Consider the following 99,566-nt stretch of genomic DNA (forward strand, 5'->3'; position numbering starts at 1 on the left):
GTGAGGGTTCTCACCCAGTTCGACCGCTGCCAGGGGGTTTGAAAACTCTCGCGATCAAGCGTGAGGGGTAAGTTCCGATTAAGGAGCGTCAAGGTAGCTTGCAACTATCCATGCGGGATACCAAAGATGCGACGGGACGACCGAAGCCAGCCAGTACCGTGCTGCGCCGCCACCACAGCGTAGGTAAGTGACCCGCAAGAGCGCTCAGGTTGAAGGTAACGCGCTTGTACTCTATCCATTCGCCGTCCACAAAGTGTCCGGTAATTTCCCCAAAGCGTTGGCCCGCATCGTCTACGTCTGGATTAGTAGCAATGGTACTTTTCCAAATACGCTTTTGAACGCTGAAGCCGAAGTGACCGCCAGAAGATGCCAACCATAGTTTGTCTAAAGCGTGGAGGTCGGAACAGGGAATTTGCTCGCTTTCTCCTGGCTCGAAGGAATCAGCAAATTCTCCTGGTCCAACGTTTTTGAGCATGAGTTTGGCTGTTTCTTCATCCGCTTGTTGCCACTGCCTAGCGCCTAAGAAATCTCGCAGTTGGGCATAATTTTTGTAGAGCGCTTCTACAGTAAGGGAACCAACTTGACCATCAGCTACAAGATTTTGGTCTTTTTGAAAAGCTTTTACGGCGGTTTCAGTTTTAGGGCCGAATTGACCATCTGGGTTGCCGGGATGCCAATCGGGGCGCTTCGATTGTTTAGATAAATCAATCAACCGCACTTGCAATTCCCGCACATCTTGTCGCGCTGCTGCCAACCCATCGCCTGATTTAAGAATGCTTTTCCATCCCAACATACTCTGAACCTCGTGATTTCCTTTGTACCTGAACCCATTCTGAGCAATCCTATGGGCGCATGACCAGTCGCATCTTTGAGTGTCACTCATTTGAGGGACAAGAAATGTGGGGTCGATTCTTCTCAAGACGATAAAGGGTCTTTTAGGACAGCAAAACTTTTCTGTTAGTTAGCTGTCTCCTACTTCCAAATATACTACTAGGCGACAAAAATTGTCTGACCGTTGGTAAAACTTGTAAAGTCATAGGTTGTGCTACCCGCTATTAGTTTTTCAAACTCGGAAGTTTTCATAGTGCCATTACTACTTCTAAAACCCACCGTTGTCCCCAATATTTCAACGGTATAGCTGCCTGATGTTAATTCCAGCGAGTCTCGATCCTTCCCGCCATAGAAAGTAGCAGAACCAGAACCCCTGATATAATCTGTACCTTTTCCTAAAAATATGTTGCCCAAGCTAGAAAAGCCGCTATCAGTAATGATGGAGTCCGCGCCATTACCAGTATTAATGGTACCGCTGTTGGCGATGGTCGCGCCAAAGCGAAAATCAGTCCTAATGCCAAGAATTATATCATCACCGTCGCCAGTATTGATGGTGCCGGTATTGAAGATGGCGCTGCTGTAAGTGCTAGTGCCAGTGATTATATCGTTGCCATCCCCGGTATTGATGGTGGAGGAATTGGCAATGGCGTCGCCCTGAGTTGAAATGCCAGTGATTGTGTCGTTACCCTCGCCGGTGTTGAGAAAAGAGGAATATAAAACTGTGCCAGAATACCCACCAGTGCCAGTGATTGCGTCATCCCCTTCCCCAGTATCAATGATGGAACCATTGATGGAACCAAAACGTAAGCCCATGTATTCGCCAGTACCCGCGATCGTGTCATTACCGTAGCCAGTCTTTATGATGATCGGGCTTTGCAAGTTGGGGTTGTTTGAGTTATGCTCGATTCCTACGCTCAAAAAACCCTGGGCAATGCCCGTGATTATGTCATCACCACCACCCGTATCAATGGTGCCTCCTTCGTTGAAAATGCCATTACTCTCACGATCGCTCGACCTGTATTTTCCTTGTCTGTAACGGAGGCCAAGGATTAAGTCGTTTCCCTCACCCGTATTGAGCGTGCCCGTGTTGTGGATGCCACTGACCCTGTACTCGTAAGTATCAGGAATTAAGTTGCCGTAGTCTGCCGCAGCAACGATTAAGTCGTTACTATCAGCAGTATTTACGGTGGCACTGTTGTAGAAACCGCTGATCCTTGTCGGAGTGCTGTTGATACTGTTCTCCCTGCTACCGAGGGTTAAGTTCTCGCCCGCAAGAGTATTAGCGAAGCCGTTATTAAGTATTCCTTCCTCGCCAGACACGCCGATCGAATTACCCTGCTCGGTAAAGGTTATACCTGAAAGTTCGATTGGCATAAGAAGACCTCGGAATTAGAATTAAAGCGAAACAGTATTATATGTAACCCTTATAGGGGTATCACGCTTTATAATATTTCATTCTGTATAATTTTATTTCTCAAGATAGCCCAAGCTATTTGATGAAAAAGCTTACTCGTAAAACTTTTTATATCGCCAATAATTAATTACTGACGACTATGATTATAACAGTGAATGGTTTTAACAGAGAAATAAAAATTGGTTGTATATTCAACTTCAAACAATAGTTTTAAAGCTGAAGTTAGGGTTATTTGGACAAGATAGATTGACAGGGTTGTTGCAGATTACAGAAACGGTTTCTCGATCGAAAACAACCATTGGGAGGATTTTCATATAAATTTAACCTTGCTCCGTTTGCTGTTTATTTCTTGTAAATTAGCGGTAAAAAAAAACGTTATAAAAATGCAACGACTGTGCCTATTACTGTCAAGTAGTATTCGCCAATTTAAATCTTGTCCCCTGAGAAAAACTGATTTCACAAATGATCACTTTACTACCTCTAAAGCGAGCTGAAATCTTCAGAACCGATGAGATTGGGAGCAACACGTATCAAAGAAGCTAAAACTTCACCGCTGCTGGCTACTGTAATTAAGGTGCCGTCAGTTCCTGGCGAAATTGATAGCTGTCGGAAGGTCAAGCCATTGATTAATTGCACGGTATCTTGAGACTTGGCGAAATCAGCGATCGTATCAACTCCCAATCCGGCACCTAAAACAAATACATCATTGCCCGCGCCGCCGACTTGAATATCCTTTGCCAAACCGCCGTTTAGGGTATCAAAACCTTTGGCGACATTGAGGATATCGCTGCCGTCGCCCCCGACAAGGATATCGTGGCCCTAACCGCCTTGGCGGTTGCTGTACTATCGCCTTGGCATTGTAAATCTTAGCCCGTTAGCAATCTGGCGAATGTGTTCCTTATCGGCAGACAACATGAGGTGATTGTAGTTTGTCCCATTCAGGCGAATCGGTGTGGGATAGCGGACAATCAGCGTTGCCATTCTTTCCAGTGTCCGATCTTGGTCAGAGGAAGGCAAAATTAAACAGGCTGGGCGACCCTGGATTTGTAACCTCTGCACCTGGGGACGAGTACCATAGGGATTTAGTCTATGATTCAGTGCATCCTTACAAACATTCTGAATCGTTGACGGTGACGACAACCCGGTTATCTGGAAGAATCCATCAGCACCGCTGAAGCGTTCTTGATAGCCCTTGGTAGGTTGCCAATTGCTGGGGTAGTTCAAGCTAACGCCATACGTCGAATTCTTGTATTGCTTTGTACTGGAAGCAGGTCTACGTGAAACTTGATTGTGACCAACTGATGGGGAAAGCTGACTACTACTGCTATCTGGGGAGAGTATTCCCGTTAGTGGCACGAAGGTTAAAACTCCTAGACTACACAAGAGTGAATATCGATAAACAATGTTTTTCATGGATTTTCTTGAAATACTCTACAAGGCTTACGCAAGCAGCCAGAAATCGCCCTTTTTTTAAGGACTGTTTAGTTATTCAACAATCTCTGTGAGGAACAATCCCAAACTGTTTTACTGATACCTTCCATTCGCATTTACCTAAATCCGGTTTTTATAGCATTTCTCAGATAAATGAGGTATGTAATAAGGCTTAAAAATCTCGATATTCAGGTAATCTCGTGTACCTCATCTTTTTAAGAAAGGCTATTGGAACGGTAGCCTTAGAAATTCGGTTTGCTAAACACCTACCCGATTCGAGCTGCGGTACTGCCAAATATAAACTGAAAAACTGCCTCCTGTAACCCAAGAGGCAGTAAAAACGAGTGCGGGCAAATGCTTGAAGTTAGGCAGCGAAAGCAGTCAGCACCAAGAACGTCACCAACAAGACAGCACCGGCACCTTGAAGGGCGTAGCGACGCTGCTGGTCGGGTGAAGGGTACTCGGCGTAAGAAATTTTGGGTACGACGGCGTAGTTGTTGAGGGTTCCGTTTTCGTCGGTGGTGTACATCGCTTGTTCTTCCTTTGCTTTCTTATGTAAATCAATGTAACAAAGTGTTAAGTGATGTAACAGTGACTTGACACAAGCTCATGAGTGATGTTTGTCACCGACGATCGACAAGTGTGAAGATTGCAGGAGTCACTTGCCAAATGGCTGTCCCCACCACTGCCAGCATTCTTTGTTAAATGGCGACTTCCATTTATAGATAAGCTCTGACTCCAGTTGTAGTCGCTGTTTTCGATTAACTGGCGCTCCGTACCAAAACGCAATAGCCACAGCCACATCCAGGGAATAACGGCGGTGCAGTTCGATGTAGTTGGCAACGTAGCTATGGCAATCATGGCTCATCCACCGTTGTTTGGGAGTGCGGTGTGTTTCTCCCACATACAGCAGCAAGGGAAGCAGGGTGGATTAATTGTCGAAAAAATAAACTAAGCCGATCGGGCAATTTGATGATGCTACGTGAAAGATTTAACTGGTTTGTCTGGACACTGAAAACCGAAAAGCAACTCACAAAGCTTTTCGACCTGGGTGGCCATCAATCTTAAAGCTTGTGGAAGAGTATTTGTACCATTCATCCGAGCGAGCGATACTAAAAATTGTCTAACCGTTGCCCAATTAGCAGGTGAGTTGCCACCGCGATGAATACAGTTATCCTCATTTAAGGTCACCTCTTTAACCCAATGCAGTCGATTCTCAATTAGCCAGTGTCCCCGAATTGCATCGGCAAATTGATGAGCCGACCAATCCAAACTACTTAAATAATAATGTGTTTCATGGAAATCAATCAATCGACGACGACTTTTTTTCCCTTACCATCTGCTGCCAGTTCTCTCGATCGCAATTATGTGTTTGGCGCCTGCCCACAGGGGTAATAATTGAGGAGCGATGGCATAAATTGTGGTGATTCGAGTTGTTGTGCGTCCATGTAGGTGTTCGTGGGTTTGATTTTTGTCGCTCTCACTCTGAGATTTGACTACTTTTTGAGCGACTTTAAACCGATTTGATTGATTCTTTTTGGGTAGTGAAGCATAGTAATGGTAAGCTGGTAAGCGAGGATATTCAACCATTGCATTGGTGCAATTTGGTAGTTTGTGCATCATTACAATGCCTCTCTTCGCTCTTGACCATTACTATTCACCACTACCAAAAAAATTAGATGTATCCTCCCGAACTTTCATATCTGCCATGTAAGGTATGCAGCCACTTCCCCGAAGATGATTTTTCAAAAGTAGAGATATGTTCCCCATAATAATGACATGAGGTTTGCTTTTTCCTGCTTTTGTATAGATTTTCCCGTGCCTGTACTCGTGTTTGATCGGACTGACTTTCTCGGCTGCTAAATAATCTTCAGGAGAGACGTAGGTGTCGCTTTTACTTGCAACCATATAATTTTGAGGTTGGTGAGGCACAATTATAGCCGTAGCTTGCGGGGCGGGACGCCATCGCCCTTTTTCACCTTTCCCCCAAACTTTTAACGACGGCGCGGGGCCGGAAGCCTCGCGCTATTGCCATTTTGCGGTTGCTGTTTTTCTTGCAGCTTCATCGTCAAACTAACCCGCTTTAACTTCTCATTCACCTCCAAAACCCGCACTTTCACAACTTGTCCGACCTTAACAATCTGTTTGGGGTCATCTACAAAGCGATCGGCTAATTGAGAAACGTGAACCAAACCATCTTGGTGCACCCCCACATCAACAAAAGCTCCAAAGTTAGCTACATTCGTGATTATTCCTTCTAATTCCATGCCAACTTGCAAATCGGATATTTCTTTGATTCCTGCTTGGAAAGTGGCATATTTAAACTCGGCTCGCGGGTCTCTTCCCGGTTTTTCTAGTTCGGAAATAATGTCTCGGAGTGTTGGTTCTCCTACTTTTTCTGTGACATATTTCTTGATGTTTACAGTCTTGATTTTTTCCGAAATTTGTGTTATTTCAGTCAGCGGCAAGTCTAAATCCTTGGCGATCGCCTGCACTACAGGATAACTTTCGGGATGAACTGCTGTATTGTCCAGGGGGTTTTCGCCGCCGCGAATGCGGAGAAACCCGGCTGCTTGTTCAAAAGCTTTTGGCCCGAGTTTGGGAACTTTCAGGAGTTGGCGGCGATTTTTAAATGCGCCGTTTTCGTTGCGGTAATTGACGATATTTTTGGCAACTGTTGCCGTCATTCCCGATACAAATGTCAGCAGTTCTTTGGAGGCTGTGTTTAAGTCAACTCCGACATAATTAACGCAGCTTTCGACTGTTTCGTCGAGTTTCTTTTTGAGCAATTTTTGGTCAACATCGTGCTGGTATTGACCGACTCCTATTGATTTCGGGTCGATTTTCACGAGTTCGGCGAGGGGGTCTTGCAAGCGCCGTCCGATGCTGACTGCGCCGCGGACGGTGATGTCGAGGTCTGGAAATTCGGCGATCGCCACTTCGCTTGCTGAATAAATCGATGCACCGGATTCATTCACCATGACTTTAATTGGTTTCCTTTCCATTTCTGCCAAAACTTCCGAAACAAATTCGTCTGTTTCCCGGGAAGCTGTACCGTTGCCGATCGCGATTAATTCAATTTTATATTTTTCAATTAAATGCTTGACAATTTTACCAGCTTGCTGGCGCTGACCTGCCGCTTGGTGGGGGAAAATTGCTTGATATTCTAAAAATTGCCCGGTTTCGTCAAGGGCGGAAACTTTGCACCCCGTGCGAAATCCCGGATCGATCGCCAATGTGGGTTTCATTCCCGCCGGCGCCGACAGCAGCAACTCGCGGAGGTTGGTTTCAAAAGTAGCGATCGACTCGATATCAGCGATGGCTTTGTTGTGCGATCGCACTTCTGTAATTAACGAAGTCTTCATCAGTCTGTTGAAGGCATCCTTCAAAGTCGATCGATAAAACTCTTTAACTTCCGGTATCCTAGTTCTAATTTCCTGAGCTTCCAAATAAGCCATCACTGCGGATTCATCAAACGCCAGTTCCAAATCTAAGACTCCTTCCGTTTCCCCGCGAAACAGCGCTAACATATTGTGCGACTGAACGCTTCTCGCTGCAACTTGATAATTGCGGTACATTTCAAATTTAGTGCTTCCTTCCGGAAAATCATCTTTAATTTTCGAGACAAAAACTCCTGTTTTCATCAAAAATTCTCGCAAATAAGCGCGCAATTCTGCTTTTTCCGAAACCGCCTCCGCCAAAATATCCGCAGCACCTTTGAGAGCTTCTTCTGCTGTTTTCACTCCCTTTTCTTCCGAAATGTATTTAGCGGATTCCGCCTCAAAATCTGCTGGTTTAGCCGTCGGTAAGTTCAGACATTTGATAAAATTCGCCAGCGGTTCCAAACCTTTTTCCCTAGCAATTGTCGCTCGCGTCCGCCGCTTGGGTTTGTAAGGCAGATAAAGGTCTTCTAGTTCGTTTTTTTGCAAACACGATTCGATTTTTGCTTGCAGTTCTTCAGTGAGTTTCCCCTGAGAGCTAATCGTATCTAAAATCGACTTTTTGCGCTCTTCAATTTCCGTCAGATAGGTGAAGCGATCGGAGATGTCGCGCAACTGAATTTCATTCAACAAATCCGTGCGTTCTTTGCGGTAGCGGGCAATAAACGGAATAGTTGCTCCCTCGGCGAAAAGTTCCAGAGCATTATTGACTTGAGACAGATTAATGGAAAGTTCTTGAGCAATCAGTTGAGGAATGTCGATCATAGTGCAGAATTTCGGATCAGTCGATTTGAGATTTAAGAGGTGAGATTGACTTCACAAAAGAGAGGAAGAAAAGTTGGCAATCAACGTTTTACAGGGTGTTGGCGCTCGTCCTGCAAGTATTAAAAAAATGATGTTAGCATAAATGCAGTCATTTCTCAATATTATATGTTGCTTTTTAAATATCCTGTGCCGCAAACAGAGCCGCTGCGATCGCCCAGATAAACGCTGCCGACGATGTACGATTTACCCAGCGAAGACCCGGAGGAACCTGGTTTGCGGGACGAATTTCACGATTTGCAGCCGCAGTTGTTGAGCCTGACGTTTCGGCCTCGGAATTATCCAGCTTCTGAGATATTTAGCGGCACCGACATGAACCTTTATTAGGACGTGCATCACACTCTGTGGCACCAGCGGCCGGATTGGTTTGGAGTTGTGGGAGTTCCCCGACTTGACGATCGCTCCGAACAGCGGATGAGTTACGTTACTTGGCAGGAAGGGGTGAATCCTTTGGTAATTGTAGAACTGCTTTCGCGGGGAACGGAAAAAGAAGATTTAGGCGACAATACCGATGAAGAAAAGTTGCCACCTCAGTCGGGAAACGCTGCGGGTAACGAGCCAGTTTTGGAGGCGGAGACGAAGGAGGAACCGCCGATAAAATGGGATGTTTACCAGCCAAATTTGTGGGTTTCTGTTTATGCTGTTTTCAGCCGCTATACTAACAAATTGCGAGTGTTTGAATTGAACGGCGGACATTATCAAGAATTAGAATTGCCCTAGTCGCGAGTGTGGATGGGTGACCTAATTTTGGGCTTGGGTTTGTGGCAGAGTTTCAGGAAATCGATCGACTGTGGCTGCGCTGGTATGATGTTGATGGCAATTGGATTCTGACTGAAGCGAAACAGCAACGGCAGCGGGCCGAGTCAGCGGAAGCTCAATTGCAGCCTTTAATTCGGCGGCTGCGGGAATCTGGCATCGACCCCGATCGATTTTTAAACGGTTAGAGAAAACTGAAGTCCTGACTAAAAACGGGTTCGCAGTCAGGACTTTAGTTTTTTTTTACTTCAACATAAGACTCAAGGCCTCACTATACACAGGCTTTAACCTTTGATCGAAACTTGATTGGTTGCGGCTTGTTTGTTTGTTGCGGGTACTCTTTGCGGTCAATTCATCCGTCTCGACAGAGTGATGCAAATAAGCTTTACCGACAGAACCGAAAAGTTGCAGTTTGTCAGAAATGACCCATCGCATGGCATCGATAGCTTTTTCCATTATTTCCAACAAATCCGGATGTGCCTCAGAAATGCTACTTTTTAACACGTCCATATAAGCTTCGCGAACTTCTGTATTCACATTAAATTTCGATACTCCGAATTGAATACATTGATGAATCATTGATTCCGACAAGCCGCTAGCACCGTGCATCACTAACGGCACTGAAACAGCAGCCCGGATTTTTTCCAAACGAGGAAAATCTAGTTTTGGTTGGCTTAAATATTTGCCGTGAACGTTACCAATTGTTACAGCTAAAAAATCCACCTTAGTTTCTTTGATAAACTCTACTGCTGCCACTGGATCGGTCATCCTTGCGGCTTTCTCATCGATTGTCAAACCCTCTTCCCTGCCACTAATTCTGCCGATTTCTGCTTCAACTGCCGCACCGTTAGCGTGGGCTAATTTAGTCATTTCCCGGCTAAATATTAAGTTTTGTTCGTATGGCAAAGGAGAACCGTCTGCCATAATGGATTTAATGCCGGCGGCTAGACCGATTTGAATGTCTTTTTCTGAGGTGCCGTGATCTAAGTGTACTGCGATCGGCACAAAAGATGCGCGGGCCGCTTTGAGGCACAGCGCGACTAAAGGCGATTTTCCGTATAGGAGGGCGCTGGGGTGAAGTTGCAGTATAGCAGGACTGTGCAGCGCTTCGGCCGCTTTGATGACGGCTTTTACTCCTTCTAGGTTGTAGACGTTAAAAGCACCGATCGCATAACCACTTCTCAAGGCTGTGTTCAGCAATTCTCTAGTTGAGGCGAGCATATAGTACCTACTTTAAAAACTTTTCTGAATGTTGATCATTCTATCAAAGTTCTAGGCCAAACTCAGCTTGATTTGTGTTTATTTTAATTGCGAATTCTTCCGCTAGTATTAATTCTGAATGTCGATCATTATATCAAAGTTCTAGGGCAAGGTCAGCTTAATTTGTGTTTATTTTAATTGCGAATTCTTCGGCTACGATTTAGGTGAAGTGCATTTATTTTTGGGTTGGGTAAGGTGCGCTAGGCGCACCCTACTATTTTTTTGGTGCGCTAGGCGCACCTTACTCCTTAAGTGATTTACTATTTTTGCGCGTTACCAGCGTGCAAACCGCACTCTTTTACGGTCGCTTCTTCCCACCACCAGCGACCTTCGCGTTCGTGTTGGTTCGGCAATATCGGCTTCGTACAAGGTTCGCAACCAATACTTATAAAACCGCGTTCGTGCAACTTGTTGTAAGGCACATCCAAAGCCCGAATGTATTCCCAAACCTCTGCGGAAGACCAGTTTGCTAAGGGGTTGAATTTAATTAATTCATGGTCGGGAGTGGAGAATGCAGTGTCAACTTCAATAACTGGAATACCGTTGCGGGTACTCGGACTTTGGTCTTTCCGCTGACCAGTAATCCAAGCATCGAGAGTATTCAGTTTGCGGCGCAGCGGCTTGACTTTCCGCACGCCGCAGCATTCTTTGTGACCGTCTTGATAAAAACTAAACAATCCCTTTTCTTCTACTAGGGCTTGTACTTCTGCTGCATCGGGAAACATTACTTCTAATTTAATGCCGTAATGTTTTCTGACTTGATCCAAAAACTGATAAGTTTCTGAGTGCAGCCGTCCGGTATCTAGGGTAAAAACGCGGAAATTTTTGGTAATTTTTGAGGCAAGATCGATCAGAACTACATCTTCAGCCCCGCTGAAAGAAATCGAGATATTGTCAAAATTTTCTAGGGCAAATTTGAGAATGTCTCGCGGTGTTTTTTGACTGTATTCTGCTTCTAGCGCGGCAATGTTGAGATTTCTTTGGATGGCAACCATATTTTCGGGTTTTCGGTGTTCTTTTCCTCTAGCCCTTTATTATAGCCGATCGCCGTCTCTCCCTCACCGACTAATTTGACAATCAAGCAATGTCATCCGGGGCCCCCGGATTCATCCGTGAAACGAGAAAAAAGCTCCGAATGCTCATCACCAGCCCCCGGATTTATCAGTGGGAGCGCTTTCTTCAATTGTAAAATCTAAAATCTAAAATCTAAAATCGATTGACCGCATCTTGCAGCAGTCTTTGCTGCTGGGCCCACGATCGAGATCAAGGATGGCGATCGCCTGCGGGTAGTAGTTTTGGTGAACCCAACACTCCTCTACTGGGTAAAATGGGATTGCCGCGCGCTCCATTGAATTTGCCCCCCAATTATAAATCGCACACAATAAAATTCTTTCAATGTCCTTGTTATCCTCCTCTATTTTGACTTGTCTCATTAATAAAATAATAGCGCTCACTAAGCGATATTGTGCTGTATTTTAACTAAGAAAAATATTTTAACACCAGTAACAACGCCGCTATAACTACTTTTAAGTTGCTGTTAGTGGCGCTAATTAAAAAATTACTCTACCTTTTTTAGGCCATGCTCTAAACTAGGTGAGTGGGAATAAAGCTAAAACAATATCATAGCAAATCCGGCTTTGGTCTTCCCATCGATCCTTCTACTAAGACCTGTGGGTTTACCAACCGCAAATTACCAACGATCCATTACTAATTGCCGATTTATTTATTCAGAGTGATTCCGTTAGCAAAGTAAATTTTTATCGCTTTTTAGGGCTGACCGCCAAGCTTCAGCCATACGATCGGCTATATTGTATTTAGAAGTACATGAATTTGTCCGCAAAGCGGTATAGTCTCATCGCCGCCGATCGCGCCAGCTTCTGAATAAACGTAGTCCGCTGTCAATAACAGCAAGGAAGTGTGGAATATGTCAAAAATTTTAGTCGTGGACGACGTTAAGAGCGAACTTGAAATCATCTGCCGCATTCTTCAAGATGCCGGAATGGATGTGATCCGGGCAGGCGACGGCGAAGAAGCGATCGCCATGATCCGCAAAACCCCTCCGGCTCTGGTCGTTTTAGATGTAGTGATGCCACGAATGAACGGGTTTGAAGTGATCAGAGAATTGCGGGGCGATCGCGCAACTGCAAAATTGCCCGTAGTATTTTGTACTCATAAAAACACCGAGATCGATAAAGCTTGGGGAACTGATTTAGGCGCCGACGCTTACGTTAGCAAACCCTTTGAACCTCAGCAACTCCTCCACATAGTGCAGCGTCTGCTTTCCGCGTAATCCGAATATAAAGCGATCGGCAGCTTTCCAAAAAATATTATACCGACAAACCCCGTTTTTTTTAAGAAACTGGGTTTTTGAAACCCATAAAAGTTTTATATTTAATGATAGCAACCTGCTTGTTTGCCAACCGGCGGTTTATTTAACATAAACATTTGACGCACCAAAACTGATGCAGAAAAACTAGATCGGCGATCGACTTTAGGGTCAAAGCAAAATTCTAATTGGTAAGCTACACTATAAACAAAAAATAAGCCATGAAAATAACGGCTCCCACGGCTGGGGGGAATCAGACAAGTATAACGAAGCAATTTCTCCTGTTCGGTCAGGGAGGCAGTCTGTTCGGCATAGAATTAGAGGCAGTGCGGGAAGTCCTTTCCCTCAAGGAACAACCGATTTCCCTGGTTCCCAACACCCTGCCATTTTTGCTGGGATTAACCAACTTGCGGGGCGAAATCTTAGCAGCAGCAGACTTCGGACTGTTCGTCGGTATTGAGTCGGTTGACATCTACCACCCAAACAGCCGCATCTTAGTTGTAGAAGCGCCCGATCCGCGAGACGTGAGATTGTTGTCGAGAATCCGCCTGGGATTAGCCGTTTCCCGCGTCGAAGGAGTTTTACCTCTCCATCCCGATCGCATTGTCTCAGCACTAGATGTGAGTCCCGACCTAGCTCCATTCTTAAAAGGTCTGTACAATTCCGAAGGACGCTTGCTAATGATTGTCGATGTAGAAGCGATCGCCCATTCCGAACGCTGGTAAAAATCCACCATAAACGTAAGTCTGCAACTGCTTTGCATCAATACATTTAACTAACGATCGCCCGCATCCGATTTGCCCATCCTTAATTTTATGATCGAAATTCTCTATACCTGGATCGCAACGACTTTAACCCTGACGTTGCCTGACTTCTCCCCATCGCTGCTAGCTGGGGCTGCTAATGTCATCATTTCTGGATGTTACTTTGCCATCGCTTGGCTAATCAGCTTAGCTATGTGGCGAAACCGGCAATTCGGGTTCGACATCTTCGCCACAGTCTCAGCAGGCATATTTTGGAGCTGCGCTTTCGGCCACAGCGGCCACGCTGCCGAATACCTAGGACTGCCGCACTCTGCGCTAGTGCAAACTGTGTTCGATTGGATCACTGTAATTGCGGCGATCGCTTTTTTGAGTTTGTCCAACCGCTACGGCTTCTTAGTAGGTTCCACCCGCATCCTTAACGCTAAAAAACAAACAGAACAAGCGCTGAGCGAAACAACCCAGCGATTTCACGCAATCTTCGACCAAGCTTTTCAAGCGATCGCATTATTGGAGGCAGACGGTACTCTGATCGAAGCCAATCAGACAGCGCTAAAATTGGGCGATTTCCCAGCATCAGAAGTGCAGGGGCTGAAATTTTGGCTGACACCAGGGTGGGCATCATCCCCAACCAACCAGCAGCGCCTAAAAACGAACATTCAACAAGTTTCTGCCGGAAATTTTGTCCGGGAAGAATACGAAATCACCGGAGCTAACAACCAGGTAACAGTAATTGACTTGTCGTTTAAGCCGCTGTTAAATGCAACAGGAGAAGTATTTCAAATCCTCGCAGAAGGCCGGGAGATTACCAAGCGCAAACAGGCAGAAGCCGCCTTGCAGCAGCTAAGCGCAGAACTAGAGCAGCGAGTGAATGAAAGAACCGAGCAGATCCTGCAAACTAACGCACAATTGGAACAGGAAATTCTCGATCGCACCGCAGCCCAAGAGCAATTAAAAACCTCAGAACTATTCTTAAACAACATCCTCAACAGCATCCCCGACCCGATTTATGTCAAAGACCAACAGCACCGCTGGATTATATTAAATGATGCCTTTTGTCAATACATAGGTCACAGCAGAGAAGAACTAATTGGCAAATCCTACGACCAGTTTTTGCCCAAAGAGGAAGCCCAGAGATATCGAGAAAAAGACGAATTAGTTTTATTGACAAATACCAGCAGCGAAATCCAAAAAACCCTCATAGACCCAGCAGGAAACACCCGCTTTCTATCCGCCAAAAAATCTACATTTGTAGATACCGACGGCAGGAAATTTCTCGTTTCCGCGATGAGAGATATCACCAAGCGCGTGCAAATGGAAGAACAACTGCGACAGACACTCGCTGAAGTAGAAAGCTCCCAAAACTTGCTGCGGACAGTCATTGACGCTACGCCAGACTGCATATTTGTCAAAGATCGAAACTCGCGCTATACCCTAGTCAATGCAAGTTTCGCCACTGCCTTCGGCAAAACTCAAGCAGAAATTATCGGCAAAGACGACGCAGAAATAGGCATATCGGTCGATCGAATCTTTGGCAACTTCCAGGCCCAAACCGATTCCCAGAACCAAATCCAAAACTTTCGGGCAGACAACCATCTCGCCCCGAACTCCAACGACTCAGCAACCTTAGCCGACGGCAAAGTACACACCTTCGACACGCTGAAATTGCCTCTCAAAGACGCAGAAGGCAACACTTTAGGAATGCTCGGCTTGGCACGCGACATCACACAGCGCCGCAAATCTGAACAAGAACTATTGCGGTTCAAAGCAATTTTAGAAACCACAACAGATTGGGTAGGCATCGCCGACTCCCAACAGCGCACCATTTATCTCAACCGCGCAGCCAGAGAAATGTTGAGAGTTGGCGAAAACGCAGATTTAGCCGGATTCAGCATTTCCGACCTGACATCGCCCAAAAGTATCGACACTCTTATCAACGTCGGCATCCCCGCAGCTTGCCGGGAGGGAACCTGGAGCGGCGAGGCAACGTGGCGAACTTTAGACGGCCAAGAAATACCAGTTTCTCAAGTAATTATTGCTAACAAATCCGAGAAGGGAGAAATTGAATTTCTGTCAACGATCGCCCGCAACATTACAGAAAGCAAGCGCACAGAAGAAGCCTTGCAGCAGAACTTGCAAATGCTCGATCTGGCAAGCGACGCCTTGATCGTTCGGGATATGGACGGCACGATTAATTATTGGAATCAGGGAGCCGAACGGATGTACGGCTGGACAAAAAAAGAAGCCTTGGGGAAACTCACCCATATTCTATTGCACAGCATTTTTCCCCAGCCTTTAGCAGCTATAGTGGCACAGTTAGAAGAGCAGGATTATTGGGAAGGAGAAATAATTCACACCACCAATTATGACACCAAAATTACCGTATTCAGTCGCTGGAATTTGCAGCGAAACGAACAGGGAAAACCGAAAGCAATTTTAGAAACTAACAACGATATTACGGAGCGCAAGCAAGCCGAAATCGAAAAGCAAAGATTGATTTCGATCGTAGAAAACAGCTCGGATTTTATCGGCACGGCAACCATGGAGGGACAGGGAACATACCTGAATGCCGCTGGACTTAAACAAGTAGGATTGCAAAATATTGAACAAGTCAAAAGCAAAAGTATGTATGACTTCTTCTCAGTAGAAGATGCTAAGATTTTCAAAGAAGAAATCGTGCCGGCTACTGTACGAGACGGTTTTTGGCAGGGTGAATTCCGCTTGAGGAACTTTCAAACCGGCCAAGACTTTCCGGTTGACTTTACCCTATTTACAGTCAAAAACCCAGAAACCGACGAGCCTATGGGGTTCGCAACAGTTACTCGCGACATCAGCGATCGCAAACGCGCAGAAGAGATGCTGCGCGATCGCGAAAGACTGTTCCGAGCCATTTTCGACCAATCGTTCCAATTCATAGGTCTGCTCAAACCGGACGGCACCGTTTTGGAAGCCAACCAAACAGCCCTCGCCGCCGCAGGCCTGCGGAGCGAAGAAATAATAGGCACTCCGTTTTCTGAAACCCCGTGGTGGCAGATTTCCCCGGAAACCAAGCAACAGATACGAGAAGCGATCGCCCTCGCCGCAGCCGGCGAGGTAGTCCGTTACGAAGTGGATGTGCTAGTTGCCAACGGTGCAGTGGCGACCGTTGACTTCTCCATCAAACCCATTACAGACGAGAGCGGCAAAGTCTTGATGCTAATTCCAGAAGGCCGCGACATCAGCGATCGCAAAGCCCTAGAACGAGAATTAGTTGTGCGTCAAACCCGCTTTGACGCATTTTTCAAAGCCGCCCCGGCCTCAATGTTTATTTTTGACGAGCAGTTGCGCTTCGTGCAAGTCAACGATAAATTAGCGGAAACCACCGGCCCCTCAGTGGCCGAACACCTCGGTAAGACGGTGAGGGAAGTTGTACCCGAAATGGTCGATACCCTACAGCCGATGTTGCAGCAAGTTCTCGTCACCAACCAACCGTTGTTAAACGTTGAAATGTCTGGCTCAACCTTAAACCAACCGGGCGTCGTGCGAGATTGGCTAGCATCATACTTTCCTTTGCCGGGAGCTGACGGCAAACCCATCGGTGTCGGGGGTGTGGTGATCGAAATTACCGAGCGCAAAAAAGCAGAAGAAGAGCGCGATCGATTTTTTACCCTTTCCCTAGACTTGGTTTGTATTATAGGTTTTGAAGGCAAATTCAAGCGCATCAATCCCTCTTGGGAAAAAACACTCGGCTACAAGACGCATGAACTTGAAGACAACTATTATATCGATTTAGTCCATCCAGACGATCGCGAATCAACCATAGAACAAGCGGAAAAAGTAGCCAGCGGCGCCGAATTAAAGTCTTATGAAAATCGCTACCGCTGCAAAGACGGTTCCTACAGGTGGCTGTCGTGGAAAGTGCGACCTGTAACCGAACTAAAGCTCATGTATGCAGTGGCTCGCGACGTTACCGAAAGTAAACAGGCGATGGTGCAACTGGAAAAAACAACAGCCCAATTAGCCAGTTCCGAAGCGCAATTTCGCCAGCAAAGCAATCTCTTGCAACTGCTAATAAACAGCATTGGCGACGGCATAATTGCTGCCGACGAAAAAGGCAATTTTGTTTTGTTCAACCCCGCCGCCGAAGATATGTTTGGCAGGGGTGCGACAGATGCTCTTCCCAATGAATGGTCAGCAAGATACGGTTTATTTTTGCCCGATACCGTAACTCCCTATCCCCCAGCCGACATACCTTTAGCGCGCACGGTTCGAGGAGAAGCCGTGGACGACCTAGACCTTTTTACCCGCCACGCAGGCAACCCAGAGGGTCTGTGGGTGAAAGTTAACGGCCGGCCACTCAAAGACGAAACGGGGGCGCTTAAAGGCGGCGTAGTCGTTTGCCGCAACGTCACCGAACAAAGAGCATCCCAGGAGCGAATGCAGCAGTTGGCCGAGACACAGGAACGCTTGCTGCAAGAACTAAAAACTCGGCAAAATGCCCTAGACGAAGCTGCGATCGTCAGCGAAACTGATGTCCAAGGCGTCATTACCTACGTCAACGACAGATTTATTGAAATCTCCGGTTACAACATAGGAGAACTCCTGCACCGCAACCACCGCCTCGTCAATTCCGGCTACCATCCCAAATCATTTTTTGAAGAAATGTGGGTGACAATTTCTCGCGGTTTGGTGTGGAAAGGGGAAGTCAAAAACCGGCGCAAAGATGGCTCGTTTTATTGGGTAGATTCGACGATCTCTCCCATTTTTGATACCACCGGCACAATAGTTAAATATATCGCCATTCGCTTTGACATCACCGAGCGCAAAGAAGCAGAAGAACGACTAGGAAAATTGGCAGCAGAACGTAAAGCTGAAGCTGATTCTCTGACGCAGCAAGTCCTTAAATTGTTGGGAGAAATTAAAGGCGCGGCTCAAGGTGACTTGACAGTCAGGGCGGAAGTTACTAACGACGTTTTAGGTGCTGTCGCCGACTCTTTCAACTTCTTAATCGGTTCTCTGCGGAAAGTGGTAACGGGAATTCAAACTTTAGCCGAACAGGTAACATCTGCCACCGACGAGTCAATTAACAATACCAGTCAACTCACCCAACAGGCAGAAATTCAAGCAGCAAAAATATCTGCCATCATGCGCGAAATCGAGCGGATTGTGAATTCGATCCGCGACGTGCGAGATGTTTCGGTGCGGGCGGAAACAGTGGCTCAGCAGTCTTCTCAAACGGCTGAAGTCGGCGGTATGGCCGTCGATCGAGCTGTCGAAGGCATTAACGGGCTCCGGTTGACGATCGCCTCTACCTCGAAAATGATGAAGCGTTTGGGGGAATCTTCGCAGCAAATTGGCAAAATTGTGACTTCGATTTCTCAACTTGCTTCGCAAACTAATTTATTAGCTCTGAATGCTACTATTGAGGCGGCGCGAGCCGGCGAACAAGGTTTAGGCTTTGCAGTTGTTGCTGAAGAAGTGCGGAAATTAGCAGAAAGATCCGCCGGCGCTACTGAGGAAATCTCGGAAATTGTCGGTACAATTCAAGAAGAAATCAGCCGAGTGATGAAGGCAATGGAATCCGGGACGCTGGAGGTAGTGGAAGGCACTAAGCTGGCAAGCGAAGCTAAAACTCACCTCAATGCCATCATCGAAGTTAGTCGAGAAATGAATGCTTTGGTGCAGAATATTACTATCGCATCTGCCAAGCAAACTGTTTCGGCTGAGGGGATTGCTAACAGTATGCAGCAAGTCAACGAGATTGCTAATACGACTGCACAAAAAGGTGCGGATGTCAAAGCATCTTTGGACGAGCTGTCTGGTTCTCTGGGCCAATTGCAAAAGTCGGTGGCGAATTTTCGCAGTTAGTTCAGTTGACTGTTAACAGTTGACTGTTAACAGTTGACTGTTATACGAATCACTAATAACTATCGTTGTTGTCGGGGCGGGTTGACAAATATCCTGAATGCGAATTTATAGATAATCGTGAACCAACCCTGACAACAATTACAGTTAAATAACGGCACATATTATATATATAAACTGCCAACAGACAACAAACAACAGTTAACTGTCAACAGACAACAGTTAACTGTCAACAGACAATAGACAACAAACTAATATGAATGATGACGATTTAAACGAATTAATAGATGCTTTTACCGCAGAATGCGAAGAGTTTCTCCAGTCGATGGAGACGAACCTACTGGCGATGGAATCTGCGGGTTTGAAAGAGCGACAAGCAGCAGTTAAAGAAATGTTTCGGGCGGCTCACTCGATTAAAGGTGCAGGTTCGATGTTGGGCTTTCAAAACGTGTCGGTCGCAGCTCACACGCTGGAGGACTGTTTTGTCATTTTGCGCGATCGCACAGACTTGTCGGCTCTGGAACCGACTACTGTGAGTGTTTTGCTGCAGGGGGTGGATGCTCTCAAAAAGATTACGATCGAATCAGTTCAACACTCCGATGTCACAACTCCGGATCAAACGCAAAACTTGGAGGCGATCGCCCAAATTTTCGCTGAGTTCCAGGCCAAGTACGGCAAGTCAGAACAGTCGCCAGTCTCCGCAGTCAGCCAATCTGCCGCCCCGGAAACCCTGAAACAGATTTTTGAACACCAAGTGCCGGCACTCTTCAATCGCCTAGAAACCGAGCTTTCCCAAGCTTCCGAGGCAGATTTGGCAAAAAGCGTCACCGCCCTCAACCAGGTTTACTACCAACTTTCCGGTTTGGCTGGAATGCTGCTATTGCCGGAATTTGGGGAAATCGCCGCAGCCCTCAGGGCTTTGATCGACTCTCCCGACTTGACTCTACAACGGTTGCAATCCGAGGGTTGGGCGATCGCCCAAAACTTGCAAATCGCACGCCAACAAATATTGGAAGGAAGGGCGATCTATCTCCCCAAAATCTCCCCCTCCCCGACTCCCCCCGACTCCCCCCGACTCCCCGACTCCCCAACTCCCCCGGAAATCTCCCCCTCCCCCTCCCCGACAGTCCCCTCCTCCTCCACTCTCCCAGTCCCCAACCCGCAAAGGCCGACAATCCGGGTAGACTTAGAACGCTTAACTGAATTGGTGAATCTAGTCGGGGAATTAGTCATCAACCGTACAAATTTAGAACTTCAAGAATCCGAACTGCGCGGCGAAGTCAAGCGCATCCGCCGCAATATCGTAGATTTGAGCCAATTCGGCGGTCAGTTGCGAGAAGAATACGACAGACTGAGCTTTGCAGAGTGGAGGGGGGGAAACGGGAACTCTGGATTGGGAAAACTTGCAGCAGCAGAAACAGAATTCCCAACGATCGCTAACGGCAAATCCTCTCCGGCCCATGCTCACTTCGATATCTTAGAGATGGATCGTTATACAGAGTTCCACTCGACAGCCGCAGAAGTCATCGAAACTGCCCAAGCAATTTCTCACTCCGCCACCAAATTAGACACCTTAGCGATGAAATTCGAGCGCAGTACCGACCAACTGCGCCGCATTACCGAACAACTACGCAGCCGCGTCATGCAGTTGCGAGTCGTGAGTTTCAGTCGCGCCGTCGATCACTTGCCCAGAGCCCTGCGGGAGATGTGCCTCACATACGATAAGGAAGTCAACCTGCTGCTAGTGGGAAGAGATACCAAAATTGACGAAAGTTTGCTCGATGCTTTGCGCGACCCCTTAATACACTTAGTGAGAAACGCTTTCGACCACGGCATCGAAATGCCCGAAGTTCGGAAAGCAAGCGGCAAGCCCGCCAGCGGTCAAATAGAAATAGAAGCCCGCCACCAAGGCGGCCAAACGATTATTACTGTCGCCGATGACGGCAGAGGCATTGACCCGGAAATGATTCGCCGTAAAGTTGTCACAAAGGGTTTGGCTACGGAGGAACAAGCTCAAGAATTTTCTATTACCGAACTCTACGATTTTCTGTTTTGGCCGGGTTTCAGCACTACAGAAGGGGTCAGCGACCTTTCGGGGCGGGGAGTGGGGCTCGACGTGGTGCGAACAAATTTGCGGACTGTGCGGGGGAGTGTGAAGGTAGACTCTCGCCTCGGAAAAGGTACGAGTTTTATTATCAAACTGCCGCTGCTGCTGTCGATTACTGATGCACTGATGGTGAAGACAGATCACAATAAAATAGCAGTGCCGCTGGATGCAGTCGAGGAAATTCTCCACATTAAAGCCTCGGAAGTTCACATCGCCGGCAATCAGGCGATGCTGTGGTGGCGGGAGGAATTTATTCGTTTGGTGAGGATGCAAGATTTGCTCGAATACAGCGTCGTCGGGCCGGATGCCCCCTCTCCTGACCCTTTGACCCAAGACGAAATTCCTGTCCTGGTTTTGGCTTCTACCGAAGGAATGCTGGCGGTGGCCGTGGAACGGCTGATCGGTCAGCAGGAAATAGTGGTTAAACCTTTGCCGCCGCCTCTATCCAAGCCTCGCGGCGTTTTGGGGACTACGATTTTGGGGGACGGGCGCGTGGTGAATATTCTGGATGTGGACGATTTGGTGGGCCAACCTGGGGTAAATAGTTCGATCGCCGCTGTCTCCGGTAAAGTGCAGGAGATACCGCCGAGTTCGAGTCAGTCACCGCAGATTTTGGTAGTGGATGATTCCTATACAATTCGCCAGTTGCTGTCTATGACGCTGACTCGTGCTCGCTACCGGGTGGTACAGGCTAAAGACGGTGTGGATGCCCTGGAAAAGTTGCAAAATGGTCTTGATTGCAGTTTGGCGATCGTCGATATTGAAATGCCCCGGATGGATGGATTTGAATTGTTGCGAGCGATCAGATCGACCGAGCGCTTTGCTAAGATTCCCGTAGCCATGCTGACATCCCGTAGCGGGGAAAAACATCGGCAAATGGCAATGGAATTAGGCGCAAATCAATACTTCACCAAACCTTACAGCGAAGCCCAACTTTTACAAGCTATTCCCAAATTAATCCACCAATCAATAATTTAATTCACAATCTAAAATTTCCAATCAAATAATCCCTAATCTCAAACACAACTTAAGCAAAAAGTAATTGAAGACGCGAATTATAGAGGAAAGATACGCAGCCGACTCACCTACTAAAATCCAATAATTTTCACTTTCCAATCAAATAATCTTCAATCTTCAATTATCAATCAAATAATCTTCAATCTTCAATAAAATACTTCTAAAATCTAAAATCCAATGACTCACGCCAATTACAATCGCCGATTTCGGAGCAAGAAACAAGCCACTGTTAGAATTGCCCCTAAAAAATTTGTTTCGTTTGAACTAGGAAATATTTACTATGCTGTTCCTATTGAACGAGTGGAGCGCATTGTTAAAAACTTTAATGCCTACGGTATTTTACCTAACGGTAATAGTTTATTGCGGCATCAAGAAGAACTGATTACGATAATTAATTTATCCACAATATTTCCCAGCAGTCCGAGCTTTGCTGAGTGCAAATACCTGATTATTTGTACCTTAAATAAAAGCGATCGGTTGGGGATTCCCATTCCTGATATGCCAAAAATTTTGGAAATTACCGAAGAAAGCTTCTGCGAGATTCCCGAATTGTACCGTCAACAGCAACTGCCTTCGGTAATAGAAAAGTTAATTCGCGCACCTGATGGTTCCGAAGTTTTTTATCTGAATTTCGATCTACTTAGCGAAATGTAGGGTGTTCACTTTTCGAGGTATTATACCAGATGAATGGTATTTATGCAAACAAAAACTTATTGATTTATGAAAAAACTCACAATCATGTCGATCGCCCTACTAATTTTTGCAGGAACTCTCGAACTGCCGAAGGTGGGGCTACAACTAAGTGCGATCGGGCAAATAGAAACACCCCAACCAATCCCAACACCACAACCAATCCAAACACCCCAACCCCTCCAAACACCCCAACCAATCCCAACCCCCCAACCCATCCCAACACCCCAACCACAAACGCCCCAACCACAAACACCCCAACCAATCCAAGCACCCCAACCAATCCAAACACCCCAACCAATCCAAACACCCCAACCAAAAGCAGACGACCCCAAAAACCTCGGCTACGTATCCCCAGAATTTGCCGAAAATTTCTCCCAACAACAAATCGACCTAATCAACGCCAACGTCGAAATGCTGCTGCTAACTCAAAGCTGCTCCCGCTGCGACCTCCGAGCCGTAAAATTAGTTAACATTAACTTAAAAAATCCCATCCTTACAGGAGCAGATTTATCAGATGCCAACCTCAGCGGTAGTCGCTTCGAGATCTCAGATTTTGTCAACACCAATCTAGCTCGCACAAACTTAAGCGGAGCCGAATTAGTGGGAGCGAGAATCAGCAACGCTAACCTCAGAAAAGCTAACTTGACAAAGACAAATTTAGACGGTGCAGACCTGCGATTTTCCGACTTGAGAGATGCCAACCTTTCCGATGCCAACCTCCGCAATGCTAATATAGATGGCGCTAGTATCGATCGAGCAAGTATGGCCGGCACCACAATGCCCGACGGCCGAAAAAATCAATAATATAGCAGAAGGAAGAAGGAAGAAGGAAGAAGGAAGAAGGAAGAAGGAAGAAAGAAGAAGGAAGAAGGAAGAAGGAAGAAGGAAAATGCCTCGTTTCCTGGGCGATTGAAATCGCTTATTGTCAAACTTGTGTCCGCCTACGGAGACTGAATACAAGTTTTTTGATTCCTTGTTCCCAGACTCTGCTTGGGAATAAATATCTAGAGGCTCTGCCTCGTTGCCTCGTTTCCTGCTTCCCTCTTCCCTCTTCCCTCTTCCTTCTTCCCTCTTCCTTCTTCCTTCCATCCGTTACATCCGTCGAGCGAATCCGTTGCCGAACTTCCTTCTGAATCAAACAGCCAAAAACCTCTGAATCACCTCATCACTTAATTCGCTAGTGCTTCCAGAAGCCACAATGCCGCCTTTTTGCATAGCATAATACCAGTCAGCTTGCCGCACAAAATGCAAATGTTGCTCCACCAACAAAACAGAAATTCCCCTAGTAGCAACTACGCGGCGCACGGCAGCTTCAATATCTAAAATAATGGATGGTTGAATCCCTTCCGTAGGTTCATCCAAAACCAGCAACTGCGGCTCACCCATCAAAGCCCTAGCAATAGCTAACTGCTGCTGCTGTCCCCCGCTCAAATCACCTCCCAGGCGATCGAGCATAGTTTTCAAAACCGGAAATAACTCAAAAATTTCATCAGGAATTTCAGGATTTTTGATTTTGGTTGGTTTCGCTTCCAAACCCAACAATAGATTTTCTTTCACCGTCAAACGTGGAATAATTTCGCGCCCTTGAGGCACATAACCAATGCCTAATCTAGCCCGCTGGTGAGTCAACTTAGAAGCAATAGATTCTCCGCCAAAAGCAATAGTGCCACTGCGCGGTTGCAGCAACCCCATAATCGTTTTTAGCATAGTAGTTTTGCCCACACCATTGCGGCCGATCAAGCAAACCATTTGCCCCGCCCTGACGCTTAAATCGACATCGCGTAAAATGTGACTTTCGCCGTAGTAAACATTCAAATTAGAGACTTGTAGCATAGTTTTTAATTGGTAATTGGGCCTGGGAATTAGTAGCAACTAACAAATAACTTCTTCCTTCTTCCTTCTTCCTTCTTCCTTCCATCCGTTACATCCGTTACACAATCCGTTGCCGAACTTCCTTCTTCTTACTCTTCCGGTTTGCCCAAATATACCTCAATTACCCGATCGTCATTTTGCACCTCATCCATAGTCCCCTCACACAAAACCGCACCCTGATGCAACACCGTCACCTGCCGCGCAATTTGCCGCACAAACTCCATATCGTGTTCAATTACCAACACCGAATGACTTTCCGCCAGCGAAATTAGCAACTCTCCAGTTAACATCGTTTCCTCATCCGTCAAACCCGCCACAGGTTCATCTACCAACAACAAATCAGGAGATTGAGCCACCAACATTCCAATTTCCAACCACTGCTTTTCCCCGTGAGAAAGCAAACCAGCCGAAATATCAGCTTTAGCAACTAAACCAATTGTTTCTAACAAACCGGAAACCGTGCGTTTTTCAGCAGCCGAAGCAGGCTTAAACAAAGTCGAAAAAACATTTTTATGGCGGCTGCAAGACAATTCCAAATTTTCGCGTGGCGTTAAATTTAAGTAAACTCGCGGTGTCTGAAACTTGCGACCAATTCCCAAGCGCGAAATCCTATCTTCCGACAACTTGCGTAAATTTTGTCCTTTAAATAATACCCTGCCCTCTGTCGGCTGCACCTTCCCGGTAATTGAATCGAGAAAAGTTGTTTTGCCCGCACCATTGGGACCAATAATAACTCGCAGTTCGCCCGCGTCCATACTAAAATTTAAACCGTTTATGGCTTTAAAACCATCAAAACTAACAGTCAAGTTTTCTATTTCTAAGACTTTTCCATTCATAATTAACAATTAACTCACTAATGAAGAACAACCCATACCTCTTGTAGGTGTGGCAGGCAAATATCCTCCCTTCTTAAGGAGATTTTTTGCCCTTCTCTGACACCATACTTACTACTTTTTGCTGGCAGTTTACTCTCAAGTAAAACTGCTAGAACTGCTCGACAGTGGAGATGGAGCGGCAGCCATAATTCGCTCAGCTAATTTCGAGAGCGGCAGACTTTGCAAATACACTTTTCCAGGCCCGGTTAGCTTGACTAAAAACAAGCCTTCGCCGCCAAATAGAGCATTTTTAAACCCGCCCACAAACTGAATATCGTAATCTACAGTCGGCGCAAAAGCTACCAAACAACCAGTGTCCGCCCGCAACACTTCGCCAACTCCCAAATTTTTCTCAACTATTGTTCCTCCCGCATGAACAAAAGCTAGCCCGTCACCCTGCAATTTTTGCAGGATAAAACCTTCTCCGCCAAAGAAACCGGCACCCAGCCGCTTGGTGAATGCTACCTCAATTTCAATGCCGTTGGCCGCACAGAGAAATGAGTCTTTTTGACACAAAAATTTACCGCCAAGTTGCCCTAAATCTAGGGGAATTACTTTACCCGGATAGGGCGCGGCAAAAGCGACGCGGGCCTTACGATTGCCGGCGTTGACAAAGGTGGTAATGAAAAAACCCGCTCCTGTCAGCATCCGTTTGAAACCTTGAAATAAGCCGCCGCCTGTGGATGTTTGCATTTGGATGTCGCCTTCCATGTATGTCATGGTTCCAGCTTCAGCCCTGACGCCTTCTTTGGGGTCGAGTTCAATCTCGATGAGTTGCAAATCGTCGCCGTAGATTTTGTAGTCAATAATATCTGCCATATGTTGACCCTCAAGTTAAAGAACGAAGCTGTTTGCTAGGGATATCTAAGTAGGTGGACATATATATTGCGTCTCCTCCGAGAGAAACGCAGCTTTTCCCAAGTCTATTGTGATTGCTTTGTTTGTCTCTTGCAAGTGAAATTGATTTATTTCCACCTACTTATAAATTACACGATATTTTTGCACTCAATGTTCAAGTTCTTCTTTTTCGAGCTGCACTTGGGGGTCTTGTTCCAGGCTGGGGTAAGTAGATACGTACTTCGGTTTTCTGAACAGGGCGCGGATTTGGTCGAAACTTTGATCTTGCAGCCATCCGACTATGCCGTCGGGCAGGACTGTTACTACTATTAAGAATAGCGCGCCTTGGAAAAATAGCCACACTTCGGGAAATTGTTCGCTCAAGAAACTCTTGCCAAAGTTGACTAGCAACGCTCCCAGTATTGCTCCCGATAATGTGGCGCGACCTCCCACTGCGACCCAGATTACCATTTCAATTGAAAAGGCAATATCCATTGCTTTTGGCGAAATGATTCCGGTTTGTACGGTAAATAATGCGCCTGCAATCCCGGCTAAGCCGGCGGAAATTGCAAAGACTAAAACTTTGTAGCCTGTGGGATTGTAACCTGAGAAACGCAGCCGCACTTCGTCGTCGCGAATTGCTACTAGCAGCCGACCGAAACGCCCGCTGGTCAACCACCGGCAGAGGGCATAAGTTGCTGCTAGAAATAGTAGGGTGAGAATGTAGAAAATATATTGAGTATCTCGGTCATTGACTGTGGCTCCGAACAGGGTTTTAAAGTCGGTGAGTCCGTTAGTGCCGTTAATCAGTTTTTGCTGACCGTTAAAGAAGTTGAAAAATACAATGGTTGCTGCTTGGGTAAGAATTGAAAAGTAAACGCCTCGAATTCGATTGCGGAATACTAAATAACCTAAAAGTGCGCCCAAGATGGCGGGGATGAGAACTACTGCTAATGCTGAGAAGGGAAATGAATAAAATGGTTGCCAAAACCAGGGGAGTTCGGTAACGCCGTAGAGGTTCATAAATTCTGGCAATTGACTGCTGGCGGTTGGGGGAATTTGCAATTTTAGGTGCATGGCTAAGGCGTAGCCGCCGATCGCAAAAAATACACCGTGTCCGAGACTCAGCAAACCCGTGTATCCCCAAATCAAGTCTATGCCGAGGGCGGCAATTGCTAGTGCTAAAAATCGCCCCAATTGATTGAGCCGAACGTCGGGGAGTATTCCTGGGATGAGTAAGATGAATGTGAGGGCGATCGCGCTGACAATTGCCGCTTCTTTTAGCCAGGGTTTTTGATGTGTTTTCTGCATTTTTCGCTACACTCGCAGTTATAATTTTTAATTTTCTACTGTCCGCCCTTTTTGCGGGAAAATCCCTCCCGGCTTCACTTGCAGAAAAGCCATAATTAAGGCGAATACCATTACTTTTGCCATGCTGGTTGTGGCGAAAAATGTGAAGAAGTCGGCTAAAGGCTTGACAGGAGCGAACATTATTGCTAAGGTTCCCGAACCGATCAGGTAATTTGCAGTGCCGATCGCGATCGCAGCAACTACACTCCCCACAATCTTGCCGACACCGCCCACAACCACCACCATAAAGGTATCGACTATATAATTTTGTCCGGTATTTGACCCTACCGAACCGATCAAACTAATCGCGCACCCAGCGACACCTGCCAACCCCGAACCCAAAGCAAAAGTCAGCGCGTCTACTTGTTCGGTAGGAATTCCCAAACACGCGCTCATGCTGCGATTTTGCGTCACGGATCTAATCCGCAATCCCCACACAGATTTTTGCAAAAATAGGTAAATTCCCGCCAAACAAATTCCGGTCAGGACAATAATAAAAATTCGGGCGTAGGGCAACTGAAAATTGCCCAGCGGTATGCCGCCCCGCAACCATTTCGGTGCAGTTACATCCACATTTTGAGCGCCAAACCAAGGTTGAGTTACTGCCAGTTTGTAAGTTTGCCCTAAAAAGGCGCTCACCGCCCAGGAAATACCCAAAGATAAAGGCAAAATTATCGCGATAATTTTGCTGCGAATGCGATCGAAATCCAGGCGAGATTTCAGCACCCGCAAACCGCCAAAAAACAGCAAACAAAACACCGCAATTCCAATTACCAGCACCCAACTGACGCTGCGGACAAACTGCTGCAAAATTAAACTTACACCCCAAGTTGCCAGCAGAGTTTCTAGCGGCCGCCCGTAAAGATAGCGAATCACTCCGCGTTCCAGAATTAATCCTACCAATGCAGCCACTAAAAAAGCTAGGGGAATCGCAAATAAAATATAGGTTTCAAAAGCGAATCCTCCCATACCTTTGAAGACATTTTGCACCACGAAAGTTGTATAAGCCCCCAGCATCATCAACTCGCCATGAGCCATATTAATGACGCCCATCAGCCCGAAAATAATCGCTAATCCCAAGGCGGCAATTAGTAAAACTGCGCCGATGCTAAGGCCGTTAAATAAACCATCTAATATCGCCAATTTTGTTACTCCTGCATCAAGTCGGTTAACTTTGTTCGCGGATAATTAGGGGCGGATTTTACCCCCTTGGTGTCAACTTAAGCGTCAATTTTTCTATAAATTATGCTTAGAGTGAGTATCTCGATTCCCCTAAACCCCCCTTAATAAGGGAGACTTTGAAGACTCAAGTTCCCCTTTATGAAGGGGGACTTTGAAGACTCCTGTTGCCCTTTATTAAGGGGAGTAGGGGGTGACGCAAGAACGCTCTTGTCCGCCCTTAATAAAAGGAGCGTAGGGAGATAAAAGATACCTTGCCAACCTTAAAAAAATTGGTATTACCTACTTATCAAGCTTGGAATTTGCCACCTTTGGCGGGGTCTGACCAATCGCAAGAAAAGCCTTTTGTTTCAGCGACAAATTGATTCCAAGGCACCGGCTTCACTGCTGCTGGTGTAGCAAAAGCGATGTCAAACAAACCGTCTTCTCTCACTTCGCCCAAGCGCACAAATTTAGAAAGGTGATGGTTAACATCCATCGTTACTGTGCCCCCTGGCGCGTCAAAGGTTTGACCCAAAGCTGCTGCCCGCACTTTTTCCAAATCGTCGGCTGTCCCGGCTTTTTCGACGGCTTGCTTCCACAGGTAAACCATGATGTAGGCTGCTTCCATCGGGTCGTTAGTCACTCTATCGTTGCCGTATTTTGCTTTGAAAGCTTGCACAAATTTTGTATTAGCCGGAGATTCCACAGTCATGAAGTAATTCCAGGCGGCGTAATGGCCTTTAAGATATTCTACGCCGATCGCCTTTACTTCTTCTTCAGCAATACTGACAGACATTGACGGATATTTGTCCGGCCCCAAACCTGCACCCTGCAACTGTTTGAAAAATGCTACGTTGCTGTCGCCGTTGAGGGAATTGAAAATGACACCCCCGTCTGGCAAAGCGGCCTTAATTTTAGTAATAATTGGCGTGACTTCTGTCCCGCCCAAAGGAATGTAATCTTCCCCAACTAATTCGCCGCCTTTGGCTGCTAGCTGTGCCTTGATAATGGTATTTGCCGTGCGGGGGAAAACGTAGTCAGACCCGACTAAGAAGAATTTTTTGCCTTTATTTTCTAGCAGCCAGTCAACTGCTGGTTCGATTTGCTGGTTCGGCGCAGCCCCGGTGTAGAAAATGTTCTTGGAACACTCTTGACCCTCGTATTGTACGGGATACCAGAGCATATGATTTTTTTCTTCAAATACTGGCAATACTGCTTTGCGGCTGGCGGATGTCCAGCAGCCGAAGACGGCGACAACTTTATCTTGGTCGATCAATTTTTTGGCTTTTTCGGCAAAAGTCGGCCAGTCTGAGTTGCCATCTTCTATTACTGCTTCGATTTGTTTTCCGAGGACACCCCCAGCTTTATTAATTTCTTCTATCGCTAATTGTTCGGCATCGACAACGCTTTTTTCGCTGATTGACATCGTGCCGCTCAAGGAATGCAAAATTCCTACTTTGATCGTGTTTCCGCCCCCGGCTGCTGCTGGTGTATTTCCTGTTGATGTGGGAGAAGCGGCGGGAGTTGTTGTTGGAGTTGGAGTTCTACAAGCTTTGAGAAATAAACTTGATGTTAGGGTAGCAGAACTGTATAAAATAAATTTCCGCCGATCGAATCGCTTTGTCATTTTTTCTTGTTACTCTTGAATAGATGAGTCAGATGATTGAGAATAATAACACATAGCGACTTGATATTAAGACTCCCTTAATAAGAGAGTTGTATTTTTGGATACAAAATTTATTATTAAGTAAATTAAAGTTTAAAGACAATTTTCGACAATTTACAGTACAGTATCTCAAAACGGGTGGCGATCGCACTGCGCTTTGAGTACGATCACACTTGTGTAAATCACCCTGATTGTCGAATAACAAATTATTTGTCGCTTTAAAAAATTAATGCCGTATCGCTCCTAGGAGCTGAAGTCCTTGCTAGATAGGGATTGTAGCAGCTTTTTTCAGCAAAAAAGTACAGCAGTGATTTTAACACGCTCGTTGTCGCTATTTAAACTTTTCAGAAATTCTGTGTTGCTTCTTAAAAAACGGAGCTGGCAAAAATTAGGGCAGCGTCTAACAAATTAAGCATAGTTTTTTGAAAAAACAGCTTAGAGTGTTGATTATAAAATCAAATTGCTCTGGAGGCGTGCTCGTGATAGGGGATTGTACCCGATCGATCCATCTCCGTTGAGGCGATCGCTCCCTTGAAAACGGTTACAGGACACCCAGACGCTTTTTTGGCGCGATCGCACCCTCGATCAAATGTCCGAAAACATCCCCATCACCTACGTTCCCACTCGCCATACAATTTTCGTATACAATTTCCCTAAGTTTTGCCCTCGCCTAGGCCGAAAGTCTCAACGCCGATCGCATTTGCATTTGCGTCAACGCTTTAGACTATTCCGGCTATCGAGACTGTCGCCCCGATTATATTCAAGCCATACAACAAGTATTGCGGTTAGGGACAAGACAAGGAAGAGAAGGCGAAGCAATTTCTATCTCAACACCGCTGATTGAGCTAAACAAGACAGAAATCATTAAATTAGGCAATAATTGGAGAGTGCCTTCGGAAAAAACTTAGTCTTATGACACCGACGGTGAGGTTGCTTGTGGCGTTTGCGATTCCTGTCACTTACCACGGGCAGCGTTTAAGCAGTTAGGTTTACAATATCCGCTGCCTTACGCTGCTAACCCAAACACCGATCAAAAATTTTCTTAAAGATTTTTCCGCACTGGAGTTTAACCAATGGATAATCTCTTTTAATCAAAGCTTATTCCAAATAGCTTATAATAGTTATGAAATTTTCAACTGCCACTAAAATTCCTAAAAATTATGAAGAGGCGGCCTTTTGTTGGGTTCTCCCTATTGTTTGTAGCAAGCTGTTCTACAACAGTAAGTCAATCTAATCGCAGTTTTTCCAATTTGGCCGTCAGTGAACCAGAAACCCTTGAATTTGCCGTAACTGATATTCAGGGAGCAGAAGATTTACAACAAAATTATCAAGCATTTCGGACTGTTATTGGGGAAGTTTTGGAGAAAAAAATTGAATTTTTCCCGGTAGATAACTATATAGAAGCAGCCGTAGCTCTCCAGTCGGGTCAGCTAAAATTAGCTCTAACAGGGCCATCTGAATATGTGATTATGCGGGCCCGGACAAATGCTGTTCCCATCATTGCCATCACCCGCCCCAACTATCACTCGCTTATTCTTGTTCCTGCCAATAGCGAGATTAAGTCCCTAGCACAGTTGAAAGGTAAAACAATAGGTATGTGGGAAGTAGGTGCCACTGGCGGTCATCTAGGGCCGATTAAAATTCTCATGGATGCTGGCTTAAATCCCCAATCCGACTTCCAAATCTCAATGTTGGGAAAAAAGGGTTTGCAAGCTATTAAAAAACAACAAGTTGAAGCATTAGGAATTGGTTTGAATAGATACAAAGATCTGCTAAAAATAGACGGTTTATCAACCAATGATTTTCGGATTATTGCCACAGGGCTACCCTTACCTAGTGACTTGTTTGTTGCTAGTAGCAACCTGCCTAATACACTTGTGGAAAAAATCCGCACTCGCTTGGTAGAAAATCAAGACAAAATAATTGAAGCCATTTTAGTTGGGAAAGCTAATGATAAGTATCAAGGAGCTAAACTGGTGCCAGCAAACGACAGTGATTATAACATGATTCGTGAAGCTTATAAAGCCATTGGTCAGGGTAATGTCTTGTAATATTAAATTTTATTTAATACCGAATTTGTAGTACAGCTTTAGTCCTTAATCCCTAAACTATAGGGAATATAGCCCCTACTACGAATAAGAGACTTTATTTATGTGCATTTACTAATAAAATTCTTAAAATTTAGCTCAGGTTGCTAGTATGCAAAAATTTGAACAGGGAGAAAATAAGGCGGTAAAATTCCCCAATCTTACCCTAAATAGACGGAAAAATAAAGCCGCTGTCACAGAAGGCGATACGGAAGGCGATCGCCACATCAAAAATTCTATCAAAAAAACTCCCTTGACTGCCATTAACCGCTTCATTTCTGGCTTAAGCATTGCAAAAAAAATTACTTATGGCTACTCGCTAGCAATTGGAATAGCCGTACTAGGAACCACAGGAGGAATGCTCTGTGGAGACTATTACCAAAAGCAAGCTTTCCAAGCTCTAACCTTCGCTGATGAGCAACAACATTTGCTCAGCGATTTAGAATATTCCGTGCAAGCAGTGCAGTCACATCCCAAACGCTTAATCTCAGTTTTGGGAGATTCAATCTGGTTTGAATATGAAACTGCTAAGTTCTTGAAAGATGTGGATGTAGTCAAAAAACATATTGCAGAACTAGCTTTTTTTACGGAAGAACATTCCACAGAATTAGCAGTTAATTCTTCTGAATTAAAGGAACTGTTAAACGGTTACACAACGGCGACAGATTCGTATTCTCAATTGCTCAAATCTTTTTGGCAAGAAATAGCTCCCTCCTCACTAAAACCAGAGGAAGTGGAAGATGCACAGCAGCAGGTATTGGATTTAATCAGAGGGGATAAAGCAGTTAAGCTCGATGTGAAGTTTGAGCGGCTGTCAGAGAGTTTGAGCTTGATGACACAAGTAGCTAAGGCACAGCAGGGACAAGCTTACATTAATTTTAATAGAGCTGAGGAATTGCGAGTGCAAATCATCGTAGTGAGTATGTTAGTGTCAGTCGCGATCGCTATTTTTCTAGCCATCTGTACCAGCCGCGCGATCGCCCTTCCTCTCCAAGCGGTAACGAGGGTTGCTAAAACTATTACTCAACAAGCAAATTTTGATTTGCAAGTACCTGTCACCACAGAAGATGAAGTGGGTACCTTAGCCAAATCCATCAATCAATTAGTTGAATGGGTAGCAGAATACACCCATGAATTAGAACAGGCTCGCCAAACTTTGGAAGAGCGAGTAGAACAAAGAACAGAAGAACTTACAGCAGCGCTTCACGAACTCAAACACACCCAAATCCAGTTAATTCAAACCGAAAAAATGTCCAGTTTAGGTCAGATGGTGGCAGGGGTAGCCCATGAAATAAACAACCCTGTTAACTTTATTCACGGCAATCTAGAATATGCTAGCGAGTATATTATAAATTTGCTAAATTTACTTAGTCTCTATCAGCAGGAATACCCGCAACCAACAGAGGCGATCGCAGAAGAAATCGCAGAGATAGAACTAGACTTTCTCAGAGAAGATTTACTAAAACTGCTTGAATCTATGAAAATCGGTTCAGAACGCATCAGGCAAATAGTTTTGTCTTTGCGAAACTTCTCTCGTTTAGATGAAGCTCAAATGAAATTAGTTGATATCCATGAAGGCATTGACAATACACTATTGATTTTGAGCAGCCGCCTCAAGCAGGGAATTGAAGTTGTAAAAAACTATGGAGAATTGCCCGAAATAGAGTGTTATCCAGCGCAGCTAAATCAAGTATTTATGAATATTATAGTAAATGCGATAGATGCACTAGAAGAGTCATCGCATAACTCTAAAAAAGGTAAAACTCCTCAGATTTTCATTCAGACGCAAAAGTTGGATAGTAGCCAAATTCTGGTGCGAATTAGCGATAACGGGCCTGGCATTTCACTCGCAATCCAAAGCAAGCTATTTGACCCATTTTTTACAACTAAAGCACCAGGAAAAGGCACTGGTATTGGCCTCGCGATTTGCTACCAGATTGTGGAAAAACATGGGGGTAAAATAGAGGTAATTTCATCTTTGGGAGGGGGAGCAGAGTTTGCGATCGCACTCCCCGCCTCCTCTCAAACTTGAAGCTACGTATTGTCTATTATCAGGACATTAATGTGTTAACAACGACAAATAATTTCTAATTCGACCTATGGAGAATAGCGGACTCGAACCGCTGGCCTCTGCGGTGCGATCGCAGCGCTCTACCAACTGAGCTAATTCCCCTGATTGAGTTTTAATTTAGCATTTTAGATGCGGGATTGCCGAATCTAAAAGGCTTACAGGTCTTGCTTGCTTTCGCTTTGGCAGACCGTCACCTACGTTAGCACGTAACTGCTAAAAAGGTCAAGTTTTTTCCGCAGCCGACTCAGTGGGCGCGATCGAGCAAACTTGCGCCACTCTGTCCAACTCTAAATCAGCAAAATAGTCCACCGTCCAATTGGCTTGGCGCTGGATCATGTGAAACGGGTAAGTGTGAGTCACACCCGCAACCTGAATCCCCGCTTTTTTCGCCGCTTCAATCCCCGCAAAAGTATCTTCTAGCGCCAAACACTCGATCGGTTGCAGGTTAAAGTCGGGATATTTCTGGTTGAAAAGTTCAACAGCCAATAGATAGCCGTCGGGTGCTGGTTTGCTCGCCGTCAAGTCGTCGCCTGCGACAATGAACTCAAAGTTTGCTGCCAAACCAGCCCGATGTAACACCAATTCTATCTCCGATCGCATTGCCCCGCTAACTACGGCCATTTTTAGTCCGGCGACCCGAATTTTGTCAATAAATTCTGCCAAACCCGGATAAATCGGCACTTTCTCCAAAGTATCTATTTGAGCTTTGTAAGCTTGGGCCTTGCGCTGCTGCAGTCGCTCAAGATATGTTTCTGTCAGAAATCGTCCCCGGCGCTCCAGCAGTGCGGTAATGCAAGCGCAATCGCTTTTTCCCAAACAAACTTCTCGAAACTCCCCACGTTTGAGCTGGAGATTTTCATCGAGCATCAATCGATCGATTATTTTCTCGTGAATCGGCTCGTCATTAACAATCACGCCATTAAAATCAAATAAAACTGCTTTTAGAGTCATTAGTCATGAGTCATTAGTCATTAGTTTGCTAACAGTTAACCATTAACAGACAACAGTTAATAGATCAAGCAGGAGCTGGAATGCCCGGTAAATCCCCATCAAAATCAGGAGTTCGATCGCGCAAATTCCACCCCCTCGCCACCCTCACCTGTTCCAAATCTTCCCCCGGCAAAGGTTTCACGCCCTGCGTCACCTGATTCACCCACCAGTGTTCGTGAGTTTGCACCGCCGCGAATCCAGCCGCCCCCGCCCAAGCATCGAGGCTGCCAGCCGCGTAAGACTTAATATAAGGCTCCTCAAAGATATCAGTCAGCCACTCTGTCTGCCGCAAAGTTTTTTGGTTTCCGTCCAAAATTGCCACTTGTCCCCCAACCTTCAGCAGGCGGAAGCTTTCTCGCAAAATTGCCCGCGAGACAGCAGGCGGCGTCTCGTGAAACAGCAAGGAAGCTGCGACTAAATCGAAGCTGGCATCGCCAAAAGCAACGCTTTCGGCATTTCCGTGCAACCACTCGATATTTAAGCCGGCTTTTTGCGCTTTCATGTCGGCAACTACCAGCATATAAGGCGACAAATCCAGCCCGACAACTTCCGCTTCGGGAAAGGCTTGCTTGAGCATGAGCGTTGTCGAACCGGTGCCGCATCCCAAATCTATAATTCGGCGCGGTTTCACCCGCACAGCGTCAATTAAGCCTTGCCTGACGACTGTTTCGTGGGGAGGCAAAACATATTGCGTGATTGGATCGTAGGAAACGGCGGCACTGGGGTTGAGGTAGCCGCGTTTAATGCCGTGAAAGTTTTGGCTGGTGTAATATTCGGGATAAACTAAGTCGGGTTGTCGGTAGCGATCGCCCGCTGTTTCCCAGTCGATACCTTCGTAGAGTCGTTTCAGTGCTTGTTCGTCGATCGCCAGTCGAATCAGGGGCGACAAAAAGCGCTCGAAAATTGTATCCTTGCCAACAGCCATAAAACTCCTTTAACCAAAACTAAAACTTTTCTAATTTTAGCCAACGGTCGTAAGTTTAGCATTAATTAAAACTGTTGAGTCCCTCTTCTCTCTTCCCTGTATCCGTTACCTCCGTTACAAAATCCGTAGGCTTCCTTTCCCACTTCCTTCTTATACCTGTTTCAAAAATAAATGCAACTAGAGGCAAGCTCCCAACATTATTTCATCAGTCATTACCCATTCTAGAATCTAAAATCTAAAATGGTATTACTTCCCGTTACTAATAGGAATTTTTACCAAAAACTCCGTGCCGCCGCCCGGGGGTTGAGAAATTTTGATGCTGCCGCCGTGTCCATCCACTACAATCTTGTAGCTAATTGCTAACCCCAAACCAGTGCCTTGGCCCACTGGTTTAGTAGTAAAAAATGGGTTATAAATTTTGTCTTTAACGCTGTCGGGAATGCCGGGGCCGTTGTCGGCGATCGCCACTTTCAGAAATTTACCGCCATTTTCGCGAACTACTCCCGTGGAAATTGTAATGATTTTATCTAGGCGATCGATCTCGTTCAAGGCATCGATCGCATTGCTCAGCAAGTTCATAAAAACCTGATTGAGCTGAGACGGATAGCACTCGACTGAAGGCACTTTTCCGTATTTCTTGACTATATAAATTCTATTTTTGATGCGGTTGGAGAGCAACAGCAAGGTATTTTCTATACCTTCGTGAATATCCGCCTGCTTTTTGTCAGATTCATCAAGGCGAGAAAAGTTACGCAAAGAAAGAACGATGTTGCGAATGCGCTCGGTTCCTATTTTCATAGAATCCAATATATGCGGCAAATCTTCCTCGATAAAGTCTAACTCGATTTCTTCGGTAAAGTCTGCGATTTCCGGGGGGACTTCCGGGAACGTTTGTTTGTATAAACTCACCAATTCTAATAAATTTTTAGTATATTTGCTGGTGTGAGGTAAATTAGCCGAAATGAAGTTAACCGGGTTGTTTATTTCGTGCGCTATCCCAGCTACCATTTGACCTAGTGATGACATTTTTTCGCTCTGCACTAAATGAGTTTGAGTCTTTTTCAGTTCATTTAAGGCACTATTAAGGAGTTTTACTTGGTCTTGGGTTTGACTGTAAAGGTGAGCTTGAGTAATTGCGATCGCCAGTTGGTCGGCTACAGCTTTTAAGAGTTGGATTTCCTCCTTGCTCCAAAGCCAATGAGTAACGTGGCTGCAAATTAAATAACCCTGCGGCTGGTTCTGAGTATGGACAGGTACGGCTAAATAGCTATTAGCTTTAAATTCGGGCGGTTGAGTTACACCCTCCGCCCAAGTGTCGCTCGAAAGAATAATTGGTTCGCCTTGAGCGCTCCGTACTAACACATTTTCGAGAAAGTAAGGCTCAAACTTTATGGCTTGTGTCCTAGAATCAGATGGGCAACATTCCCAGAGGATTTGTAACATTTTTTCTTGCGGTTTGTACCAACCAAAAGCAGCCCGTTCTAGGTGCAGCAAACTTGCTATTTCTTCGACTGTACTTTGCACAATTTGGTCTAATTCCAGGGAAGCGCGAATGCGTCCAGCAATCCGGTTGAGCATGGCTTCTCGCTCCGCTTGAGCGCGATTGTTTTCGGAGGAGTAAATTAGCCAAATGGCTGCTAGCATTGCCGGGACGAGCAGTCCGGCGACTACGGATGTCAGCAAATTTAATGCTTGCAGTTGGGATTCAATATTTTCGCGGGGAATTACTAAAGCCATCGACCAGTTAACTTCCTTGAGGGGAGCATAGGCCACATACACCCATTTATGATCTATTTTTACCAGTTCGATGTTCGTCTGGCGGTAGATCATCTGCCGCGCAATTGTGGAGAGTGCGGGGTCTTGTGACTGTAAGAAGCTTGGGGTCTCCCGGTCGATATTTCCGATTAAGTTACTGTTGGGATGAACAATTGGCACTCCTTGTGAATTGAGCGCAAAAGCATAACTGTCAGAACCGTACAGTAAGCTGTTAGCGACCGATGTTACTCGGTCTAATTTAATGCTGCCCGATAGGGTTCCAATTACTTGATTGGGAGCGGGGGGTAAGGCCCAAATAGGAGCTGAAATGATGATCGTCGGAACTTTTGTACTGCGGCCGATCAGCGGGTCGGAAACGTTGAGCTGCCCTGCCATTGCTTTTTTAAAGTGTTGGCGGTCTTTGTTGTTCGCGCGGTTGCCTAGAGTGTTGATAAACGATCCGTCCGGTTGAGTTAATGACAGGATGAAATACTCTTTTAACCTGTATATTTCTCCTTGCAACCTGGGTTCGACTAATTTCCAATTGAGAGTGTTAACCGTAGGATCGTAAGCAAGGGTTTCTATTTCTGCTTTGCGAGTGCTGAGCCAGCGGTCGATTTCGTCAGTGCCTTTTTCTAGTTTTAATAGTGCTATTTGCTTTAAATTGTCGAGGATTAGCCCGCGCACAAAAAAATAGCTGATGCAAGCAGTTGTGCTAATGGTTAAAGCCGTGGTGGCCAGAATTAGCAGGGTCAGCAAATGGCGGCGCTGCCGTCTGTGCTGCCAAAGACTGTGCGCTTGCTGCCACCTTGATTGAGCAGAATTGGTGATGTTTTCCCAAAAGTGGCGCAGGTTTTTTGTTTGGTGTGGGGGCGCCGCAGACACAGATCCGGCTTGATTTGCTGGGTTTTGCATCATCAAATGTTCTCTCCGAATCAAATTCATCAAACGGTATTGGTCATTCGGCAGAATTAATATCAGGCAAGTCGTGAGACCACTTTCAGAAAATAATGCAACTGTAGGCCGGTGCTCCCGACCCTGGTAGTCATCAGTCATTCCGAATCTAAAATCTCAAATCTAAAATTTAAAATGGTATGACTTGCATTCCTGACTCCAAACAATTCTTATTCCGAGCGCACGATCGCCTTCTATTTTGGCATCAATTTTATATTTCGACCTTCGGTTTACCTACTTGAGGTTAGTGCTTTACGATATCTTTAATATCTATCTTGTTTGTATAACAAAATAATTGTAAATAACACAGAGAAAATACGGAGTTTTTTAAATTAGCAATGTATTATAATGTATGGGAAAAACACTATTGACAATTTTACCAATTTGCGCTGTGGTTTCAAGGGGAAATTTTTTCGTCTAAAGCTTTCTTAGCCAAGCGGGTTGCATAAACGGTGAGGGCGATCGTTGCTAGCAAACCAATGCCGTAGAGAGCCCACTCAGGAGCAGTGCGCGATCGCCCTTGCGCTCCAAGTGCAGTCAAACTCCCGGCCAAGGAACCGATATAAACATACATGACAGTTCCCGGAATCATGCCGATCCAAGATGCCAAAAAATAGTCTTTTAAAGATACCTGCGTGACTCCGAAAGCATAGTTAAGTAAATTAAACGGAAAAATGGGAGAAAGCCGCGTCAGCAGCACAATTTTCCATCCTTCCGAAGCAACTGCGGAGTCGATCGCCTTAAATTTTTGATTGCCCTCTATCTGTTTGGAAACCCAGTCGCGAGTTAAATACCTTCCTGTTAAAAAAGCGCAAGTTGCGCCTAAAACCGAGCCGATGGAAACACAAACCGAACCGCCAACGACTCCGAACAAAACGCCAGAACCGAGAGTCAGCAAAGAACCAGGGATAAATAGAACCGTTGCTACAATGTAAATTAGAATAAAAGCTGCCGGGCCCCAAGGGCCGAGACTCGCGATCGACTCCAGCGCATTTTTCAGAATTCCTTGGAAGTTGAAAAACTTGGTCGCAGCAATTAAAGCCACAGCTAAACCAATCCCTAAAATCAGCTTCCACCTGTTTGATGTTGGGGGATTTTCACCGGGCGATCGCGAATCATTCATTACCTCAACTCTCCACTCTCAATAATATGGGCATGGGGCATTGGGCCCAAAAGCATGGGGAATCGGGAATCGGGAATCGGGAATCGGGAATCGGGCCCAAGAGCATAGTTTCTTCCTTCTTCCTTATTCCTTATTCCTTATTCCTTATTCCTTCTTCCTTCTTCCTTCTTCCTTCTCAAATCAAAGTACCGCCGCAGCTAGAACCGCAACCCGCCGTACAGCCATAACAATAAGCTGCAGTTTGCACCTCTTGAATCACATCTAAACTGCCAGATTCGAGCAATTTAGCAACAGTTATCTTTTCCCCGCTGCCAGTTTTCGCGGGCAAATTTTCCATTTGGTTAAAATCGCAGTCGTAGACATTGCCCAAATAGTCGATCGACAATTCGTTGCGGCACATTAAATGTTCCAGAGTACCGGGGTTAAAATTCTCCTCCAAAAACCCCAGATAAGGCTTGTGCAGTTTCTTATGTTCCAAATGAAACTTAGTCCGTCCCACCGGCAAATTAGTAATCGCGAACAATTGATTAAAACAAATCCCAAAATGTTCGGCTAAATAAATCTTGTAATCTTGCTCTAACTTGCCTTGTTCCGGTGTTAGCGAAAACTTGTCTGTAGCCGGCACTTGTGGATTGTACACCAAATCTACAATTAAATTTGGGTTTTTCCCGTATCCCAACTGATTTAGCTTTTGCAGCGCCCGAATCGAACTGTCAAAAACACCGTTGCCGCGCATTTTGTCCACATTGTCAGCTTGGTAGCAGGGAAGCGACGCCACAATTCTGAGTTGGTGCTGCGCGCAATATTCGGGAATATCTTCAAAACCTTTTTCAAAGTAAATCGTCAAATTAGAACGAACAATTACCTCTTTACCTGCCGCCCTAGCAGCTTCCGCTAGCGGTTTAAAACCGTAAAGCATTTCGGGAGCACCGCCGGTGAGGTCAACAGTTTGAATTTGAGGAAAGCGGCGAATGATTTCAATTAATTGGTCGCAAATTTCCGGGGAAAGTTCTTCTGTTCGTTTCGGGCTAGCTTCTACGTGGCAGTGAGTGCAAGCGAGATTGCAGCGTTTGCCGAGATTAATTTGTAAAACTGTAATCTGCTTTTTAGTTAAAGCTGAGTTAATTTTGTTTTTGAAAGGCGTGACTGCTGTCTGAATCATGTGCTCACCTTTTGGTTTGTGCTCGCAACGAATGTAGAGGCGTTCCGGCGGAACGCCTCTCATAATTTAGCACTAATTCTTTGGATGCGACAGCGACTAATTTGAATGATTGGCCACAAAGTTAATTGAAACTCACATCTTGCACCATTCTTAAGAACAGGCTTTCCGGCCTGTTCCACAAAAGTTAATTTTCTTGTGGGGTGGGCATCCTGTCCGCCCGTCTACTTAATCTTACTTGAGAGAGTCAACTAATGTTTCAACTCGTGCTTTAATTTCATCTCGAACGCGGTGAAAAGTTTCTATGGGTTGTCCGTCGGGGTCGTCGAGTTGCCAATCTTCAAACACTTCTCGCAATACCCACGCTTCGGGTAAATTCACGCCGCAGCCGCACAAAGAAATTACTGCATTGTAGTCTTCTGCATTGAATTCGCTTAAGGGGTTTGATGTTTGATCGGTGATATCAATGCCGATTTCTGACATGACTTGAATTGCTGTCGGATGAACTCTGCTTGATTCTAACCCGGAACTGGTGACTCCAATCTTTCCGGCTCCGATGGTTTTAGCGAATCCTTCTGCCATTTGCGATCGGCAGGAGTTTCTTTTGCAAACAAACATGACTTTTTTCATGGTTTTGGTTGGTTGTGAGTTGTTAGTTGTTGGTTATGGGTTGTTGTCGGGGTTCCAGCGGTTTCTAAGCGCCCGGTAATTCAAGGGCGCGATTTGCTAGTGCGATCGCCTCTTTAGCTGCTTGTTCCTTGCGTTCGCTGTAGCGATCGGTCAAATAGTCGGTTTGCTCCCGCAACAACAAGGTAAACTTGTACAGTTCCTCCATTACGTCGATCGCGCGATCGCGATAAGGCGAATCCTTCATCGTCCCATCGTCATTAAACTCCTGATAAGCTTTCGCAACCGAAGACTGATTCGGAATCGTAAACATCCGCATCCACCGGCCCAAAATTCTCAAAGTATTGACAGCATTAAAAGATTGCGAACCACCGCTAACTTGCATCACCGCCAAAGTTCGACCTTGAGTCGGTCTGACAGCCCCAATGCTTAAAGGAATCCAGTCAATTTGATTTTTCATAATGCCGGTAATATTGCCGTGCATTTCTGGACTAGACCACACTTGACCCTCCGACCACAGGCTCAATTCCCGCAACTCTTGAACCTTCGGATGAGTATCGGGAACGCTGCCGTAAATCGGCAATTCAAGAGGATTGAAAAATCGAACTTCTGCACCCAAATCCTCAATAATTCTCGCCGATTCTTCCGCCAACAAGCGGCTGTAAGAACGCTCTCGTAACGAGCCGTATAAAAACAGAATTCTCGGTTTGTGCGTAAAACTTGTCATGATACTTTCAATTAAAATCCCGAAATCCGTTAGATATTTCCCGATAAACTGCGACTGCTAATTGTGCTCCCCAAATAGGAGCAACCCAGTAAACCCAGTGGTGTTCCCAAATGCCGCCCACTAAAGCCGGGCCGAGAGAGCGTGCTGGATTCATACTCGCTCCGGTAATCGGCCCCATAAATGCAGCTTCTAACCCTACAGTTAACCCAATTGCTATCCCGGCAAAGCCGATGTGAGCGCGTCTATCTAGTCCCGAGCCGAGGATAACAAACATTAAGATAAAGGTCAAAACAGTTTCTAAAATTAGAGACTGCAACCAGTGACCATTAAGAGGGATAGTTGCACCGAGATTTGCTACTTCACCTAAAGTAATTAGCAGCAGTTGAGAAGCTGCGATTGCACCCGCACACTGCGCTAAAACGTAAGGCAAAACTTTATATTTTGGGAAAAAACCGCTCGCCCAAAACCCTAAAGTTACGGCAGGATTAAAGTGTGCACCGCTGATGTGTCCGATCGCGTAAATCATGGCACATACTACTGCACCAAATACAAAACTGACGCCTAAATGAGTTACGGAACCCGCGCTAGTTTTGTTAACCATCACCGCACCGGTGCCGGCAAAAACCAAAATAAATGTACCTAGAAATTCGGCGATCGCCTCTCGCCTGCAATCGGGCCGAGCACAAGCTAACCGATGAGCTGTTGCATCCATCGCTCTCAACTAATTGGTTCCATCACATCATATCAATAAAAATTGATATGTCAATCCTCAAACAAGCCGTATCAGTATTTGAGTGATTAAGAAATGTTGATAGGTTAAACCGCGTCGGAACAGGGGCGCGCCGGCAGGATCTGGCTGAAGCGGCGGTATTCGGCGAGGTACTGTTCGAGGGCGACAAACTGCGTCAAATTGAGGCTGTAGTAAATCCAGCGGCCTTCTTGGCGGCTGCGGACTAAACCGGCTTCTTTTAGGGTTTTGAGGTGGAAAGAGAGTTTAGGCTGAGAGACAGAAAGTCGATCGCACAATTCGCACACGCACAACTCCTGTTCCCGCAGCAACTCCAAAATTTGAATCCGCAGGGGGTCGGAAAGAGCGTGAAAGCCAGCACCAATCAATTTATCTGCAACAGGCGGCGCGATCGTAGAATTTTTAACCATAAATTACCCTTAAATTTTTATTCAAGAACTCCAGGCGCGATTTCTTGTTTTTACCGTTAGATTTGGTAAGGTTATCCTTTGATGGCAATCCCAAATCAACTGCGAACTCTTTATCTTCTAGGACTAACGATTAATTCTCTTAGCGATGCAACACCCAGTAAGCGCAGCCACTGATTGTAGCAGCAATTGGCAAGGTCAAAATCCATGATAGTAGAATCTGATAGAAAACGCGCACATTAGCTTTTTTTGAAATCAATCCAACACCAAAAATTGAACCTACCGAAACATGGGTAGTAGAAACTGGAAGCCCATAACGACTGGCCACAATAACTAAAAATCCAGTCACTAAGTTTGCTACCAGCCCTTGACCGGTATTCATTGCTGTCAGCTTTTTGCTCATGGTTTCTGCCACTTTTTTAGCATTCAATAAACCGCCGATCGCCATTCCCAAAGCTACTGCCAAACTTCCCCACTGAACTGATATTGATTGACCCACTAACATGAGCGAAACAATTTTCGGCGTATCGTTCAATCCTCTGGCAAAACTGACGATTCCCGCACTCATAAAATGGCAAACATCCACTAACTTTTGGCTGGGGATTTGTAAGAAATTTCCCCGGTACCTTTGCGTGCATTTATCTAGAGAATCGACGGCGACATCAGCGGTTGTGATGCACTTAAGTATGTTAGTTGCATCGGGCTGGGGAATCGGAATAATCTGTTGAATTTGACCAGCGCAAATACACCATTCTTTCTGGATTCCTAAATAAACTCGCAGGTAGCGAGACAGCGCATAAATTAAAGCTCCTAATAGAATCGCAATCATGGGACTCAGCAACAAAGGCATTAGAAAATTTTTCTGCAAGGCAGTAAAATTAACTTGAGTACCAATTGCTACTAAACCTGCACCGCTAAGGGCACCTGTAAGACCGTGAGTTGTGGAAATAGGGAATCCAGTTAAGGTAGCAAGAATAACGGTTAAACCCGCAGCGATCGCGACTGCCAAATGAAAATCTTGACCATTGGCGATCTCGTCGGGAACTAGCCCTTTTCCCGAAAAGCTTTTTACCAGCGTTTCTGCTAAAAAAATAGAAAATATTGAACCTGCAAATGTTGTGATAGTTGCCCAACCAATTGCTGTTTTATAGTTCGTGGTCTGACTGCCAAACAGTGTCGCCACGCCTTTAAAATTATCATTAGCACCCTTGCAGTATGCTAAAAAAAACGTGGCGATAAATAGGGCAATAAGTAACATTCTCTTACTCAGAATAAGTGTGGTTTATTTAAAACTCTTTTTGACCAGGGCCGCTACAGCACCGAATTTGATTGTATAGACACAGGTGCATCAAAAAAAATAATGAAAATATTAAGATTTCTTTGGAAGGCGAGCGATCGCATCTTAATTTCGCGCCAGCAACATGGCCACGATATTGAACAATATTATAATTAAGGCTCGGCGATCGCTTCCCGTACGCTCAATTCACCGATTCACTTAGGATTTTGTACCCTTGCAGGCACATCAGTGAGTCCGGCTTTCTGCATCAGCGAAATCACCCCTATAGACAGAATTCCCCCAATAATTGCCCCGACAACAACCAGGATAATAAAGACTTTTTGCAGAGTTTTTTTAGTTGCCGGGTGGTACTGTCTCGGCAATGCTTCACCTTGATCGTCAACTTCTTGCTCCAAGGGGTCTAGGGGATTGGAGGGATTTGAGTTAAAGGGATTGGGCGCTTGATTCATGGTTAGTTTGAGTTAAAGGAGATTGACAACTATTTTAACTTGCGATTTAGCCTTGCAGCTTAAATAATACATTCGGGTTTTAGTGAATACTCTATAAATTTTATTAAGATTGCTAAAATACGGATTAACCCGGTTTATTCAATAAACCGGGTTTTTCAACATACTAAAAGTTTTATGTCACGCTTCTGCTTTGGACAGGCGATCGAGAGAAATTGTTGCTGCCTTAGATACTTGAGAATTCCTATCTTTTTCTAAGTATTTCAAAGCCGAAACGCTCTTAACACTCGGCAAATTGCCCAAAGCTTCAGCCAGCCTCTGGCGAATCAGCCAATCTTCCGACTGAGCAAAATTGAGGATGCGATCGATCGCCCCAATTTCCTTAATTTCCCCCAAAGCCGAAATTGCCGCCTGCTGGATCACCACTTGCTCGCTGTCGAGAGCTTTCAGCAGCACGTCGCGAGCTCGGGGATCTTTGAGATTTCCCAGAGAAACAGCAGCACTGAAGCGCACCAGCCATTGAGTATCTTCGTAAAAAGCCCGCACCAAAGCGTCAAAAGCTCTGATATCTTCCAGATAGCCCAAAGCACCCGCAGCGTCAGCGCGAATGCCGTAATCCGGGTCTGTTTCTAGCAATTTGACTAAAATAGGATAGCACTCTGCTGTCGGTTTGACCCCGAGAGCAAACACAGCCATCGATCGCACTTGCAAACTTTCGTCGTTCAACACCTTTTTAATCAAAGGCACCGCCTCTGCAGCAGGCACGTTCCGCAAGTTGGCCAAAGCCACCATTCGATCGGCTGAATTTTCGCTTTCTAACTTGGCTGCAATTTGCTCTAAGCTTAAAGTTGTCATTATGGATAAATCTTGTAGTAAAACTTTACATTCGGGTTATTTTGATTATAGGAGAGTCTCAGGAGAAAAGCAGGCAGTAAAAACCGCCCAAGGATTTGAGATCCGTGAGATTGCGAATTAGTGGCACCATTAATCTAAAGCTCAGATTGCGTGGAAATAATCAATGAGAAAGTTTATTATTTAAATCCCAAGCACAGGCGAGGTGTTTCTGCCGTTCCCTAAGGCTTTGCCCGATAGTTAGCCGCCCTCTGACAACCTGCAATCAACTATGCCGTTTTACCACCCGCCCTTTTACTCCTCAGCCTTAGAACAAGCGATCGACCGCTACCCCCTAACTGCCGGGCCAGAAACTTCCTTAGCAGCGGCGATCGCCCTGATGAGTCAGTTGCAAAACAGTTGTCCCCTAGTCAAAACACCTGTACCCTCAGACCGGGGGGGGATGACCGAAACCTCTCTGCCGGACAAGGTGCGGGCCCGGTGCGTGCTCGTCGTGCAGAACCAGCAGACTATTACCACAGGGAACTTATCCGATAGCCCCAGCCGCGGACTGTTAATCGGCATATTAACTCCCGCCGACTTAGTGAGGCTGATAGCTTCTGGCAAAATAGACACCCAGCACAAAGTAGCCCTGCACAAAATACCAATTTCTGAAGTGATGTCGCCGGTTTCGGTCTCCCTCACAGAATCCGACGACCAAGACGTGTTTACCGCTTTATCCTTATTTCGCCAGCACAAGATTCGCTATTTGCCGATCGTCAATCAATTGGGCCACTTGGTAGGAGTGCTGACGCGGGAAAGAATTCGCCAAGTATTGCAGCCTTCAAACATTCTCAAATTGCGGCGGGTAGCAGAATTGATGACTACGCCAATTACAGCACCCCACACCGCCTCGCTGCAGAGTATAACCGAACTGATGTCAGAGCATCAAGTCAGTTGCGTAGTCATCACAAAAAACAAAGAATTAACAATGGAGAAGCCCAAAGATGACTATACCTCCATTTTTCACTATTCCTTTCACCAACCCCTGGGAATTGTTACCGAATACGATATCGTGCAGGCACAGTTTCTCGAACTAAATTTCGAGCAAACCCCAGCTCAAAAAGTCATGAGAACTCCCCTGCAATTTCTTCAACCTTCCGATTCCCTGTGGACGGCCCACAAAGAAATGCAGCAGCAACAAGTGCAGCGGTTGGTCGTGTGCGGCGGGCGCGGAGAACTGTTGGGAATTATTACTCAGACCAGCTTGCTCAGAGTCCTCGACCCCACCGAAATGTACCGAGTTGTCAAACAGTTGCAGCAGTCGGTTTATCAACTGCAAGCCGAAAAAGTGGAACTGCTGCAAAGCCGCAACGCCAAACTGGAACAGCAGGTGCGGGAACGGACGGCAAAACTCCACGAACAATTGCAGCGCGATCGGCTGTTAACTCACATTTCCTTGCGGATTCACCAATCCTTAAACCTCGAAGAAATTCTCAACGCCAGCGTCGATGAAGTCCGCCAAGTTTTGCAAGCTGACCGAGTAGCAATCCTGCATTTAGAGTCCAGCAATTACGGCATTGTAGTGGCAGAATCCGTTGCCGAAAATTGGCCTTCAATCTTGGGAGAAATCATGCCGGATAATATTTGGCAAGAATCTGCTTCTGTGATCGAACAGGAAATTTATGCGGTTCCGGATCTCGACCAAGCCTGTTTGAGCGCCGAAAAATATGCCCGGTTCCAGCAAGCGCAAATCAAAGCTTATTTGATTGTACCAATTTTGCAAGACGGCAATTTGTGGGGGATGATGTGTGTCCATCAGTGTTCCCAATCCCGTCAGTGGCAACCTTCGGAAGTGGATTTGCTGCTGCAACTGGCAACTCAAATCGCGATCGCCATTCAGCAAGCCCAACTCTATCAGCAAGTCCAAAATCTCAACACCGACCTGGAACGCCAAGTCCAAGAACGCACCGCCGAATTGCAGCAAAAAGTTCACGAACTCCAGCATTTAAACGTCCTCAAAGATGAATTTCTCAGCACCGTTTCTCACGAACTGCGGACGCCTTTAGCTAATATAAAAATGGCTATTCATATGTTGAGAATTTCTCCCACGCTAGATCGGCGCCAGATTTATCTAGAAATTTTAGAAACAGAATGTACTAGAGAAACAGATTTGATTAATGCTTTGCTAGATTTGCAGCGGCTCGAAGCCGCAACTTGTCCGATCGACCTCGAACCAGTAAACTTAGAAGTCTGGCTGCCTACTATTATCGACCCGTTTTACACCCGGGCCCACGACCGCCACCAGGATTTGCGAGTAGAGTGCGATCGCCACCTCCCCACGATCAGTTCCAACCGCGCTAGTTTGGGACGAATTTTAGCCGAGCTCCTCAACAATGCGTGCAAATATACTGCCAATGACGGCGAAATTTTTCTGAAAGTTGAGTGCAAAAACGGAGACGGGGAACAGGGAGGACAAAGGACAAATTCGCGACAAGCAAGTGCCGTGGCTTCAGAAATCCAATTTACACTCAGCAATCAATCGTCCATTTCCATAGAGGAATTGCCTCGAATTTTTGAGAAATTTTATCGAGTTCCCAACGCCGATCCTTGGAAACAAGGAGGTACAGGTTTGGGTTTAGCTTTGGTTCAAAAACTTGTCGAACAGTTGCAGGGAAAAATTGAGGTTGAAAGCCGGAATGGCTGGACTAATTTTACCGTCACATTTCCTACCAACCCGGATGGAAATTAGTCCGCCATCAGTCAATTTTAGATTTTAGATCTTAGACTTCGGTCTAAGAGGTTCGGCGAGCGCTTAGTCAAGTCGCGCTCACTCGAACGATTTTAGATTTTCGATTTACTCCACAGACGAATCTGGGAGCTTGAACAAGAGTCTAAAATTTTGGCAGTTCCATGACTCCTGTCGGGGGCTGGTATTCATTTTTTGGGGGTCAGCTTTTTTGGGTGTCACTCTTTTTTAGGAGCTAGTTTGTGGATACGAGACGGTGTTGGTGCCAAATTCAAATATTCATTTTTATCTTCAACAACTGATGATCTAGCTGCTGGATACTTCTTGCGTTTAGTGGCATGATTCGCAACTGTGCCCAAGCATGGTATGCCAAAATTTTCTAATTGACTGAAAACTTTTTGGACTAAAGAAAAGGGAACCTGGCGAAGTGCTACAACCATCAGTATGCCATCGGTGCGCGCCGCTAAAAAATTCGCATCTTTACTGTCCGCCAGCGGCGGCGTATCGTAGATAACTAAGTCAAATTTTGCCTGAAGTTCTTCCATTAAATACTGCATCTGAGATGATGCCAGCCGTCTGGCAGTACCAGGCTCCGGGAGACCGGCAGTTAATACAAAAAGATTATCTGCTAGATGCGATCGTTGGATAATTTCATGGGGTTCGTTTTTATTATCGAGCAAGTTGCTCAATCCCTTGACATTAGGCAGTTCCAACAGCAAGTGCAGGCTGGGGGAATGCAAATTCGCGTCTACTAACAGCACTCGCTGACCCGCCAGCGCTGCCACGTGAGCTAAGTTTAAAGCAACGGTAGACTTGCCTTCGCCAACTGTAGCCGAACCAATTGCCAAAGAGCTAATCGTTCGATTTGAAGAAAGAAAGCGGATATTAGTATAAAGAGAGTCAAAAGCTTCTATAAATCCCGCAGCATTTTTCTTATTACCCTCTTTTCCTTCAAGATAAGCATAGGCATTAGCAATAGAAGGCGGCAATTTTCTAGCATTTTTGTCAAGAGGAATTGCTCCCAATAAAGGTGCTTCAACCGCATCTTTAACGTCATCAGCACAGTAGAAAATATTGCGTAACTTTTCAATTAGGATAGCCGTTCCCAGACCCAAAACTAGCGCCCCAACAACTGCCATCACCAATTTGTTTTTAGCTTTCGATGGAACAGGAATCAACTCGCCCTTCTCATCTCGCGGTATGCCTGGTTCAGAAACTATTTCCCAAGGTACTTGGCTTTGAGCTGCTTGGACGCGCAGAGTTTCCCGCTGACTTAAAAGTTGATCGCGGGTGCGGGCAGCTACTTCTAATTGCTGTTGTAGTTCGTTGTAGCGGCGGGCTATGGTGGGGAATTCTGTTGCTTGTCGGTTTAGATTGTTTTTAGTTTGGGTGATTGCTTGAAGGCGAGCTTCTAAGACTTCAACTTGGTTAGCAGTATCAACCAATTGTTTAATCAAGCCTATGCGAATAGAATTTTGAAAATTCTGAACTTTAGAATTAGCTTGGGTGCCTACTAAATTTTGCCCCAAAATTCGAGCAGTTTGCTGGTTGAGCAAAGCTACTAAATTTGCCCGCTTGCGCTCTAAAGCTTCCACTATAGGGTTAGCAGATTTAAAACGAGCTGTTTCTACAGCAATCTGACCTTCTACTTCCTTAACCTTGGTCAGCAACTCTTTATATTGAGGTTCTTCGCTTAAAGCTGAAGCGGCAATAGCTTCATTTGGTGTAAAATCTAATTGTTTTTGCAAGTTAGCGTACAGCGTTTTCTGTTCTTGCAGTAGCCTTTGAGTTTCTAACTCTAAAGTTTCTACTGCCCGAACTTGCGCCATCAATTGCGCGCCTTGTTCTTTAGGATCGGTAATCTGTTGCTGCTGCTGTATCACCTGTAACTCCGATTTCAGCTTGTTTACGCGCTTATTGAGTCCCGGAAGCTGGTCTTCAATAAATTTAACACCTTCACCAATCCGAGTCTTGCGTTCATCAAGACTGTACTTTAAATATTTCTTTTTAGTTTCTTGTAAAACGAACTCAACTAATTTAGGGTCATCCCCCATGAAGCGAACTTGCAAAATTTTAGTGAGCGTCATCTCATTTTCTCCCATCCGCAAAACGACTAATTCTTTTTCAAGAATTTTTTCGGTAACTTTTGGATATCGTTTTTGGACTTGTTTGGCAATAGCAGAAAGCATCTGAGGACTCTTGAGAATTTCAAGTTGAGTTGCGTAGTCCAAACTAAAAAAATCTCGATTAGGTACTCCTCCCCCCTCGGTGCGATTGGCGAGGGCAGCGGGGTCAGCAATTCTGGCCTCCGTTGTCACTGGTTCCACTAGCATCCGAAAATCGCCTTGATATGTTTTCTTGCCTCCCTTGATCTGATAAACAGCTCCAGCGCCTACTAGACCTATAATCCCAATAATTATGAGGGCTTGTCGCTGAAAAGTCCTCAACAACGGTTTTACATTCAATCCTTTCTGAGGCTGCGCGCTTAACTCTTCTCCCTCGTCAACGGAAAATTGCTGCACCTGTCGGCTCTGGTTGCTAATGGGTACGATATGAGCGTCCTGTTCTCTTTCCATGTTGACCTCTTTCATATTTTGGGGGTAAAATCAGCTTTGTTCTGCGAGCCTTCTAGTTGATACTTTGAGCATTGGCTTAAGGATATCACACGAGATTCTTGGTTGGTCGAACCCAATTCCTTCTAATAGTTCTCACTCTTTTCACCTAGTATACAAAAATAACTAAATCCCTATGCTGTGCCGGCTGCAAAAGTTATTTTACAACTTCTGGAGAGTTGTATCGGACTGCATTTGGGTCTGCTGCGTTGTGCTTGTATGTAGGGTTTCCGGGCGACGAAGCAAACTTTTTCCGGTGTCGCTCAGCTTCGCGGTAGGGGCGCAATAACTTTACCAAACTTTTACAATTGACTGTAACACCTCAGCCGTCGCTTGCGCTGGTATTGCTTTGTAATCTATGACCTTTTTCGCTTCGCAGTCAACGGCAGAAGCATATGTTAACTTACTCATTAACTGACAGGCTAAAACGTTTGGCATTTTCCATGTAGATATAATTAGTAACATTCAGCAAATTTTTGGAACGGCAACTAATCGAATTAATTTCCGATAAAAATCTGTCTTTTCTTTTAATTATAAACTTTTTGAGTAGCTGGATGACTGTTGAAGTTTAGACAGTTACTCACCTCTCCAGTATATCACACACTACTCTCAATAGTGCGCGACAGACATAAAATTTAATAATTTGTTTTTTCAAGCTCGATCGACATCTCGAACAACTCAAGCCTTCTGGGTCTTTCCACCGGGGCGGATGGCGCTACGCACTTTATATTTTTCCGTAAAAAAAGTAGGTTTCTGGGTGCCGGGACTCTTACTAAAACTATCGCTTTTATTCGCCTTCCAAGCAAGCTATAGCAATCCTTTCGGTAAACGCGCAACGGGCTTTTTTTTGAATTAACGGATGCAATAAGAAGATGACACATTGTTAAACAAAAAAAAGAGTTCGCACAGGATGGGAGGATTGCTATTGCTCTGGCTCGGATTAGCTATTGGTAGTTGTTATTTTTAGATTTTACTAATTACCAACTACTCCTTATTAGCGCTTACTGATTTTGTGCTTTCCTTTCTCGAAGTTTCAGCAAGATTTCTGCATGAACTTCGCGGGTTATGGGATAAAAATATGTAAGAATCATGCCAGCAATTAAAGCAATTGTGGGCAGCGGCCCGATCGCAACTCGAATCGCAAACAGCGCCGAATCTGGCTGTACGGGTGCCGGCTGTCCGGGAACTGTAGATAGAAATCCAGCTCTTTCTAATGCTTGACCTACCAACCACAAACCCCCTGCCAATCCGATTTTTTGCAGCAGTACCATAAACGAATAGAAAACGCCTTCGCGTCTTTCTCCTGTTTGCAGTTCGTCGAGTTCGATCACATCCGGTATCATCGACCAAGGTATTAGATAAGCCGTGGAAACTCCGACACCTGCCATGACTGCTAATAGGTACATCTGCAATACTTGTCCTGGTTGGAGGAAAAACAGTCCAGCTTGGGCAATAATCCACAAACTCATGCCCATAAAATATACGGCTTTTTTGCCGTATCTCTCGCTGACTTTACTCCAAACAAATAGCATGATTAATGCAGTGCCTTGAACTGCGATCGCCACCAAGCTAAAAACGTACTGTGGCTGTTGCATCCAGTTAACAACAAAGTAGGGAATAATAGTAGCAGTCAACTGCACTCCCAGCCAAGAAAAAAGATAAATTCCAATGACGTACAAAAAAGGGCGATTGCTAAATGCAATCTGCAACTGTTCTTTTAGTGGCAAGGATGTAGAATTATCTAGTTCGGCGTTTTCTAATAGTTGGGCTGCGACGTGCTTGCGAGTTCCCAAAACGCACCAGTACAAAGGCAAGACAGAGATAACTGCACAGATTGCACCTAATACTAAATATTGTTGATTCGGGTTGTTTTGAAATACAGCAAAGATAATTAGAGCTAAGATTAATGAAAAGATGCTGCCGCCAATGGAGAAAGCAAATCGAAAACTATTAAGGCTAGTGCGTTCGTTGTAGTCTTGAGTAAGTTCTGGAGTCAGGGCAGTGTAGGGAAGATTGACAGCCGTGTACGCGGTGTTGAACAAAATGCTGATCGCAACATAGTACCAAAATAACACTGTGTGATCCGTGCTAGGTACAATCCACTGCAATAAGAAGAATATGCCGAAGGGAATGCCACCATATATTATCCAAGGATATCGGCGGCCCCAAGGGTGAGAAGTACGATCGCTCAAAACCCCCACAATCGGGTCATTTATGGCATCCCAAACCTTGCCAACTACCAAAATATTGCTGGCTAAGCCGGCAGGTAAACCAGCGACATTGGTAAAGAAAACTAGCAGGTAAAATGCTAAAACATTAGCGGTAATTGCCGGGCCGAGGTCGCCGGCACCGTAAGCTAATTTTGTCGAGAGGCTGAGTTTTTGTGTTGCGGGATTGTTGGCTGCTGGTTGAGGCGGGGAAGTGTTGCTCATAAACTTGGATTTCGGGGTTATTTTGGAGATGGGGGCTTTGTAGTAGGAGTATAACTCGCGCTAGACCCGAATACTCAATTTTTTGTAGCGATCGGGACGACCCTGAAGATTTGGTAATTTATAATTGGGTAATTGGTAATTGATAGGTTGGTGGGGGCAGGTTTACGAGATTATTGGTCTTAGGCAATTATTCTTGGTAAAACCTGCTCCTACTTAAGGAAAAAGTTGCGAAATCTGAACTTCTATTTCTGGAAGTGCCAGCATTGACAAAACATCATCTTCATTAAATACAGTTTCTTGTCGGTAGTTTGCCTCGCCCGGTTCGCGAAAAACATAAACTTGCCGCGTGTTAACATCAAGTATCCAATAATCAGTAATTCCCGCCTTAGCATAAGCCGGTGCTTTCCGCTTGCGGTCTGTTTCTAAAGTCGTGTCAGCTATTTCTATTAATAAGAAAATATTGTCGGGTGCGGGATGAAAATCTTGGTACAGCCGAGGGTCGATTTGCACTACAGCAATATCCGGTTCTGGTTCTGAATTATAACTTAGAGCGATCGGGTCTTGGATGCGAATTAAAGCAAGTCCTGCCAGCAGATTTCTGAGATAGTCGGCTGCACAGAGATTAGTTGCTGCGTGGGGAGGATTTTTTGCACTCATTGAAATAATTTGCCCGTCAATTAATTCGACTCGTTCATCGGGATTGAGAATGCCTGTTTCGGTCATGCGGCGATATTCCTCTACAGTCCACAAGCGTAAATCTGTTACAGTCATGGCACAATTTCCTTGGGCGATATTATCTATTATCGATTCACATTCTAGTTTTTCTTAAATTACTCGGTCAACAATCTCGATTTAGCTGTAATTGCTCCCACACACCACAAAATGGCATTGACAATTTCCGAGCGCTGAATATCTTCTGCGTCTAAAAAACTTGCAAACTCTTCCTCAATATTCAAATGGTCTGCAAAATCATAAAGTATGCGCTTGTATTCCGTTGGCATCGGTATTAAAGTAGCTTTCACTAAATCGAAAAGCGCGTTCAAACAGTTGAGGATAGTAGCTGACTCGTCACAATCTTCGGCATCGAGCAAGTACAGCGTTTCTGCAATGTCGCAAATAGCGTCTATTTGTGTGGGTGGCTTTCCCACTTCGCTGACATCGATATTGCACAATTGGAGAGCGTTAATCGCTAGTTCTGGACGGGTAAAAAATACAAGTTGACCGCCGGCTACTAAGGGCGGCTCTTGTTCTCCATAGACAATTAGAGTATATAGATTTGGTATTTCGGTGCCGGGGTCGATCCGGAAACCGAACAGCCACAACAATTTTTCTGTATTTGGGTTCGCTGTTTGCAGTGTTGTTGGGAAACTTTTTGGTTCTGACATGAATTTTTAATCCCTATAATACGCTCTTAAACTCGGTTTATATACATTTTTTTGGGAGTTGTGATAAATCTACAGAGAAACCGGGTTTATAAGGCAAGAGTGCGTAACCTTTTTCCTATAAATTTTGCTGAATTATGTCGCAGCATTCGGCAACAGTTGCTCTTTCTTCCATTGCGGTCACTAGGGCTTCGTAAGCTGATTTGTGGCTTTCTATCAGGTTTTTTGCTCGCAGCAAACCCCAGTTTTGTTTGAGTTGAATCTCGGAACTTGGACGGCGCAGTTGTGTTAATATTGCACTAATTTTGGTGCGGTCTTCTGCTCCTCCTTCTGCACTGCCGTAAACAAATTTTTCGGCGACTATTCCGGCCATCCACACGGTGCAGTATTGGTCTAAAAGTTGGGCGGAGAGAGTGCCACTTTGGAGTTGAGATGCTAATTGTTCGTCTTCAAATCGGACGCCGCCTTGGGCTGTTTGACCTTGTTTAAATGCTTCCCAAGCGCTGAGGGCGTAGCTGGTTACGGGAATTCCCAAGAGGTGGGCAACTAGGAAGTGTCCGGCTTCGTGGTGAAGGATACGATCGCGCTTTTGTTTGGAAGTTCCTCCCAGCCAATCTAATAAAATAGTACCGCCTTGACCTTGCCACTGGAAACTGTCAAGGGTGGCTAGCCCCAACAGGCAAAAAGTGGCGATCGCAGGTACGGCTTCTGGCAAGTTGAATAGGGGCCCCAACAATATTGAAACGGTGATGGCAAAGATAGAAATAGCGATAATATTCAAAGAAGTGTCTTTCATAATGGGGAATGGGTAACTGGGAATTGGTAATGGGGAATTTGTAATAGGGAATTGGTAATGGGAATTGGTTTTAGAGGTAAACTCAGGTACGATCGCGCGATCGGTTTGGCAGCGTCGGGTCGATCGCAGCACCCGGGACTTCCGACAAAAACACCACCTTCCAGTTTGACTGAAAATTGTCCCTCCGAAGCCACTGATATTAAAAAGATATTAAAATAAATCAAAGTCCAGTAAAAGTGTTAGTGGAATCCTTCATGTCAGTTTTGGCAGCGATCGCAGTTTTAGGTATCTTGATTGTCGTTCACGAACTCGGCCACTTCTTGGCGGCGAGACTTCAACACATCCACGTCAACCGCTTCTCCATCGGTTTCGGGCCCATCCTCTGGAAGTACCAAGGCCCGGAAACTGAGTATGCCCTCCGCGCCTTTCCCCTGGGAGGTTTCGTGGGTTTCCCGGACGACGATCCCGAGAGTACAATTCCCCCAAATGACCCGAATTTGCTCAAAAATCGCCCCGTGCTCGATCGGGCGATCGTCATTAGTGCAGGGGTAATTGCCAACTTAATTTTTGCTTATTTCCTGCTGGTGGTGCAATTGACCACTGTCGGCGCTGCACAAATGAACTACCTACCGGGAGTTAAAGTCCCGGAAGTCGCCGCAGAAGTCAGCTCGGCCGCGAAACAAGCGGGAATTCGATCGGGCGACGTTGTTCTGTCTGTTGATGGCAAGGAATTGGGGGCTTCCGCTGAAGCAAGCAAATTATTGGTCGCAGCAATCGAACATAATCCCAACCAACCCCTAGCGTTGGAAATTCAGCGCCAAGAACAAAAATTTGTGGTGACAGTCACTCCTGAACTGTCGCCCGAGGGTAAAGGTCGCATTGGCGTGAAGCTAATTAATAACGGCACTGTCGTGCGGCAGAGGGTCGGAATTGTAGAGGCGTTTAGCAAGGCCGCCACAGAATTTGAGCGGATTGTGGTGCTGACGGTTCAAGGTTTTGGGCAGTTATTTAGCAATTTCAGCCAGACTGCCGACAAGTTGTCCGGGCCTGTGGCGATTGTGGCGATTGGTGCAGGGATTGCCGAATCGGATGCTGCGAGTTTGTTTCAGTATGCTGTGCTAATTAGCATCAATTTGGCTGTGATTAATATCTTGCCTTTACCTGCTTTAGATGGCGGCCAGCTAGCTTTTCTGTTAATAGAAGGACTGCGGGGTACGCCTCTGCCGAACCGCATTCAGGAAAATGTTATGCAGACGGGTTTGGTGTTGTTGCTGGGTTTGGGAGTTTTCTTGATTATTCGCGATACAGCTAATTTGGCTGGGATAGATTTTCGATTTTTAATGCAATAGTAAATGAAGAAAGAGGGAAGAAGGAAGAAGGAAGAAGGAAGAATTATGTCTACTTTTCCGTTTTCCTATTTTTTCCTCTACTTTTTTTGCTACGCAAGCGAGGCAGAGCCTCTGGTTATGGGTTCCCCGGTCGTGCCTGGGAACCAGTTAAAAACAAATAACAAATGACTACTGATTAGTGACTAATGACTAATGACTACTGACTAATGCCTAAAAAGTTAAGTTTAAAACAACGATCGCTCGAAATTCTGATTCGCCTCAAACGCCTGTATCCAGAAGCTCCTTGTACTCTCAACTACGAAACTCCCGTGCAGTTGCTGGTGGCGACGATTCTCTCGGCTCAGTGTACGGACGATCGAGTAAATTTGGTAACGCCGGCTTTGTTTGGGCGTTTTCCCGATGCGGTTGCTTTGGCAAATGCTGATATAGAAGAATTGGAAAGTCTCGTGCGATCGACTGGTTTCTACCGGAATAAGTCTAAAAACATTAAAGGTGCTTGTCAGGCGATCGTCAATAAATTTAACAATCAAGTGCCGCAGCGGATGGAACTGCTGCTAGAATTGCCCGGAGTTGCCCGCAAAACGGCTAATGTCGTTCTCGCTCACGCTTTTGGTATTAATATGGGCGTGACAGTAGACACTCACGTCAAACGTTTGACTCAGCGGTTGGGATTGACCGAACATACCGATCCTACAAGGATCGAGCGGGATTTGATGATATTGTTGCCGCAGCCGGATTGGGAAAATTGGTCGATTCGGTTGGTTTATCACGGCAGGGCAGTTTGTAATGCGAGAAATCCGGTTTGCAATAGTTGCGAACTTGCCGATTTGTGCCCTTCTGCTAATATTACCCACGGGTGCGTCAGTGCCGAGGCTAGCAACTAGCATTAAAATATAGAATCTGACGCACCTTACAATTGCTGAAATGAAGAGTTTATAAATGAACTCGATCGGTAGATAGTTTTTTGAGTTTGCTATAATTATTGTCAACAGCTTAATGCTAAGGAAGTAAGTATATGAGTATTGCGATTTCCCTCAGTCCCGAAATAGAGGCACTACTTCGTGAAAAAGCCAGTCGGGAAGGACAAGATATTAGCCTTGTTGCTGCCCAATTGCTAACTCGGATATTAGAATGGGAAGCCCGAGACTCTGAAGAAGCTATTGAGGGTATTCAGGAGGGGTTAAATGATTTTGAGTTAGGACGGTTCCGTTCTTTTGATGAATTTGCTAAATCACAGCGCACCAAGTACAGTTTTCCAACAAACTGATGACATATCTCATTGAAATTTCTAGCGTTTCAGAAGCACAAGCGGATAGTGCATTCCTGCTATTATCTCAGATGACATCACCAGAGAAAGCAAGGGAGTGGTATGAGGGATTGTTGAAGGCGATCGAGTCTTTATCAGCGATGCCAAAATGCTGTCCTATCGCCAGGGAAAATCAATACTTCAGTAAAGAAATTAGGCAGTTACTTTAGGGTAAAGGGCGCAACTCATACCGCATTCTTTTCACTATTGCCGAAAGTGAAGATGTGTCCGCAGTTCGCATCCTCCACATTCGACACGCTGCACAACAAACTCTTGGCGAGAACCAGGAGTAGTTCCTAGGGTGCGTCAGCTCGAATTAGAGCAACTGTCGATCGCACAATATTAGCTGAGGCAGCCTGCAAATGAGATAACTTGTTGTGTGTAAATAAAAATGTTTAAAACTAAAGTTATCCAAAAAGACAAAAATATAGTAAAATAGTAGATTGTGATTTATCTAAGGATATCAACAGATTATGGCTAAGAAGAGCATGGTCGAGCGCGAGAAAAAGCGCCAGAGACTCGTAGACAAGTACGCCGACAAGCGGGAAGACCTGAAAGACCAGTTTGACCAAGCTAACAATCAGATGGACAAAATGGCGATTCACCGCCAACTCCAACAGCTACCCCGCAGCAGTTCGCGGACTCGCTTGCGGAACCGCTGCTGGGCAACTGGACGGCCCAGAGGTTACTATCGTGACTTCGGACTGTCTCGCAACATGATGCGAGAAATGGCTCACGAAGGTCTTTTGCCCGGTGTTGTGAAGTCTAGCTGGTAGCACGAAGGAAGAAGGGAGAAGGAAGAAGGAAGAAGGAAGAAAGAAGGAAAAAACTCACAATTAATCGGCAGGATTAGGTTTGGGGTTGATTTTTGTTTCAGACTTATGAGTTAAATTTTCCTCCTTCTTGCTTCACTGACCACAGCATTTATCGATGCCGAGACTTTCGAGTAACAAGTCGCTGACGGCGTTGGCGATCGCAAATTCGCCGTAGAAGCTTTTAGAAAAATCATAGGCCTGCATTTCGGTGACGATCGCAATTACGAGGCTGCCCAAGTCGTTTTCGCCTTCCATACGCTGGCGGACATAGATTTGGGCAGCCCTTTTAGCTATTTGCTGGTTGGCTGCTTCTGGGATAAACTCGGAGTCTAGCCATGCCAGCAGCGTTTGTTGGAGCCATTGGCCTTCTTGTTCGGGGTTTTTGGCGGGCGGTAAGGTAATAGGTTCGATGGTTTCAGACATGATTATTCCTAATTGCTAATGTTGACTTTGAAAAGTTAACTGAGAAATGACAACTGATAAATATATGCAATATGATATACCGACAATTATACAAGGATATGCCCAAGGCTACTTCTTGATGGCAAATGACGGCGAGGAAAGTTTGGGGTGGTATTCGAGCCGTCAGCGGGCGCTGATTCCCCTGGATGAAAGATTTACCTATCCGAAATCCCTGCGTCGCCAAATCAATCAAAATCGATTTTCGGTGGCTGTAAACCGCGATTTTGGGGCGGTGGTTGAGGGTTGTGCCGATCGCGAAACGACTTGGATTTCTAAGGAGCTCAAGAAGATTTACTGGGGTTTGTATGAGGCCGGTTGGGCTTACAGCTTCGAGACTTGGTGCGGCGACGAATTGGCGGGCGGTATACTCGGATTGTCGATCGGCGGTGCGTTTATTGGGGAGTCGATGTTTTACCGAATTCCCGAGGGTTCTAAGGTGGCGATGGTGAAGTTGGTGGAGAGATTGCGCGATCGATCTTATCTGCTATTCGATGCTCAAATGAACAATCCGCACTTGGAAAGATTCGGCGCTTATACTGTTAAAGAAAAACTGTACAACACTCTTTTGCAAGCAGCTTTGAAGCGCCGCTGTTCCCTATTTTGAAAGCTTTGAGCTAATACCGAAAGGTCGCCAGGGAATGAATTCCACGGGGCTTTTAGCTAAAGTCCTCGCTATGAGGACTAAATGAGTTCTTCAGTCCTATGCAAGAGGACTTTAGCTTTGAGGCAGGGAATTCATTCCCTGCCGGACTGCCGGACTCAACGAAAGACTGTTAAATTGACACTAATGGACATTGCCATGTCCTTGCCCGTAGCTAAAATTTTCAGCCTCGGTATAATGTTGAATATTCAAGTCGATAGACAAAAAAGCAATGATAGAAACATTCAGCGCGATTTTGGAGTGGGTGGTGCAACCTATTTTGACGGGATTGGGAATAGCAACTTTAGAGGACTACGTTAAAGATTTTTTTAAAGACAGGATTAAAGATGTTGAAGGACTTGCAAAAAAGCCCTTCGCTAAAGATGCTGTTCGCGATGCCCTGAAAGACTTTCGCATATTTTTCGAGCAGGAATTAGAGCGATCGGGTTTAGATAAAAAACAGATTCAGCAATATCTGCAACCTTTAAAACAACAATTTATCGAACAACCTCCAGTGCGGCAAGTTTTGGGAAGTGCCTTTCAAGGGAATTGTCGGGTTTTAGATACTGCTATCTTCTTAGATCAGTCTTGGCAAACTTTGACATTACAACATCCGGTGCGACGGAATTTGCCCACGTTCACTCGGATCGTACCTTCTAATCTTTTTAAGGATCAACCAACTCCCTCGCTGCCCCATGCGTTTAGTTGGGAACGAGTGACCGAAAAATATCTGGAAAGTGTTAAATTAATTAGACAGCAAAATGCGGAACTACGAGAATTTCTCGACAGCCAGAAGCTTGATAGCATAAATCAGTCTCTCGAAGCAATTGCTCGGGTTCCGGTTGGGTTTGAGGTAGAAAAGTATCAAGAAGGACTGCGACAACAATATGAATATTTGGATTTAGCTAATTTACATATTACGGGTGAACAGTACGAACGACTGACAGTTAAAGAAATATTTATTCCCCAAAATGCGCGATCGTGTCAGGAATATTTGCCGAAAGATTATGAATTACCCAAGGAGATTCAAAAGCGATTGCGGGAACGGGGAGACATAGCAGCCGAAATTAGTCCCGAAGATTTGGAACGCTACCAGCAAGCTTACACTCAACAGCAAGCTGACTCGGTTTTGAAAGTAATTGATGATGTCAATTACCCTTATCTAGTCATTCTAGGCGATCCGGGTTCAGGCAAATCAACGCTCTTAAAATACCTGGCGCTTCAGTGGGCAAAACTGTCTCCCAGTCAGTTGCAGTTGCGATCTCAACCGATTCACTTACTGATTGAATTGCGAAAGTACAACCGCAGTAAAGATGAAAACGAGTGCAATAATTTTCTAGAATTTATGGAGCGCGGTTCTAGTTGGATCGGGCATTTAAACAAATCTAGTTTGCACAAAAGGCTGCAAGCTGGCTGCGCTGTCGTCATGTTTGACGGGCTAGATGAAGTGTTTGAGGTGGAAAAACGCAATCGTATTGTTGACCAAATTCATAACTTCACTCAAACCTATCCAACGGTGAAAGTGATTGTCACTTCTCGCGTGATTGGCTACCAGCAGCAACGGCTGAAAAATGCCCAATTTCATCACTTCATGCTGCAAGATTTTGAACCGGAACAAATTCAAGAGTTTATCCAGAAGTGGCACGAGTTGACCTTTACAGACCGCTTGAAAAAAGCTGCAAGTTTAGAACGATTGGATAAAGCGATTGGGGAATCGAGGGCGATTCGAGAGTTGGCTGGAAATCCTCTATTGCTGACGATGATGGCAATTCTGAATCGCAATCAAGAGTTACCGCGCTTTCGAGCTAAACTCTATGAAGAAGCATCAAAAGTGCTGCTGCATAAATGGGACTTTGAAGTGAAAGAAAAACTAAATAATGACAGACTTGACCCTTATGTAATTGATGAAGAAGTAAAACAAAGTATCTGCGGGCGAATCGCCTACACAATGCAGTCTAGTAGCAAACAATTAGGAAATATTATTAGTCGCGAGGATTTGCGGCAAACTATTACTGATTCATTGAGCGGCTTGATGGGAACTGGGGCAACTGCTTGTGCTAAGTTGATGGTAGACCAACTGCGGGAGCGCAATTTTATTTTGTGCTTCTTGGGTGGATACAATGAGGATTATTTTGCTTTTGTCCATCGCACGTTTTTGGAATATTTTTGTGCTTGGGAGTTGGTGCGGCAATTTGAGAAACAAAGAACACTGCAATTAGATGGTTTGATTCAAATTTTTCGGGAACACTGGCGAGATGAGTCTTGGCATGAAGTGTTGCGTTTAATGGCGGGAATGCTGGATGCTAATTTTACAGGTGAACTCCTGGAATACTTGATTGGTGAAAATGGAGAAGGAGAAAATTTTAGCAATCTCTTTTTGGCGGCGCAGTGTTTGGATGAAGTGAGGAATACAAATACTATTGATGGAATTGCTAGTCAGTTGCGCGATCGAGTTAAAGAGTTAACTAAATACGGAAATATCACTGGTTCTAAAACTCTAGGATATTACAGGCGAGTTTATCAAATTATCAGACCAGCAGTAGCAGCAGTTGCAGCCACTTGGAAAGATGACCCAGAAACCTTACCTTGGCTCAAACAACTGGCTCACTCAGACGATGATGGGGATGTGCGAATTGCAGCAGTACAAGAATTAGCACGGGGGTGGAAAGATGACCCAAAATTATTTGAGTTATTGTGCGAGGTTGCTATCAATGACCCCTTCGATCACCGGGGCAAGAGCCGTTGGAGTAACCCGCGGCAAACAGCTCTTGCAGCTATGATTGAGTTATATCCCGATCGCCCTCAAACTTTAGAAATTGTGCGCGATCGCGCTCAGAATGATTCTGACGAAATGCTCCACAACTTTGCCCAGAAAAAATTGGCAGAATTAGAACGCCAATGAACGATATATTCGAGCGCCGATCGCCATTTTTTCTAATTTTAGGAGTCGTTGGGTGGGGGCGGGTTTATGAGATTATTGGTTTTAAACATAGATAGTTGGTAAAACCCGCCCCTATAAAATTATCAATTACCAATGATAAATTGCGGGTTAAAAAATATTTATGTAGGGGCGGGTTTCACCAACAATAATTGCCTGAAACCCATAATCTCGTAAACCCGCCCCGACCCGATGACAAATTAAAAGGCACATTGCTATGCGATCCAGATAGCATTTAAGCCGGAATAAATGCTAAGAAACCCGGTTTCTCATAGAAATCTGGTTTCTGGGAATTGGGGTTATTTATTCTTTTAGGACTTACGCATCAAGACCAAAGAAACCGGGTTTTTTGCGGTTTAGCTGACAGTAACGAAGTATGCTGGTAAAAACCCGGTTTCTGACCACGCGTGCGTAAGTCTTATTCTTTTCAGGGCGAACCGGGATATTTGGTCGATCGCCCCCCAGCTAAAATTACATATACTACAATATATAATACAGAGATTTGAGCCAAAATCCTTGGAGCTCAGAAAAATCAGAATCGAAGCCCCTTGAATGTGTAAAAATACTGAAGCAAACATTACTAAACCCTGCACGGAGCAATTGTTGTGGATTCCAGATATAACCCCCAATCCATAGAAGAAAAATGGCAGCAGACATGGGCTGAGCAAAACTTAGACCAGATGCCAGAAGATACGCAAAAGCCTAAATTTTATGCCTTATCCATGTTCCCCTACCCGTCGGGAAACCTGCACATGGGACACGTCCGCAACTACACAATCATCGATGTAATTGCCAGACTCAAGCGAATGCAAGGCTATCGGGTATTGAATCCGATGGGATGGGACGCTTTTGGTTTGCCCGCAGAAAATGCCGCCATTGAGCGCGGAATTCCCCCGGCAAAATGGACGTATGAAAATATTGCCCAAATGAAAGGCTTATTTCGCCGTCTCGGTATTTCCTTTGATTGGACAAAAGAAGTTACAACTTGTTCTCCCGATTATTATCGGTGGACTCAATGGATTTTCTTACAATTTTTAGAAGCAGGATTAGCATATCAAAAAGAAGCCGCAGTTAATTGGGACCCGATCGACCAAACAGTCTTAGCAAACGAACAAGTAGATAACGAAGGTCGTTCCTGGCGTTCCGGTGCCAAAGTCGAGCGCAAATTATTGCGGCAGTGGTTCCTCAAAATTACCGATTACGCCGAACAGTTATTAAACGACTTAGACAAATTGCCAGATTGGCCAGAAAGAGTCAAATTAATGCAAGCCAACTGGATCGGCAAATCAGTCGGCGCTTACTTAGAATTTCCGATTGTCGGAATGGATGAAAAAATCGCCGTTTTCACCACACGTCCCGATACAGTTTACGGCGTCAGTTACCTTGTTTTAGCGCCGGAACATCCACTAACTCAGCGCGTGACAACCGAAGACAGAAAAGCCGCCGTAGAAACCTTCATCAAAGAAGTTGCACTGCAAAGCGAGATCGATCGCACAGCCGAAGACAAACCAAAGCGCGGCATCCCCACAGGCGGCAAAGCAATCAATCCTTTCAACGGCGAAGAAATCCCCATTTGGATCGCAGATTATGTGCTGTACGAATACGGCACCGGCGCAGTCATGGGAGTACCCGCCCACGACACGCGAGATTTCAAATTTGCCAATCAATATCAACTGCCCATTAAAGTAGTAATTGTGGATGATGATGAGATTCCGCTGGCGGAAGCTTACACAGAACCCGGAATTATGATTAATTCCGAAAACTTCAACGGCATGGATTCAATTAAAGGCAAAGCAGCAGTGATTCAATATGCCGAAAATGAAGGTTATGGCAAAGCGCGAGTGCAATATCGCTTGAGAGATTGGTTAATTTCTAGACAGCGTTATTGGGGCGCTCCCATTCCCGTAATTCACTGTCCCACCTGCGGAACAGTCCCCGTACCCGCATCGGATTTGCCCGTATTGTTGCCGGAAAATGTAGAATTTACGGGCAAAGGTTCGCCATTGGCCAAGATGGAAGAATGGGTAAACGTTCCTTGTCCGAGTTGCGGCACTGCGGCGAAGCGCGAAACAGATACGATGGATACTTTTATCGATTCCTCGTGGTATTTCTTGCGCTATCCCGATGCTCAAAATCAAGAGCAAGTCTTCGATACGGCGAAGACCAACGATTGGATGCCCGTAGACCAATATGTCGGCGGCATCGAACACGCAATCTTGCACTTACTGTATTCGCGGTTCTTTACCAAGGTTTTGCGCGATCGGGGTTTAATCAATTGTGACGAACCATTTAAACGCCTGTTAACTCAAGGCATGGTGCAAGCAATGGCATACAAAAACCCCGTTACTGGCAAATACGTTCCCCCAGCAGATATAGACCCCGCAAATCCAAAAGATCCTCAAACTGGCGAAGCTTTGGAAGTCTTCTACGAGAAGATGTCCAAATCAAAATACAATGGTGTTGATCCCTTGGAAGTTATGGGCAAATATGGGGTAGATACGGCGCGGATGTTTATTTTATTCAAAGCACCGCCAGAGAAGGATTTGGAGTGGGACGACGCTGATGTGGAAGGGCAATTTCGCTTTTTAAATCGCGTTTGGCGCGTGGTGACAGAGTTTGCTGCACGCCCCCCCGCCACCCCCGGTCAAGGGGTAGAAAATGCTGAAATAAGTAAAATTGAGAAGGATTTGCGGCGGGCCATTCACACTGCAATTAAGGAAGTTAGCGAAGATTTGGAGGGGGATTATCAATTCAATACTGCTGTTTCTGAAATGATGAAACTCAGCAATGCTTTGAATGATGCTAAATGTAAAGATTCGCCAATTTATGCAGAAGGAATTAACACTTTGATTCGCTTGCTAGCGCCTTTTGCACCACATATTGCTGATGAATTGTGGCACAATACTGGTAACAGTGAATCAGTGCATACGCAAACTTGGCCGACTGTCGATCCATCTGCATTAGTTACCGATGAAATTACGCTGGTAATTCAAGTTATGGGCAAAACTCGCGGCACAATTCAAGTGCCTTCTGGTGCTGATAAAGCTGCTTTGGAAAAGTTTGCTCGCGAGTCGGAATTAGCCAAGCGTCACCTGGAAGGTAAGGAGATTAAAAAGGTAATTGTGGTGCCTGGAAAGTTGGTTAATTTCGTGGTAGCTTGAGGGTAAAAGTCGCTACCTGTAGGCAACGTATCGTTTCTACACAAACACAACCTAATCCCCTCTAAACACTATCGGGCAACTATTATTTACTGTAAGAGTAGACAAGTTGCCCTTTTTTTACTAGCTTTAAGGGAATTTTAGGATTGTTTAGTGGCTCGTTTTTTAGCCTTACCTTTTCTTCCCATTCTTTAAATTTCGGTTCCAGCATTTCAGGTGTAAGTTTATAAATCTCTTTGAGAGTTATGCCTTCATACAGTCCAATATACCAAGCTTCTACTCTGCGATATTTGTCAAGTATAATTTCATTCAAATGATGGTGAGTAGTGACGCCACCGCTTCTATTGAGAGCAATATTTATTGTTTTAAGTTCGTATTCTTTTCCTTCAGCATCAATAGCATCGTTTCCTTCACGTCCAGGCGATATCCGCAGCCCTAAAAGGATTAATAACTGTAAAGTCTTTCCCCCGTTATCTTGAAAAATATCCGCAATACCATATTCACTAGCCAGATTTTGCAATTCTTGGATGCTTTTCATAGCATTTTCTAGCCGTTTAGCATCTGAAATGCGTTCTGCTTCCGTGGTAACAGCCTCTTCAACAGGCTCTACAACTGACGGAGAAACTGGTTCAGCTATTAGGGTGCTAATGAGAGCTGTACTCTCGCCGCTTTGGCTAAAACTGATTAAATAAGTAGCGGGTACATCGAGCGCTTCAGCTAGATCAAAAATAACTTCAAAGGATGGCGATCTTTCACCGCGTTCCAATAAGCTGATATAGTCAGTAGTCTTGTCTATGAGTTCTGCTAACTCGTCCTGTGTCATCCTTTTTTCTCTGCGTAACTGACTTACCTTGGCCGCAAATTGTTGTCTGGCTTCTTTGTAATTCATACCCCTCACCATTCATAAAAACGAACTGAAAGTTCGCTTTTTGAATGGTACGAAGAATTTCTCAACAAAACAACGTACTGAAAGTACGGATTTAGTATGACTGAGAGTACGGATTTTGATATAATGAGAGTAGGCTGTGTCTGTTGTACCTTAAACTAATCTAAATTAAACATGAGTAACCTTTTGCCCGCCCCAATTTATACCACCAAATACGGTCAATCTTATTTGGGAGATTCTCTTAATCTCCTGAATAATCTTGCTAGCAATTCTGTAGATTTGGTGATTACATCCCCTCCTTTTGCATTGCAACGCCAAAAGAGTTATGGAAATGAAGATCAAGATTTATATGTTGATTGGCTGCTGGGCTTTGCTCCTGAAATTAAAAGAGTTCTCAAGGATACTGGAAGTTTTGTTATAGACCTTGGAGGTGCTTATCAAAAAGGAATACCTGTACGCTCGCTGTATAATTACCGCGTACTTATTAGATTATGTGACGAATATGAATTTAAACTTGCTCAAGAATTTTTCTGGTTTAATCCTTCAAAACTTCCATCTCCTATAGAGTGGGTGAATAAAAAGAAAATCCGGGCTAAAGATTCTGTGAATACTGTTTGGTGGCTTTCCAAAACGAATCAACCTCAAGCGAATATTACTAAAGTCAAAGTAGAGTATTCTGAGAGAATGAAAAAACTTTTGAAAAATGCTGATGAATTTTACACGCCCAAAGAACGTCCTTCCGGTCACAATATTAGCGCTCGATTTGCCAAAGATAATGGAGGTGCTATTCCATCTAATTTGCTAGAAATTTCTAATTCTGAAAGTAATTCTCAATACTTGCGTTGGTGCAAGGATTTTAATGTTAAGGCGCATCCGGCACGTTTCCCCCAAAAATTACCGACATTTTTTATCAATTTTCTTACGGAACCGGGAGACTTGGTAGTAGATATTTTTTCTGGATCTAATACTACGGGTTATGCAGCAGAACAATTATCAAGAAACTGGATAAGCTTTGAAAAGGAAAAACAATATGTTGCTGCATCAATATTTAGATTTTTGCCTCAAGAATCTTTTTGGCAAGCGGATACAATATACAACCAATTATTAACTGAGGAAGCATCCGGATTGATTTTACCTCAAAATAGGCTCCTTTTTGAAGTTAATAATTATTGTGTTTAATTTGGCTAAATAGTGGAATTTTTATTCAGATATGAAACAGTCTATTGAAATCGCTTCTACACGAACAATTTTCCAGCAGAAAGGGACTGAAAGAGATGGTTTTAATTGTTAGTTTCAAAAAGCAATTGCACGATCGCTCCGCATTCCACTTTTAATACTGATTGAGCACTGCCGCCATTAACGGCAATTTCTACCCAACCGTCAGAACCAGTTATGGCAATTAAATCGCCCGGTTCCCTGTCGCTGTAGGTTTTACCGCTGGGGATGCGAATTGCATCAGAACTATTGCTAATTGTCAATGACCAATTGTTACCTATAATGCAACTATTGGGGATATTAGTAATTAGATTGCCGAAGCGATCGACATATTGAACACAGCCTTCTATACCTGTGGCTGTAACGGCACAATTTGGTATCTCTAACTGCACTAAACTCGCAGGGTCGAGATCCTCCCCCAAGTCTTCCAACGCCACCCCGTTGGCCAAGTGAGCGCCCGCTGCTGCAAAAATATCGCGACCGTGAAAAGTGCTGCTGGGTTGAGGATCTCGCCAGTATTGAGAATTCGTGAGTTCGACACAGGCGATCGCACTTTCCCGACTCAACACCCCGCTAAACAACCCGTTATCCGGCCCGACAAGAAAGCAATTAGCACATTTAATCGCAACCCCGCGTCTCTTGCTTCCCACCCCCGGATCGACGACAGCAACGTGTACGGTTTCCGGCGGAAAATAAGCAAAAGCAGTCATCAAACAAAACCTCGCCGCCGCAATATTTTGAGACGGTATTTGGTGCGTAATGTCAATGACTTTTAACTGCGGGTTAATTTGGGCGATCGCACCTTTCATCACTCCCACATAAACATCGCTTAATCCAAAATCCGTCAGCAGAGTTATAATTCTATTTTTAGACATATATCCAAAGGTAAAAATATGGTAGCGCAGTGGGAAAATTTTCTGCAAAACTTGGGAGAATGGCACGGTTCCTTCACTCAGCTATCAACGCGAGGAGAGGTACTTCAAGATACTCCTAGCATTATTTCTCTCCAAGGTTTCAATGACAACAAAAATGTGCGATTGAAACTCCGTCGCTTTTCCCCAAATCCTAGCGGTGGCGGCGAACCGGAAGTCAGCGAACTTGTTCGAGAATATCAAGCTTTGGGACGAGATATCCTATTTTTTGAGAATGGAGCTTTTTCTCAGGGTACTATTCAACTAGCGCCTTATTCTGAGTGCGGTGCCGAGTTTGGTTTTATCTACAATTATCGCCGATTGCGCTTCCCTCTGACATACAATACCGACGGCCATTTATCCAAACTTATCTTAATTAGGGAAAAGCAGCTTGATAAAAATGTCCCTGAACGTCCGCCTTTAACTGTTGAGGATTTGCTGGGAGAGTGGGAAGGCGAGGCCGTGACAATGTATCCAGATTGGCGTTCTACTGATTCCTATTCTACCAAGATGCAATTGCATTTAGAAAGTAGCGATCGCCTAGTGCATAAAATGACTTTTGGCAGTAATGCTACTGTTATCAGTTCTAGCGCCAGCATTGACGGTTCAGTTCTGCACTTTAACGAAGGTGCTTCGCCCGTGCAAGTTGTGCTCCTTCCTGACGGCGGTTCTTGCACTTTACCTGTCAAGATTGAATTGAGAAAACCTCTATTTTTCGAGGCTGGTTGGTTGGTAGAACCAGACTTGCGGTTTCGGATGATTCGCAGTTACAATGAGCGGGGTGAATGGGTAAGTTTGACTTTAGTTACTGAACGCAAAGTTAGTCATTGATTAGTATGAGCGGGTTCACAAACACTCTTTAATTTCCACCCATAATTTACATAAACCCGCCCCATTTAGGGCGGAAAAAAGTTTATGTATCTGCGAGTTTTATTCGCCGGACTTTGTTTCCTGGGTTTGCGATTGAATCACCGCACTCCAGTCATCATTATTAACAGCCGCTTCCAAATCCTTAGCGCGTTCGCCGTCAGTTTGGGCGGCATTTTCTAATTCTTTGGTAAGACTGGAATCTGCCATTGCTTTACGTAATTTCAGCTTCTTTTCCTCATAAGCTTTTTGTTCCTCCGCAGACATAGCAGCGCGCGCCGCTTGGCCTACTGTACTCGCCCACATTTCGCTTTCAGCACCGTTTCCAGGCGGAATGCTGCCAATTTCTGCTATCCAAGCATCCCGCAAACTTTCCATTTCTTCCCGCTTCGGGAATTTGAAAGTTTGCACGCGCAGGAAAGCACAATTTTCGGCGCCATTTTGGGCGATGTGACCGTTAATTGAAAGCAGAATATTTCGCGAATAACCGATAAACTGAGTGTTGCGGGAAGTGTCCATTACAGCGTAAACGCCGGCGACTTTCGCGTTAGTTGCCAAATCGCGCCATGTATCGATCGCCATTATTTGCGTCCCGTCATTTTCTAATGCCGGAGTTGCAGCAACGGCGCTGTGTTCTGAGTCGGAACTGTATAAAAAGTTGTGCAGTCCTTCATGGGCGACTGGTACGTTTTGATGTTCAATTGCTACGTCTCGATCGGCATTCACTTGATTAGCTTCCATAAAACCCAATTCCTCAAAAAATGTCAAATTTACTCATTCAATCCCACTTTCAGGGGCGGGCTTTCCGGCCCACCCCACAATAAAGTTCTGTTTGTGGAACAGGCCGGAAAGCCTGTTCTATTGTTTTTGTTGCCCTTATATACTTAACTTGCGGCAATTTGTTGCAATTCCTCGTCAGTCAATTTAACTTCGAGCGCCCCCACAGAGTCCTCAATACTCGATACTTTGGTCGCACCGGGAATCGGAACGACGCAGGGCGATTGAGCCATCAACCAAGCTAATACTATACAGTAAACTGAAACGTTTTTTTCTGCGGCTAATTGGGCGATCGCGGGTATATCTTGCAAGCTGGTGACGCGGCGGCTTCCTCCCAAAGGACTCCAGGGAAAAAATGTCAGTTTTTCGGTTTCGCAATATTCCAGAACGCCGTCTGATTCCGGCTGTCTGTGCCACGGATTGTACTGATTCTGCACGGAGACAACTTCTACTGTATCGCGGGCACGTTTGATCTGCTCTACAGAAAAGTTGGAAACTCCAATAAATCGAATCATTCCTGCTTCTACTGCTTCTTTTGCGGGTGCTAGGGCTGCTTCGATGGTATAAGCGGGATCGGGCGAGTGATATTGCCAAAGGTCGATCGGTTTCTCGCCGCCCAACGCTTCAAAACTTTCGCGAATTGTCTGGCGCAAATGATGGGGATTGCCGTTGCGCGTCCATGCACCTTGAGGCCGCATTAAGCCGCCTTTAGTGGCGACAGTAACCGCCCGAGTATCTCCGGTGTACTGTTCCAAAGCTTTGGCAATCAGTTGCTCGTTGTGGTGTTTGTCGGATTCATCTTGGCAGTAGGAATCTGCGGTGTCAATTAGGGTGACACCCAAATCGAGGGCGCGGTGAATTACCGCAATTGATTGCGATTCTGGTGGCCGGCTGCTTAAGGACATTGGCATACCTCCAAGACCGATCGCGCTGATAGTAAAATTACTGTTACCCAGTTTTTTTCTTTTCATTGGTTTGCCTGCGTTTGCGTGGTTTATTCCCAGTTTACCTTTCAAGGATAAATTGAAGTCTTAAATTTATTTAACTATCTAAGTAAGTAGAAAAAAAAAATTAGATAAGCTGTTGGGCCTTTAAAATGTATATTTCAATTCCCTATTCCCCACCTGTCAAATCTTCTCCCTCTCAAACATAAGAGACAATCTAGATGTGCAGCAGCTTACCTACCTACTTAACTAGCTGGAAGCGCTGGTGTAAAACCGGAGTGCAAATTGCCAAAAGTAGCGGGAGAAAAATAACAGCCCGATCGCCAATATCCCCGCCCCTGCCATCCAAACGCTTTCACCTCTCCCCAGCATGGCTTCTGCTGGCACAGTCGTCAAGAAGGCAACGGGAACTACGAAAGTGAAGAAAAATCGATAAGCAGCGGGATAAGCTGCCATTGGAAATCTACCCGCTTCTAACAATCCTTTGAGGACTTCGGTAACATTGTAAATTTTGACAAACCAAATGCTGGTGGCCCCTAACATAAACCATATACTGTAAAGAGTAATAGTTCCGAATAACAGCGGTATTGCTGTTAAAAAATAGTTGCCGATTTCTACTCCCAACTTGTTAGCAGCATACAGCAGCAATACGGTGCCGAAGATTAAATCTGGGATTCCCCAAGGCGAAACTGTGTTTGCAGATAGCCAGAATTGGGAACTGATGGGTTTGAGGAGTACGAAATCGAGAGTACCTTGCTGCACTCGATCGACAATACGGCTGAGATTAGGTGCTAGAAAGGTTGACGAAAACCCCTGCAAAATCGTGAAAATACCGAGTACAACTAAAGCCTCTTCCCATGAATAGCCGGCAAACGTGTAGTCGGTACGGTAGAACAAAAACAGCCCAAACAAGCTGCCCGCAAGATTTCCGAGGCTGCTGAGGGTCGCGAGGACAAAGTTGATTCGGTATTCTAGTTCCGCTGCGATCGCCGCACCCCAGAACAATTTCAGTACGTGCAAATATCGTCCCATGTTTATAGCCATTTTTCCCCGTTGAAATACTTACATTTCATCTTATTGTAAAGGTTGTGTGAAGTTAGCTGCTGTAGAGGCTGCTCATTTCACTATAACTTTAAATTATTGAGATCGCTTACTTAAATACTTTTATTTACACGTAGTATTTAGTTATTTAACAAAATTTAAACAAAAATTACAATTATTAATTTCAGTCCATCTTAAGCCAATATATTTTGACAATTATTAAGCAGGATTCATGTTTTAACACAAAGCATCGCTCAATTGATATGAAATACTAATATGTTACAACTCTTAAGATTATAAATATTTCAAAAACATCTAGCCATACCCAAAGGGAACACTTAGGATGGGGCATACGTACTCAAAAGGAATACGTCATCAGCAATGCGTAATTATACGTACAAAAGAGGGTGCGAGAAATTGACTTAACTAACAACACGTAAGGAAAAAAAGACATGGATGCTTTAACTTTATCGAGACTGGGCGTCAAGCACACCAAGAGTGCAGTAGCCGAATCGCTGCGGATCAATACAGGATACGACATGACGAGCCCAGTAACTTTTTACGGAATCGTCAATGAGCGCTGCAATGTTAAATGTCGCCAGTGCGAGTATTGGCGGCTTAAAGAATATAAAGACGAAATTTGACGATCGAAGAATGGCAAAATGCCCTCTTGAGCGTCAAAGAATTTGTGGGCGAATTTTCAATCAACTTTAGTGGCGGCGAACCTTATATTAAAAAAGGTTTTCTAGACTTGCTGGCCTTTGCGAATAAAAATGGCATTCACGCCGGCGTCACCACAAACGGCTATTGCATGACCAGGGAAAACGCAGCCAAAACTGTCGCTGCTCGTCCTTTTAATGTGAATATGTCAGTTGACGGGCCGAATGCAGAATTGCACGATTATTTGCGAGGTCAACCGGGATTGTTTGACAGACTTTCTAAAGGAATCGGTTATCTGCGCGAAGAACAAGAAAAACAGAACGTATTGTTTCCGATCAACGTCAAACCGACAATGAACCGACTCAATTTCCGCCACCTCCCGGAAATAGTCACTTGGGCTCAGGGAATTGGGGCGACGACGGTGAACTTCCAACCGGTCAACCGCTGGACGCCAGAAACATACGAGGAATTGTGGATTGAAAAAGAAGACATGGAGGAATTTTCACAGGTAATCGAGCGGCTAATTGAAATGAAGAATAACGGTGCTCCGATTATGAACAGCGATGAAGTGTTGCGATTGATGATTCCTCACTTTGCCGAAGAAAAAGCTCCTGATTCAACTCGTCCTTGTCGCGTTGGACTGCGGAATTACTGGATTGATACGCGCGGTGATGTGAAATTGTGCGATGAGTTTCCCGTGATTGGTAATGTGAAAAATGCCAGCGCCCGGGAGATTTGGTACGGTGAAAAAGCTCAGAAAGTCCGCCGCGATACTTTGAATTGCGGCAAGCTTTGTCTGATTACTTGTGTTTCGCAAAAGACGATTTTGGACAAGGTAAAGATGGGGGTAAAATTATTAAAAAATTGAGGTTGGATCCGTGTTAATATTGCTTGTATTCATGGTGACCGGGTTTGAGCAGAAACCCGGTTTTTTGTTTGATAAATTGTATTCCCGTTAGGTTTTGCTAAAGGACAGGGCAATGCCGTTTCCTTACGAATACAATGTTTTGTATCAGTCGTAGGGTGGGTGACGGTGAAAAATGATTGCACCGCAGTCATTTACTATTGACTGTCACGCACCGCTTTACCTAGGCAATATTTTTCTTACCAGTGGCAAGATTCTGGGGGATATTTTTCTCGCCAGCGGCAGGATACCCAGTATCAGCAAGCCGAATATTAAACCGCAAAGCAAACTCCAGATAATCGTCGCCGTGAAGGGATGAAGGGGGAGGGAAAAATCGGGTTGCCATTTAATCGGTGTATCTTTGATTAGGGGATAGCTGTCCCAAAAGATTTGTCCGCCTCCGATCGCAGATCCGACAAAAAAAGATGATATTCTCAACTTGGCGAGCTCGCTTTTTCTGTTTGTCTTCGTTCTTCCGGCCGATTTCCATTTGTTCTTGAGCGCCATCTTTCTGCTCGTGTTCCTTTTGCTTGTATAATTCTAGTTGTTCGCGATCGCACTGACGTTCCCTCTCTTCTTCCGGTTCAATTCCACCTGTTCGATTTCCACCATCCCGCGAATTGTGGATATTGTCTGCTAGAACAAATCTTGATGGGCAATCAGGTAGTTTAAGTATTCTTCAACTTGGTTTTGATATTTGCGCGATCGCAAATTCAGGAACTTCGGCAAAAACACAAGTTGCCGCCTTCAATGGAAAAACTTTCGATTTTAGGATAACTTTCGAGAGAATAATTTTTCGCCTTAATATCAACAGTATTGCTGTCTCCTCGCAACTGCGGCAATTATTTAGCACAATCAAATACTTGGCTTCGGGTTTCAACTAACAATCGCTTTAACTTCGCGAGTTAAATTTCTCGATTTGGTTCCGCTTCTATTTGAGTGAATTCTGGCAGCTTTCTTTATAATTAGCTGGCTATTTGCGGACCTCGGCAATCGACCTTTCCATACCAAAAAGGGGCTCGCCTGCGCGTTGAGAAAAAGACATAAAGTGCGATCGACCTTTCCAGACCAAAAATGCGATCGCACTCACACTCTCAACCAAAGATCGCCCCTCTCATTCCACTCATGGCGATCGCCCCATCACCTATAATTTTAATTAACATCCTGTCCCTCCCTTAAGCAGGGCTGGGGGGACAGGATGAAAGGGGAAACGAGACTTAAAGCGGTCGATAAACGCGATAGTTAATTTCAGGGAAAATATTATCAATCTCCTCAACATTCTCCAACCAACCCGAATCAACTTTCCCTTCTTTCACTTCATCGTAAAGCTTGTGAAAGCGCATTAAGTGCGATCGAGTCCGCCGCACTGCATAGGGCACCATCGTTCCTGTACGCATGATAAATGCCCAGTCAGAAGATTGAGCTAGCAGCACTTCCCGCGCAGCCTGGTTCAAAGCCCGCCACTGCAATTCATCCGCAGGTTCCATGCTTCCCAACTCAATCATCCGTTCCGCAGCTTTGTGCAAGTGCGGGTAAATCCAAGCATTGGTATCGTTGAGCCAATACTCGTGGAAACCCCGGAAACCCCAGCTAGACTGAGACGGGCGGCACACTTGCTGAGTCGGATTTCCCCGCAAATAATCGGCTAAGTGCGTCATCTCGTAGGTATTTTGGTCGTACCAACTCTTGCGGAACAGGTAATCTAAGAACCAAGGCCCTTCGTACCACCAGTGACCGAAAAGTTCGGCGTCGTAAGGCGAAACAATAATCGGCGGACGCTGCATAATGCCGTTTAGGTGTTCAACTTGGCGTTCCCGGTTGAAAGCAAAGTTGCTGGCGTGTTCGGCTGCTTTTTCCCGTGCCCAGTACGGATCGTACAACTGTTTATCGCCTAAACCCAATCCGCGACCGGTGATTTTGTGATATTTAATCCCGGTATTTTTCCGCTGGCCGTTGGGCATGATGTAGGGCTTAATGTAATCGTAGTCAGCTTCCCAGCCCAAATCTTTGTAGAATTCGCGGTATTCGGCCGCGCCTGGATAGCCGACTTCGGAAGACCAAACCTGCTGCGAGGATTCGTGATCCCGGCCGAAGGCTGCGACTCCGCATTCGGTGAAAATTGGGGCGTAGCTGCCGTAGCGGGGACGCGGGCGGGCGTAGAGGATGCCGTGACCGTCTGTGAGAAAGTAGCGGAGGCCGGCGTCGGCTAACATCCGTTCTAAGCCTTCGTAGTAGGCGCATTCGGGCAGCCAAATGCCTTTTGGTCGGCGGCCGAAGTTTGCTTCGTAGTTGTCGCAGGCTACTTGAATTTGTGCCCAAACTGCTTCGGGGTACATTTTCATCAGCGGTAGGTAGCCGTGGGTGGCGCCGCAGGTGATGATTTCGAGGTTGTTGGTATCTTGGTGTTCTTTGAAGGCTTTGACTAAATCTCGATCGTACTTTTCCCAAAAGTTGCGAACTTGAGAGAAGTGAGCGGCGTAATGTTCTGCTAAATAGCGGAGGTGACCGTTTCCGCTGTTGTGTTCGATTTCGAGATCCGCTAATTCTTCGAGTTTAGCCAAGTGGTCGTCGAAGCGGTCTTGCAGCAAGGGGTCGCGCAGCATGGCAACCAAGGGCGGCGTCATGCTCATGGTAATTTTAAAGTCGATGCCGTCGCGCTTGAGTCCTTCAAAGACTTGCAGCAGGGGAATGTAGGTTTCTGCGATCGCCTCAAACAGCCATTCTTCTTCTAAAACGTAGTCGCTTTCGGGGTGGCGGACAAAAGGCAAGTGGGCGTGGAGAACGAGTGCGAGGTAGCCAATAGTCATAAAAAAATTCGGTAAGTGGGAAACGAGCGTGTCTTTAGACCTGAGAGGGAAACGGCTAGGCGGTTTCAACCGCCGTGAATCTTTCCATTACACGAGGATTGCTAGATGGGAGTGTACTTTTGTAATGTACTTTCAGTGGGACAATTACCACATCCAACCTCGCAACCGGCGATCGCATAATGTTCGCTCCTTTATGAGCCTCTATGAGAGGGGTAATGTTAGCTTGCGCCTTCGTTAAGGGCCGGTACTATATCTAGGACACTAATTTAACCTAATAAGTCTGTTTAATCCTAAATTTCGCTTGGCAAGGAACTAGCGAGAGCATTCCCTGGTAGGCCTTTAACTCTTACCGTTAACGTAGTACGCAGGTACGCCTCTGGTCAACTATGGTTTAAGTCTGAGGCCCGAAGCAAGCGTGTCTTGAGACCTGGGTCGTTGACAGTGATTTGGATGCCGTAGTTATTAACTGACGCCAGTTAGGCACAGCTTTAAAATATTTTAAGATTTTATGCTGAAACGGGACTCACAAAATGCCGTGTTTTTTTAATGGCCTTTCTCTAACAAACTAAATGTCAGCAAATTCTGATTTTCTGCTTGCTGTCGGATTAAGGCTGCTGCTGTTTGAGAGTCTACTGGCTTTGAGAAAAAGAATCCTTGGGCGTACTCACATTTTAACCCTTTTAGTATAGATAGTTGCGAGGCTTCTTCGACTCCTTCGGCTACTACATCCATGCCTAAATTGTGGGACAAAGTAACGATCGACCGCACAATTTCTGTCGGGTCAATGCCTCCTTTACTGAAATCGAATTCACCTCCCATCCTGCTAACAAAAGAGCGGTCTATTTTTAAGGTATTGGTGGGGAAGCGGTGCAGGTAGGAGAGCGAGGAATAGCCGGTGCCGAAGTCATCAATGCACAAGTGTATGTTTCGGGTTCTGAGCTGCACCAGCATTGCTGTTACTGATTCGGAATTTTCTATGAGTACGCTTTCGGTAATTTCTAGTTTTAAACTGCTGCCGTCGAGGTGAGTTTCTGCGAGAACTTGGTCGATGTATTCGATTAAATTTGGTTGAGAAAACTGTTTGACAGAAATGTTGACGCTAACGCTCAAGGGGGGGTTGCTGGGAAATAGCTGCTGCCACTGGCGGATTTGGTGGCAAGCTGTGCGGAGTACCCAGCGGCCGAGGGGTACGATCAAGCCTGTTTCTTCGGCGATGGTGATGAATTCGCCGGGGGAAACTAAGCCGCGTTCTGGATGCTGCCAGCGCACTAGGGCCTCAAAACTGGTAATTGTGTTAGTGGCGATCGACACGATCGGCTGGTAGTGAATAATAAACTGGGGCGCTGCGGATAAGGGAGGTAAGGCTGATTCGGGGGATGGGGGAAAGTCTTCTTCTCTGGCCGGCTCTCTAATGGATTCGATCGCCCGCCGCAGGTCGTTTTCTAGCTGCAACAGCCGCAAAGCGTGGGCGTGCATGGAACTGTTGAAAACTTCGTGTCGGGATCTGCCGAGTTCTTTGGCGCGGTACATTGCTGTGTCAGCGTCGCGCAACAGGGTTGTCGGTTCCACGTATTCGCCAGAACTCAAAGCTATGCCGATGCTGGCGGTGATAAATACTTCGTGTCCGTCTAGAAGCAGAGGGGAGGTGATTTTCTTTTGCAGGCGGTTGACAATGGTGGTAGCTTCATTGATGCCCTCGATGTCTTCGAGCAACAGCACGAACTCGTCTCCTCCGAGGCGGGCCACTGTATCTCCGGGTCTGAGACAAGCTTCCAGACGCCGCGCGATCGCTACTAGCAGTTGATCGCCGATGGCGTGGCCGAGGGAATCGTTGACTACTTTAAATCTATCTAAATCGAGAAACAGCACGGCAAACAAGTAGTCTTTGCGCCGTTTTGCCAGCCTCAGAGCGTGTTCGAGCCGATCGGTAAATAGCGATCGGTTAGGCAATCCGGTGAGGGCGTCGTGAAAAGCATCGTGCAGCAGTTGTTCTTCGGCGAGTTTGCGCTGAGTGATATCGTGACAGTTAATCACGATTCCCTCGACTGCGGGATCGTAAAGCAAGTTGGTGGCTACAGCTTCTACATAACACCAGGAACCGTTGCGGTGGCGGACTCGGTACTCAACTGGGCACAGGCTTCTTTTGGGGTTTTCAATGGCTTTGTGGAGGGTTTCGGCGATCGTGGCGCAGTCGTCGGGGTGAACTATTTCTAAGGCGCTGCGGCCGATCGCATGGTGGGGCGCGTATCCTAAAATTCGCTTGACGGAAGGGCTGATGTAGCGGAAGATTCCTTCGGCGTCGAGAATGATCGTGATGTCTGTGGCGTTTTCAATCAGCGAGCGAAATCGCTGTTCGCTTTGGCGCAGGGCTGATTCTGCTTGTTTGCGATCGCTGATGTCGAGCGCTACTCCGTCTATAATTACGTCGCCGTTTTCGTTTTTGGAAAATTTAGCGCTGTCTTGCACCCACTTAACCTCCCCAGATCTCAGAACGATGCGGTACTGCCGATCGCACGGCAAAAGAGTCGCTCTTGATGCTGCTACGCGGCTGTCAAACGAGCTTTTGTCGTCTGGATGGATGATTTCGGTCAAGAGTTCCGGGTGCGAAATCACTTCTTCGGCCCCGAACCCAGTAACTTCGCGCACGCCCGGACTGATGTAGGGCATGGAAATTGTGCCGTCTGGATGCAGCACGGTGCGGTAGACTGAGCCGGGAATGTTGGCTGCCATTGTGGCTAGCTGCTGCTGGATGCCGCAGACTGCTGCTTCGGCGCGCTTGCGTTCTGCAAGTTCGGTTTGGGCTTGTTGGTAAAGTTCGGCTTGGTGGATCGCGATCGCGCACTGATCGGCTATGGCTTTGAGTAGCGACAGTTCTTCGGCGCTCCAAGAGCGCGCCCGAGCGCACTGATAGAGACTAATTCCTCCCAAAAATGACCGCTGGTAGAGCAGCGGCGCGATCGCGACGCCGCGAAACCCTACCAACTCTGCTGATTCTTGCAGGGACGGGCAAAGTGTCGATAACTCGTCGATGATCAGGGTTTCCCCGGCCGCTAGCCCGGAGCGGAAGTGTTCGGCCACTTTGCAATTTAGCCCGACAAACCGTTCTCTGTCGGCTCCTTTGCTGATGTAGCGAATTCTGATGCCGCCTTCAGCATCTGGCTGCAAGATGGCGCAGGCGCTGATGTCTAAAGCTTCGTGCAGTTGATCTGCGGTGGTTTGCAGCACTTCGTCGAGTACAAGGGTGAAGCGCATGGCTTGGAGGATGCGGTTGGCGATCGCTTCTCGCTGAGCTTGCCGCTGAATTTGGGCGATCGCTTCTTGTTGCTGGCGCCGCATTTTGTATTCTTGGAGCGATCGTTCTAAGACTGTTGGCAACCTAAACAGGCGCCCTTTTAATACGTAATCGGTCATTCCGGCTTTGATGCACTCAACTGCTGCTTCTTCTCCCAAACTTCCCGTTACTAAAATCAAGGGTATGTCTTGCCCTAATTCCTGCATTAATTTCAATACTTCTAAACCGTTGAAGCCGGGGAGGCGGTAATCTGAGAGTACAGCATCGTACTGGCAATTCTCGAGCAGTTTTCTGCACTCTGTTGCTGTTTCTGCAGTGTCGCAATTAAAATTTACCCCCCCCGCTTCTAAGGCGAGCACTATTAATTCCATATCTTCTGCCATGTCTTCGATAATCAACAATTTTAATGTTGATTCCGCTACCATTTTTAGTAGATAGTTGGTCTGATTTATATCTAACATAAGGAATTGGGGAGGTTTTCAAGTGGTTATTCGTGTTTTTGCTAGTAATTTTTTAGACGGAGTTTTGTGGTTAATTTTATCGGGATATTATTTTTAGTTATTATTAGCAAAATAAATTATATACTCTATTCGCAAGACCTTTATTTAGCACCTGCAGTCGAGGGCTGATCGAACCAATTGGGGATCGTCCCAATTTTTAAAAGAGCGTTTTTTAGGAGTACGAGCATCTTTCACAGCCAAGCCTATATCTTTCGCTTCCATCTCTAACAGTGAACACTCCTGTCACACCAAAATTCGGATGATCTCACCGATTGTGACTTATTTAAGTGTATAAGAGTTTTAAATTCTGAATTTAAAACTCTTATACACTTAACTTACGAATCTATATTACCGTTTGAGATTGTTTGCCCTAGTTTAAAGTAAAACGTGGCTCCTTGACTAGGTAGGCTTTCGGCCCAAACCGTGCCGCCGTGGCGGTGAATAATCCGCTGGACGATCGCCAAACCGATGCCCGTCCCTTCAAATTCTCTCTGGGAGTGCAGCCTCTGAAAGGCTCCAAACAGGCGATCGGCATATTCCATCGGAAAACCCACCCCGTTATCCTTGACAAAAATCGTCCCATCAGGTAAACCCTCAATAACTATTGTAGCCGGAGTGCGCCCGCGGCTGAACTTGACGGCGTTGCTAATCAAGTTGCTGAACACCTGTTGCAGCAAGGTTGGATCTCCCATTACCGTCGGTAAATTTCCGACTGCAAATTCAACGCTGTGGAGAGTTTGGGTCGGGTCTGCGACGGTTGGGGGTTTAGTCAATTTAATCGCATTTTGTACCAAACGGCTCAGATCGATCGGAATTTGCCTCAACTCGGTGCGACTCACCCGCGACAGGGCGAGCAAACCGTCAATCAACAGGCTCATTTTTTGGCTGCTGTCTTCAATTATTTCCATATAGTGAACTATTTTGCGATCGCTCACAGCCTCAGTTGCTTCGAGGCGCTGCTTCAACGCTTCTACAAAACCTGAAATGTGTCGCAAAGGTGCGCGCAAGTCGTGGGAAACAGAGTAAGAAAAAGATTCTAATTCTTGATTGGCAGCTTCTAATTGCTCTGTGCGTTCTGACAAAGCTTGTTTTGTCTCTACCAACTCAGTGATATCGCGAGCAGTGCCAATTAAAGCATAAACCTCACCGTCGAGATTTCTGAGGGGAATTTTAAAAGTATCGTAGTAAGTAGTGGCGCCAGCTATCACAAATTTGTCCTGCAAGTGCATAGTTTCGCCTGTTTCAAATACCTGCCAATTTTTCCTACAAAATTGTTCGGCTATTTCTGGGGAAAAACATTCAAAAATAGTTTTGCCCTGCATCTCTTTTCTGCTATTTAAGCCAGCAGTTTTGGCAACAGATTGATTGACAAAAGTCAGGCGCATATTTTTGCGTTCTACCACAAAAATGCGATCGGGCAAGGCATCAAAAAAAGTTTCTAATTCGGCGGTACGCTGAGAGACTTGAGCTTCTAAAGTTTCGTTGAGTTCTTTGAGTTCAAATTCTACTCGTTTGCGTTCGGTGATATCTTGACCTATTCCGATACAACTGCCGTCAGAAAGGTGAACATTTGCCCAAGAAGTGTCGATAATTCGCCCGTCTCTAACTTTTGTTTTGAAGTCGCTCCATTTCTGAGTTGCTGCTTGGATTTCATCCAAAACGTATTGACGGTATTCTGGCTGCGGATAAACTTCGGCCAAGATATCGCGGTTTTTGATTTCTGCCAAACTCCAGCCGAGCACTTTTTCCCAGTGGCGGTTTACCCAGTTTATTTGACCGTTTTTGTCTAAGAATGCGAGCATAATCGGCACGTTGTCGAAGATAGTTTGCAGCAGTTCTTTTTGCTGTTTTAATGATTCTTCGGCTTGTTTGCGATCGCTGATGTCGAGTACGGAACCGATAATTTGCCTCATTTGTCCGTCTGGGGTTCTTGTGAAGATTGTTGAGCGATCGTGCACCCAGCGCCATTCCCCATTTTTGTGTTTAATTCTGTAGTCTCTGTCATCCGTTTCATAGGGATTGCTGCTGTGTTTTAGTCGCTCCATACCTGTAATTAGCTTTAACAGATCCTCGGGATGAACTAAGTTAGCGACAGCATCTGTACCAAAATCTTGCCATTCTTTGGCAGTGTAGCCGAGTATGGCTGTGACTGATTCATTTGCATAAATATTTTTGTTTTCTACTGCATCGTAAATGTAAAGAAAGTTGGGGATAGTTGTAACAATGCTCTCTAAAAGTTGCTGATGTTTTTGCAGTTCTGATTCTGCCTGTTTGCCCTCGCTTAAGTCCAGCACAAAACTGACGCCTAACTGCTGCGTTCCTTCTAAAAATGTGCTGCCCAGCAGCACCGGAACGCGGCTACCATCGGAGCGTATAAATTCTTTTTCAAAGGGAACAACCGTATTTCTAGCCTTCAGTTCGGCAACTTTTTCTGTATCTAAACGCACATATTCTGGCGGTGTCATTTCTTGCCAGTTAACTCTTCCGGCAAGCAGTTCGTCCCGCGTATAATTTACCGTGTTTAAAAAAGCGGCGTTGGCATCTGTAATGCTGCCGTTAAGATCCCAAAAAATTATGCCGATCATGTTAGAATCAACTATGGCTTTAAATTTGGATTCGCTTTGTCGCAACTGAGCTTCGACTTGTTTAAGCTCTGTAATGTCGCGGGCGATGGATAACACTGTTTCTACTGAATTGTCTTCAGCAAACTCGGGAATGACTCGACAGTGGTAATGTTTTATGCCCTCGGGAGTGGGAAACTCAAATTCTATGGTTTCTTGTTTGCCAGTGTCAAAAACTTTTAGAAAAGTCTCGTCCCACAGGTCGCACAAGTGTGGTGGCATTCCTGATTCTCTGTTGCTCTTGCCCATCAATTCTGCGGGGGGTTTTCCGGTTGCTGATTCTACTGCGTGGTTGATGTAAAGGTGGCGGAATTCTCGATCGAACCTGGCGATGATATCGGTCGCATTTTCCGCTAGGGTGCTGAAAGCTTGTTCGCGCCGGTGCAGTTCTTCTTGAGTGCGGTGGCAATCGGTTATGTCTCTACCAAAAGATAGAATTGAAACTACTGTTCCCGATTCATCGATGAGTGCAGAATTGTACCATTCGCAGTAAATTATCGAGCCATCTTTGGTATAGTTGCGGTTGCGGCAAACGTTGCGGGTTTCTCTGCTGTCTAAGAGTTGATTTTTGAGGGCGCACACTTTTTCAAAGTCTTCTTGATAAACTATTGACCATTCGTGCCAGCATTTGCCAATTGCTTCTGCTGCACTCCAGCCAAATAGTTGTTCTGCCATTGGCGACCACCGCACTACCCGCAATTCCCTGTCCCACTCTATAACTGCCATTGGCGAGTTTTCTAGATGAAATTCCCGCTGCGAGTTGGCTTTTTTTATTTGAGTTTGAAGTTGCTGCCGGAGTTGCTTCGCCCCGGCAAAGATCTCGCTAATTTCCTGTGTGTTTGCTGAGCCGGCTTTGGCCATGTGAGCAATGGTTTCTGCTGTTTGTTTTTCGAGTTCGTTCCAAGCAAGTTCGAGGGCTGATTCCGCCTTCTCTAGCTCAGTGATGCTGTTCTGAAACAGTGTGGCACTTTCAACTGGAAATTTACGCATAGTTTTGACACTTAGGCCAGTGTTACTTTTAGAATTCAAAATTAAAGCTTAAAAATTAAAAATATGTAATTTCCTGTTAAATTATACATTTTTAGTTTTTAGTCTGTGCGTGGAGCCGATCGTTGGAGGCGGGCGGCGTTATTAAAGACTGCAAGTAAAAGGATTTGGGGTGCAGATCGATCGGCAATTGTGGTGGATCGATCTAAAACTCTCCTGGGTAAGGGAAGGGTACGGGCAGGAGCAGGCGCTAAGTATATTTTTGCACAGAGTTGTTGTTTGGGGGCGATCGAAAGGAGATCGGCGTGGCTGGGGGCTTGGGTCGATCGCCCATCTGTAGCAGGGCGTTGCCTGTGCAGAGCCCCATGTGTCTCAACTAAACACGCTTTCTCAAAGTCCGGCAGGGGTTTAAACCTGCCGAACAAAGGGTTTGACGCGCTTGTTGACACCAATGAAACTGCGGCTACCTACAAATAATCTCCACTCACTTTGGTCAATAAAAAGCTAAAATAAAATCTAAAGTTATTCAGTCTTTAAAATTGCTTATGACTGCTGCTGCACCCTCTTCGATAAAAAACCAAACTCAGTACGAAGCCATTATCGGTCTCGAAACTCATTGTCAATTGAGTACGAATACTAAAATTTTCTCCAGTTCTTCTACAGAATTTGGCAATACCCCAAATACTAACATTGACCCAATTTGTATGGGAATGCCTGGAGTGTTGCCAGTATTAAATCAAAGAGTTCTGGAGTATGCGGTGAAAGCAGGGCTGGCTCTCAACTGCGAAATCGCACCTTACAGTAAGTTTGACCGCAAGCAATATTTCTATCCCGATTTGCCGAAAAATTATCAAATTTCTCAGTTCGATTTGCCGATCGCTACTAACGGTTGGCTAGAAATTGAACTGGTGGACGAGAAGGGAAATTCTACTAGAAAAAAAATCGGGATCACTCGCTTGCACATGGAGGAAGATGCCGGAAAATTGGTTCACGGCGGCAGCGATCGGTTGAGCGGTTCAACTTATTCAATGGTGGATTACAACCGCGCCGGTGTGCCTCTAATCGAAATTGTTTCGGAACCGGATTTGCGATCGGGCGCGGAAGCTGCCGAATACGGTCAAGAATTGCGCCGGATCGTGCGCTACATCGGTGTTGGCGACGGGAATATGCAGGAAGGTTCGCTCCGGTGCGACGTGAATATTTCCGTGCGCCCCGTGGGCAGAAAAGAGTTCGGCACGAAGGTGGAAATTAAAAATATGAACTCTTTTAATGCGATCGAACGGGCGATCGATTACGAGATCGAGCGGCAAATTCAAGCTGTGGAAAATGGCGAAACCATCGTCCAAGAAACGCGACTTTGGGATGAAAACAAGCAGTGTACTTTCAGTATGCGGGTTAAGGAAGGCGCAAGCGATTACCGGTATTTCCCGGAACCGGATTTGCCTCCGATCAAAGTTTCGGCCGAGCAATTGCAGGATTGGAAAGCTCAACTGCCGGAATTGCCGGCCCAAAAGCGCAATCGCTACGAAACTGAGATCGGTCTTTCTCCCTACGACGCGCGGGTGCTGACTGACGACAAAGCGGTGGCGGAGTATTTTGAAAAATCGATCGCCGCTGGTGCTGTGGCTAAACAAGCTGCGAATTGGGTGATGGGCGATATTACTGCTTATCTGAAAAATGAAAAACTGGCGATCGCAGAAATTCCTTTCCAACCGCAGGATTTAGCCGAACTGCTGGGGCTAATTGATGCCGGTACGATCAGTGGCAAAATCGCTAAGGATATTTTGCCGGAGTTGCTGGCAAACGGTGGTTCGCCTCAGAAGTTCGTTGAGAGCAAGGGTTTGATTCAAATTTCGGATACTGGGGCGATCGATCGAGCGATCGATGCGGTGTTAGCCGCCAATCCCAAGGAGCTCGAACAGTACCGAGCCGGTAAAACTAAGCTGCTGGGCTTTTTTGTCGGCAAGGTGATGAAGGAAACGGGCGGCCGGGCCGATCCCAAACTGACCAATGAGCTGCTGGCGGCGAAGCTTAACGGCCCAGGCTAAGCAATTATTAAGGGGGTCGTGTAGCAGATACAGCGGCGGGCGATCGGTTTTTCCCGATCTCGCCGCGCCCTCGCCCTTCTTGCTGGCTCGTAACTTTATAATTAGTCTACATTTCTTTACAACATCTTCACGTTTGGGGGTGACACCCCTCATCCCTCTCGTGTTATATTTTGTTATGTAGATGCACCCTGATGGCAGAGAGAGTTACTTAGGTAGCTCTCTCTTTTTTTGTCTTTTTTTTCCACGGACGTGAAAATACGGATGGGGGAGAGGGGGATTAACGATACCGATCCCCGATTACTGATTACTGATTAGCAATTACCGCTTTGAGTCGATTAATATCAACTTTAGTTATTAACTAATTTTGACATTATGAGCGAACAAGCTAGCGAGCTAATCAAGCAGGGGATTTCGCAATATCAGGCGCGTCAATTTGAGGCGGCGCTGGGTTCTTGGCAGGAAGCGCTGGCGCTGTATCGCTCAATGGACGATAAGCGGCGATCGGGTGCGGCGCTGGGTAATATGGGCGTAGCTTACGAAGCGCTGGGAAATTATGCTCAGGCGATCGAGTGCTACCAGCAGCATTTGGTGTTAGCGCGGGAAATTGGCGATCGCCGGGGCGAGGCAAATGCTTTGGGAAATCTGGGCAATGCTTGTTGTGCTCTGGAGAATTTTTCTGGTGCTATTGATTACCAGCAACAGCGTTTGGCGATCGCGCGGGACACTGGCGACGGGCGCTCTGAGTTGGAAACTTTGGGGAATTTGGCACTAGCTTACGATGCTAAGGGAGATTTGCCTGGTGCGATCGAATGCTATCACGAGCAGTTGTCGATCGCGCGCGCCAGCAAGGACGATCGCATTGAGCGCAATGCTCTCAAGAATTTGAAGCTTGCTTACAAGTATTTAGCAGATTACGAGAAGGCTAACCAGTACCGACAGCAGCAATTGGCGATCGTCCGGCAACTGTTTTTAACTGATAAAAATAAGAGTTTTGTACAACTTGTAGAAACAGTTGGTTTGAATCCGATTGAGGATTTTGCTGGGGCTAATTTAAGCGGTTTTGACTTGCACTACGCTGATTTTAACGGTGCGGATTTGCGCGAAACCAACCTCCGAGGCGCAGATTTGACTTTGGCCGATCTCAGCGGTGCTTTGCTGAGCGCTGCTATTTTAATTGATGCTAATTTGTGCAATGCTAATTTGCGGGATGCTGAACTCAGCAGCGCCAATTTGAGCGGTGCTGATTTGCGGACAAAGCTGCCCCGGGCGAATTTGAGCGGTGCAAATTTAACGGGCGCCAATTTGAGCAGTGCTTATTTACCGAATGCGATTTTAGTAAATGCAAATTTGACAAATACTGATTTGAAGAATGCTGATTTAAGTGGTGTTAATTTGAGCGGTGCGAATTTAAACGGTGCTGATTTTAGCCGCGCTGATTTGACAAATACAGTAGTGAAAAATGCAAAGTTTTTTTGTTGTTTGGGAATTTCGGATACCCTGAAGGTTGAATTGACGGCACGGGGCGGGATTTTTGAGTAGAATTAATTGGAAAGGTTGGTAATTGTAGAGGGTAAGAAAAGCTATGACTGCCGTAACTGCAAAACGATTCTCGATCGCCGAATATCACCGTTTGGGAGAACTGGGATTTTTCGCCCCCGATGAGCGAGTTGAATTGATTCGCGGAGAAATTATCATTATGGCTGCTAAAGGTAGGCTGCACTCTTCTTGTAACAGTCTTTTAGTTCAGGAGTTAATCATTTTACTGGCAAGACGCGCTCTTGTGCGCGCGCAAGAGCCAATTATTTTGTCTGATGATAGCGAACCAGAGCCTGATGTTGTGATTGCCCGCAATCGAGCCGATCGTTATTTCTCTTCTCACCCGCAGCCTGCTGATATTTTGTTGGTAATTGAGGTATCGGATTCTACGTTGAAGTACGATCGCACAACCAAGCTGTCTCTCTATGCTGAGACTGGAATTTCTAATTATTGGATATTTAATTTGGTTGATAATCAACTGGAAATGCACAGCGAACCTTATCAGAAACAAAACGGGAGTTATAGTTATCAATTGCAACGAGTTGTTTTGCCAAATCAGACGGTGGTAATTCCTGATTTTCCCGAGTTGTCTCTGGATTTGTCTTTGGTATTTCCCGCCTAGGCTTCCTTCGATGATATAATACAAAAGTGCGATGGCTACGCCCCGGCTTGCGCCTACGAACTCTTCACCAAAGTAGCACTATGACCGCTCAAACTCTCGCTCCACCCGAACAAATTGTCGAGCTATCGGGTATCAGTTGGCAAACCTACGAAACTTTGCTAGCCGAAATCGGCGATCGGCAAATTCGATTGACATATAATCGTGGCAATTTGAAAATTATGGTACCCTCCCCAGAACACGAACGTTTCAAAGAAGTATTGGGTCGATTTGTTGAAACCTTAGCTGAAGAATTAGATGTGAAAATTGAGCCTCTTGGTTCTACGACATTCAAACGTCCTGAACTTAGCGGTGCAGAACCAGATAAATGTTTTTACATTCAGAATATTAGTGCAGTTAAAGGCAAAAAAAGAATCGACCTAACTCAAGATCCGCCGCCGGATTTAGTGGTGGAAATTGATATTACCAGCCGTTCGGAAAATAGCTTGCAGGTTTATGCGGATCTGGGAGTGCCGGAAGTTTGGATTTATAATGGAGCGCGGCTCAGAATCAACAGATTAGAAAATGGAGAATACGTTGAGGGCGAGATCAGTTTAGCATTTCCCAGCTTACCGATATTAGAGATTGTCAGATTTTTGGAACAAGCAGAAACAATGGACTATTTGGAATTAGTGAAAGCATTTCGGAATTGGGTAAAAAGCCAAATTCAGCAAAACCAATGAGTTGCGGATCAAATTAAACAAAATTTACAATTTTGTCCACAAAAAAAAGGTGTAGTGTGATAAAATAGAGATGATAAACTAATTTAAATATCAATTACAGGCTGGTAGTGCCAGCAATTCTACCCGATATGCGATCGCTAGAGTCTCACAACAAATACCCAGATTGCTTGTGGATGCAATTAGAAGCAATTCCAGTTCCATCGGTTGCACCCCAAACCCAGCAGCTCGACATTCACTTGAGTCTGAATTTTAACGAGCATTGGGAACCGCTGCTCGGCGGTCGCGTCAAATTTGGTCTGCAAGGCGGGACGCTCAAACTCTATCTAGAAAACTGCGAAATACCCGTAGCATCACGTCAGTTAGTCGGTTCTTTCCAGCTTTTGCCAATAGAAGAAACTCTGCCCATTCAAAACAGTGCAGAAATTTTAGTGAGCGAAAGTCAGCGCGGAGTTCAGGGCGGCGAAAATGCGGAAAAAATCAAGGAAACAGAGAGCATACGGTGTCACGTTTCCACAATAAGGAATGATACAACGCCAGCTTGGGTTTTTGCAGTTGAACAGCGCAAATCCGTATTAAAAGGTTTGCTAAAAAGTGCTAAGCTGGGAGAATTAGCTGGCAAAGAATTTCGGATGGCAGCGGCTTTTGAAGTTGCTAAAGAAGATATTAATCTCACAGATGCGGAGGGTTTGTGGCCGCACGATATCACGCCAAATCAACATTCGGTTTTAGAAAGAATCCTGACTATATACCTGCACGCAAATAAACTCCAACCTGCCCTCAGTTGGGCGCTATTGTCCTACAATTTACCTCCGGTTGAACCGCGCGAAGTGGAAATTGCCCCGGAAGCTGAATCGGAATTGCAGGAAATGGTCGATCGCATTATTTCCGCTGAAACCGACAACTTTGTGGAGTTGGCCAAAATCGCCAATCTCAATCCAGCACTAGATTTCGCGGGTAGCACCTTGCGCGGAACGACTTTAAGTGCAGTGGATTTTAGCAGCGCAAATCTCGATCGGGTAAATTTCCGGGGTGCAACCTTAAACGATGCCGATTTCAGCGACGCCAGCCTGCAAAATGCCAAATTCGGCGGTGCAGATTTGAGCGGCGCTTTCTTAGGAAATGCCGATCTAAGCGGTGCCGATTTGCACAAAGCAAGTCTAGCTTTAGCTAATCTCAGCGGTGCCAATTTGAGCCGCGCAAACCTGCTGGAAGTGAACTTAACAAATACTAATTTCAGCGGTGCGAATGTCGAGTCAGCCAGATTCGGGAACAATTCAGGAATGGATGAGGAGATGCAGGTGAATCTACAGCAGCGAGGCGCAATTTTTGAAGAGGTTTAGTCGGTAAGTGCGAGATCCCTTTCATCCATCTGCATCCATCGTGGCACGGGCGTCGCGCCTGTGCGATGGATCAGTTCAAAAAAAGTCCCGTGAAGCGTAGCTATCCCGTAGGGAATCGACCATCATCAAACCTTGTAAAAAAAATCGCTGTTAAAATAGAACCATCATTCCCTCCCAACTCACCTCAACATAAAAGTATATGAAGATAGAAGATTATCCACTTGCCAAAAAATTGATATTAGATGCCGAAGGCAACATTAGTCAAGTCATTCTAGATTATACCGACTATCAGTATTTCCTAGAAGCTATCGAAGATAGAGGACTTCTGTTGGCTATGCGCGAAGTAAAAAATGAAAAGCCGTTAAATTTACGGCAAGCACTAGCAGAATTGGAAACAGAATGAAGGTAGAATATCTGCCCAGTTTTGTGAAGGATTTAAAAGCTCTTAAAAGTACGCCTGTTTTTCAGCAAATCAAGGAGTTTGCTTTTGCGGAAATTCCCAACGTTAATGATTTACAGACAATAGTTAACTGAAAAAAATAGAAAGGCGATGATAATGCGTATCGGTTTCGGGTTTGCGACTATCTAATAGGTTTTTATTTTGATGGCGAAACAGTTACTTTTGCAAGAGTTCTTCACCGGAAAGATATTTATAGCTACTTTCCACCCTAAAGCTGTTTTCACTCTTACAGTTTGATTAAACAAAAAGCGATCGCCCTTTTATCCATATCCGTCTATCGTGGCACGGGCGTCTCGCCTGTGCTTCCGAATCGGGTCAAAAAGAGCGATCGCCCTCCCAAACAAATTATCCTTCATCCTCCGACTTTACAGGAGGACGCCCAGAAATCACAATAAATCCCACAGATTCGAGAGTCAGGTTTGGGCGGCGAATACCAGCTAAAACCGCTTGACTCAACAAACTTTCGGTATTGATTTCATCAGCCAAAACCGATTCTAAAAGTTGTTCGGATTTAGAAAGTCGATTCAATCGCAACTGCAATTGATTCACGCGGTTTTCGAGTTGGATAGCAGCAGTGACAGCAGATCGATCGCACATTTCCACAAAAGCCGATCGCCCGCGCAGCAATTCCTCCGATACCACCCGCCCCTTTTGACAAAAATCATCCCATTCTAGCGGATCGACAAAACTGTCAATCAGCGATGTGCGATTTTTAGACAAATTGTAATCCCGATTCGGCCCGCCTTTCCCCTTATAAGCCCGCTGCAAAATCGCCAGAAGTTCCGCATCCTCCACCAGAGACATTTCTTCGCTGCGAGCATCTACAAACACAGTTTCAAAAGTTGGGAGAAACAGAGCATCAGCGCGGCGCTGCAAAGCTTTCAAGTTGTAATTTTCGATGTTTTGTGCTTGCAAAACTTGCTCGGCCGGCTGCACATCAGTCTGGATTGAATAATTAAACTGAAATCCGAACCACTCCTTCCCAGGCGCAGCATCCCAACTTTCATCATGCCGCCACATGGCAAAAGCTTGACCGCGATCGTCCCAGCGAATATAAGAGCCAAGTGCATCGATCAATCCCTCACCAATTCGGTAAAGAGCGACATCCGCATTCTGATAAGCAATCCGGCGATTGTAACTACCATATTGCTGGCAATAAGGAATCAATCGGGTTCTCAAATCGTTGGACGGAATCAACGTTTTTTGAGTAGGTTGATAGCGCAGCAACCCCGATACACTCGGATGTTCGATTTGTTTGAAGTGAAGAGCTTGACACAGCCAACCTTCAGTAGCGCGCTGCATTTCTTTATGCTTAGCATCGCAGTTGTCCAGAGCTTCAAAATACTGAGATGCGCTGTCATCAAGAGTATCAATTTCATCGAGAACGTACTGTTCGTCTATTTTGATTTTCTCTTGTTCGATTTCTGTTTTAATCGATTCAATTTCGCTGGATAAGCCTTTCCCTCCCTCAGCAAACAACTTTTCTTCAAGTTTGAGGAGTTTTTCCTCAGCATAAAACTGAAGGCTGGCAATAGATTTGTTGAAGATATCAAACCCATCTTTTAAAACTTGAAACCAAGCTTCGTGGGGACTCTCCGGCAAATCCGGGCCTGCAAACAAACAAAATTGCACTCCCATTTTGCTGCCAATGCGATCGACTCTGCCGAGTCTTTGTTCTAACTGGTTGGGAAACCACGGCAAATCGAAGTGAACTAACCAATCTGTCACTTGTAGATTTACCCCTACTTCGGCCGATCGATCGCACACTAAGATAAAACAATGCGGTTCAGTCTTAAACCGCTTGAGACTAGCCTCAACATCCTCAGCCGATTTGCCCGTTTCATGGCTGGCGATCGCATTTTTACCAAAGATTTTAGCTAAATTTTCCGCAATCTCTTTACAAGTTGCCGTAAAACTGGTAAAAATCACAATTTTCGGGAAACGCTCGCCCGGAATCGGTCGTTTAATTTGCTGTTGGATTCTCGACAGCAAATCGCGAGGTTTGCTGTGATACTCGCGCGGAACCTTCAAAGCAACTGCGAGAAATCGGAGAATCGCGATTCGTAACAAACTCAGTCGATCGAGTCCTTCCTGGGGCTTTTCCAGGGTGTTGAGCAAGGTTTCCAGCATTTCCCTTTCTTCGGGAAACAGCGCAGTTTTGGTCAAAATTGCCGTGTCATTTTGTCCAAATTCGCGATCGAGTTCTGGAGTCGATTTTTTCTGCAAACGAGCTTTGACAACCCGTTCTAAAACATTCAGCCAAGTACCGGAAGCGCGGAAAAACAGCAGAAAAATTCTCTGATATTCGCTCGACTTGGGAGCGACTGTGCGCCACTTATCGAGTACGGTTTGAATTTCCGACCACTGTTCATCATTCAGATCGTACTCAGTTTTGGGGACAGCATCTCGATCGAAAATCACATCCTCAACCGCATCGCGGCGGTTGCGAAGGATGCGGCGGTGCAGGCGGTAGGTATCGCTAACGTGAGTGCGAATAGTTCGGACAAGCCGAGCCTGTTCTGCGGTTTCTTTAGTTTTCAAACAACTTTCTAACTCGGTTGCTAATCCGATTAAATAATCATCTTTGGCAAAAATAGTGCGGAGTTGAGCTAGTTTTGCTTGCAAAACAGCAGGCTTGGCATTTTCTCGGAAATCCAGCAAAGCGCGACCGATTTCTTGACGGTTTTGCACCTGTTCTTTGAAGCTTTCCAGGTCATCAAGACGGTAAGTTGTGGGATCTAGCAAGTGCAGCATCGTTAGAAAATCTTGCTCGCGGCCGAGAACTGGCGTTGCAGATAATAACAATACATTTTTGCTTTTGTGAGCTAGTTTCTGACAAAGTTCAAAGGACTGCTGCTGAGCGCGATCGCTCGAATGTGCCATTGCAGCCATATCATGCGCTTCATCAATAATCAGAAAATCTAGGTTGGCGTTGCGGCTAATTTGATTGATTTCGCTAACAGCAACAAGCTGCACTCGGTCAGCAAAATGAGACAAATAGAATTTATTTTCTAACTCCTGCCGCCACTGTTCGAGCAAGTATTTGGGAACCAGCACCACAGCGCGTCCTTGAGGTTCATCTAGCAGAAATTGGCGGAGAATTGTGCCAGCTTCTACAGTTTTCCCCAGTCCTGGTTCGTCTGCCAATAAATAGCGCACGATTGGGTCTTCTAGGACGCGCCGGACGACTTCTACTTGGTGCGGATAGAGGTCTATGTTAGCAGAAATTAAACCCGTCATGCCGCGGCTGACGGCCCGCTGTTCGATCGCAGATTGAACGAATGCCAATCGGCGATCGTGAAAATACGGCGTTTCTTGGCCTTTGACTGCTAAAATGTCGATCGGATCGGCGATCGGGATATTGCAGCGAACGTAAAGTTCGCTTTCGACAGCTTGCAAACTTTGGCTGTCGGGCAGGTCAATTTCGTATTCTAATTTATCTTCATCCCAGTCATAAACTCGCCCAATTATCCATCTTTCCTGAGTGGTACTCCAGAGGTAGCAGCGGGTTTGGCGCTGAAGTCTCGCTTCTTGCAGCAAGCCCAAAGGCACAGTTTTGCGGATGCGGTTTTTAACTGAGCAAAAATATTCAACTACGGCATCGGTACGCGATACCTCGACAACTTTTCCGACTCCCAAATCGTTTCTGGGCGATCGAACTAACGAACCAACATCAATCATAGTTTTAGCCTGATAATACTTACTAGAATACAGCAAATTCTTTCACGTTAAAAAAATTAGCAAAATGCGATTTTTGCCTGCGTCACTTTTCGAGTCAAATGACACTCAATCTGGTATTCTCAAAACAATAAGTTTAGCATGGTAAATAACATTTTGGGAATTGAATAAATATGCTAGCAGGGAATAAGAATAAGTAATTACGCGGAAGGAAAAATAACCCCTGGATTACCGGATTCCCATTTCGGGTATTTCTGCATAACACTGGTATAAATTTCCGAGTCTGTGAACGCTGCTAGCCAAGCTTGTAGCGGAGGCCAAGGCTGTTCGTTGAACCAATTTAGATCGGTATGAGCGAATTGACGGACAAAAGGTGCGATCGCCATATCAGCCAATGCTACATTATTACCAAATAAATATTTAGTGGCGCTTAACTGTGCATTGAGTTTGTCCAGGAATAAAGAACCTTCATAACGATGTACTTGGGCATCAACACCGGGATAGCGATCGGGGTACTTATAACGGTCAAGATGATATTTAAATCTATCATCAAATAGAGCGATTAGTTCCAGCATTTCTGTAACCGAACCTTGCTGTGGCATCAACCATTTTTCAGGATCGTGTTGTCTCAATGCCCACAACATGATATCGATACTTTGATCGAGTACCCGCCCGTCAACATCAATTAATATTGGTACTGTACCTTTGGCAGATACCTCCAACATCTCTGGTGGTTTGTCTCGCAAAACAACTTCCCGCAACTCACACACCCGATTGCTAACCGTTAAGGCCAAGCGCGCGCGCATAGCATAGGGACAGCGGCGAAAAGAATACAAAATCGGGTATTTTGCTGACATATTATCTCAATTCCGGTTGCACCGGAATTATTGTTGACTGTTGACTGTTGACTGTTGACGGGCGGGTCGAAAAACTGAATAGTTGAGTGTTAACTGTTGACTCGATTTTATTATTCCGATGCAACCGGAAACGATATAATTAGTCGATCGCGCGATCGGGCTTTTCGGGTCAGAAACCCCGTTTATTCGTAGATTTCTCGTCGCTAAACAAGATTTTTCGTAGAAACGGGGTTTCTTTAAGCTTAGTGAATAATAATATTAGTCGATCGCACCATCTACTTTTTCCTTCGCATCGTAGCGCGCGCCTATATGTACTTGGTTGCGACGCTTAGCAAGCTCAATCTGACGTTGACGTTCAGATAAGGCTTGTTTTTTGGTTTCAGTTTTGGAGTCATGACAATGAGGACAACTCACACCCAGTACAAATAATTCCGAAGCCTTATCTTCCTGACTAATCGGGTGACGACAACCGCGACAAAGTTCATAGTTTCCCGGCTTTAACCCCTGACCAACAGAAACCCGTTCATCAAAGACAAAACATTCACCTTCCCAACGACTTTCTGCTTCGGGCACCGTTTCCAAATATTTTAAAATTCCGCCTTCGAGATGATAGACTTCCTCAAAACCTTGAGTACGCAAAAAAGCAGTAGATTTTTCGCAGCGAATACCACCCGTGCAAAACATTGCCACCTTGGGTTTATTGCGTAAAGCAGTTTCCCGCCGCACCCATTCAGGTAACTCAGAAAAGCTTTTTGTTTTTGGATTAATAGCGCCTTCAAAAGTACCCAGAGATACCTCGAAGTCGTTACGCACATCAACCACGACAACATCGGGATCGTCAAGCAGCTTATTCCACTCCTCCGGCTTAACATATTTGCCAGCCATGAGGCGGGGATTAATGTCCGGTACTCCCATCGTGACGATTTCGCGCTTCAAGCGTATTTTCAGGCGGTAAAAAGGTGCTTTTTCCGAGAAAGATTCCTTGTGCACGAGATCCGCAAAACGCGGGTCACTACGCAAGAATGCCAGCACTGCGTGTACGCCCTCGGACGGGCCGGCAATCGTGCCATTGATGCCTTCTTGGGCCAGCAAGATAGTGCCTTTGACGTTGTTGTTGTTGCAACAATCGAGTAGCGGTGCTTTCAGCTCAGCCAAATCCGGTAGTTCAACGAACTTATATAAAGCAGCAGTTAAGAAATAAGCCATATATCGAATGGATAAGAGTAATTAATTTTCATAATTAAATTATATGAAAATTCAGTCAAAGCGGACGGTGGGACTCGAACCCACGAGGTTCAGCGGAATAGGTAAGCATCACTCATGGAACCCGATACTGGCAAAGGGTTACATCCTCCGAGCTGATTTTTGTATCCCGTGTACTCTCCAAATTGTCTCCAAATTGTCTCCAAAGTGCTAACGTTGTCCTGTCGCTTTTGAAATTTTACCATGACCCATACGTCTAGTAGAGGTGCGGAATGTGGGTTGAAAGCACCAGGCAAAAAGTCGAGGGCTGATTTGGCGGATATGGAAACTGTGCTGGACGTATTGGCAGAGCTAGGTGCTTAACCAAAGCCATATTTAGATACACTCCAAATTGTCTCCAAATTGTCTCCAAATTGTCTCCAAACAGCCCTCAAAAACCCTGTATTTGTCTCCAACAACATCGTGTGCAACCACAGAGGTCAAGCCCTAGAAACGCCAAAACCCTTGATTCCTCAAGAGTTTTAAATAGTTTTTTCGCAAGCGGACGGTGGGACTCGAACCCACGACGTTCAGCATGGGAAGCTGACATTCTACCACTGAATTACGCCCGCGCTTAGGGTTTTTTACTTGCTTTCACCTTCTTTGACTGTGGAGGCGCAGCGGTAAAAAACTACTAGAAAAACATTGTACAACTATTTTCTGATTTTGAGTATAGCATTTTGACAATCAATTTTGGCCGATCGCCGATCGCACAGCCGAGCCATGATACTGCGGCAGACGAGTCCATTGTCATCGCGGCCAAAAGCTGCCACTAAATCAGCAATCGCCTCGGTTCCGAACCTTGACAAAGAGTTAGCGGCTTCGGATCGCACATTCCGATCGCGCGATCGCACTGCATCATTTTTAACAGCGCAGCTATTGAGTCCGCAGTTTGACTGTGCCGCCATCCCATCGCCACGAACGATCGCACCATAAACTCGCTATCGTCCACTTTCCTCAGCAACATCGGTAGCGCCACCGCAGAATCGCCCTTTCTCACAGCCGTTACCCCCCGCAGCCTGTCTGGAGAATCAGAACTTTGCAGTGCTGCTGGGATTTCCCTAATTTCCCGAAGCCAATTAAAATATATTTTTGTTACTTTGATTTAAAATTTTAGCAAAGAGTGTGGGATTTTGGGAAGATTAACAAAAATTCCGTTATTAGATTATGTCTGCCAATTAACAGCCTCAAACTTCAACACCAGAAGAAGTTCAGGAAGTATTTGGTGAATTTGAGCAATATTGGCAACGACCGATCGACGATACCCTGGAAATTACTAACAAGGTAAAAATGCCTCAACAATTCGTGATGAGACACTTAGAAAATGTATCGGCTCAATAAGTAGGGGGAGCAGTTATTCTAGTTGCCAAGACAAGCCCAAGGGATGAAGAGAAGATGTTTCG

General features: G+C 45.5%; 82 protein-coding genes, 2 tRNA genes and 1 pseudogene. 35 read left to right on the top strand and 50 right to left on the bottom strand.

The annotated features are described in order from the left end of the window. Positions 1-88: 88 nt before the first annotated feature. The 9 genes and pseudogenes from QUA62_RS16960 to QUA62_RS16995 form a co-directional block, all read right to left on the bottom strand. On the bottom strand, positions 89-793 hold the full coding sequence (locus tag QUA62_RS16960) for a GUN4 domain-containing protein (RefSeq protein WP_333405600.1): 705 nt from the start codon (positions 791-793) through the stop codon (positions 89-91). Positions 794-990: 197 nt separating this feature from the next. Continuing rightward, on the bottom strand, positions 991-2,205 hold the full coding sequence (locus QUA62_RS16965) for a hypothetical protein (protein ID WP_333405601.1): 1,215 nt from the start codon (positions 2,203-2,205) through the stop codon (positions 991-993). A 520-nt stretch (positions 2,206-2,725) separates the two neighbouring features. Then, positions 2,726-3,058: pseudogene (locus QUA62_RS16970) on the bottom strand (calcium-binding protein); the annotation flags it as partial. Positions 3,059-4,040: 982 nt separating this feature from the next. Beyond that, complete coding sequence (gene psb34, locus QUA62_RS16975) at positions 4,041-4,205, bottom strand: photosystem II assembly protein Psb34 (RefSeq protein ID WP_333405603.1); 165 nt, start codon at positions 4,203-4,205, stop codon at positions 4,041-4,043. 129 nt (positions 4,206-4,334) lie between these two features. Then, a complete protein-coding gene (locus QUA62_RS16980; protein WP_333405604.1) occupies positions 4,335-4,580 on the bottom strand; it encodes a hypothetical protein in 246 nt (81 codons plus the stop codon). 74 nt (positions 4,581-4,654) lie between these two features. Then, complete coding sequence (locus QUA62_RS16985; protein WP_445301675.1) at positions 4,655-4,987, bottom strand: ISAs1 family transposase; 333 nt, start codon at positions 4,985-4,987, stop codon at positions 4,655-4,657. 21 nt (positions 4,988-5,008) lie between these two features. Next, positions 5,009-5,299, bottom strand: a complete 291-nt coding sequence (locus QUA62_RS29405) for a hypothetical protein (RefSeq protein ID WP_445301676.1) — start codon at positions 5,297-5,299, stop codon at positions 5,009-5,011. Positions 5,300-5,329: 30 nt separating this feature from the next. Then, positions 5,330-5,584, bottom strand: coding sequence for a hypothetical protein (locus tag QUA62_RS16990; protein ID WP_333405605.1), 255 nt, complete (start codon positions 5,582-5,584; stop codon positions 5,330-5,332). Between the two features lie 86 nt (positions 5,585-5,670). Beyond that, a complete protein-coding gene (locus tag QUA62_RS16995; protein WP_333405606.1) occupies positions 5,671-7,881 on the bottom strand; it encodes a Tex family protein in 2,211 nt (736 codons plus the stop codon). A 234-nt stretch (positions 7,882-8,115) separates the two neighbouring features. On the opposite strand from QUA62_RS16995, the gene QUA62_RS17000 reads away from it, so the two are divergent. The 3 genes from QUA62_RS17000 to QUA62_RS17010 are packed head-to-tail and all read left to right on the top strand — an operon-like array spanning position 8,116 to position 8,882. Next, positions 8,116-8,265 carry a hypothetical protein gene (locus tag QUA62_RS17000; protein WP_333405607.1) on the top strand — a complete coding sequence of 50 codons (150 nt, stop codon included), beginning with the start codon at positions 8,116-8,118 and terminating at the stop codon, positions 8,263-8,265. 3 nt (positions 8,266-8,268) lie between these two features. After that, positions 8,269-8,658 carry a Uma2 family endonuclease gene (locus tag QUA62_RS17005; protein WP_333405608.1) on the top strand — a complete coding sequence of 130 codons (390 nt, stop codon included), beginning with the start codon at positions 8,269-8,271 and terminating at the stop codon, positions 8,656-8,658. Positions 8,659-8,699: 41 nt separating this feature from the next. Next, complete coding sequence (locus QUA62_RS17010) at positions 8,700-8,882, top strand: hypothetical protein (protein WP_333220835.1); 183 nt, start codon at positions 8,700-8,702, stop codon at positions 8,880-8,882. A gap of 55 nt (positions 8,883-8,937) precedes the next feature. Here QUA62_RS17010 and QUA62_RS17015 read toward each other — a convergent pair whose 3' ends face one another. Together QUA62_RS17015 and QUA62_RS17020 are read right to left on the bottom strand one after the other, a co-directional pair. Then, positions 8,938-9,915, bottom strand: a complete 978-nt coding sequence (locus tag QUA62_RS17015) for a class II fructose-bisphosphate aldolase (RefSeq protein WP_333405609.1) — start codon at positions 9,913-9,915, stop codon at positions 8,938-8,940. A 299-nt stretch (positions 9,916-10,214) separates the two neighbouring features. Further along, a complete protein-coding gene (locus tag QUA62_RS17020; protein WP_190733564.1) occupies positions 10,215-10,949 on the bottom strand; it encodes a phosphoadenylyl-sulfate reductase in 735 nt (244 codons plus the stop codon). Between the two features lie 929 nt (positions 10,950-11,878). Between QUA62_RS17020 and QUA62_RS17025 the strand changes: the two genes are divergently transcribed. The 7 genes from QUA62_RS17025 to QUA62_RS17055 all read left to right on the top strand — a co-directional run bounded on the left by QUA62_RS17025 (position 11,879) and on the right by QUA62_RS17055 (position 23,615). Further along, positions 11,879-12,244, top strand: coding sequence for a response regulator (locus QUA62_RS17025; protein WP_190662980.1), 366 nt, complete (start codon positions 11,879-11,881; stop codon positions 12,242-12,244). 257 nt (positions 12,245-12,501) lie between these two features. Beyond that, positions 12,502-13,005, top strand: a complete 504-nt coding sequence (locus QUA62_RS17030; protein ID WP_190662981.1) for a chemotaxis protein CheW — start codon at positions 12,502-12,504, stop codon at positions 13,003-13,005. Between the two features lie 90 nt (positions 13,006-13,095). Beyond that, the gene (locus QUA62_RS17035) at positions 13,096-18,888 is read left to right on the top strand and encodes a PAS domain S-box protein (RefSeq protein ID WP_333405610.1); all 5,793 of its coding nucleotides are present in this window, start codon (positions 13,096-13,098) and stop codon (positions 18,886-18,888) included. A gap of 253 nt (positions 18,889-19,141) precedes the next feature. After that, positions 19,142-21,970 carry a hybrid sensor histidine kinase/response regulator gene (locus tag QUA62_RS17040; protein WP_333405611.1) on the top strand — a complete coding sequence of 943 codons (2,829 nt, stop codon included), beginning with the start codon at positions 19,142-19,144 and terminating at the stop codon, positions 21,968-21,970. Between the two features lie 216 nt (positions 21,971-22,186). Next, entirely contained in the window at positions 22,187-22,663 is a 477-nt protein-coding gene (locus QUA62_RS17045) for a chemotaxis protein CheW (RefSeq protein WP_190662984.1), read from the top strand. 66 nt (positions 22,664-22,729) lie between these two features. Beyond that, positions 22,730-23,506 (top strand): pentapeptide repeat-containing protein, encoded by a 777-nt coding sequence (locus tag QUA62_RS17050; RefSeq protein WP_333405612.1) that lies wholly within the window; start codon positions 22,730-22,732, stop codon positions 23,504-23,506. After that, complete coding sequence (locus QUA62_RS17055) at positions 23,439-23,615, top strand: hypothetical protein (RefSeq protein ID WP_333405613.1); 177 nt, start codon at positions 23,439-23,441, stop codon at positions 23,613-23,615. The genes QUA62_RS17050 and QUA62_RS17055 overlap by 68 nt, the downstream gene beginning before the upstream one ends. 221 nt (positions 23,616-23,836) lie before the next feature. Here QUA62_RS17055 and urtE read toward each other — a convergent pair whose 3' ends face one another. The 6 genes from urtE to urtA form a co-directional block, all read right to left on the bottom strand. Further along, positions 23,837-24,535, bottom strand: coding sequence for an urea ABC transporter ATP-binding subunit UrtE (gene urtE, locus QUA62_RS17060; protein WP_333405614.1), 699 nt, complete (start codon positions 24,533-24,535; stop codon positions 23,837-23,839). Positions 24,536-24,663: 128 nt separating this feature from the next. After that, on the bottom strand, positions 24,664-25,410 hold the full coding sequence (gene urtD / locus QUA62_RS17065) for an urea ABC transporter ATP-binding protein UrtD (protein ID WP_333062859.1): 747 nt from the start codon (positions 25,408-25,410) through the stop codon (positions 24,664-24,666). 135 nt (positions 25,411-25,545) lie between these two features. After that, positions 25,546-26,268: a TIGR00266 family protein gene (locus QUA62_RS17070; RefSeq protein ID WP_333220064.1), complete on the bottom strand. Its 723-nt coding sequence runs from the start codon at positions 26,266-26,268 to the stop codon at positions 25,546-25,548. A 186-nt stretch (positions 26,269-26,454) separates the two neighbouring features. Further along, complete coding sequence (gene urtC / locus QUA62_RS17075) at positions 26,455-27,597, bottom strand: urea ABC transporter permease subunit UrtC (RefSeq protein ID WP_333405615.1); 1,143 nt, start codon at positions 27,595-27,597, stop codon at positions 26,455-26,457. 27 nt (positions 27,598-27,624) lie between these two features. Beyond that, on the bottom strand, positions 27,625-28,779 hold the full coding sequence (locus QUA62_RS17080) for an ABC transporter permease subunit (protein WP_333405616.1): 1,155 nt from the start codon (positions 28,777-28,779) through the stop codon (positions 27,625-27,627). 325 nt (positions 28,780-29,104) lie between these two features. Beyond that, the gene (gene urtA / locus QUA62_RS17085; RefSeq protein ID WP_333287679.1) at positions 29,105-30,424 is read right to left on the bottom strand and encodes an urea ABC transporter substrate-binding protein; all 1,320 of its coding nucleotides are present in this window, start codon (positions 30,422-30,424) and stop codon (positions 29,105-29,107) included. Positions 30,425-31,167: 743 nt separating this feature from the next. Between urtA and QUA62_RS29410 the strand changes: the two genes are divergently transcribed. The 3 genes from QUA62_RS29410 (at position 31,168) to QUA62_RS17100 (ending at position 34,582) form a co-directional block, all read left to right on the top strand. Beyond that, positions 31,168-31,371, top strand: coding sequence for a 7-cyano-7-deazaguanine synthase (locus QUA62_RS29410; protein WP_445301677.1), 204 nt, complete (start codon positions 31,168-31,170; stop codon positions 31,369-31,371). A gap of 252 nt (positions 31,372-31,623) precedes the next feature. Further along, positions 31,624-32,514 carry a PhnD/SsuA/transferrin family substrate-binding protein gene (locus QUA62_RS17095; protein WP_333405617.1) on the top strand — a complete coding sequence of 297 codons (891 nt, stop codon included), beginning with the start codon at positions 31,624-31,626 and terminating at the stop codon, positions 32,512-32,514. Positions 32,515-32,662: 148 nt separating this feature from the next. Further along, positions 32,663-34,582 carry an ATP-binding protein gene (locus QUA62_RS17100; protein WP_333405618.1) on the top strand — a complete coding sequence of 640 codons (1,920 nt, stop codon included), beginning with the start codon at positions 32,663-32,665 and terminating at the stop codon, positions 34,580-34,582. A gap of 68 nt (positions 34,583-34,650) precedes the next feature. Here QUA62_RS17100 and QUA62_RS17105 read toward each other — a convergent pair. The 13 genes from QUA62_RS17105 to QUA62_RS17165 form a co-directional block, all read right to left on the bottom strand. After that, positions 34,651-34,723, bottom strand: a tRNA-Ala gene (locus QUA62_RS17105). Positions 34,724-34,843: 120 nt separating this feature from the next. Continuing rightward, positions 34,844-35,572: an HAD family phosphatase gene (locus QUA62_RS17110; protein WP_333405619.1), complete on the bottom strand. Its 729-nt coding sequence runs from the start codon at positions 35,570-35,572 to the stop codon at positions 34,844-34,846. Between the two features lie 64 nt (positions 35,573-35,636). Next, the gene (locus QUA62_RS17115) at positions 35,637-36,536 is read right to left on the bottom strand and encodes a class I SAM-dependent methyltransferase (RefSeq protein ID WP_333405620.1); all 900 of its coding nucleotides are present in this window, start codon (positions 36,534-36,536) and stop codon (positions 35,637-35,639) included. 246 nt (positions 36,537-36,782) lie between these two features. Continuing rightward, complete coding sequence (locus tag QUA62_RS17120; protein WP_333405621.1) at positions 36,783-39,347, bottom strand: ATP-binding protein; 2,565 nt, start codon at positions 39,345-39,347, stop codon at positions 36,783-36,785. 295 nt (positions 39,348-39,642) lie between these two features. Next, positions 39,643-40,368 (bottom strand): TVP38/TMEM64 family protein, encoded by a 726-nt coding sequence (locus QUA62_RS17125; RefSeq protein WP_333405622.1) that lies wholly within the window; start codon positions 40,366-40,368, stop codon positions 39,643-39,645. Positions 40,369-40,543: 175 nt separating this feature from the next. Further along, positions 40,544-41,530 (bottom strand): arsenosugar biosynthesis radical SAM (seleno)protein ArsS, encoded by a 987-nt coding sequence (gene arsS / locus QUA62_RS17130; RefSeq protein WP_333405659.1) that lies wholly within the window; start codon positions 41,528-41,530, stop codon positions 40,544-40,546. Positions 41,531-41,761: 231 nt separating this feature from the next. Beyond that, on the bottom strand, positions 41,762-42,157 hold the full coding sequence (arsC, locus tag QUA62_RS17135) for an arsenate reductase, glutathione/glutaredoxin type (protein ID WP_333405623.1): 396 nt from the start codon (positions 42,155-42,157) through the stop codon (positions 41,762-41,764). A 64-nt stretch (positions 42,158-42,221) separates the two neighbouring features. Then, positions 42,222-42,881, bottom strand: a complete 660-nt coding sequence (arsH, locus tag QUA62_RS17140; RefSeq protein WP_333405624.1) for an arsenical resistance protein ArsH — start codon at positions 42,879-42,881, stop codon at positions 42,222-42,224. Positions 42,882-42,888: 7 nt separating this feature from the next. After that, positions 42,889-43,593 carry an MIP/aquaporin family protein gene (locus QUA62_RS17145; protein WP_333405625.1) on the bottom strand — a complete coding sequence of 235 codons (705 nt, stop codon included), beginning with the start codon at positions 43,591-43,593 and terminating at the stop codon, positions 42,889-42,891. A 104-nt stretch (positions 43,594-43,697) separates the two neighbouring features. Next, positions 43,698-44,039: a metalloregulator ArsR/SmtB family transcription factor gene (locus QUA62_RS17150; RefSeq protein ID WP_333405626.1), complete on the bottom strand. Its 342-nt coding sequence runs from the start codon at positions 44,037-44,039 to the stop codon at positions 43,698-43,700. Positions 44,040-44,178: 139 nt separating this feature from the next. Continuing rightward, entirely contained in the window at positions 44,179-45,294 is a 1,116-nt protein-coding gene (locus QUA62_RS17155) for an inorganic phosphate transporter (protein ID WP_333405627.1), read from the bottom strand. A gap of 233 nt (positions 45,295-45,527) precedes the next feature. After that, the gene (locus tag QUA62_RS17160) at positions 45,528-45,782 is read right to left on the bottom strand and encodes a hypothetical protein (RefSeq protein ID WP_006633832.1); all 255 of its coding nucleotides are present in this window, start codon (positions 45,780-45,782) and stop codon (positions 45,528-45,530) included. A 177-nt stretch (positions 45,783-45,959) separates the two neighbouring features. After that, complete coding sequence (locus tag QUA62_RS17165; RefSeq protein WP_333287654.1) at positions 45,960-46,634, bottom strand: HEAT repeat domain-containing protein; 675 nt, start codon at positions 46,632-46,634, stop codon at positions 45,960-45,962. Between the two features lie 268 nt (positions 46,635-46,902). Between QUA62_RS17165 and QUA62_RS17170 the strand changes: the two genes are divergently transcribed. Continuing rightward, positions 46,903-49,362 (top strand): CBS domain-containing protein, encoded by a 2,460-nt coding sequence (locus QUA62_RS17170; protein WP_333405628.1) that lies wholly within the window; start codon positions 46,903-46,905, stop codon positions 49,360-49,362. A 215-nt stretch (positions 49,363-49,577) separates the two neighbouring features. Here QUA62_RS17170 and QUA62_RS17175 read toward each other — a convergent pair whose 3' ends face one another. The 5 genes from QUA62_RS17175 to QUA62_RS17195 all read right to left on the bottom strand — a co-directional run bounded on the left by QUA62_RS17175 (position 49,578) and on the right by QUA62_RS17195 (position 56,581). After that, positions 49,578-51,935: a polysaccharide biosynthesis tyrosine autokinase gene (locus QUA62_RS17175; RefSeq protein ID WP_333405629.1), complete on the bottom strand. Its 2,358-nt coding sequence runs from the start codon at positions 51,933-51,935 to the stop codon at positions 49,578-49,580. 1,037 nt (positions 51,936-52,972) lie between these two features. Beyond that, entirely contained in the window at positions 52,973-54,403 is a 1,431-nt protein-coding gene (locus QUA62_RS17180) for an MFS transporter (RefSeq protein WP_190663007.1), read from the bottom strand. A gap of 213 nt (positions 54,404-54,616) precedes the next feature. Next, positions 54,617-55,174 (bottom strand): Uma2 family endonuclease, encoded by a 558-nt coding sequence (locus QUA62_RS17185; RefSeq protein ID WP_333405630.1) that lies wholly within the window; start codon positions 55,172-55,174, stop codon positions 54,617-54,619. 59 nt (positions 55,175-55,233) lie between these two features. Continuing rightward, a complete protein-coding gene (locus QUA62_RS17190) occupies positions 55,234-55,788 on the bottom strand; it encodes a hypothetical protein (protein WP_190732284.1) in 555 nt (184 codons plus the stop codon). A 115-nt stretch (positions 55,789-55,903) separates the two neighbouring features. Further along, entirely contained in the window at positions 55,904-56,581 is a 678-nt protein-coding gene (locus QUA62_RS17195) for an ATP-dependent Zn protease (RefSeq protein WP_333405631.1), read from the bottom strand. A 57-nt stretch (positions 56,582-56,638) separates the two neighbouring features. Between QUA62_RS17195 and QUA62_RS17200 the strand changes: the two genes are divergently transcribed. The 6 genes from QUA62_RS17200 (at position 56,639) to rpsN (ending at position 60,012) form a co-directional block, all read left to right on the top strand. Then, positions 56,639-56,800, top strand: coding sequence for a hypothetical protein (locus QUA62_RS17200; protein ID WP_333221131.1), 162 nt, complete (start codon positions 56,639-56,641; stop codon positions 56,798-56,800). Between the two features lie 35 nt (positions 56,801-56,835). After that, positions 56,836-57,930, top strand: a complete 1,095-nt coding sequence (rseP, locus tag QUA62_RS17205) for an RIP metalloprotease RseP (RefSeq protein ID WP_333405632.1) — start codon at positions 56,836-56,838, stop codon at positions 57,928-57,930. Between the two features lie 206 nt (positions 57,931-58,136). Then, positions 58,137-58,814 carry an endonuclease III gene (gene nth, locus QUA62_RS17210; RefSeq protein ID WP_333405633.1) on the top strand — a complete coding sequence of 226 codons (678 nt, stop codon included), beginning with the start codon at positions 58,137-58,139 and terminating at the stop codon, positions 58,812-58,814. A 131-nt stretch (positions 58,815-58,945) separates the two neighbouring features. After that, a complete protein-coding gene (locus tag QUA62_RS17215) occupies positions 58,946-59,197 on the top strand; it encodes a hypothetical protein (RefSeq protein ID WP_333405634.1) in 252 nt (83 codons plus the stop codon). After that, entirely contained in the window at positions 59,197-59,406 is a 210-nt protein-coding gene (locus tag QUA62_RS17220; RefSeq protein WP_333405635.1) for a hypothetical protein, read from the top strand. Before QUA62_RS17215 ends, QUA62_RS17220 begins: the two co-directional genes overlap by 1 nt. 303 nt (positions 59,407-59,709) lie before the next feature. Next, positions 59,710-60,012: a 30S ribosomal protein S14 gene (gene rpsN / locus QUA62_RS17225; protein ID WP_006633844.1), complete on the top strand. Its 303-nt coding sequence runs from the start codon at positions 59,710-59,712 to the stop codon at positions 60,010-60,012. A gap of 132 nt (positions 60,013-60,144) precedes the next feature. On the opposite strand, the gene QUA62_RS17230 is transcribed toward rpsN, so the two are convergent. Continuing rightward, on the bottom strand, positions 60,145-60,474 hold the full coding sequence (locus tag QUA62_RS17230) for a hypothetical protein (RefSeq protein WP_006633845.1): 330 nt from the start codon (positions 60,472-60,474) through the stop codon (positions 60,145-60,147). 46 nt (positions 60,475-60,520) lie between these two features. Here QUA62_RS17230 and aat point away from each other — a divergent pair, with 46 nt between their 5' ends. The 3 genes from aat (at position 60,521) to leuS (ending at position 67,252) form a co-directional block, all read left to right on the top strand. Beyond that, the gene (gene aat / locus QUA62_RS17235; RefSeq protein ID WP_445242358.1) at positions 60,521-61,117 is read left to right on the top strand and encodes a leucyl/phenylalanyl-tRNA--protein transferase; all 597 of its coding nucleotides are present in this window, start codon (positions 60,521-60,523) and stop codon (positions 61,115-61,117) included. Between the two features lie 268 nt (positions 61,118-61,385). Further along, positions 61,386-64,055: an NACHT domain-containing protein gene (locus QUA62_RS17240; RefSeq protein WP_333405636.1), complete on the top strand. Its 2,670-nt coding sequence runs from the start codon at positions 61,386-61,388 to the stop codon at positions 64,053-64,055. A gap of 641 nt (positions 64,056-64,696) precedes the next feature. Beyond that, positions 64,697-67,252 carry a leucine--tRNA ligase gene (leuS, locus tag QUA62_RS17245; RefSeq protein WP_333405637.1) on the top strand — a complete coding sequence of 852 codons (2,556 nt, stop codon included), beginning with the start codon at positions 64,697-64,699 and terminating at the stop codon, positions 67,250-67,252. Positions 67,253-67,334: 82 nt separating this feature from the next. On the opposite strand, the gene QUA62_RS17250 is transcribed toward leuS, so the two are convergent. Continuing rightward, the gene (locus QUA62_RS17250) at positions 67,335-68,138 is read right to left on the bottom strand and encodes a helix-turn-helix domain-containing protein (protein WP_190663017.1); all 804 of its coding nucleotides are present in this window, start codon (positions 68,136-68,138) and stop codon (positions 67,335-67,337) included. Between the two features lie 171 nt (positions 68,139-68,309). Between QUA62_RS17250 and QUA62_RS17255 the strand changes: the two genes are divergently transcribed. Beyond that, entirely contained in the window at positions 68,310-69,314 is a 1,005-nt protein-coding gene (locus QUA62_RS17255) for a site-specific DNA-methyltransferase (RefSeq protein WP_333405638.1), read from the top strand. Positions 69,315-69,415: 101 nt separating this feature from the next. Here QUA62_RS17255 and QUA62_RS17260 read toward each other — a convergent pair whose 3' ends face one another. Then, the gene (locus QUA62_RS17260) at positions 69,416-70,225 is read right to left on the bottom strand and encodes an SAM-dependent chlorinase/fluorinase (protein ID WP_333405639.1); all 810 of its coding nucleotides are present in this window, start codon (positions 70,223-70,225) and stop codon (positions 69,416-69,418) included. 18 nt (positions 70,226-70,243) lie between these two features. On the opposite strand from QUA62_RS17260, the gene QUA62_RS17265 reads away from it, so the two are divergent. Then, complete coding sequence (locus QUA62_RS17265; protein WP_333405640.1) at positions 70,244-71,092, top strand: DUF3598 family protein; 849 nt, start codon at positions 70,244-70,246, stop codon at positions 71,090-71,092. 99 nt (positions 71,093-71,191) lie between these two features. Here QUA62_RS17265 and QUA62_RS17270 read toward each other — a convergent pair whose 3' ends face one another. From QUA62_RS17270 to QUA62_RS17280, 3 genes are all read right to left on the bottom strand, one after another. Further along, entirely contained in the window at positions 71,192-71,869 is a 678-nt protein-coding gene (locus QUA62_RS17270) for a GIY-YIG nuclease family protein (protein WP_333405641.1), read from the bottom strand. Positions 71,870-72,012: 143 nt separating this feature from the next. Further along, on the bottom strand, positions 72,013-72,876 hold the full coding sequence (locus QUA62_RS17275; RefSeq protein ID WP_333405642.1) for an aldo/keto reductase: 864 nt from the start codon (positions 72,874-72,876) through the stop codon (positions 72,013-72,015). A gap of 222 nt (positions 72,877-73,098) precedes the next feature. Beyond that, the gene (locus QUA62_RS17280) at positions 73,099-73,893 is read right to left on the bottom strand and encodes an ABC transporter permease (protein WP_333405643.1); all 795 of its coding nucleotides are present in this window, start codon (positions 73,891-73,893) and stop codon (positions 73,099-73,101) included. Positions 73,894-74,342: 449 nt separating this feature from the next. On the opposite strand from QUA62_RS17280, the gene QUA62_RS17285 reads away from it, so the two are divergent. The 3 genes from QUA62_RS17285 (at position 74,343) to QUA62_RS17295 (ending at position 75,773) form a co-directional block, all read left to right on the top strand. After that, positions 74,343-74,534 carry a hypothetical protein gene (locus QUA62_RS17285; RefSeq protein ID WP_333405644.1) on the top strand — a complete coding sequence of 64 codons (192 nt, stop codon included), beginning with the start codon at positions 74,343-74,345 and terminating at the stop codon, positions 74,532-74,534. Then, the gene (locus QUA62_RS17290; protein WP_333405645.1) at positions 74,531-75,418 is read left to right on the top strand and encodes a radical SAM protein; all 888 of its coding nucleotides are present in this window, start codon (positions 74,531-74,533) and stop codon (positions 75,416-75,418) included. Before QUA62_RS17285 ends, QUA62_RS17290 begins: the two co-directional genes overlap by 4 nt. Positions 75,419-75,590: 172 nt before the next feature. Then, on the top strand, positions 75,591-75,773 hold the full coding sequence (locus QUA62_RS17295; protein WP_333405646.1) for a hypothetical protein: 183 nt from the start codon (positions 75,591-75,593) through the stop codon (positions 75,771-75,773). A gap of 898 nt (positions 75,774-76,671) precedes the next feature. Here QUA62_RS17295 and QUA62_RS17300 read toward each other — a convergent pair. From QUA62_RS17300 to QUA62_RS17315, 4 genes are all read right to left on the bottom strand, one after another. Then, entirely contained in the window at positions 76,672-78,261 is a 1,590-nt protein-coding gene (locus QUA62_RS17300; protein WP_333405647.1) for a glycoside hydrolase family 57 protein, read from the bottom strand. A gap of 543 nt (positions 78,262-78,804) precedes the next feature. Further along, positions 78,805-82,014 (bottom strand): EAL domain-containing protein, encoded by a 3,210-nt coding sequence (locus QUA62_RS17305; protein WP_333405648.1) that lies wholly within the window; start codon positions 82,012-82,014, stop codon positions 78,805-78,807. A gap of 374 nt (positions 82,015-82,388) precedes the next feature. Then, positions 82,389-85,664, bottom strand: a complete 3,276-nt coding sequence (locus QUA62_RS17310) for a PAS domain S-box protein (protein ID WP_333405649.1) — start codon at positions 85,662-85,664, stop codon at positions 82,389-82,391. Between the two features lie 98 nt (positions 85,665-85,762). After that, complete coding sequence (locus QUA62_RS17315; RefSeq protein WP_190663030.1) at positions 85,763-86,110, bottom strand: hypothetical protein; 348 nt, start codon at positions 86,108-86,110, stop codon at positions 85,763-85,765. A gap of 96 nt (positions 86,111-86,206) precedes the next feature. On the opposite strand from QUA62_RS17315, the gene gatB reads away from it, so the two are divergent. From gatB to QUA62_RS17350, 7 genes are all read left to right on the top strand, one after another. Continuing rightward, positions 86,207-87,709: an Asp-tRNA(Asn)/Glu-tRNA(Gln) amidotransferase subunit GatB gene (gatB, locus tag QUA62_RS17320; protein ID WP_333405650.1), complete on the top strand. Its 1,503-nt coding sequence runs from the start codon at positions 86,207-86,209 to the stop codon at positions 87,707-87,709. A gap of 372 nt (positions 87,710-88,081) precedes the next feature. Further along, entirely contained in the window at positions 88,082-89,248 is a 1,167-nt protein-coding gene (locus tag QUA62_RS17325) for a pentapeptide repeat-containing protein (RefSeq protein WP_333405651.1), read from the top strand. A gap of 43 nt (positions 89,249-89,291) precedes the next feature. After that, positions 89,292-89,867 (top strand): Uma2 family endonuclease, encoded by a 576-nt coding sequence (locus QUA62_RS17330; RefSeq protein ID WP_190663032.1) that lies wholly within the window; start codon positions 89,292-89,294, stop codon positions 89,865-89,867. 80 nt (positions 89,868-89,947) lie between these two features. Next, entirely contained in the window at positions 89,948-90,586 is a 639-nt protein-coding gene (locus tag QUA62_RS17335; protein ID WP_333405652.1) for a Uma2 family endonuclease, read from the top strand. 107 nt (positions 90,587-90,693) lie between these two features. Next, complete coding sequence (locus QUA62_RS17340; RefSeq protein ID WP_333405653.1) at positions 90,694-91,926, top strand: pentapeptide repeat-containing protein; 1,233 nt, start codon at positions 90,694-90,696, stop codon at positions 91,924-91,926. 199 nt (positions 91,927-92,125) lie between these two features. Beyond that, positions 92,126-92,329 carry a hypothetical protein gene (locus tag QUA62_RS17345; protein ID WP_172186847.1) on the top strand — a complete coding sequence of 68 codons (204 nt, stop codon included), beginning with the start codon at positions 92,126-92,128 and terminating at the stop codon, positions 92,327-92,329. Further along, positions 92,326-92,460 carry a hypothetical protein gene (locus QUA62_RS17350; RefSeq protein WP_333405654.1) on the top strand — a complete coding sequence of 45 codons (135 nt, stop codon included), beginning with the start codon at positions 92,326-92,328 and terminating at the stop codon, positions 92,458-92,460. The genes QUA62_RS17345 and QUA62_RS17350 overlap by 4 nt, the downstream gene beginning before the upstream one ends. A 271-nt stretch (positions 92,461-92,731) precedes the next feature. Here QUA62_RS17350 and dpdE read toward each other — a convergent pair whose 3' ends face one another. The 5 genes from dpdE to QUA62_RS17375 form a co-directional block, all read right to left on the bottom strand. Further along, the gene (dpdE, locus tag QUA62_RS17355; protein WP_333405655.1) at positions 92,732-96,067 is read right to left on the bottom strand and encodes a protein DpdE; all 3,336 of its coding nucleotides are present in this window, start codon (positions 96,065-96,067) and stop codon (positions 92,732-92,734) included. A 197-nt stretch (positions 96,068-96,264) separates the two neighbouring features. Beyond that, positions 96,265-96,921, bottom strand: coding sequence for a glutathione S-transferase (locus QUA62_RS17360; protein ID WP_333405656.1), 657 nt, complete (start codon positions 96,919-96,921; stop codon positions 96,265-96,267). 258 nt (positions 96,922-97,179) lie between these two features. Next, positions 97,180-98,127, bottom strand: coding sequence for an oxygen-dependent tRNA uridine(34) hydroxylase TrhO (gene trhO / locus QUA62_RS17365; protein WP_333405657.1), 948 nt, complete (start codon positions 98,125-98,127; stop codon positions 97,180-97,182). Between the two features lie 536 nt (positions 98,128-98,663). After that, positions 98,664-98,735, bottom strand: a tRNA-Gly gene (locus QUA62_RS17370). Positions 98,736-98,935: 200 nt separating this feature from the next. Beyond that, a complete protein-coding gene (locus QUA62_RS17375) occupies positions 98,936-99,163 on the bottom strand; it encodes a hypothetical protein (protein WP_333405658.1) in 228 nt (75 codons plus the stop codon). Positions 99,164-99,566 lie beyond the last annotated feature (403 nt).

Origin of the sequence: Microcoleus sp. MON1_C1, assembly GCF_036701945.1 — a bacterium.
Classification (GTDB): domain Bacteria; phylum Cyanobacteriota; class Cyanobacteriia; order Cyanobacteriales; family Microcoleaceae; genus Microcoleus.

What these genes read in the sequence shown, in the direction of transcription:
- rseP (WP_333405632.1), top strand. Translation starts at nt 56,836, where the DNA reads ATGTCAGTTTTGGCAGCGATCGCAGTTTTAGGTATCTTGATTGTCGTT.
- QUA62_RS17165 (WP_333287654.1), bottom strand. Translation starts at nt 46,634, where the DNA reads ATGACAACTTTAAGCTTAGAGCAAATTGCAGCCAAGTTAGAAAGCGAA.
- dpdE (WP_333405655.1), bottom strand. Translation starts at nt 96,067, where the DNA reads ATGATTGATGTTGGTTCGTTAGTTCGATCGCCCAGAAACGATTTGGGA.
- QUA62_RS17020 (WP_190733564.1), bottom strand. Translation starts at nt 10,949, where the DNA reads ATGGTTGCCATCCAAAGAAATCTCAACATTGCCGCGCTAGAAGCAGAA.
- QUA62_RS17185 (WP_333405630.1), bottom strand. Translation starts at nt 55,174, where the DNA reads ATGACTGTAACAGATTTACGCTTGTGGACTGTAGAGGAATATCGCCGC.
- aat (WP_445242358.1), top strand. Translation starts at nt 60,521, where the DNA reads ATGACAACTGATAAATATATGCAATATGATATACCGACAATTATACAA.
- urtE (WP_333405614.1), bottom strand. Translation starts at nt 24,535, where the DNA reads ATGCTACAAGTCTCTAATTTGAATGTTTACTACGGCGAAAGTCACATT.
- QUA62_RS17050 (WP_333405612.1), top strand. Translation starts at nt 22,730, where the DNA reads ATGAAAAAACTCACAATCATGTCGATCGCCCTACTAATTTTTGCAGGA.
- QUA62_RS17220 (WP_333405635.1), top strand. Translation starts at nt 59,197, where the DNA reads ATGACATATCTCATTGAAATTTCTAGCGTTTCAGAAGCACAAGCGGAT.
- QUA62_RS17360 (WP_333405656.1), bottom strand. Translation starts at nt 96,921, where the DNA reads ATGTCAGCAAAATACCCGATTTTGTATTCTTTTCGCCGCTGTCCCTAT.
- QUA62_RS17125 (WP_333405622.1), bottom strand. Translation starts at nt 40,368, where the DNA reads ATGAATGATTCGCGATCGCCCGGTGAAAATCCCCCAACATCAAACAGG.
- QUA62_RS17330 (WP_190663032.1), top strand. Translation starts at nt 89,292, where the DNA reads ATGACTGCCGTAACTGCAAAACGATTCTCGATCGCCGAATATCACCGT.
- QUA62_RS17035 (WP_333405610.1), top strand. Translation starts at nt 13,096, where the DNA reads ATGATCGAAATTCTCTATACCTGGATCGCAACGACTTTAACCCTGACG.
- QUA62_RS17255 (WP_333405638.1), top strand. Translation starts at nt 68,310, where the DNA reads ATGAGTAACCTTTTGCCCGCCCCAATTTATACCACCAAATACGGTCAA.
- QUA62_RS17160 (WP_006633832.1), bottom strand. Translation starts at nt 45,782, where the DNA reads ATGAATCAAGCGCCCAATCCCTTTAACTCAAATCCCTCCAATCCCCTA.
- QUA62_RS17350 (WP_333405654.1), top strand. Translation starts at nt 92,326, where the DNA reads ATGAAGGTAGAATATCTGCCCAGTTTTGTGAAGGATTTAAAAGCTCTT.
- QUA62_RS17325 (WP_333405651.1), top strand. Translation starts at nt 88,082, where the DNA reads ATGAGCGAACAAGCTAGCGAGCTAATCAAGCAGGGGATTTCGCAATAT.
- QUA62_RS29405 (WP_445301676.1), bottom strand. Translation starts at nt 5,299, where the DNA reads ATGATGCACAAACTACCAAATTGCACCAATGCAATGGTTGAATATCCT.
- QUA62_RS17155 (WP_333405627.1), bottom strand. Translation starts at nt 45,294, where the DNA reads ATGTTACTTATTGCCCTATTTATCGCCACGTTTTTTTTAGCATACTGC.
- QUA62_RS17195 (WP_333405631.1), bottom strand. Translation starts at nt 56,581, where the DNA reads ATGAAAGACACTTCTTTGAATATTATCGCTATTTCTATCTTTGCCATC.
- QUA62_RS17335 (WP_333405652.1), top strand. Translation starts at nt 89,948, where the DNA reads ATGACCGCTCAAACTCTCGCTCCACCCGAACAAATTGTCGAGCTATCG.
- QUA62_RS17260 (WP_333405639.1), bottom strand. Translation starts at nt 70,225, where the DNA reads ATGTCTAAAAATAGAATTATAACTCTGCTGACGGATTTTGGATTAAGC.
- QUA62_RS17215 (WP_333405634.1), top strand. Translation starts at nt 58,946, where the DNA reads ATGAGTATTGCGATTTCCCTCAGTCCCGAAATAGAGGCACTACTTCGT.
- QUA62_RS17030 (WP_190662981.1), top strand. Translation starts at nt 12,502, where the DNA reads ATGAAAATAACGGCTCCCACGGCTGGGGGGAATCAGACAAGTATAACG.
- QUA62_RS17270 (WP_333405641.1), bottom strand. Translation starts at nt 71,869, where the DNA reads ATGGAAGCTAATCAAGTGAATGCCGATCGAGACGTAGCAATTGAACAT.
- urtD (WP_333062859.1), bottom strand. Translation starts at nt 25,410, where the DNA reads ATGAATGGAAAAGTCTTAGAAATAGAAAACTTGACTGTTAGTTTTGAT.
- trhO (WP_333405657.1), bottom strand. Translation starts at nt 98,127, where the DNA reads ATGGCTTATTTCTTAACTGCTGCTTTATATAAGTTCGTTGAACTACCG.
- QUA62_RS17000 (WP_333405607.1), top strand. Translation starts at nt 8,116, where the DNA reads ATGTACGATTTACCCAGCGAAGACCCGGAGGAACCTGGTTTGCGGGAC.
- QUA62_RS17240 (WP_333405636.1), top strand. Translation starts at nt 61,386, where the DNA reads ATGATAGAAACATTCAGCGCGATTTTGGAGTGGGTGGTGCAACCTATT.
- gatB (WP_333405650.1), top strand. Translation starts at nt 86,207, where the DNA reads ATGACTGCTGCTGCACCCTCTTCGATAAAAAACCAAACTCAGTACGAA.
- QUA62_RS17295 (WP_333405646.1), top strand. Translation starts at nt 75,591, where the DNA reads ATGATTGCACCGCAGTCATTTACTATTGACTGTCACGCACCGCTTTAC.
- QUA62_RS17170 (WP_333405628.1), top strand. Translation starts at nt 46,903, where the DNA reads ATGCCGTTTTACCACCCGCCCTTTTACTCCTCAGCCTTAGAACAAGCG.
- QUA62_RS17305 (WP_333405648.1), bottom strand. Translation starts at nt 82,014, where the DNA reads ATGTTAGATATAAATCAGACCAACTATCTACTAAAAATGGTAGCGGAA.
- QUA62_RS17345 (WP_172186847.1), top strand. Translation starts at nt 92,126, where the DNA reads ATGAAGATAGAAGATTATCCACTTGCCAAAAAATTGATATTAGATGCC.
- QUA62_RS17250 (WP_190663017.1), bottom strand. Translation starts at nt 68,138, where the DNA reads ATGAATTACAAAGAAGCCAGACAACAATTTGCGGCCAAGGTAAGTCAG.
- QUA62_RS16960 (WP_333405600.1), bottom strand. Translation starts at nt 793, where the DNA reads ATGTTGGGATGGAAAAGCATTCTTAAATCAGGCGATGGGTTGGCAGCA.
- nth (WP_333405633.1), top strand. Translation starts at nt 58,137, where the DNA reads ATGCCTAAAAAGTTAAGTTTAAAACAACGATCGCTCGAAATTCTGATT.
- QUA62_RS17100 (WP_333405618.1), top strand. Translation starts at nt 32,663, where the DNA reads ATGCAAAAATTTGAACAGGGAGAAAATAAGGCGGTAAAATTCCCCAAT.
- QUA62_RS17300 (WP_333405647.1), bottom strand. Translation starts at nt 78,261, where the DNA reads ATGACTATTGGCTACCTCGCACTCGTTCTCCACGCCCACTTGCCTTTT.
- QUA62_RS16995 (WP_333405606.1), bottom strand. Translation starts at nt 7,881, where the DNA reads ATGATCGACATTCCTCAACTGATTGCTCAAGAACTTTCCATTAATCTG.
- QUA62_RS17265 (WP_333405640.1), top strand. Translation starts at nt 70,244, where the DNA reads ATGGTAGCGCAGTGGGAAAATTTTCTGCAAAACTTGGGAGAATGGCAC.
- QUA62_RS17055 (WP_333405613.1), top strand. Translation starts at nt 23,439, where the DNA reads ATGGCGCTAGTATCGATCGAGCAAGTATGGCCGGCACCACAATGCCCG.
- QUA62_RS16990 (WP_333405605.1), bottom strand. Translation starts at nt 5,584, where the DNA reads ATGGTTGCAAGTAAAAGCGACACCTACGTCTCTCCTGAAGATTATTTA.
- arsC (WP_333405623.1), bottom strand. Translation starts at nt 42,157, where the DNA reads ATGAAAAAAGTCATGTTTGTTTGCAAAAGAAACTCCTGCCGATCGCAA.
- QUA62_RS17175 (WP_333405629.1), bottom strand. Translation starts at nt 51,935, where the DNA reads ATGGAAAGAGAACAGGACGCTCATATCGTACCCATTAGCAACCAGAGC.
- QUA62_RS17285 (WP_333405644.1), top strand. Translation starts at nt 74,343, where the DNA reads ATGGATGCTTTAACTTTATCGAGACTGGGCGTCAAGCACACCAAGAGT.
- QUA62_RS17310 (WP_333405649.1), bottom strand. Translation starts at nt 85,664, where the DNA reads ATGCGTAAATTTCCAGTTGAAAGTGCCACACTGTTTCAGAACAGCATC.
- psb34 (WP_333405603.1), bottom strand. Translation starts at nt 4,205, where the DNA reads ATGTACACCACCGACGAAAACGGAACCCTCAACAACTACGCCGTCGTA.
- rpsN (WP_006633844.1), top strand. Translation starts at nt 59,710, where the DNA reads ATGGCTAAGAAGAGCATGGTCGAGCGCGAGAAAAAGCGCCAGAGACTC.
- QUA62_RS17095 (WP_333405617.1), top strand. Translation starts at nt 31,624, where the DNA reads ATGAAGAGGCGGCCTTTTGTTGGGTTCTCCCTATTGTTTGTAGCAAGC.
- urtC (WP_333405615.1), bottom strand. Translation starts at nt 27,597, where the DNA reads ATGCAGAAAACACATCAAAAACCCTGGCTAAAAGAAGCGGCAATTGTC.
- QUA62_RS17145 (WP_333405625.1), bottom strand. Translation starts at nt 43,593, where the DNA reads ATGGATGCAACAGCTCATCGGTTAGCTTGTGCTCGGCCCGATTGCAGG.
- QUA62_RS17230 (WP_006633845.1), bottom strand. Translation starts at nt 60,474, where the DNA reads ATGTCTGAAACCATCGAACCTATTACCTTACCGCCCGCCAAAAACCCC.
- arsS (WP_333405659.1), bottom strand. Translation starts at nt 41,530, where the DNA reads ATGATTCAGACAGCAGTCACGCCTTTCAAAAACAAAATTAACTCAGCT.
- QUA62_RS17150 (WP_333405626.1), bottom strand. Translation starts at nt 44,039, where the DNA reads ATGGTTAAAAATTCTACGATCGCGCCGCCTGTTGCAGATAAATTGATT.
- QUA62_RS17015 (WP_333405609.1), bottom strand. Translation starts at nt 9,915, where the DNA reads ATGCTCGCCTCAACTAGAGAATTGCTGAACACAGCCTTGAGAAGTGGT.
- QUA62_RS17070 (WP_333220064.1), bottom strand. Translation starts at nt 26,268, where the DNA reads ATGGCAGATATTATTGACTACAAAATCTACGGCGACGATTTGCAACTC.
- QUA62_RS17025 (WP_190662980.1), top strand. Translation starts at nt 11,879, where the DNA reads ATGTCAAAAATTTTAGTCGTGGACGACGTTAAGAGCGAACTTGAAATC.
- QUA62_RS17280 (WP_333405643.1), bottom strand. Translation starts at nt 73,893, where the DNA reads ATGGCTATAAACATGGGACGATATTTGCACGTACTGAAATTGTTCTGG.
- QUA62_RS17110 (WP_333405619.1), bottom strand. Translation starts at nt 35,572, where the DNA reads ATGACTCTAAAAGCAGTTTTATTTGATTTTAATGGCGTGATTGTTAAT.
- QUA62_RS17120 (WP_333405621.1), bottom strand. Translation starts at nt 39,347, where the DNA reads ATGACTGATGACTACCAGGGTCGGGAGCACCGGCCTACAGTTGCATTA.
- QUA62_RS17040 (WP_333405611.1), top strand. Translation starts at nt 19,142, where the DNA reads ATGAATGATGACGATTTAAACGAATTAATAGATGCTTTTACCGCAGAA.
- QUA62_RS17200 (WP_333221131.1), top strand. Translation starts at nt 56,639, where the DNA reads ATGGGAATTGGTTTTAGAGGTAAACTCAGGTACGATCGCGCGATCGGT.
- QUA62_RS17180 (WP_190663007.1), bottom strand. Translation starts at nt 54,403, where the DNA reads ATGAGCAACACTTCCCCGCCTCAACCAGCAGCCAACAATCCCGCAACA.
- QUA62_RS17275 (WP_333405642.1), bottom strand. Translation starts at nt 72,876, where the DNA reads ATGAAAAGAAAAAAACTGGGTAACAGTAATTTTACTATCAGCGCGATC.
- QUA62_RS17115 (WP_333405620.1), bottom strand. Translation starts at nt 36,536, where the DNA reads ATGGCTGTTGGCAAGGATACAATTTTCGAGCGCTTTTTGTCGCCCCTG.
- arsH (WP_333405624.1), bottom strand. Translation starts at nt 42,881, where the DNA reads ATGACAAGTTTTACGCACAAACCGAGAATTCTGTTTTTATACGGCTCG.
- QUA62_RS17045 (WP_190662984.1), top strand. Translation starts at nt 22,187, where the DNA reads ATGACTCACGCCAATTACAATCGCCGATTTCGGAGCAAGAAACAAGCC.
- QUA62_RS17190 (WP_190732284.1), bottom strand. Translation starts at nt 55,788, where the DNA reads ATGTCAGAACCAAAAAGTTTCCCAACAACACTGCAAACAGCGAACCCA.
- QUA62_RS16965 (WP_333405601.1), bottom strand. Translation starts at nt 2,205, where the DNA reads ATGCCAATCGAACTTTCAGGTATAACCTTTACCGAGCAGGGTAATTCG.
- urtA (WP_333287679.1), bottom strand. Translation starts at nt 30,424, where the DNA reads ATGACAAAGCGATTCGATCGGCGGAAATTTATTTTATACAGTTCTGCT.